This window comes from Neomoorella sulfitireducens, assembly GCF_024733845.1.
In the GTDB taxonomy this organism is placed as follows: Bacteria; Bacillota; DSM-521; order Neomoorellales; family Neomoorellaceae; genus Neomoorella; species Neomoorella sulfitireducens.
In genome coordinates, this window is sequence record NZ_JANRHG010000002.1 from 1 (window position 1) to 113,232 (window position 113,232).

The 113,232-nt window shown below is 53.3% G+C and carries 123 protein-coding genes, 1 tRNA gene, 4 pseudogenes and 4 riboswitches (1 of these 132 only partly in view); of the genes and pseudogenes, 25 read left to right on the forward strand and 103 right to left on the reverse strand.

Annotated features, from left to right (window positions below):
- The 3 genes from NWF31_RS02810 to NWF31_RS02820 form a co-directional block, all read right to left on the reverse strand.
- On the reverse strand, positions 1–288 hold a 288-nt coding region (locus NWF31_RS02810; protein ID WP_258358990.1), incomplete at its 3' end, for a M55 family metallopeptidase.
- A 66-nt stretch (positions 289–354) separates the two neighbouring features.
- Positions 355–657, reverse strand: coding sequence for a heavy-metal-associated domain-containing protein (locus NWF31_RS02815; RefSeq protein WP_258358991.1), 303 nt, complete (start codon positions 655–657; stop codon positions 355–357).
- A gap of 77 nt (positions 658–734) precedes the next feature.
- Positions 735–1,013 carry a hypothetical protein gene (locus tag NWF31_RS02820; RefSeq protein ID WP_258358992.1) on the reverse strand — a complete coding sequence of 93 codons (279 nt, stop codon included), beginning with the start codon at positions 1,011–1,013 and terminating at the stop codon, positions 735–737.
- Between the two features lie 131 nt (positions 1,014–1,144).
- Between NWF31_RS02820 and NWF31_RS02825 the strand changes: the two genes are divergently transcribed.
- A complete protein-coding gene (locus NWF31_RS02825; protein WP_258358993.1) occupies positions 1,145–2,845 on the forward strand; it encodes a hypothetical protein in 1,701 nt (566 codons plus the stop codon).
- A 53-nt stretch (positions 2,846–2,898) separates the two neighbouring features.
- Here NWF31_RS02825 and NWF31_RS02830 read toward each other — a convergent pair whose 3' ends face one another.
- Positions 2,899–3,525 carry a hypothetical protein gene (locus NWF31_RS02830; RefSeq protein WP_258358994.1) on the reverse strand — a complete coding sequence of 209 codons (627 nt, stop codon included), beginning with the start codon at positions 3,523–3,525 and terminating at the stop codon, positions 2,899–2,901.
- A 179-nt stretch (positions 3,526–3,704) separates the two neighbouring features.
- Between NWF31_RS02830 and NWF31_RS02835 the strand changes: the two genes are divergently transcribed.
- Complete coding sequence (locus NWF31_RS02835; RefSeq protein ID WP_258358995.1) at positions 3,705–4,691, forward strand: hypothetical protein; 987 nt, start codon at positions 3,705–3,707, stop codon at positions 4,689–4,691.
- A 2-nt stretch (positions 4,692–4,693) separates the two neighbouring features.
- Here NWF31_RS02835 and NWF31_RS02840 read toward each other — a convergent pair whose 3' ends face one another.
- The 16 genes and pseudogenes from NWF31_RS02840 to NWF31_RS02915 all read right to left on the reverse strand — a co-directional run bounded on the left by NWF31_RS02840 (position 4,694) and on the right by NWF31_RS02915 (position 17,901).
- Positions 4,694–5,620, reverse strand: a complete 927-nt coding sequence (locus tag NWF31_RS02840; RefSeq protein ID WP_258358996.1) for a LysM peptidoglycan-binding domain-containing protein — start codon at positions 5,618–5,620, stop codon at positions 4,694–4,696.
- 216 nt (positions 5,621–5,836) lie between these two features.
- Positions 5,837–7,243, reverse strand: a complete 1,407-nt coding sequence (locus NWF31_RS02845) for an 8-oxoguanine deaminase (RefSeq protein WP_258358997.1) — start codon at positions 7,241–7,243, stop codon at positions 5,837–5,839.
- Positions 7,244–7,390: 147 nt separating this feature from the next.
- Positions 7,391–8,107: an N-acetylmuramoyl-L-alanine amidase gene (locus tag NWF31_RS02850; RefSeq protein WP_258358998.1), complete on the reverse strand. Its 717-nt coding sequence runs from the start codon at positions 8,105–8,107 to the stop codon at positions 7,391–7,393.
- Positions 8,108–8,185: 78 nt separating this feature from the next.
- Positions 8,186–9,619 carry an aspartate ammonia-lyase gene (locus NWF31_RS02855; protein WP_258358999.1) on the reverse strand — a complete coding sequence of 478 codons (1,434 nt, stop codon included), beginning with the start codon at positions 9,617–9,619 and terminating at the stop codon, positions 8,186–8,188.
- Positions 9,620–9,783: 164 nt separating this feature from the next.
- Complete coding sequence (locus tag NWF31_RS02860) at positions 9,784–10,095, reverse strand: DUF6951 family protein (protein WP_258359000.1); 312 nt, start codon at positions 10,093–10,095, stop codon at positions 9,784–9,786.
- A gap of 55 nt (positions 10,096–10,150) precedes the next feature.
- Positions 10,151–10,528, reverse strand: a complete 378-nt coding sequence (locus tag NWF31_RS02865) for a methylglyoxal synthase (RefSeq protein ID WP_258359001.1) — start codon at positions 10,526–10,528, stop codon at positions 10,151–10,153.
- Between the two features lie 125 nt (positions 10,529–10,653).
- Positions 10,654–11,313 (reverse strand): YkgJ family cysteine cluster protein, encoded by a 660-nt coding sequence (locus NWF31_RS02870; RefSeq protein ID WP_258359002.1) that lies wholly within the window; start codon positions 11,311–11,313, stop codon positions 10,654–10,656.
- Positions 11,314–11,338: 25 nt separating this feature from the next.
- Positions 11,339–12,559: a [FeFe] hydrogenase H-cluster maturation GTPase HydF gene (gene hydF, locus NWF31_RS02875; protein WP_258359003.1), complete on the reverse strand. Its 1,221-nt coding sequence runs from the start codon at positions 12,557–12,559 to the stop codon at positions 11,339–11,341.
- A gap of 114 nt (positions 12,560–12,673) precedes the next feature.
- Complete coding sequence (locus tag NWF31_RS02880; protein ID WP_258359004.1) at positions 12,674–12,895, reverse strand: Sec-independent protein translocase subunit TatA/TatB; 222 nt, start codon at positions 12,893–12,895, stop codon at positions 12,674–12,676.
- Positions 12,896–12,943: 48 nt separating this feature from the next.
- Positions 12,944–13,687 carry a twin-arginine translocase subunit TatC gene (tatC, locus tag NWF31_RS02885; RefSeq protein WP_258359005.1) on the reverse strand — a complete coding sequence of 248 codons (744 nt, stop codon included), beginning with the start codon at positions 13,685–13,687 and terminating at the stop codon, positions 12,944–12,946.
- A 73-nt stretch (positions 13,688–13,760) separates the two neighbouring features.
- Positions 13,761–14,462: a bifunctional demethylmenaquinone methyltransferase/2-methoxy-6-polyprenyl-1,4-benzoquinol methylase UbiE gene (gene ubiE / locus NWF31_RS02890; protein WP_258359006.1), complete on the reverse strand. Its 702-nt coding sequence runs from the start codon at positions 14,460–14,462 to the stop codon at positions 13,761–13,763.
- Entirely contained in the window at positions 14,459–15,136 is a 678-nt protein-coding gene (locus NWF31_RS02895) for a polyprenyl synthetase family protein (protein ID WP_258359007.1), read from the reverse strand. The genes ubiE and NWF31_RS02895 overlap by 4 nt, the downstream gene beginning before the upstream one ends.
- A 178-nt stretch (positions 15,137–15,314) precedes the next feature.
- Complete coding sequence (speD, locus tag NWF31_RS02900) at positions 15,315–15,689, reverse strand: adenosylmethionine decarboxylase (RefSeq protein WP_258359008.1); 375 nt, start codon at positions 15,687–15,689, stop codon at positions 15,315–15,317.
- A 178-nt stretch (positions 15,690–15,867) separates the two neighbouring features.
- Positions 15,868–16,296 (reverse strand): annotated as a pseudogene (locus NWF31_RS02905) (HD-GYP domain-containing protein); the annotation flags it as partial.
- Between the two features lie 22 nt (positions 16,297–16,318).
- Complete coding sequence (locus NWF31_RS02910) at positions 16,319–17,458, reverse strand: FIST signal transduction protein (RefSeq protein ID WP_258359010.1); 1,140 nt, start codon at positions 17,456–17,458, stop codon at positions 16,319–16,321.
- A 365-nt stretch (positions 17,459–17,823) separates the two neighbouring features.
- Positions 17,824–17,901: transfer RNA gene (locus NWF31_RS02915), tRNA-Pro, on the reverse strand.
- A gap of 279 nt (positions 17,902–18,180) precedes the next feature.
- On the opposite strand from NWF31_RS02915, the gene NWF31_RS02920 reads away from it, so the two are divergent.
- A complete protein-coding gene (locus NWF31_RS02920) occupies positions 18,181–19,323 on the forward strand; it encodes a PRK06851 family protein (protein ID WP_258359011.1) in 1,143 nt (380 codons plus the stop codon).
- 171 nt (positions 19,324–19,494) lie between these two features.
- Entirely contained in the window at positions 19,495–20,094 is a 600-nt protein-coding gene (locus NWF31_RS02925; RefSeq protein ID WP_422880240.1) for a DUF1614 domain-containing protein, read from the forward strand.
- A 77-nt stretch (positions 20,095–20,171) separates the two neighbouring features.
- Here NWF31_RS02925 and glnA read toward each other — a convergent pair whose 3' ends face one another.
- The 39 genes from glnA to NWF31_RS03120 all read right to left on the reverse strand — a co-directional run bounded on the left by glnA (position 20,172) and on the right by NWF31_RS03120 (position 61,463).
- Positions 20,172–21,593 (reverse strand): type I glutamate--ammonia ligase, encoded by a 1,422-nt coding sequence (glnA, locus tag NWF31_RS02930; RefSeq protein ID WP_258359013.1) that lies wholly within the window; start codon positions 21,591–21,593, stop codon positions 20,172–20,174.
- 257 nt (positions 21,594–21,850) lie between these two features.
- Positions 21,851–22,189 carry a LysM peptidoglycan-binding domain-containing protein gene (locus NWF31_RS02935; RefSeq protein ID WP_258359014.1) on the reverse strand — a complete coding sequence of 113 codons (339 nt, stop codon included), beginning with the start codon at positions 22,187–22,189 and terminating at the stop codon, positions 21,851–21,853.
- Positions 22,190–22,253: 64 nt separating this feature from the next.
- Complete coding sequence (locus NWF31_RS02940) at positions 22,254–23,471, reverse strand: aspartate kinase (protein ID WP_258359015.1); 1,218 nt, start codon at positions 23,469–23,471, stop codon at positions 22,254–22,256.
- Between the two features lie 11 nt (positions 23,472–23,482).
- Positions 23,483–24,394 carry a homoserine kinase gene (thrB, locus tag NWF31_RS02945; protein WP_258359016.1) on the reverse strand — a complete coding sequence of 304 codons (912 nt, stop codon included), beginning with the start codon at positions 24,392–24,394 and terminating at the stop codon, positions 23,483–23,485.
- Between the two features lie 62 nt (positions 24,395–24,456).
- A complete protein-coding gene (gene thrC / locus NWF31_RS02950) occupies positions 24,457–25,503 on the reverse strand; it encodes a threonine synthase (RefSeq protein ID WP_258359017.1) in 1,047 nt (348 codons plus the stop codon).
- Entirely contained in the window at positions 25,500–26,798 is a 1,299-nt protein-coding gene (locus tag NWF31_RS02955) for a homoserine dehydrogenase (RefSeq protein WP_258359018.1), read from the reverse strand. The genes thrC and NWF31_RS02955 overlap by 4 nt, the downstream gene beginning before the upstream one ends.
- 60 nt (positions 26,799–26,858) lie before the next feature.
- The gene (gene metX, locus NWF31_RS02960) at positions 26,859–27,977 is read right to left on the reverse strand and encodes a homoserine O-acetyltransferase MetX (protein ID WP_258359019.1); all 1,119 of its coding nucleotides are present in this window, start codon (positions 27,975–27,977) and stop codon (positions 26,859–26,861) included.
- Between the two features lies 1 nt (position 27,978).
- Positions 27,979–29,265, reverse strand: coding sequence for a homocysteine synthase (locus NWF31_RS02965; protein ID WP_258359020.1), 1,287 nt, complete (start codon positions 29,263–29,265; stop codon positions 27,979–27,981).
- Positions 29,266–29,349: 84 nt separating this feature from the next.
- Positions 29,350–29,463: riboswitch (SAM riboswitch) on the reverse strand.
- A gap of 72 nt (positions 29,464–29,535) precedes the next feature.
- Positions 29,536–30,282: a FadR/GntR family transcriptional regulator gene (locus tag NWF31_RS02970; RefSeq protein WP_258359021.1), complete on the reverse strand. Its 747-nt coding sequence runs from the start codon at positions 30,280–30,282 to the stop codon at positions 29,536–29,538.
- 191 nt (positions 30,283–30,473) lie between these two features.
- The gene (gene spoIVA / locus NWF31_RS02975; protein ID WP_258359022.1) at positions 30,474–31,952 is read right to left on the reverse strand and encodes a stage IV sporulation protein A; all 1,479 of its coding nucleotides are present in this window, start codon (positions 31,950–31,952) and stop codon (positions 30,474–30,476) included.
- Between the two features lie 185 nt (positions 31,953–32,137).
- Positions 32,138–33,145: an NAD(P)H-dependent glycerol-3-phosphate dehydrogenase gene (locus NWF31_RS02980; RefSeq protein WP_258359023.1), complete on the reverse strand. Its 1,008-nt coding sequence runs from the start codon at positions 33,143–33,145 to the stop codon at positions 32,138–32,140.
- Position 33,146: 1 nt separating this feature from the next.
- Positions 33,147–33,731, reverse strand: a complete 585-nt coding sequence (gene plsY, locus NWF31_RS02985; protein ID WP_258359024.1) for a glycerol-3-phosphate 1-O-acyltransferase PlsY — start codon at positions 33,729–33,731, stop codon at positions 33,147–33,149.
- A gap of 18 nt (positions 33,732–33,749) precedes the next feature.
- Positions 33,750–35,066, reverse strand: coding sequence for a ribosome biogenesis GTPase Der (gene der, locus NWF31_RS02990; protein ID WP_258359025.1), 1,317 nt, complete (start codon positions 35,064–35,066; stop codon positions 33,750–33,752).
- Between the two features lie 61 nt (positions 35,067–35,127).
- Positions 35,128–36,471 (reverse strand): DUF512 domain-containing protein, encoded by a 1,344-nt coding sequence (locus NWF31_RS02995; protein ID WP_258359026.1) that lies wholly within the window; start codon positions 36,469–36,471, stop codon positions 35,128–35,130.
- A gap of 120 nt (positions 36,472–36,591) precedes the next feature.
- Positions 36,592–37,074: a DUF3189 family protein gene (locus NWF31_RS03000; protein ID WP_258359027.1), complete on the reverse strand. Its 483-nt coding sequence runs from the start codon at positions 37,072–37,074 to the stop codon at positions 36,592–36,594.
- 30 nt (positions 37,075–37,104) lie between these two features.
- On the reverse strand, positions 37,105–37,593 hold the full coding sequence (locus NWF31_RS03005) for a DUF3189 family protein (protein WP_258359028.1): 489 nt from the start codon (positions 37,591–37,593) through the stop codon (positions 37,105–37,107).
- Position 37,594: 1 nt separating this feature from the next.
- Positions 37,595–38,872, reverse strand: a complete 1,278-nt coding sequence (gene spoIIP, locus NWF31_RS03010) for a stage II sporulation protein P (protein WP_258359029.1) — start codon at positions 38,870–38,872, stop codon at positions 37,595–37,597.
- Positions 38,847–39,602, reverse strand: coding sequence for a DUF1614 domain-containing protein (locus NWF31_RS03015; protein WP_258359030.1), 756 nt, complete (start codon positions 39,600–39,602; stop codon positions 38,847–38,849). The genes spoIIP and NWF31_RS03015 overlap by 26 nt, the downstream gene beginning before the upstream one ends.
- 168 nt (positions 39,603–39,770) lie before the next feature.
- Positions 39,771–40,823, reverse strand: coding sequence for a type 2 isopentenyl-diphosphate Delta-isomerase (fni, locus tag NWF31_RS03020; protein ID WP_258359031.1), 1,053 nt, complete (start codon positions 40,821–40,823; stop codon positions 39,771–39,773).
- Positions 40,824–40,842: 19 nt separating this feature from the next.
- The gene (locus tag NWF31_RS03025; RefSeq protein ID WP_258359294.1) at positions 40,843–43,038 is read right to left on the reverse strand and encodes a bifunctional 4-hydroxy-3-methylbut-2-enyl diphosphate reductase/30S ribosomal protein S1; all 2,196 of its coding nucleotides are present in this window, start codon (positions 43,036–43,038) and stop codon (positions 40,843–40,845) included.
- 115 nt (positions 43,039–43,153) lie between these two features.
- Positions 43,154–43,732 (reverse strand): lysophospholipid acyltransferase family protein, encoded by a 579-nt coding sequence (locus NWF31_RS03030; RefSeq protein WP_258359032.1) that lies wholly within the window; start codon positions 43,730–43,732, stop codon positions 43,154–43,156.
- Positions 43,733–43,792: 60 nt separating this feature from the next.
- A complete protein-coding gene (gene cmk, locus NWF31_RS03035; RefSeq protein ID WP_258359033.1) occupies positions 43,793–44,491 on the reverse strand; it encodes a (d)CMP kinase in 699 nt (232 codons plus the stop codon).
- Between the two features lie 8 nt (positions 44,492–44,499).
- Positions 44,500–45,810 (reverse strand): 3-phosphoshikimate 1-carboxyvinyltransferase, encoded by a 1,311-nt coding sequence (gene aroA, locus NWF31_RS03040; protein ID WP_258359034.1) that lies wholly within the window; start codon positions 45,808–45,810, stop codon positions 44,500–44,502.
- Between the two features lie 59 nt (positions 45,811–45,869).
- A complete protein-coding gene (locus NWF31_RS03045) occupies positions 45,870–47,045 on the reverse strand; it encodes a prephenate dehydrogenase (RefSeq protein WP_258359035.1) in 1,176 nt (391 codons plus the stop codon).
- A complete protein-coding gene (gene pheA / locus NWF31_RS03050; RefSeq protein ID WP_258359036.1) occupies positions 47,036–47,896 on the reverse strand; it encodes a prephenate dehydratase in 861 nt (286 codons plus the stop codon). Before pheA ends, NWF31_RS03045 begins: the two co-directional genes overlap by 10 nt.
- Positions 47,893–48,921: a 3-deoxy-7-phosphoheptulonate synthase gene (aroF, locus tag NWF31_RS03055; protein ID WP_258359037.1), complete on the reverse strand. Its 1,029-nt coding sequence runs from the start codon at positions 48,919–48,921 to the stop codon at positions 47,893–47,895. Before aroF ends, pheA begins: the two co-directional genes overlap by 4 nt.
- Positions 48,922–49,103: 182 nt before the next feature.
- Positions 49,104–49,886, reverse strand: coding sequence for a tryptophan synthase subunit alpha (gene trpA / locus NWF31_RS03060; protein WP_258359038.1), 783 nt, complete (start codon positions 49,884–49,886; stop codon positions 49,104–49,106).
- A complete protein-coding gene (trpB, locus tag NWF31_RS03065) occupies positions 49,876–51,081 on the reverse strand; it encodes a tryptophan synthase subunit beta (RefSeq protein ID WP_258359039.1) in 1,206 nt (401 codons plus the stop codon). The genes trpA and trpB overlap by 11 nt, the downstream gene beginning before the upstream one ends.
- 38 nt (positions 51,082–51,119) lie before the next feature.
- On the reverse strand, positions 51,120–51,767 hold the full coding sequence (locus NWF31_RS03070; protein ID WP_258359040.1) for a phosphoribosylanthranilate isomerase: 648 nt from the start codon (positions 51,765–51,767) through the stop codon (positions 51,120–51,122).
- Positions 51,768–51,787: 20 nt separating this feature from the next.
- The gene (trpC, locus tag NWF31_RS03075) at positions 51,788–52,564 is read right to left on the reverse strand and encodes an indole-3-glycerol phosphate synthase TrpC (RefSeq protein ID WP_258359041.1); all 777 of its coding nucleotides are present in this window, start codon (positions 52,562–52,564) and stop codon (positions 51,788–51,790) included.
- Positions 52,564–53,583, reverse strand: coding sequence for an anthranilate phosphoribosyltransferase (trpD, locus tag NWF31_RS03080; RefSeq protein ID WP_258359042.1), 1,020 nt, complete (start codon positions 53,581–53,583; stop codon positions 52,564–52,566). The genes trpC and trpD overlap by 1 nt, the downstream gene beginning before the upstream one ends.
- 29 nt (positions 53,584–53,612) lie before the next feature.
- Positions 53,613–54,188, reverse strand: coding sequence for an aminodeoxychorismate/anthranilate synthase component II (gene pabA, locus NWF31_RS03085; protein ID WP_258359043.1), 576 nt, complete (start codon positions 54,186–54,188; stop codon positions 53,613–53,615).
- Positions 54,169–55,653 carry an anthranilate synthase component I gene (trpE, locus tag NWF31_RS03090; RefSeq protein WP_258359044.1) on the reverse strand — a complete coding sequence of 495 codons (1,485 nt, stop codon included), beginning with the start codon at positions 55,651–55,653 and terminating at the stop codon, positions 54,169–54,171. Before trpE ends, pabA begins: the two co-directional genes overlap by 20 nt.
- 183 nt (positions 55,654–55,836) lie before the next feature.
- Positions 55,837–56,241 (reverse strand): chorismate mutase, encoded by a 405-nt coding sequence (gene aroH / locus NWF31_RS03095; RefSeq protein WP_258359045.1) that lies wholly within the window; start codon positions 56,239–56,241, stop codon positions 55,837–55,839.
- A gap of 54 nt (positions 56,242–56,295) precedes the next feature.
- Entirely contained in the window at positions 56,296–56,706 is a 411-nt protein-coding gene (locus tag NWF31_RS03100) for a HutP family protein (protein ID WP_258359046.1), read from the reverse strand.
- Between the two features lie 158 nt (positions 56,707–56,864).
- Entirely contained in the window at positions 56,865–58,883 is a 2,019-nt protein-coding gene (locus NWF31_RS03105; RefSeq protein ID WP_258359047.1) for a sodium-translocating pyrophosphatase, read from the reverse strand.
- A gap of 159 nt (positions 58,884–59,042) precedes the next feature.
- Positions 59,043–60,035, reverse strand: a complete 993-nt coding sequence (ilvC, locus tag NWF31_RS03110; RefSeq protein ID WP_258359048.1) for a ketol-acid reductoisomerase — start codon at positions 60,033–60,035, stop codon at positions 59,043–59,045.
- A 119-nt stretch (positions 60,036–60,154) separates the two neighbouring features.
- On the reverse strand, positions 60,155–60,685 hold the full coding sequence (cobO, locus tag NWF31_RS03115) for a cob(I)yrinic acid a,c-diamide adenosyltransferase (protein ID WP_340674348.1): 531 nt from the start codon (positions 60,683–60,685) through the stop codon (positions 60,155–60,157).
- Between the two features lie 22 nt (positions 60,686–60,707).
- Positions 60,708–61,463 carry a pseudouridine synthase gene (locus NWF31_RS03120; protein WP_258359049.1) on the reverse strand — a complete coding sequence of 252 codons (756 nt, stop codon included), beginning with the start codon at positions 61,461–61,463 and terminating at the stop codon, positions 60,708–60,710.
- A gap of 95 nt (positions 61,464–61,558) precedes the next feature.
- On the opposite strand from NWF31_RS03120, the gene NWF31_RS03125 reads away from it, so the two are divergent.
- Both NWF31_RS03125 and NWF31_RS03130 read left to right on the forward strand, forming a co-directional pair.
- On the forward strand, positions 61,559–62,158 hold the full coding sequence (locus NWF31_RS03125) for a phosphatase PAP2 family protein (protein ID WP_258359050.1): 600 nt from the start codon (positions 61,559–61,561) through the stop codon (positions 62,156–62,158).
- A 21-nt stretch (positions 62,159–62,179) separates the two neighbouring features.
- Complete coding sequence (locus NWF31_RS03130) at positions 62,180–62,704, forward strand: methylated-DNA--[protein]-cysteine S-methyltransferase (RefSeq protein ID WP_258359051.1); 525 nt, start codon at positions 62,180–62,182, stop codon at positions 62,702–62,704.
- Here NWF31_RS03130 and NWF31_RS03135 read toward each other — a convergent pair.
- The 10 genes from NWF31_RS03135 to lysA all read right to left on the reverse strand — a co-directional run bounded on the left by NWF31_RS03135 (position 62,701) and on the right by lysA (position 70,539).
- On the reverse strand, positions 62,701–63,237 hold the full coding sequence (locus NWF31_RS03135) for a spore maturation protein (RefSeq protein WP_258359052.1): 537 nt from the start codon (positions 63,235–63,237) through the stop codon (positions 62,701–62,703). The genes NWF31_RS03130 and NWF31_RS03135 overlap by 4 nt on opposite strands.
- Before the next feature lie 3 nt (positions 63,238–63,240).
- The gene (locus NWF31_RS03140) at positions 63,241–63,831 is read right to left on the reverse strand and encodes a nucleoside recognition domain-containing protein (RefSeq protein WP_258359053.1); all 591 of its coding nucleotides are present in this window, start codon (positions 63,829–63,831) and stop codon (positions 63,241–63,243) included.
- Positions 63,832–63,962: 131 nt separating this feature from the next.
- A complete protein-coding gene (ytfJ, locus tag NWF31_RS03145) occupies positions 63,963–64,421 on the reverse strand; it encodes a GerW family sporulation protein (protein WP_258359054.1) in 459 nt (152 codons plus the stop codon).
- Complete coding sequence (locus NWF31_RS03150; protein ID WP_258359055.1) at positions 64,357–65,109, reverse strand: DUF2953 domain-containing protein; 753 nt, start codon at positions 65,107–65,109, stop codon at positions 64,357–64,359. The genes ytfJ and NWF31_RS03150 overlap by 65 nt, the downstream gene beginning before the upstream one ends.
- A gap of 57 nt (positions 65,110–65,166) precedes the next feature.
- On the reverse strand, positions 65,167–65,700 hold the full coding sequence (gene scpB / locus NWF31_RS03155; protein WP_258359056.1) for an SMC-Scp complex subunit ScpB: 534 nt from the start codon (positions 65,698–65,700) through the stop codon (positions 65,167–65,169).
- Positions 65,701–65,705: 5 nt separating this feature from the next.
- Positions 65,706–66,473, reverse strand: a complete 768-nt coding sequence (locus NWF31_RS03160) for a segregation and condensation protein A (RefSeq protein ID WP_258359057.1) — start codon at positions 66,471–66,473, stop codon at positions 65,706–65,708.
- A 19-nt stretch (positions 66,474–66,492) separates the two neighbouring features.
- Positions 66,493–67,470 carry a tryptophan--tRNA ligase gene (gene trpS, locus NWF31_RS03165; RefSeq protein ID WP_258359058.1) on the reverse strand — a complete coding sequence of 326 codons (978 nt, stop codon included), beginning with the start codon at positions 67,468–67,470 and terminating at the stop codon, positions 66,493–66,495.
- Positions 67,471–67,489: 19 nt separating this feature from the next.
- Complete coding sequence (locus NWF31_RS03170) at positions 67,490–68,119, reverse strand: site-2 protease family protein (protein WP_258359059.1); 630 nt, start codon at positions 68,117–68,119, stop codon at positions 67,490–67,492.
- Positions 68,120–68,134: 15 nt separating this feature from the next.
- A complete protein-coding gene (locus tag NWF31_RS03175; RefSeq protein WP_258359060.1) occupies positions 68,135–69,199 on the reverse strand; it encodes a CCA tRNA nucleotidyltransferase in 1,065 nt (354 codons plus the stop codon).
- A gap of 17 nt (positions 69,200–69,216) precedes the next feature.
- The gene (gene lysA / locus NWF31_RS03180) at positions 69,217–70,539 is read right to left on the reverse strand and encodes a diaminopimelate decarboxylase (RefSeq protein ID WP_258359061.1); all 1,323 of its coding nucleotides are present in this window, start codon (positions 70,537–70,539) and stop codon (positions 69,217–69,219) included.
- Between the two features lie 228 nt (positions 70,540–70,767).
- A riboswitch (cyclic di-AMP (ydaO/yuaA leader) is annotated at positions 70,768–70,915 on the forward strand.
- 98 nt (positions 70,916–71,013) lie between these two features.
- Here lysA and NWF31_RS03185 point away from each other — a divergent pair.
- The 3 genes from NWF31_RS03185 to galU all read left to right on the forward strand — a co-directional run bounded on the left by NWF31_RS03185 (position 71,014) and on the right by galU (position 74,162).
- A complete protein-coding gene (locus NWF31_RS03185; RefSeq protein ID WP_258359062.1) occupies positions 71,014–72,471 on the forward strand; it encodes an alpha,alpha-trehalose-phosphate synthase (UDP-forming) in 1,458 nt (485 codons plus the stop codon).
- Positions 72,446–73,198 carry a trehalose-phosphatase gene (otsB, locus tag NWF31_RS03190; RefSeq protein WP_258359063.1) on the forward strand — a complete coding sequence of 251 codons (753 nt, stop codon included), beginning with the start codon at positions 72,446–72,448 and terminating at the stop codon, positions 73,196–73,198. The genes NWF31_RS03185 and otsB overlap by 26 nt, the downstream gene beginning before the upstream one ends.
- Positions 73,199–73,259: 61 nt before the next feature.
- Complete coding sequence (gene galU / locus NWF31_RS03195; protein ID WP_258359064.1) at positions 73,260–74,162, forward strand: UTP--glucose-1-phosphate uridylyltransferase GalU; 903 nt, start codon at positions 73,260–73,262, stop codon at positions 74,160–74,162.
- A gap of 14 nt (positions 74,163–74,176) precedes the next feature.
- Here the strand turns inward: galU and NWF31_RS03200 are convergent, their stop codons facing one another.
- From NWF31_RS03200 to spoVAC, 7 genes are all read right to left on the reverse strand, one after another.
- Positions 74,177–75,136: an acyl-CoA dehydratase activase gene (locus NWF31_RS03200; protein WP_258359065.1), complete on the reverse strand. Its 960-nt coding sequence runs from the start codon at positions 75,134–75,136 to the stop codon at positions 74,177–74,179.
- A 108-nt stretch (positions 75,137–75,244) separates the two neighbouring features.
- The gene (locus tag NWF31_RS03205; protein ID WP_258359066.1) at positions 75,245–76,393 is read right to left on the reverse strand and encodes an acyl-CoA dehydratase activase-related protein; all 1,149 of its coding nucleotides are present in this window, start codon (positions 76,391–76,393) and stop codon (positions 75,245–75,247) included.
- Entirely contained in the window at positions 76,390–77,358 is a 969-nt protein-coding gene (locus tag NWF31_RS03210; RefSeq protein ID WP_258359067.1) for an acyl-CoA dehydratase activase-related protein, read from the reverse strand. Before NWF31_RS03210 ends, NWF31_RS03205 begins: the two co-directional genes overlap by 4 nt.
- Entirely contained in the window at positions 77,351–78,907 is a 1,557-nt protein-coding gene (locus NWF31_RS03215; RefSeq protein WP_258359068.1) for a spore germination protein, read from the reverse strand. The genes NWF31_RS03210 and NWF31_RS03215 overlap by 8 nt, the downstream gene beginning before the upstream one ends.
- A gap of 21 nt (positions 78,908–78,928) precedes the next feature.
- A complete protein-coding gene (gene spoVAE / locus NWF31_RS03220) occupies positions 78,929–79,273 on the reverse strand; it encodes a stage V sporulation protein AE (protein ID WP_062282404.1) in 345 nt (114 codons plus the stop codon).
- An 87-nt stretch (positions 79,274–79,360) separates the two neighbouring features.
- On the reverse strand, positions 79,361–80,377 hold the full coding sequence (gene spoVAD, locus NWF31_RS03225; protein WP_258359069.1) for a stage V sporulation protein AD: 1,017 nt from the start codon (positions 80,375–80,377) through the stop codon (positions 79,361–79,363).
- Positions 80,378–80,388: 11 nt separating this feature from the next.
- Positions 80,389–80,901 carry a stage V sporulation protein AC gene (spoVAC, locus tag NWF31_RS03230; RefSeq protein WP_258359070.1) on the reverse strand — a complete coding sequence of 171 codons (513 nt, stop codon included), beginning with the start codon at positions 80,899–80,901 and terminating at the stop codon, positions 80,389–80,391.
- A 162-nt stretch (positions 80,902–81,063) separates the two neighbouring features.
- Here spoVAC and NWF31_RS03235 point away from each other — a divergent pair, with 162 nt between their 5' ends.
- On the forward strand, positions 81,064–82,860 hold the full coding sequence (locus NWF31_RS03235) for a glycoside hydrolase family 15 protein (RefSeq protein WP_258359071.1): 1,797 nt from the start codon (positions 81,064–81,066) through the stop codon (positions 82,858–82,860).
- A 68-nt stretch (positions 82,861–82,928) separates the two neighbouring features.
- Here NWF31_RS03235 and NWF31_RS03240 read toward each other — a convergent pair whose 3' ends face one another.
- The 6 genes and pseudogenes from NWF31_RS03240 to NWF31_RS03265 form a co-directional block, all read right to left on the reverse strand.
- Positions 82,929–84,302, reverse strand: a complete 1,374-nt coding sequence (locus NWF31_RS03240; protein ID WP_258359072.1) for a PFL family protein — start codon at positions 84,300–84,302, stop codon at positions 82,929–82,931.
- An 81-nt stretch (positions 84,303–84,383) separates the two neighbouring features.
- On the reverse strand, positions 84,384–84,668 hold the full coding sequence (locus tag NWF31_RS03245; RefSeq protein WP_258359073.1) for an ACT domain-containing protein: 285 nt from the start codon (positions 84,666–84,668) through the stop codon (positions 84,384–84,386).
- Positions 84,665–85,357 carry a TorD/DmsD family molecular chaperone gene (locus NWF31_RS03250; protein WP_258359074.1) on the reverse strand — a complete coding sequence of 231 codons (693 nt, stop codon included), beginning with the start codon at positions 85,355–85,357 and terminating at the stop codon, positions 84,665–84,667. Before NWF31_RS03250 ends, NWF31_RS03245 begins: the two co-directional genes overlap by 4 nt.
- 34 nt (positions 85,358–85,391) lie before the next feature.
- Positions 85,392–85,754 carry a PucR family transcriptional regulator gene (locus NWF31_RS03255; RefSeq protein WP_258359075.1) on the reverse strand — a complete coding sequence of 121 codons (363 nt, stop codon included), beginning with the start codon at positions 85,752–85,754 and terminating at the stop codon, positions 85,392–85,394.
- Entirely contained in the window at positions 85,717–86,745 is a 1,029-nt protein-coding gene (locus tag NWF31_RS14730) for a 4Fe-4S dicluster domain-containing protein (protein WP_258359076.1), read from the reverse strand. The genes NWF31_RS03255 and NWF31_RS14730 overlap by 38 nt, the downstream gene beginning before the upstream one ends.
- Positions 86,746–87,096: 351 nt before the next feature.
- Positions 87,097–87,342: pseudogene (locus tag NWF31_RS03265) on the reverse strand (twin-arginine translocation signal domain-containing protein); the annotation flags it as partial.
- A 369-nt stretch (positions 87,343–87,711) separates the two neighbouring features.
- Between NWF31_RS03265 and NWF31_RS03270 the strand changes: the two are divergent.
- The 5 genes from NWF31_RS03270 to NWF31_RS03290 are packed head-to-tail and all read left to right on the forward strand — an operon-like array spanning position 87,712 to position 89,332.
- Positions 87,712–87,921: a spore coat associated protein CotJA gene (locus NWF31_RS03270; protein WP_258359078.1), complete on the forward strand. Its 210-nt coding sequence runs from the start codon at positions 87,712–87,714 to the stop codon at positions 87,919–87,921.
- A 23-nt stretch (positions 87,922–87,944) separates the two neighbouring features.
- Entirely contained in the window at positions 87,945–88,202 is a 258-nt protein-coding gene (locus tag NWF31_RS03275; RefSeq protein ID WP_258359079.1) for a spore coat protein CotJB, read from the forward strand.
- A gap of 15 nt (positions 88,203–88,217) precedes the next feature.
- A complete protein-coding gene (locus tag NWF31_RS03280; RefSeq protein WP_258359080.1) occupies positions 88,218–88,790 on the forward strand; it encodes a manganese catalase family protein in 573 nt (190 codons plus the stop codon).
- Between the two features lie 35 nt (positions 88,791–88,825).
- Positions 88,826–89,068 carry a transposase gene (locus NWF31_RS03285; protein WP_258359081.1) on the forward strand — a complete coding sequence of 81 codons (243 nt, stop codon included), beginning with the start codon at positions 88,826–88,828 and terminating at the stop codon, positions 89,066–89,068.
- Between the two features lie 27 nt (positions 89,069–89,095).
- On the forward strand, positions 89,096–89,332 hold the full coding sequence (locus NWF31_RS03290; protein ID WP_258359082.1) for a hypothetical protein: 237 nt from the start codon (positions 89,096–89,098) through the stop codon (positions 89,330–89,332).
- Here NWF31_RS03290 and NWF31_RS03295 read toward each other — a convergent pair.
- From NWF31_RS03295 to NWF31_RS03325, 7 genes are all read right to left on the reverse strand, one after another.
- A complete protein-coding gene (locus NWF31_RS03295) occupies positions 89,329–89,490 on the reverse strand; it encodes a hypothetical protein (protein WP_258359083.1) in 162 nt (53 codons plus the stop codon). The two genes, NWF31_RS03290 and NWF31_RS03295, sit on opposite strands and share 4 nt — an antisense overlap.
- A gap of 48 nt (positions 89,491–89,538) precedes the next feature.
- Positions 89,539–89,859 (reverse strand): nucleotidyltransferase domain-containing protein, encoded by a 321-nt coding sequence (locus NWF31_RS03300; protein WP_258359084.1) that lies wholly within the window; start codon positions 89,857–89,859, stop codon positions 89,539–89,541.
- A complete protein-coding gene (locus NWF31_RS03305) occupies positions 89,835–90,305 on the reverse strand; it encodes a HEPN domain-containing protein (RefSeq protein ID WP_258359085.1) in 471 nt (156 codons plus the stop codon). The genes NWF31_RS03300 and NWF31_RS03305 overlap by 25 nt, the downstream gene beginning before the upstream one ends.
- Positions 90,302–91,144: a DUF3854 domain-containing protein gene (locus tag NWF31_RS03310; RefSeq protein ID WP_258359086.1), complete on the reverse strand. Its 843-nt coding sequence runs from the start codon at positions 91,142–91,144 to the stop codon at positions 90,302–90,304. The genes NWF31_RS03305 and NWF31_RS03310 overlap by 4 nt, the downstream gene beginning before the upstream one ends.
- Before the next feature lie 221 nt (positions 91,145–91,365).
- Positions 91,366–91,665, reverse strand: a complete 300-nt coding sequence (locus NWF31_RS03315; RefSeq protein WP_258359087.1) for a hypothetical protein — start codon at positions 91,663–91,665, stop codon at positions 91,366–91,368.
- Positions 91,666–91,680: 15 nt separating this feature from the next.
- Entirely contained in the window at positions 91,681–91,842 is a 162-nt protein-coding gene (locus NWF31_RS03320) for a hypothetical protein (protein ID WP_258359088.1), read from the reverse strand.
- Positions 91,843–91,922: 80 nt separating this feature from the next.
- Complete coding sequence (locus NWF31_RS03325) at positions 91,923–92,114, reverse strand: hypothetical protein (RefSeq protein WP_258359089.1); 192 nt, start codon at positions 92,112–92,114, stop codon at positions 91,923–91,925.
- Between the two features lie 79 nt (positions 92,115–92,193).
- Between NWF31_RS03325 and NWF31_RS03330 the strand changes: the two genes are divergently transcribed.
- Positions 92,194–92,562, forward strand: a complete 369-nt coding sequence (locus tag NWF31_RS03330) for a hypothetical protein (protein WP_258359090.1) — start codon at positions 92,194–92,196, stop codon at positions 92,560–92,562.
- Here the strand turns inward: NWF31_RS03330 and NWF31_RS03335 are convergent.
- A complete protein-coding gene (locus NWF31_RS03335) occupies positions 92,529–92,759 on the reverse strand; it encodes a hypothetical protein (RefSeq protein ID WP_258359091.1) in 231 nt (76 codons plus the stop codon). The two genes, NWF31_RS03330 and NWF31_RS03335, sit on opposite strands and share 34 nt — an antisense overlap.
- Positions 92,760–92,876: 117 nt before the next feature.
- Between NWF31_RS03335 and NWF31_RS03340 the strand changes: the two genes are divergently transcribed.
- Positions 92,877–93,002 carry a hypothetical protein gene (locus tag NWF31_RS03340; protein WP_258359092.1) on the forward strand — a complete coding sequence of 42 codons (126 nt, stop codon included), beginning with the start codon at positions 92,877–92,879 and terminating at the stop codon, positions 93,000–93,002.
- Positions 93,003–93,242: 240 nt separating this feature from the next.
- Here the strand turns inward: NWF31_RS03340 and NWF31_RS14735 are convergent.
- The 5 genes and pseudogenes from NWF31_RS14735 to NWF31_RS03365 form a co-directional block, all read right to left on the reverse strand.
- Positions 93,243–93,413: pseudogene (locus NWF31_RS14735) on the reverse strand (site-specific DNA-methyltransferase); the annotation flags it as partial.
- Positions 93,414–93,602: 189 nt separating this feature from the next.
- Positions 93,603–94,649 carry a ParM/StbA family protein gene (locus NWF31_RS03350; protein WP_258359094.1) on the reverse strand — a complete coding sequence of 349 codons (1,047 nt, stop codon included), beginning with the start codon at positions 94,647–94,649 and terminating at the stop codon, positions 93,603–93,605.
- 84 nt (positions 94,650–94,733) lie between these two features.
- Positions 94,734–95,525, reverse strand: a complete 792-nt coding sequence (locus NWF31_RS03355) for a type II secretion system F family protein (RefSeq protein WP_258359095.1) — start codon at positions 95,523–95,525, stop codon at positions 94,734–94,736.
- Positions 95,522–96,283 (reverse strand): type II secretion system F family protein, encoded by a 762-nt coding sequence (locus NWF31_RS03360; RefSeq protein ID WP_258359096.1) that lies wholly within the window; start codon positions 96,281–96,283, stop codon positions 95,522–95,524. Before NWF31_RS03360 ends, NWF31_RS03355 begins: the two co-directional genes overlap by 4 nt.
- A 14-nt stretch (positions 96,284–96,297) precedes the next feature.
- The gene (locus NWF31_RS03365) at positions 96,298–96,837 is read right to left on the reverse strand and encodes an A24 family peptidase (RefSeq protein WP_258359097.1); all 540 of its coding nucleotides are present in this window, start codon (positions 96,835–96,837) and stop codon (positions 96,298–96,300) included.
- 200 nt (positions 96,838–97,037) lie between these two features.
- On the opposite strand from NWF31_RS03365, the gene NWF31_RS03370 reads away from it, so the two are divergent.
- Together NWF31_RS03370 and NWF31_RS03375 are read left to right on the forward strand one after the other, a co-directional pair.
- The gene (locus NWF31_RS03370; RefSeq protein WP_258359098.1) at positions 97,038–97,604 is read left to right on the forward strand and encodes a DUF4830 domain-containing protein; all 567 of its coding nucleotides are present in this window, start codon (positions 97,038–97,040) and stop codon (positions 97,602–97,604) included.
- A gap of 162 nt (positions 97,605–97,766) precedes the next feature.
- A complete protein-coding gene (locus NWF31_RS03375; protein ID WP_258359099.1) occupies positions 97,767–98,357 on the forward strand; it encodes a hypothetical protein in 591 nt (196 codons plus the stop codon).
- 277 nt (positions 98,358–98,634) lie between these two features.
- Here NWF31_RS03375 and NWF31_RS03380 read toward each other — a convergent pair whose 3' ends face one another.
- The 5 genes from NWF31_RS03380 to NWF31_RS03400 form a co-directional block, all read right to left on the reverse strand.
- Entirely contained in the window at positions 98,635–98,958 is a 324-nt protein-coding gene (locus tag NWF31_RS03380) for a hypothetical protein (protein ID WP_258359100.1), read from the reverse strand.
- Positions 98,955–101,237 (reverse strand): PKD domain-containing protein, encoded by a 2,283-nt coding sequence (locus NWF31_RS14740; RefSeq protein ID WP_258359101.1) that lies wholly within the window; start codon positions 101,235–101,237, stop codon positions 98,955–98,957. Before NWF31_RS14740 ends, NWF31_RS03380 begins: the two co-directional genes overlap by 4 nt.
- Positions 101,238–101,285: 48 nt before the next feature.
- Positions 101,286–102,140 (reverse strand): PKD domain-containing protein, encoded by an 855-nt coding sequence (locus tag NWF31_RS03390; RefSeq protein WP_258359102.1) that lies wholly within the window; start codon positions 102,138–102,140, stop codon positions 101,286–101,288.
- Positions 102,141–102,347: 207 nt separating this feature from the next.
- Positions 102,348–102,548, reverse strand: a complete 201-nt coding sequence (locus NWF31_RS03395) for a hypothetical protein (RefSeq protein WP_258359103.1) — start codon at positions 102,546–102,548, stop codon at positions 102,348–102,350.
- A 417-nt stretch (positions 102,549–102,965) separates the two neighbouring features.
- On the reverse strand, positions 102,966–103,742 hold the full coding sequence (locus NWF31_RS03400; protein ID WP_422880235.1) for a DUF5714 domain-containing protein: 777 nt from the start codon (positions 103,740–103,742) through the stop codon (positions 102,966–102,968).
- Between the two features lie 430 nt (positions 103,743–104,172).
- Here NWF31_RS03400 and nadE point away from each other — a divergent pair, with 430 nt between their 5' ends.
- From nadE to crcB (NWF31_RS14880), 5 genes and pseudogenes are all read left to right on the forward strand, one after another.
- The gene (nadE, locus tag NWF31_RS03405) at positions 104,173–105,069 is read left to right on the forward strand and encodes an NAD(+) synthase (protein WP_258359105.1); all 897 of its coding nucleotides are present in this window, start codon (positions 104,173–104,175) and stop codon (positions 105,067–105,069) included.
- A 262-nt stretch (positions 105,070–105,331) separates the two neighbouring features.
- Positions 105,332–106,039 carry a LysM peptidoglycan-binding domain-containing protein gene (locus NWF31_RS14745; protein WP_258359106.1) on the forward strand — a complete coding sequence of 236 codons (708 nt, stop codon included), beginning with the start codon at positions 105,332–105,334 and terminating at the stop codon, positions 106,037–106,039.
- Positions 106,040–106,201: 162 nt separating this feature from the next.
- A pseudogene (locus NWF31_RS03415) lies at positions 106,202–106,687 on the forward strand (manganese catalase family protein); the annotation flags it as partial.
- 129 nt (positions 106,688–106,816) lie between these two features.
- Positions 106,817–106,879: riboswitch (Fluoride riboswitch) on the forward strand.
- A gap of 53 nt (positions 106,880–106,932) precedes the next feature.
- Positions 106,933–107,367, forward strand: a complete 435-nt coding sequence (crcB, locus tag NWF31_RS03420; RefSeq protein WP_277998797.1) for a fluoride efflux transporter CrcB — start codon at positions 106,933–106,935, stop codon at positions 107,365–107,367.
- Between the two features lie 3 nt (positions 107,368–107,370).
- Positions 107,371–107,748, forward strand: coding sequence for a fluoride efflux transporter CrcB (gene crcB, locus NWF31_RS14880; RefSeq protein ID WP_422880236.1), 378 nt, complete (start codon positions 107,371–107,373; stop codon positions 107,746–107,748).
- Positions 107,749–107,884: 136 nt separating this feature from the next.
- Here the strand turns inward: crcB (NWF31_RS14880) and NWF31_RS03425 are convergent, their stop codons facing one another.
- Positions 107,885–108,208, reverse strand: coding sequence for a DUF190 domain-containing protein (locus NWF31_RS03425; RefSeq protein WP_258359108.1), 324 nt, complete (start codon positions 108,206–108,208; stop codon positions 107,885–107,887).
- A 362-nt stretch (positions 108,209–108,570) separates the two neighbouring features.
- Positions 108,571–108,635: riboswitch (Fluoride riboswitch) on the forward strand.
- Positions 108,636–108,706: 71 nt separating this feature from the next.
- On the opposite strand from NWF31_RS03425, the gene NWF31_RS03430 reads away from it, so the two are divergent.
- Positions 108,707–110,554 (forward strand): dynamin family protein, encoded by a 1,848-nt coding sequence (locus tag NWF31_RS03430; protein WP_258359109.1) that lies wholly within the window; start codon positions 108,707–108,709, stop codon positions 110,552–110,554.
- On the opposite strand, the gene NWF31_RS03435 is transcribed toward NWF31_RS03430, so the two are convergent.
- Both NWF31_RS03435 and NWF31_RS03440 read right to left on the reverse strand, forming a co-directional pair.
- Positions 110,452–112,011, reverse strand: coding sequence for a MutS-related protein (locus tag NWF31_RS03435; protein ID WP_258359110.1), 1,560 nt, complete (start codon positions 112,009–112,011; stop codon positions 110,452–110,454). The two genes, NWF31_RS03430 and NWF31_RS03435, sit on opposite strands and share 103 nt — an antisense overlap.
- A protein-coding gene (locus tag NWF31_RS03440; RefSeq protein WP_258359111.1) for a MutS-related protein crosses the window boundary here: on the reverse strand, positions 112,008–113,232 show its 3' portion. 305 nt of this gene lie beyond the right edge of the window; 1,225 of the gene's 1,530 nt are visible here — the last part of the coding sequence; the start codon falls outside the window, past its right edge; its stop codon occupies positions 112,008–112,010. Before NWF31_RS03440 ends, NWF31_RS03435 begins: the two co-directional genes overlap by 4 nt.

Sequence of the window (113,232 nt, forward strand, 5' to 3'; positions counted from 1 at the left end):
AAAGCCCTTATCTATCCCCTCCATCATACCCATTTTTTTCGGAGCGCCGCTGATAAGCTGTGCTCCAGGGTACAGATCTTCCGGCAGGATGTTGCACATCCTGCCGTGGGCATCATTGACGGTTACACTGGTAGCCCCGGCTTCAATGGCACCGCGTATGGCTGCATTAACTTCAGCGGTCATTAATTTCCGGGAACGAATGTACTCCTCCCCACCTGTAGTTTCTACCTGTTCCCAGGTAGTTATTCCGGCTACACCTTCCATATCGGCGGATATGTAAACCCGCATCCTTTTCCCCTCCTTTGTTAAGGTTTAAATGGCAAAAGGGCCTGACCGGCCCTAAGAACAACTCCTTCACGATTTATGAATGAAGTGGTAGCCTAGTTTGGTGATCTGCTCGCCAATGATTTCCAAACTTATCCGGGGTAAATAATAGGTAACCACCACCCAGCGCCGTTCGAGGATTACATTGACGCTAACTACACCCGGCAGGATGTGTAGAGCATTGCTAATTTTTCTGGCATCCTCCCCGGTACGCATATTGCTTACAATCAGCGTGATTGTTACCTGCCGGAGATCAGGGGTATAGCCATCACGCCAACTATGTCCCTGACGGCCGGTCAGAATTTCTGCGGCACGCTGGCTGTACCAACTCATTCTTTTATCCTCCTTAGTTTAAACTTTTTCGTTCGCTTTTTGGTTCCTGGTGAGTATCCTGCTCACCCTCCTTCCCCTCAGGGGTCCAGACGCCGAAACTTAACTCCTTTCTGCAGTAACAGATACTCCATAAAAGAAGGTGTAATCCTTTCCGGGTCATAGATAATTTTGACCATATTAACCCGCCCCTCCCGGGGTAGCTGGATCTCCTTAACCAGCGCTGCCAGGGTATAATAAACAGTTTCCCGGATGACCGGCGTTTCAAGGTTGGGTATAATGTAGGTAACTTCCTGGTGCCGTCCAGGTTGGAATTTTTCCTGGCGGGCGTCAATCCACATTCTTACCTTCGGTTCCATGTCCTTGCCACCTCCAGAGCCCTGCCCTATATTCTATGCACCAACTCACCTTTTGCCGCCTATTTTTAGGTCCATCCCACCCTTCACCAACATATGCTGTAATAGTGATTCTATGAAATGAGGGGTGAAAGATGGCCAAAATCCTTATGGGAGATATTGCCTTAGCGTCACGGGAACTCGATGCTTCCGGTAAAGCCCTGTTGTCAATCCTATGCCGTAGTTTGGGTGTGACTTTCTTAGAAGACGGGGAAGGAAACTTTATCCTGAATCCGCCCCTGGCTAATAAGACAATTGTTTTACGCCCGCTACCCGTCCAGGATCAAACCTTGACCGCCCTGCTAACCGCCTTATACCAGGGGCTGCAGAGACAGGGGGCCAATGTTTTAATTGTTCCTGCTACTGCCAGCGACGGGCGGCTTTTCAGGCTATGGGAGACCCAGGTCCTTTTTGCCTTTTCACAAAAGGAGGTAACTTTTCAGGAACCCGCTTTACATTTCTTCTACTCGCCCAAAAGACGGGAAGAAAGTATGAGATTGATCGCCGCCCTGGTCCAGGCTATGCTTCGTTCAGGAAGTCTTTTAAGTTATACCATCCCCAGCACCTGGGAGCATTTTAAAAACTTCCGTTACCGTCGCCTTTTAAATAATGCGGAAGTGCCTTCGATCTTAATTGAATTCTGCGGGGTTAACCTGGATCCGGGATTTATTCACAGCATTACGATGTGGCTGGTTGACGGTTTAAACTGGTATTTCCATAAACCGCTGCCGGAAGAAACGGTTTTTAAGCTCCAATCCCTGTTGCAGCGCTTCCGGGATGCCTGTTTACCCGGGTTACCTGAAGGAAGCAAGTCCCGGGAAAGCAAAACGATACCTGGACAAGGAGAGGTTGCAGCTACGGAAACTCTGACCGTTACAATGGAGGAACCGCAGCACCAGGCTTCCGGGACAGACCCGGAAAAGAATGTAACTGCGCCTGCGGGAGGGGAACAGGCAACAATGACACCGGCCGGGCCGGGAGAGAGCCCTATTCAAACCGGAGAAAAGAGGGACGCAGGACTAGGAGCCACAGGGATCCCGGTCCGAGGAGAGGCTGGAGTAAAGAAAACAGAGTCGGGGGCTATAGCGGGCCGCCCTGGTGAGGAAACAGAGGCAGAGGCTACAACGACCCTGGGTGAGGTAGCCATACCCGGCAGAACCGAAATTCAGGTGCAGGATGGATTGCCGGTGCAGGGTAAAGTACAGGGGCGAGACGAGGCAGCGGAGCAAGCAAAGATACCACCCCAAAACGAGCTCCTGGCAACGGAAGGGGACGTAAACCAAGGGGCAACGCCGGCAAAGGATACAGTTTCCAGCAGCCAGGCTTCTCCGCCGGCACCCTCCGGGAAGATCCATAATGCCCGGCATGGTAAAGGCCGTCACCGGGGCAATCCCTTTTCTCCTCCCGGTGACGGGCCGGTGTTTATCTTTAAGCGGCCCCTGGAAGCCAGCTTTGCTCCTGCCTTCTTCCCCCAGGAAGTACTGGAAAGTATGGCACCGCTGCCCCTCCAGAGCACTTTTCTGATAGGGGAACAATGGTATAATTACCTGTCCTCTACCGGAGCGGATATGGCCGTGGCCAGCCTCGCTGCCCGGCAGGCGCCTCAGCCAGGAGCAGCAAAACCGTCAGCACTTAACTTTGACCCAATCAGGACCGATATGATCAGGACGGATACGATAGCCCCGGAGACCGGAAATAATGATAGCACCCTGGCGGAGCTCAAAAATTTGAGTGCCGCCATCCTGGCCCCGGAACAACCCGGGGAACCCCTGAACGGCGAAGCACCGTCAATTTGACGGTGCTTCGTACTTCCTGCTGGTGAATATCTAACTGATTTTTATCCGCTCCTCTAGAAACACTGGGCCGGTGGCGCCGGCGGGCAGACGCCGGGAGCCACAACACAGGGTGCCGGCACGCAGAAGCCGTAGCTGGGCACCAGGAGCTGGACGGTAAGGATGGTCTTAATGACCAGGCACACCTGGAAGTCGCAAGTGACGGTGATAGTACCGACACCGACGGCGGAAACCACACAGTTGCAGAAAAGCAGGGTACTGTCGTTTTCGCAATCGACGGTTACTCCCTCGGGAGCGCAGAGGGTAACGATTTTGGTAAAGGTAAAGACGCGGTCGGCAGTTTCAGTGGGAGCATTGGGGTTAGTCAGGGTGATCGGTACGGAAACGACAATGGTCAGGGTGGCAAAATTGCCGGTGGTCGGGACGCGGTTAATGACGTTGCAGGTAATAGGCCCGGCCAGGGCACAGGGGATGGCCTGCCCGACGGTAAAAGTACCGGTGACAAACTCGCCAGTGTGACCCGTCGTTACTGTTGTATCCCGGCTACGGCTTTCCACCTGGAAACAACTGTCATAAACCTTGTCAACCTTAATACACTCGATACGAGTCGGGGGTGGACACCCTTCCGGCGGGCATTGGCCGGGACCAACGACTGCCTGCTTGGCGCTCACTTCATCAGCCATGCTTAAACCTGCCTCCTTGGAGCAAATTTTTCTGGTTAATGCCTGGTATATAATATTGACCTCAACGGGTGGATGTTACCGGGAAAACATAATTTATTCCTGCCAATCAAAATTATATTTTTCCTGCCAGGATAGCATATGCATTAGTTAGGTAGCCCTGGTCCAGGGGGGTGATGGCCATGGTAAATTATTTAGCTGCACCAGGTGATAGCTGGCAGTTAGTTTTGCGCCAGGGCATATTACACTATAGTTATACCGCTACCGGTGAGCCCATGGCAGGTCTGAGCGCCTGTACTGCCGTTATTGACCCTGCCGGTCGTTTACATATAGTGGCAACATTGATTAATAAGCGGTTAATTTATGCCCGCTGGCAGGGTCAACGCTGGGAAAGTAGTGAGTTGCCGGTAAATGGTTCCGTCCTGGCCTTTGTCCTCGATTCCCGCAGGCAACCGCACCTCTTATTAGAGGAATCCTACAGACCGGAAATTGTCCACCTTTACCTGGCCGGTAACCGCTGGCAAAGGCAGTTTTTACCCTTTAACCTTACGGCTCCTCCCTTACTATTTAAACCCCTGCCCCGTGGCCGGCTCTTCTTTGCCGGTCAGGATGCATCCAGGGGAAGGCAGCTTTTATTTTTAACAGTTTATGATCCTGCCACGGGCTGGGAGGTGCCCCGTCCCCTTACCGGCGTAGAACCTGGTAATAAAATTTATGCTTACTGGTTTCAGGGGTATCTTTACCTCTTGTCCTGGCACAGGCAGGAAAAGGACTACTTGCTTTATTTAAACGTAGTTGACCCGGAAAAAAACACCTCGCTGAGGCTCTGCCCGGGAACAATGGTTGATCTTCCCGATGACCGGCCGGTACTCCTGGCTAAGGAAAAAACCTTACTTTTCCTCTGGACATCCAGCAACCGCCTGGCCTTTTGCTTCTCCCAGGATGGCGGCAGTACCTGGTCACCACCCCAGAGCGCCTATTTCTTTTTCCCGGCCCGGATTAAAGCCGTAGAGGGGCCAGAGGGCCCCTCCACCAGACAGGTAGCTTTCACCAAGATTAGTGGCCTGGAGCCGGATTGGCCCCTCGTAATCAATTTTGAACCCCTTTTTTCTTTGTGCAGGGCTGTCGTTGTAAATCCCAGCAGCAGGAATACTCCTTTTAAGCAATGATTTTAGATAATGATTGGCACCACAATACCCAGGAATAAAGGACCAAAGACAAAGGGGAACCTGCGGGCAGCACCGATTAACAAAACAGGGTCTTTATCCATATCAGCATCCATCATATGATGGCCCATCATCATACCATGGGCCATGGGCCTCATTTCAACTACCTTAAATTCTTCCATTTCCCGGTAGCGAACCATTAAAACAACATGATCCATACCGAAATGCATGGGATCAGGAGTCCCCCGGGCAACAACCAGCAATTCCCGTTTTTCTATATCAATCATACCCATACCCATGGCGCCAGGACAATGATGGGTGGGATGCATCATAAAGCAGTGGCGCCGGGGCATTACTGGAGGCATGATGGGAATGCAGATGCGCTGGCCGGGATAAATCAAATTGGGATCTGTAATTTGCGGGTTGGCCGCCAGGATCTGATCCACTGTAGTACCGAACTTGCTGGCAATGCTGCTTAAAGTATCACCGGGCTTGACGACATAGATAAACCCGTTGGGGCAGGGCATTATGGGCTTAACTGGAATGCAGAGTACTTGACCAGGATAAATCAGGTTGGGATCCTGGACCTGGGGATTTGCTGCTATCAGGGCATCCAGGCTGACATTAAATTTCTGGGCAATGGAGTACATGGAATCGCCTGGTTGGACAGTATAATAGAAGCCGCCGGGGCAAGGTACAGGCATTTTCTTGGGAATGCACAGTACCTGGCCGGGATAAATGAGATTGGGATCTTTTACCTGGGGGTTGGCAGCAATAAGCTCATCCAGGGTTATACCAAAACGCCGGGCAATAAGATACATAGTATCGCCGCTTTTGACGGTATAATGGAAGCCATGGGGACACGGGGGCACCATATGCTGGGCTGCCGCCTCACTTACAGTTGCCTCAACTTTCTTGCTTTCGTCACTCATAAAGCCGGTCTCCTTTCTTACTGGCATGCTTTGCTAGTATAGAGTATGAAACCGGCCAGTTCTTGGTGACTAAAAAAGCGCCCCTATGTGGGCGCTAAATTACTTGTTCTGGTATAGGGGAATCATTCAACGGCGGCTTCGCTCCGCCACCCGTGGGTGGCTACTGTTTATCTTATCACCAGCAAATTCTCCTCCTTTCGCCAGCCTTTATAACAGCTACTGCCGTTTGGGGTAAGCATAATAATCAGTACCTGTACGCCTCCCGGCCCGGGCCAGCATCTCGGATGATATCCGGTTGGCCTGACGAACGATTTCAGTTTCATCAATCTTCAACAGCCGGCCTTCCCGGACTACGACTTCGCCGTTAACAATGGTGGTATCTACCAGCTGGCTATCACCGCAGGTAATAATAGCTGCTACCGGGTCATGCTGGCCCCCGGCAAACCCCAGTTCCTCAAAGTTAATCAGGATCAGGTCTGCTGCCATTCCCGGCGCCAGGTGACCAAGGTCCTCGCGGCCTAATACTTGGGCACTGCCGACAGTTGCCAAACGTAAAACTTCTTCTGCTGTCAGGCCGTCATTACCGTAAGCCAGTTTTTGTAAGAGATAAGCAATACGCATTTCGTTCCACATATTAGAGGAATCATTACTGGCGCTGCCATCCACGGCCAGACCCACCCGGGCCCCGGCAGACAGCAGGTCCTTCACCCGGCAGACCCCGGAAGCCAGCTTCATATTGGAAGCCGGGCAATGGGCCACCCCGCTTTTCGTCTCACCCAGCAGGGCCACCTCGGCGTCGTTTAAATGTATGGCATGGGCAAACCATACATCGGGTCCCAGCCAGCCCAGGTCAGCCATGTACTCTACCGGCCGCCGGTCAAATTTTTCTTTACAGAAGCGTTCTTCATCCAGGGTTTCGGCCAGGTGGGTATGGAGCATGACACCGTACCGGCGCGCCAGGGCGGCACTATCTCGCATCAGTTCGGGAGTTACAGAAAAAGGTGAACAGGGAGCCAGGGCAACCCGGCACATGGCGAAGGGGCCAGCCTCATGGTACTGCCGGATCAAGCGCTCGCTGTCAGCTAATATCTCGTCTTCTTTTTGAACTACTTCATCCGGTGGCAGGCCACCCCGGCTTTTGCCCAGGGACATGCTGCCCCGGGTGGCATGAAAGCGGATCCCTAGTTCCCGGGCCACCTGGATTTCAATATCAATAAGTTCATTTCCCTGACCACGGGGAAAGACGTAGTGATGGTCGCTGGAGCAGGTACAGCCTGTCTTCAGCAATTCCCCTAACCCCACCATGGCTCCCAGGCGAACTGCTTCCGGCGTCAGTTCACGCCAGATCTCGTAAAGGGTCACCAACCAGGGGAACAGGGGTATATCCTGGGTTGCCGGAATATTGCGGGTCAGGGTCTGGTAGAGGTGATGATGGGTATTGATCAGTCCCGGCAAAACAACCTTACCCCTGGCGTTAATAATCTCGTCTCCATCCCCCGCAGGTAGATTGGATCCAATGGCCTTAATTGCCGGCCCCTCAATTAAAAGATCAGCCTGCCGGTAACGATGGCCTTCGCTATCCAGGGTAATAATCCATTCGGCATTTTTGATAAGTAAAGCCAAGCCAAGTGCCCCCAGTCAACCGGGCAAACCCGGTTAAATTTAATGACTTATTTCACCATTAAAGCGGGCTTCCAGGCCGATGACTGTGTTTTTTCATGGCTTGATTATACCATAGAAGCAAATACTCAGGCATGCTAAAATGAAAAATTACACGGTATTAAAATTTAACCTGGCTAAAAGATTTGCCAAAGCGGCAGCCAATTCAGCCCGGGTGGCATTCTGGTCGGGACGGAAGGTACCGTCCGGGTAGCCGCTCATGATCCCGGCGGCCATAACCTGGCGGATGGCTGTCTCCGCCCAGTGGCCCTGGATATCGCGGGGTTCAGATAACTGCAGGTCCAGATAAAGGGCCAGGCCGCGGAAAATAGTCCGGGCCAGGGATTGCTGTACTGCCGGCGTGGCGAGTTGAGCTGCCGTCTCCGGGTTGCTGATAAAACCCATTTCCACCAGGACTGCCGGGTCATCGGTTTCCCGCAGGATATAGAAATTCGCCTGGCGGACACCCCCGTCAGGCCAGCCGGTGGCCGCCACCACTTCGGCCTGGATCAAGCGGGCGAGCTTTTCAGCCTGGCCTCCGGGTGCCAGGATAAAGGTGCTGGCGTAGTTAGCCGGGGTACCGGCGCTGTTGACGTGCAGGCTGATGACGAGGTCTACCTGTTCCCGGTTGAAGAGAGCCGCCCTGTCTGCCAGGGAAACGTCCTGGTCGCCTGTCCGGGACATTACTACTGCTATGCCTGCCCCCTGGAGCAACTGCCGCAACGCCAGGCCCACAGCCAGGGTGACGTCCTTTTCCTGGAGGCCGCTGGCGGCAACGGCCCCGGGGTCACTGCCGCCATGGCCGGGATCAATGCCAATTTTGGGCATACTCCCCACCCCCAATCTAAGATTTGCTTTAAGTTGATCTTAAGCTCCGGGGGTGACCATGGCTAATGGCGTAAATTGCTAATTACACAAGCCCTGGCCCTGTTGCGGTCTATTTATGTTCTTAACTGTACCGGGTTTCGTCATAGCGGCCGGGGTTAAGATGCTTTCCAGTTCGTCCGGGGTTAAAAACCCTTTTTCTAAAAGGATTTCTCTAATCGAGCGGCCGGAAGCTTCTGCTTCCTGGACTACCTCTGTGGCTTTTTCGTAACCGAGGTAGGGCAGTAAAGCTGTGGCCAGGACGGGACTCTGCTCCAGCACTTCCCGGCAGCGCCCGGCGTTGGCTGTTATGCCGCTGATACATTCCGTGCGGAAAATCCGGGCCGCTGCCGCAAGCATTTCCAGGGATTCCAGGAGGGCGTGGGCGATGAGGGGCGCGAAAGGATTGAGCTCCAGGTGGCCCTGGCTGGCGGCCATAGCGATTACCATATCGTTGGCCATGACCTGCATGGCCACCTGGTTGACCATTTCCGGGATCACCGGGTTGACCTTGCCGGGCATGATAGAAGATCCGGCCTGCCGGGGGGGCAGGTTGATTTCCGCCGGCCCGCCCCTGGGACCGGCAGAAAGGAAACGCAGGTCGCCGGCGATTTTATGCATGGTTACGGCGGCGGCCTTCACGAGACCGGAAACTTCCACAAAGACGTCCATATTCTGGGTGCCATCGATCATGTTTTCCGCCCGGGCCAGGCCCACCCCCGTGAGGCGCCTTAAATAATCATTGACCAGGTAAATATATTTCAGGGGGGCATTGAGGCCGGTGCCGGTGGCTGTGCCGCCCAGGTTCACCTGGCGCAGGCGCTCCTCAACCTTGTACAGCCGCCAGCGGTCCCGGGCCACGGCCTGGGCATAGGCACCGAATTCCTGTCCCAGGGTTACCGGAACGGCATCCTGGAATTCAGTACGGCCGATTTTAAGTATCCCGGCAAAGGCAGCCTCCTTTTCCTGGAGGGCTTCCTGGAACCTGGCCAGTTCCTCGGCCAGGGGTAGTAAAAGGCGGATGGCCGCTATACGCATGGCGGTAGGATAGACATCGTTGGTGGACTGGTGCAGGTTAACGTGGTCATTGGGGTGGATGGTGGCATAATCACCCCTGGGAAGGCCCAGGATTTCCAGGGCGCGGTTGGCGATTACTTCATTAACGTTCATATTAGTCGAAGTACCGGCCCCGCCCTGAAAGGCGTCGAGAAAAAACTGGTCGGCCAGTTCACCCCGGGCTACTTCCTGGCAGGCAGCAATAATGGCCTCTCCCTTTTCCTGGGGCAGGTAGCCCAGGTCGAGGTTGGCCCGGGCGGCAGCTTCTTTGACGGTAGCCAGGGCTTTAATTAGCTCTGGATGGACTTGATGCCGGCTGACGCGGAAATTCTCCGCTGCCCTTAAGGTGTGGATGCCGTAGTAGGCGCTGGCGGGCACTTCCCTGTTACCCAGAAGATCATGTTCCTGGCGGGTAGACATAGATGATCCCTTCCTTTGGACTCTATTGTAGCAAACCAGGTACGGCCAGGAAATACGGGCAAGTAAAAAGCGACCGGCTATAGAAATTGCCAGTCGCCCTGGAGGGGTAGTCAGCGCCCATCAGCTGGCGCCTATTGCTGGATGTACCTTCCTGAGGTACAGAATTATTTCTGGACGTAAATATGGGCATCCTGGGGCAGGGCCAGACCGGCAGCTACTTCGACGGCTTTAACCATTCCGGGGAGTACCGGGCAGGCAGCATGGGGGCAATGTTGAAAGAATAATTCCCGCAGGCGGCTGTTGCCTTTGAAGCTAATCTCGTCCAGGGGATTGAGGGTGCCCAGTTCAGCGGCAATCTTCTGGATGTTGGGACAGGTAGTGTTGATGGTTAGGTTGCAGGAAAACATATCCGGTGCTTCAGCCAGAATGTCGGTGGTAAAACCACAGATGCCGGATTGAACTGTTACTTTAGCCATGGGAGAACTCCTTTCTTTACAGAAATTGTTAAAAAGCGTCTGAGACGGCTTCATGTTACTCTTTTATCCTACTTTTTAAATACTCGAGAAAGATTGTTGCTGTGGCCAGATTGGTGGGCGCCGGTACGTTGTGGACGTCACAAATGCGCAGGAGAGCGCTGATATCCGGCTCATGGGGCTGGGGCGTCAGTGGGTCCCGCAGGAAAATTACCAGGTCCAGGCGTTTTTGGGCCACCAGGGAACCCATTTGCTGGTCTCCCCCCAGGGGCCCGGACATGAGACGGTGGACCTTTAGACCGGTTCGTTCCATGATCCTGGTACCGGTAGTCCCTGTGGCTACCAGGCGGTGACCGGCAAAGATATGTTTATGCTCATCGACAAAGTTGACCAGTTCATCTTTCATACGATCGTGGGCTATGAGAGCGATGCGCATAAATTATCCTCCAAAATTCATATTAGCCCTCGTAACAGGCCAGCCTTATTTCAACGAGCCTCGCTACAAATATTCACCAAAAATTGCTTTTCCCTTCTACTATAGAAATATTTTGTCTTAGATTTCTACTGGCGAAGCTGCCGCCACAGCTCCAGTGAACAAAGGGACTTTAAAGGGACTTCCGCAAAACTCAAGCACCCGGCGAAAGGGGTTGGCGGCCAGTCATGACGGTACACCCCTGCTGGTACCGCTGGCTGCCAGGAAAGCCAGTACCGCACCAGTTCATCTTCCCCGCGGTTTACAAGGGATTCTCGTAAAACCCTGGCCCGCCGGGTGAGGGGGCAGCAAAAATAGGTGCGGCAGATGAGGGGACGGTATTTGTACAGGCGGCAACGACGCCGGTACGGTTCTAAAAAAATACAGTAACCTTCGGCGTCAGTCCGCAAAGTAATATCTACCGCCCGCCCCTTCACCTGGACCTGGCAGTACTCCGCCAGCATTTCCGGGAGGGAAAACCTTTTACCAGTAAGTTCCTCTAGTCCCTGTTGCAATACATGCAGGTCAATGCTGGTCAGGGGCAGGCGCCCGCCACAGCAATGATCACAACCTAGGCAATCGCCGTTAGTATAGGGGCGGTAAAGAAGGGAAGGGTCCAGTCCTTCCACAGCGGTAATATAATCAGCTATGCTGGCCTCAGGAGATAAAACCCGGAGGTCATAACCTTGCTTGCCATTGACCTGCCAGTAACGCACCTGGACGGGGTTCTGTTCTTGCCTTGCGAGCAAATGAAAACCTCCTGCCAATTATATTTTACTCTTCTTCCCGCCATGCCATCAGGGCCAGGGGGAAGGGTTCCAGGGCTCGTTCCAGGACCCCGTGGATAAAGGCCAGGAGGATGCCGTAATTAACTATTGGTACGCCGGCTTCCTTGGCCAGCTGGATGCGGTAGAGCATTTCCCGGCGGTTGATCATGCAGCCGCCGCAGTGAATTATCACCTTGTAACTGGCCACATCTTCCGGGTAGCCAGTGCCGGAATACCAGGAAAACTGTAAATCACCACCCACGTACTGGCGCAGCCAGCGGGGTATCTGCACTTTACCGATGTCATCAGCCTGGCGGTGATGGGTACAGGCCTCAGCAATGAGAACCCTATCGCCAGGCTGCAAATTTTTAACAGTCTTCGCGCCCCGCACCAGCTCGACCAGGTCCCCTTTATAGCGGGCAAATAAAATGGAAAAGGAAGTCATCCAGACGCCTGGGGGCGTGTCGGCCGCTACCTTAAGGAAGGCCTGGGAATCGGTAATAACAATCTTGGGGGGCGGGATCTTCGCCAGGGCCAGCTTCAGTTCCCGCTCCTTGACCACCAGGCCCATGGCGTCATGATCCAGCAAGTCCCGCAGTGTCTGTACCTGGGGCAGGATCAGGCGCCCTTTCGGTGCCGCCAGGTCGATAGGTACCACCAGGACGGCCATTTCTCCGGGCCCCACCAGGTCGGCAACAATATAAGGCTCCTCAAAGTCGGCAGGAGCGGCTTTAATCAGCTCCCCTTTCAATTCCTCGATACCCTGGCGGGTCAGGGCGCTAACCGGTAGGACCCGCTGTCCCAGGTTTTTTTCCAGGTCCGGCAATAGTTCCCGTCCGCCCTGGTCGATTTTATTTAAGACTATCACCAGGGGCAGGTTTTGTTCCTTTAGTCGCTGCAAGAGTTCCAGTTCGTAAGGTCCAACCCCGGCTGCCGGGTCCAGGACCAGGATGGCCAGATCAGTGCGCCGCAGGACTTCCATTGTCTTTTTGATCCTTAAAGCGCCCAGTTCGCCCACGTCGTCAATCCCGGCCGTGTCGATGAGCACGACGGGACCCAGGGGTAAAATTTCCATGGATTTAAGGACCGGGTCGGTTGTCGTGCCAGGAACGCTGGATACTACGGCCAGTTCCTGGTTGGTCAGGGCGTTGATCAAACTGGACTTGCCGGCATTGCGGCGGCCAAAAATAGCGATATGCAGGCGATTGCCCCTTGGTGTCGCTTCCACAGGTTCTTCCCCCTATCGTAAAATGGAGCGTATATATCGAAAATACTTTTAGTTGATTAACGGCAGACAATCTTCTCATTAAAAAACGGGAGTTTACCTCCCGTAACTTGGCAATTAACCTGCCTGCTTGGCGGCCTTGTCTTTACCGGCATTGCCGTCGCCTTCCTCGATTTTGGCCGCTTCTTTGATTTCTTCTGTAACAGAGCTGGTAGCATTCTTAAATTCCTTAATACCTTTCCCCAGGGCTCGCCCTACCTCCGGTAACTTACCAGGGCCAAAGATAATTAACGCCAGCACTAAAATCAAGATTAATTCAGGAGCTCCCAAACCGAACATCCTTTTCACCTCCTGTTAAGATTATTTGTACACCCGTTTCTTTTAAATTTAAATACTTTCTTCCCCGGCCTTTTCTTCCCGCCTTCGTCGTACCAGGTAAGATATCCAGATGCTAACTTCATAAAGGGCAATTACCGGTAAAGCCATTAACGTCTGGGATATCATATCTGGTGTAGGGGTAAGAATGGCCGCAAGTATAAAGATAATTAATACAGCAAACTTACGATTTTTAGCCAGAAATCGGGGTGTCATCAAGCCCAGATGGGTGAGTAGCATAATAACCAAGGGCAATTGGAAAACAACCCCGAAGGGTAAAATAAACATGATCAAGAAACTAAAATAACGTGAAATAGAAATCAGCGGTGTAAAACCTTCACTGGCACTTACCAGTAAAAAACGAATGGCTGCCGGGAAAACTACCAGGTAACCAAAGACTATTCCCGCGGCAAAGAGCACTATTGAGGCCGGCATTAACATATAAACCAGGCGCCGTTCATGGCTGTGCAGGGCCGGCAGGATAAAGCTCCAGACCTCCCAGAGGATCACCGGTAGAGCCAGGAAGATAGCTGCCACAAAGCAAATTTTTATAGTGGTAAAAAAGGCTTCCCAGGGAGTGATAAAGACCGGGTTTATGCCTATTTCCTTAATGGGTCTCATGATTAAAACCAGCAACTGGTCCCGGAAGCCAAAATAAACAGCGATAGTTGCGATCACCAGAGCGATAATACATACCAGCAGTACCCGTCGCAAAGCTTCCAGGTGCTCCGTCAGGGTCATAGACTTATCTTCCATCGCTCCACCTCCTTTTAACCTGTTTATGGCTAGTTTCATTATACCGCCCTTGTCATAGCATAGCAAGGCAACATTATTTCTTTATCCCCACATGGACGGCTACAATTCCGCCCGTCAGCTCGTAATAACGTGCCCTGGCCAGGCCCAGGTCGCGGAAGTACTGCAATATTTCTTCCTGGTGGGGATAGCCCTTAAGGGAACGGGGCAGGTAGCTATAGGGACCCTCCATTCCTACTCCCAGGCGTCCTATTAAAGGCACCAGGTGGTCAAAGTACAGGTAATAAATTTGCTTAAAAAAGGGCCGGGAGGGTTTGGCTAATTCCAGGGAAATCACCCGTCCTCCCGTCCGTACCACCCGCATCATTTCCGCTAGGCCCCGTTTGATATCAGGGAGGTTGCGCAGGCCAAAGGCAATGGTGGCGCAATCAAAGGTATTATCCGGGAAGGGGAGGTCCAGGGCATTGCCTTCTACCAGCTGCACCAGGTGGCCATAGGCACTGGCTGCCAGGCGGCGCCGGGCCACCTCAAGCATGGCCGGGGCAAAGTCTAACCCAACTACCTGCCCCCCAGGGGCTACGGCGCGGGCAAGCTCCAGAGAAAGCATACCGGTGCCACAGCAGACATCCAGGGCCTTGTTCCCAGGTGCAAGGCCCGTCTGGGCTACGGTAAAGCGGCGCCAGCCCCGGTCACAGTTAAAACTTAGTACTGTATTTAATAGGTCATAGCGGTGGGCAATATTGTTAAAAATACCACGTACATATTCCTCTTTGGTCACAGGGCCATCACCTGTTTAGCAGGTAACTTTTCGCTTAATTGTATAACTAGCTCATACAGGAGCTCCTTTACCGTCCCGGGAGCATGTTTTTCTATTACCTGTTTGGCTTTTACGGTTGCCGGCCGGCCATTCCACAACCTGCCTAATTGTAAGCCTATCTCATGCCACGCCTGAGAGAGGTGCGGTTCGGTTTCGCACAGCTGGCTTCCCAGGTAAGCAGCAGCGGCGGCCAGGTATTCCCGCATATGAAGCCTTGCGGGAGCAGATTTCTTTTCGCATTGCCGGGCTGCGTCCAGGTGAATCTGGCAAATTAAATGGGAAAGCGGCGTTATAAACTGGATATTACCATCACGGCACAGGAGTTCAAAAAAACGGGCATAGAAAAAATCACCTGTCAGGGTCTCCAGGGCTACCCTTTCTTTTATATTAATATGAATTAAAGAAGCCAGGAAAATAAACTGAAAAACAGCGGCCAGGGAAAGGGCCCTGGCTCCAGAACGCCCCTGGCGCTGGGCGCTGATAAGAACAAGGGCCGGTAAAAAATCTTGATCGATCGTATTTAAAACAGGTATTGTTACACCAGGTAAACTACGTCCCTGCATATGCGTTTCCTTTACCAGGCGGCGACGAACTATATCCAGTTCCGGCTGTAGTAATTTAAACAGGGAGGTCAATATTAAGCACTCCTAAAAGATAACTACTTTCCATTTGTTATTCTATTTTTTAGAGCATATTCCTGCTGGTATTCTTATGTAAAATGCCACAGGCCCTGCAAGTTTTCATCCTGCAAGGCCTGTCAGCTCCTACCCCTGCTACCGTAATCGCATGTAGGTAATAAAATAAATATCCCTCCTACAGATTTACCGCTGCCGCCCGAGGTTCCATTACGCCCCGTTCAATTTCGGTGGCGTGGACTTCGCCGGCCTGGAACTGCTCGGTTAAGTACCTGCAGGCATCCCAGGGGTTTACCCTTTCACCGCAGGTAAAAACGTCTACGGCAGCATACCCTAACTCCGGCCAGGTGTGAATTGCCAGGTGCGATTCGGAAATGACCACCACGCCGCTGACACCCTGAGGGCTGAATTTATGGAAGCATACTTCACGTATTTCGGCACCGGCTTCGAGGGCGGCTTTCACCATTATCTCTTCAACTTTTTTGATATCGTTTAAAATCTCGAAGCTGCAACCATAAACCTCAGCTAAAACATGACGGCCCAATGCGCGCAATTATCATTCCTCCTCCAGGATAAAAGTGGGGCATGACCTCAATCAAATCCAATTGTAACCCCACTCCCCTTTATTGTCAACTAAAAATCGCAAGCAATGTCGGATAAAGTTGAGGGCTTGTCTTCAGGGAATATTGGCTTAGGACTTAGTCCTGAGTCATAGGGTCCTCAAAAAAGCATTACATCTGGCCCGAGTAGCCACCGGTATCTTTTTCTTCTTCGGACACCAATATCCTCAAGAACTCTTCTGCCAGCACCGGATCGAAGTGCGTACCGGCGCAGCGACGGATTTCCTCGAAGGCCTCCTCGTTGGTTTTCGCCTGGCGGTACGGTCTTGCGCTAGTCATAGCATCAAAAGCATCAACAAGGGCCAAGATGCGGCACTCTACAGGTATTTCCTCTCCTTTAATGCCCAAAGGGTACCCGGTACCGTCCCATTTTTCATGATGCTTCAGGATTAGTTCGGCAATTCCGGCCAGCTCCGGGGAGGACAAGGCAATTCTGTAGCCTTTTTAGGCGTGCTGCCTCATTATTTCCCACTCTTTTTCCGTAAGGGGGCCTTTCCTAACAAGAATTTTATCCGGTATTCCTACCTTGCCAAGGTCGTGAGTTCGGCAATCTTATTTATCTCTACCACCCCGCAGCAACCACAATGGTCTTGTTGTAGAATAGCGGTACTCCGGCAATGCTGCTTATTTCACCAAAGGACAGCATGCCTATCACCGGAACATTTATTTTTCTATTCCTGCCCACTGCTTCCAACTCCCGTGAGAAACTCTCTTTCATTATTAAGCGACGGGAAATGCAATCAAATATTATGATGAGCTTCGGGTGTTCCGGAGTATCAAGTACCTCATGCGTTATTTCTGCAGCAGCTGCAACGAGATCCTCAGTTTCAGCATGCATGATGGTAGCAACTGCGTTTTGAGGGATTTCTGTTGCGAATAGAATGCTTTTGTCCTTCCCGGGCTTAAGTGCATAGCGGATGATAAAATCTCCACCCGCCGCAGGAAGCCCTAAGGGATATTTTATACTGTAATATGGAAAAGCTCGCTCGTCATTTTTATCTTTTAGGCCTATTAAAGCTGAATATCTTTCCAGCGCTGGAAGGCCGTCGATTTCATAGACCCTTCTACCCTGCGCTCTCGTCACTACCAACGGCTCTCCTACCGGTTTCCACCCGTGTCCAAGGCCCATACGAAAATTAATCCCCCTGATTATCGCTATTGCCAGGGCATCGCTACTTATGCCTGCATCAGTAAACTGATAGGCGGTTTCAAAATCCAGGCTACTCCCGCTTCCTCCCCCAACGAACTCAAATGCAGGGCCCATAACGTTATATAATCCTCTAAGCAGGCCGGAAATGTTAGGGGTAGATGTGTCAGGGAAAAGCAGCAACGTGCCGGGCGATTCGCCTGCTTTTTGAAGTAGAGCTTTGCCTGCTTCTTCGCCTTTTCTGTAAGAAGAGCGTGAAATATCTTTCTCTAAATGCGTTACAGCATCAATTCCCTCGCCACTGATAGTTAATACGCAGACCCCTCTTTCGTAAAGTTCCAGGTTGGCTATAATCCCCGGAACACACGCCCCTATCAACTTAGACGAACCGATTACTTCTTTTACAGCTGTTAGGACATTCTCAAGGTAATAATTAGTGGTGGTAAGGAGCAACGTCAATACAGGCTTGCCGGATTGTTGCACAGCCATCTCGGAAGCGACACGCCCATCTACGACTGTGTGACCGGTACTGCTGAAACCTATGCCAACTCGCATGATCTCCATTCCTCCTATTTCTACCAAGAGGATAGCGATGGAGAGCCAAATGTTATTTCTTTGTGGAACTGTCACCATGAACCTCGTCCGAAAAAAATTTTATCCAGGTAGTGATAATAGTTAAATTGTCTTAGACCGTTTTGAAAAGAGTGCCGATCATCCAGATTAACTCCTAAATCGTTAACCTTTAATGTTTATTTTACCATAGGGGAACTGACACCTACAATGTGCATACAGTTCTTAACAGCCGGGCTGGGGCTGAAATGCTGTAGCTGCTAATAGCCATCAAATCAGAATTATTTGCATTACACACACTACGCTTAACAAAATACCCGGGCTCCCGTTTTCCGGGAGCCCGGGCTTTCTGGTCGGAGCGACTGGACTTGAACCAGCGGCCTCTACCACCCCAAGGTAGCGCTCTAGCCAAACTGAGCTACGCCCCGTTCTTCTTCTGTGCAAGCTAAAGTATATCACCTGACAACAGGCATTGTCAAGGGGCGTTTCCTGGTACAGCCAGGGACGTGAAAATTAGCTCATGCAGATGCCACCTTTCCTGGTATTATATCTTTAAAATTTTGAGGATGATGAAGTAGACTTTACTGCCGCTTTCCCTGCCGGAACCATTGTCTCTACTTCCCACCACTATATTTACCACGTTCAGGCAAGATTTTAGGCTGAAAGCATAAATTATTAATAAGTTAGTATCTCAAGGAGGTTAAAAAATGGGTCAGGGAAAATTAAGAAGGGTTTTTCCCGGGGGAAATACCTGTGAGGGGTTTTATTCTTTTTACGATTATATTATCGAGCCCGATGCCACCCGGATTTTTATCGTTAAAGGTGGTCCCGGCGTGGGCAAGTCCACTTTTATGCGCAAAATTGGTGAGACTATGTTGGCTAAGGGTTATGATGTTGAGTACCATTGCTGTTCCTCCGATAATGGCTCCCTGGATGCCGTTGTTATTCCGACAATTAAAGTGGCTCTAATCGATGGCACTGCTCCCCATATTGTTGATCCTAAAAATCCGGGTGCTGTTGATGAAATAATCCACCTGGGAGATTACTGGGATGAAAGCAAAATGCGGGCCCATAAAGATGAAATCCTTAAAGCCAACGCCCGGGTGTCGCGCTTGTTCCAGATAGCCTACAGTGCCCTCCGGGAAGCCAAGGTTATCCGCGATGAGTGGGAAAGCTATATTTGTGAATGTATGATAGAAAGCCAGGTTAATAAGGCAGTAGCCAATTTAATTAATGCCATTTTTAACGGCGTCGCGCCACGTTATGACCGGCCCGCCAAGATCCGCCACCTCTTTGCAACTGCCATTACCCCTGACGGTATCATTACCGGCCATGTAGAATCCCTGCTCCAGGATGTGCAGCAGCTATATACTATCTCTGGTGAACCCGGATCAGGCGTGCCCCAGGTACTGGCCCGTATCGCCGACCTTGCCCGCGAAAAAGGACTTTATACCGAAATTTATCATTGTCCCTTCAATCCCCGGAATATCGACCTGGTAATAATACCGGAAATAAAAGTCGCGGCCATGAACGTCCAGCCGCCCCACACCTATGATCCCTCTTCTTTACCTGACCTTACGGCCATGAGACTTAACCTGTCGGCTTATATCGACAGGGGTAAGCTTACGTCTTACACCCACGAAATCAACAGCGCTGCTTACCGCTATCAAGCCTGCCTGGACCGGGCTGTAGCTTACATCCGCCAGGCCAAACTAACCCATGATTATATAGAAACCTTCTATATACCGGCCATGAATTTTGAAGCTATTAACGCCAAACGCCAGGAGGTCCTGCAGCGGATTTTAGCCTATGCCGCCGAATTTTCCGGCTCCAGGGCCCTGGCCGGCTAGAATCATTTCGGTAAATTATTATTTCATACTTTATAGATTCGTTAAGGGTTTTATGGTAGAATGTTTACCATAGCATATATAGAAAGGCCTGATTAATCTATATACAACTAATATCCTCTGGGGTGAAATAAATTGTTGTGGTCACTGCTATTTCTTATTTTATTTATCCCCATGCTGCTGGCTTCCCTTTTCCTCAATTTAGCCGTTTTTTCCTTTGCCCGGCTGGGACTGACACCAGCAGGGGCTTTTACTTTGCTTGCAGCCTCAATTATCGGCGGGCTCATTAATATCCCCATTTCCCGCCGACGCCTTTATATTGAACAACCCCAGTTCGGTCGCTTCCCCTTCTTCTTCTATTACCCGCCCCAGGTGAGCTACCAGCTCCTGTGCGTTAACGTCGGCGGGGCGGTGATCCCCGTCCTCTTTTCCCTCTACCTCCTGGCTACCCGCGCACCATTAATGCCGGCCCTGCAGGCTACGCTTATTGTTACCATTGTGGCCAAGATCCTGGCCCGGGTAGTACCGGGAGTGGGTATTTCCATACCTACCTTTATCCCGCCCATTGTCGCCGCCCTGGCCGCCATTATCGTTTCTCCCCATAATGCCGCCCCGGTGGCCTACATTGCTGGCGCTCTGGGCACCCTCCTGGGAGCCGACATTTTAAACCTCGGCGCCATCCGAAGCTTGCGCTCCCAGGTGGTCAGCATCGGCGGCGCCGGCGTCTTTGACGGCATTTTCCTGGTAGCCCTGGCCGCATCTTTATTAAGTTAAAGTATTGAGTTAAAGCTGCCTGTAGGGGATAAAAAACCCTGCCCTTACTGGCAGCAGGGCAGGATGAAGAACTTTGCTTAAATATCGTAGTACAGGACAAACTCATAGGGATGGGGCCGGAGTTTAATCTGGCTAATTTCCTTTTTCGTTTTGTATTCAATCCAGCTATTGATGAGGTCCTCGTCAAAGACGCCACCCTGGAGTAAAAACTCGTGGTCTTTTTGCAGGGCGGCAATTGCTTCTTCCAGGGAGCCGGGCAGGGAGCTTATCTTGGCTGCTTCTTCCGGCGGTAAATCGTAGATGTCTTTATCCAGGGGATCACCCGGATGAATTTTGTTTTTAATCCCATCGATACCGGCCATTAAAAGGGCGGCAAAGGCAAGGTAGGGGTTGCAGGAAGGATCTGGCGGCCGGTATTCGATTCTCTTGGAGTTCGGGCTGTTGGAATACATGGGAATACGGATGGCCGCGCTGCGGTTGCGCTGGGAGTAAACCAGGTTCACCGGGGCTTCAAAGCCGGGCACCAGCCGCTTGAAAGAATTGGTGGTGGGGCTGCAGAAGGCCGCCAGGGCCGGGGCGTGCTTTAACAGCCCGCCGATATAATAAAGGGCAAGTTCGCTTAAGCCGGCGTAGCCACCGGCATCAAAGAATAATGGCTGGCCGTCCTTCCACAGGCTCTGGTGAACGTGCATCCCCGAGCCGTTATCCTGGAATACCGGCTTGGGCATAAAGGTAGCCGTTTTATTATGCTTGATGGCTACGTTTTTCACAACATATTTAAACATCATTAGCTGGTCGGCCATCCGGGTGAGGGGAGCGTACTTCATATCAATCTCACCCTGGCCGGCCGTGGCCACCTCATGGTGATGGGCTTCCACGGCGATGCCCATCTCTTTGAGCAGTAACACCATTTCTGTACGCAGGTTTTGCAGGGTATCAGTAGGGGGAACAGGGAAATACCCTTCCTTATAGCGCGGCCGGTAGCCAAGGTTGGGATGGCCGTTCATTTCCGCTCCCGAATTCCAGAACCCTTCTATGGAGTCAATGAAGTAGTAGCCGGCATACTGGCTGTGATCAAAACGAACGTGATCGAGGATGAAAAACTCGGCCTCCGGGCCCCAGAAACTGGTATCGGCAATACCCGTTTCTTTGAGGTAGGCCTCCGCATTCTGGGCTATAAAGCGGGGATCGCGATTGTAGTTTTTACCGGTAACCGGATCATAGACATTACAGATCAGGCTCAATGTCGGGATTTCGCAAAAGGGATCGATAAAGGCTGTTCCCGGATCGGGAATGAGGATCATGTCGCTCTCATTGATGGTTTTAAAGCCGCGGATACTGGAACCGTCAAAACCTACGCCGCTGGTAAAAACCTCTTCCCCAAACACTTCTATGGGGACCGTGAAATGCTGCCATGTGCCGGGCAGGTCGATAAATTTCAGGTCAACCATCTGGACATTGTTTTCCCTGGCCATGGCGAGGACTTCTTTTGCCGTCATACTCTTGGAGAAACCCCTTTCATTATTAAATTATAGTCTTGGTCTACCATTTTCGTCCTCTTAGGAACAAGCTATTCCTTACACCTCCCTCTGTTCTAGGAAAAAAGAAAGACGCCCCATCGGGGTTTTTACCCCTGGAGCGTCTTTGCTCACTCTGGCATCCATCGCCGTTTGATTAAATAATTTTAAGGACACCCTTGCCCTTTGCTATTAATATATACCACAATTAAATTTTTTGCAAGCACAAATTCAGCAATTTACCCTGGCAGGCAGATATTCTGGCCGACCTGGAGATTATAGGGATCTACATGGGGATTTAGTTCTAGCAACTTTTCTACCGTCGTCCCGGTGGCCCGGGCAATGCTGTACAGGGTGTCACCGGGAGATACCTGCCAGTAAACGCCTGAGGTACAGGGCTGTTCCGGTGGAAGGCAAAGCAGGTGACCAATTTGTAAATTATAAGGATCAATTCCGGGATTCAGGCGTTCAAGTTCGGCAACCGTAGTACCAATCCGTAAAGCTATAAGGTAAAGGGTATCCCCTGGCTCCACTCGCCAGTAACGACCGGAGGGGCATGGTATTTGTAACAGGCCCACACATAATCACTCCTTGCAGGTTTTTCTGCATTTTATGCGTGGGCGCTGAAAAATGAAACCCGGGTTATTCTTTATCCAGACCAAAGCGGGTGTGAAGGGCCTGCATAGCTCTGGTCAGGTGCTCTTCATCAATGATACAGGAAACCTTGATTTCGGAGGTACTGATCATGTGAATATTGATCCCTTCTTCTGCCAGGCAGGCAAACATATCGGCGGCCACGCCGGGGTTGGTAATCATACCGGCACCGACAATGGACACCTTGGCCACTTTATCATTAAAAGTTACCTTACTGGCACCGATCTCAGCACGTACCCTCTCCGTAACCTCTACTGCCTTGCGGAGATCATTGCGGCCCACAGTGAAGGCAATATCATTTATGCCATCCCGCATGGCACTCTGGACGATCATATCGACATTAATGCTTTCTTTGGCCAGGGCAACGAATAAGGCTTTAGCAATCCCCGGCCGGTCGGGAACATCGTGCAGGGCTATCCGTGCTACGTTACGATCGCCGGCTACACCGCTGACCACCATTTTCTTTTCCATTTCGTTCACCTCTTTCACCAGAGTTCCTTCATTATAGTTAAAGCTGGAGCGTACCTCTAAAACTACGTGGTTTAATTTGCCAAATTCCACGGAGCGTGGCTGCAGCACCTGGGCTCCGAGGCTGGCCAGTTCCAGCATTTCGTCGTAGGAGATAACCGGGAGTTTCCTGGCTGCCGGCACTATCCGGGGATCTGCCGTATAGACACCGTCCACATCGGTATAAATCTGGCAAACGTCAGCCTTCAGGGCAGCAGCGACAGCCACTGCCGTCGTATCCGAACCACCTCGACCCAGGGTCGTTATTTCATTATCTTCGGTTCTGCCCTGGAAACCGGCGACAATGACGATTTTGCCCTGCTCCAATTCCAGCCGCAAGCGGTCACAGCTAACCTCCAGGATCCGGGCTTTAGTGTGGACTTTATCGGTTAAAATGCCCACCTGGGGCCCTGTCAGGGAAATTACCGGTTCCCCGAGTTCATGGATGGCCATAGCTAGCAGGGCTATAGAGGTCTGCTCCCCTGTGGCCAAAAGCATGTCCATTTCCCGGGCCGGTGGATTGGTGCTGATCTCGTGAGCCATGGCAATTAAATCATCGGTCATATCTCCGGGAGCCGAAACGATAACTACCACATCATTCCCTGCCCTACGAGTATCTACCACCCTGCGAGCAACATTTTTGACCCGTTCAGGCCCATTAACGGAAGTCCCGCCGTATTTTTGGACTATAAGTGCCATAAAAAACCTCCTTAAAGGGAGTTAGAGGTATTAAGTATAACACTGGCCCCCTGGTAACATGGAGCCAGTTCTTTTATTGTGCATGCTACGCCGTGATGGGCAAAAGCTGCCGCCATAGCCTCGCCTACTGCAGGGTTCCGGCCGTGGCAAAAGGCAATTACCGAAGGCCCGGAACCGCTCAAAACTACAGCCAGCGCTCCTGCCTCCCTGGCAGCGTTAAAAACCTCCCCCATCCCCGGCACCAGGGGCAGGCGATAGGGCTGGTGCAGTTTATCTTCCATCATCTTACCCATTAGCTCTAAATCCCCTGCCTGGACAGCGGCCAGAAGGAGGCCCACCCGGCTGAGGTTAAAAACAGCATCACTAAGGGCCACCCTGGTGGGCAGGACACCGCGGGATACCCGTGTCGACAGGGTAAACTGGGGAATGGCTACCACCGTCATTAAACCGGCAGGCGGTTCCAGGCGCCGGTAGTAGACCCGGTCCCCATCCCTGGCGGCTACTACCAGGCCGCCTAAGATGGCCGGGGCTACATTATCAGGATGTCCCTCCAGATATGTGGCCAGATTTACCAGTTCTTCCTGGCTTAATGGTGCCTCGAGAAGGGCATTGGCTCCTACCAGCCCTCCTACCAGTGCCGCTGCACTGGAGCCCAGGCCCCGGGCTACCGGGATGCGGTTGTGCATTTCTATTTTCAATTTAACCTCCGGACGACCGGCCCGGTTCAATACGGCCATAGCCGCCCGGTAAGCTATATTTTCCGGCCCCCGGGGTATAGTCGCCTCACCTTCACCGGTTACGGTAATCTCCAGGTCCGGGGATAGTTCAACTAGCAGTTCATCGTAAAGTTCCAGGGCCATACCCAGGGTATCAAATCCCGGTCCCAGGTTGGCCGTCGTAGCCGGGACCTTTACCAGTGGCATAAATATCCTACCCTATTTTTTATATATTTTTTTCTCATGTTGGTTTCTGTTAGTCCAGGCAGCTAAAGGACTATTTCCAGGACCCGGTCCTCCTCGGGAGGCAGGGATATAGGTTCAGCCACTTGCTTAATGGCAATATTGGGGTCCTTCAATCCATGACCAGTAAGGACACATACAACCTGATCTCCTGGATGGAAATAACCCTTATTAACATACTTGATCACCCCGGCCAGGGAAGCAGCCGAAGCCGGTTCGGCAAATATGCCTTCAGCTGTAGCCAGGAGGCGCTGGGCTGCCAGGATCTCTTCATCACTGACACAATCGATAAAACCGCCCGATTCCTTCGCCGCCCGGACGGCCGGCTGCCAGCTGGCTGGATTACCAATGCGGATGGCCGTGGCCACCGTTTCTGGATTGGGTATCACTTCACCCCGCACAATAGGGGCCGCGCCTTCAGCCTGGAAGCCAATCATCTTCGGCAAGAGATGGCTCCGGCCGGCCTGGTAATATTCATTAAAGCCCTTCCAGTAGGCAGTAATATTCCCGGCGTTACCTACAGGAATGGCCAGGAAATCAGGTGCTTCGCCAAGCCAGTCGCAAACTTCAAAGGCAGCCGTTTTCTGACCCTCAATACGAAAAGGATTAACGGAGTTAACCAGGGTAATGGGATACTTGGCCGTAATCCGGCGTACAAGGTCCAGGGCGTCATCAAAATTACCCTGGATGGCAATTACCCTGGCGCCGTAAAAAAGGGCCTGTGCCAGCTTTCCCAGGGCGATATTGCCTTCCGGGATAAGTACACTGCACTTTAAACCACAACGGGCAGCATAGGCAGCCGCTGATGCTGACGTATTCCCTGTCGAGGCACACATTATGGCCTTTGATCCAGCCTCCATGGCTTTAGCCACAGCCATGACCATGCCCCGGTCCTTGAAAGAACCGGTGGGGTTAAGCCCTTCATATTTAAAGTAAAGTTTTATACCAAGCTCGCGGGAAAGATTCCCGGCGGCTATCAGGGGGGTGTTACCCTCCTGTAAAGTAATCAAGGGAGTTGTCTCCGTCACCGGCAGGAACTCCCGGTAAGCCCGAATAACCCCCGGCCAGCTCAACCTTTCTCTCCTCCTTCTACCCGTACAACACAGGCTATTTCTTTAACGACCGGCAGACCGGCCAGTACGTCAAGGGCTTCTTGCAGGTTCTGCTCCCGGACGCGGTGGGTAATAAGTACCAGTTCGGCCAGTTCCCCGATCATGCGTTCCTGGATAACAGAAGCCAGGCTAACCTCCCGGTCGCCAAAGACGCCAGCAATACTGGCCAGGACTCCCGGCCGGTCGACAACTACCAGTCGCAGGTAATACTTTGTAATGACTGCCCCTATAGGTTTCAGGGGTTTTTCATAAAAGCAGGTACAGGATATACGGCCGCGGGTTTTGTACTGAAGATTGCGGGCTGCTTCTATAATATCCCCTGCCACGGCGCTGGCCGTCGGCATGGAGCCGGCGCCCCGGCCGTAAAACATGGTTTCTCCTACGGCATCTCCTTCTACAAAAATGGCATTAAAAACATCGCTGACTGCCGCCAGGGGATGGTTTAACGGTACCAGGGCCGGGTGCACCCTTACTTCAATTCCCTCTTCGTCTTCCCTGGCAATTCCCAAAAGTTTAACGGCATAACCAAGGTCGGCAGCATAGCTTATGTCCTGGGCCGTCAGGTGGCTGATCCCTTCCCGGTAAACATCCGGGTAAGTAATGCGGGTGCCGAAAGCGATCGAAGCCAGGATGGCCATTTTGCGGGCAGCATCATCACCTTTAATATCGGCTGCCGGATCAGCCTCGGCATAACCAAGAGACTGGGCTTCCCGGAGGACTTCTGCAAAATCCCGGCCTTCCCGGCTCATTTTGGTGAGGATATAATTGGTAGTCCCGTTGACGATGCCCATTACCTGGCGGATACGGTTGCCGGCCAGGCATTCTTTTAACGGGCGAATAATGGGAATACCACCACCCACACTGGCTTCAAATAGAAGATCAACCCCCCTGGCCGCAGCGGCATCAAAAAGCTCCTTGCCGTGAAGGGCGAGGAGATCCTTGTTAGCCGTAACCACGCTTTTACCCCGGCTGATTGCTTTAAGGATATATTCCCGGGCAGCACCGGTGCCGCCCATAACTTCGACTATAATAGGGATATCCGGGTCGGCCAGGATGGCTTCGGGATCGGTAGTGAGTAAATCGGGGTTAACTTCTACCTGACGAAGCCGGTGCTTGTCCCGAACCAGGATGCGGCTTATTTTTAAAGGCCGGCCTAACTTCTGGGCGATGGTGGCCCCGTTCTGTTCCAGGAGGCGAAGTACACCGCTCCCAACGGTACCAAGGCCCAAGAGGCCGATATTTACTGGTCCTGACACACCCTCACTCTCCTTATAATAATAAATTTTACCGTAACCCTCACCGTTGAGCAATACTTTTTATCCATTCGCAGGAATTTCCCTGGTAAGATAAGATTTAATAAAAGTTTCAAGCTGTTTAAATTCAATAAGAAAGGCATCATGTCCGTAGGGAGAATTGAGTTCCACGTACCGGGCACGACCGCCGCCGGCATTAATCAGGCGGACAATCTCTTTTACCTGGTAGGGAGGAAAAAGGAAATCGCTGGAAATGCCTATCCCCAGGCATCGGGGTAAATTAACCCATACCTCAGCATAGTTGCCACGGCCATGGCTTACATCGTAGAGATCCATTGCCTTGGTCAAGTAAATATATGCATTGGCGTCAAAGCGTTGCACCAGCTTCCTCCCCTGGTAAGCCAGGTAGCTTTCAACTTCAAACTGGCCCTCAAGCTGGTAGTATCTTTCCGGGTTCACCAGGGTACGGCCAAACTTCATGGTCCACGAGATATCGCTTTTATAAGTAATGGTCCCTATTCGCCGGGCCAGGGCCAGTCCCCGCTGGGGTCCCGGGGTACCGTAATAGTTTCCCTCTTGCCAATCAGGATCGGCATAGATGGCCTCACGCTGGACATTGTTAAAAGCTATTTGCATTGGCGTCGTCCGGCCGCCGACGGCAATAGGTATAATGGCCGTTACCATTTCCGGGTAAAGAAAACCCCATTCCAGGACCTGCATACCGCCCATGGAACCACCTATGGCTGCAACCAGGTGTTTGACACCCAGATAATCCAGCAGTATTTTCTGGGCCCGCACCATATCGCGGATAGTTATTGTGGGAAATTCTTTGCCGTAAGGCCTGCCGCTGGACGGGTTTATGCTTGCCGGGCCGGTAGTCCCGTAGCAGCCACCCAGGACATTGGCGCAGACGACAAAATAGCGCCTGGTATCAAGGGCCCTGCCCGGACCTACCAGGGGATCCCACCAGCCGGGCAGCCGGTCGTCCGGGGAATGGCGGCCGGCAATATGGGCGCTGCCGGTGAGGGCATGGAGGACCAGGATGGCGTTATCCCCGGCAGCGTTAAGTTCGCCATAAGTTTCATAGGCTATGGTAAGGGGGCCTAAATAGGCCCCGCTTTCCAACCGCAGGCTTCCCGGCCAGTTATAATACCGGGTAGCAACAATACCTACATCTCCCATACTATAACCTGCTCCTGCAAAGGGCTTGATCTAGATCGGCTATGAGGTCGTTAACATCTTCCAGTCCAATGGAAAGGCGGACCAGATCCTCGGTTACCCCTGACGCCATTTGCTCCTCGGGAGTTAACTGCTGGTGGGTAGTGCTGGCCGGGTGGATGACCAGGGAACGAGCGTCGCCGACATTGGCCAGGAGGGAAAACAACTCCAGGTTGTTGATAAATTTTTTCCCTGCTTCCCTGCCACCTTTAATACCAAAAGTCAAAATTGCCCCTGCTCCCCGGGGGAGGTACTTTTGCACCCGTTCATAGGAGGGATGACTGGGCAGGCCGGGATAACTTACCCAGGATACGTTCGGGTGTTCCGCCAGCCAGCGGGCAATCTGCAATGTATTCTCGACGTGGCGTTCCATACGTAAAGGCAGGGTTTCCAGGCCCTGGAGGAAAAGAAAGGCGTTAAAAGGACTTAATGCCGGCCCCAGGTCGCGCAGGAGCTGGACCCGGGCCTTGACAATATAGGCCGCCGGGCCAAAGGCTTTCAGATAACTGAGGCCGTGATAGCTGGGATCCGGCTCCACCAGGCCGGGAAATTTGCCGTTATCCCAGTTGAATTGGCCGGAGTCGACAATGACCCCGCCGATGGAGGTGCCATGGCCGCCGATAAACTTGGTGGCCGAATGAACCACAACATCGGCACCGAAGGCAATAGGCTGGCATAAATACGGCGTGGCAAAGGTGTTGTCAACAATCAAGGGGATGCCGGCCGTGTGGGCAACGTCCGCCAGGGCTTCCAAATCCGGTACGTCCAGCTTTGGGTTGCCCATGATTTCTACATAGATGGCACGGGTGTTATCGTTAATGGCCCGCCGGTAATCTTCCGGATCGGTACTATCGACAAAGCGAACTTTGATGCCAAATTTAGCCAGGGTGTAATTAAATAGAGTAAAGGTGCCACCATAAAGGCTGGTAGAAGACACTATTTCCTGACCTGCCATGGCAATATTGGCAATGGCCAGGGTTATAGCCGCCTGTCCGGATGCCGTAGCTAATGCTCCCACACCGCCTTCCAGGGCTGCCATTCTTTTTTCGAAGACATCGGTAGTGGGATTCATTATCCGGGTATAGATGTTTCCCGTTTCGTTTAAAGAAAAAAGGGACGCCGCATGATCAGCATCGCGAAAAACGTAGGAAGTGGTCTGGTAAATAGGTACGGCTCGCGCTCCCGTAGCCGGATCGGGTTCCTGCCCGGCGTGAATGCACAGGGTGGCAAAACGGTGCTGTTCTTTTGACATGAGTATTCCCCTCTCTTTTTGTTTAGCCGGCTGCGGGGGAATAAAAAAGCCTCTCCGATAAGAAGAGGCAATACTTTCTTACCCCCCTTATCTCTCAGGGCCAAGCCCTGCAGGAATTGGCACCTTTCGCTCCCGTAATACCGGGATGCGGGTTGCCGGGTTTCATCGGGCCAGTCCCTCCACCTCTCTCGATAAGAGTTTTACTTCCTGTATTCAATTAAGCCAGCTTGATATACACTATAAACCTTGTTTCAGCTGATGTCAAGATTTTTATTTTTCCTCACGCCAGGCAGCGGCAACTTGCGCTTCCACGTCTTCCAGGTGCCGGAACATGGCTGTTGCAGCCGCTTCGCCATCACGTGCAAGCAAAGCCTTTACTATCTCATAGTGTTCATCCACCGATCGCTCGCCGCGGCCGGGGATAGCCAGGCTGCGGGAACGGCTATCGGCCAGAAGGTCAAGCATGCTGTGCATCAAGCGCACCAGCACGGTATTACCGGTGGCCTGGGCCAGGCGGTAATGGAAATTGCTATCGTGCCCGGCAAGGAGGGAAAGGCGGCCGCTGCGCAAGCGCCCCAGGTGTTCCCTGGTTGTAGTCACCATACTCGCCAGTTCCTGGATATCGGCCTGGCCAGCCCTTTCCGCTACCCAGCGGGCTGCCTGGGGCTCCAGGACTTTACGAACTTCAAAGAGATGCAGAACGGTATCCCTGTTGACGGGTAAATGACTGGCAAAACGCTTCAGGTACTCATCTGGATCCTGTTCGCTGATGAAAGCCCCCTGCCCGTGGCGAATGCTCACCAGGCCCTCGGCAGCCAGCATTTTCAGGGCTTCCCGGACGGAAGTGCGGCTCACGCCCAGCATTTCTGCCAGCTCCCGCTCTGCAGGCAGGCGGTCACCGGGCTTTATTCGCCCTTCGAAAATACTTTTTTTTATTTCATCTACTACGCGGTGATAAACGCTTTTAGGATTGCGGTAAATGGGCTTAAAAGGCCTTTCCGTCAAATTATCGCTCAAAGTTTATCGCTCCTACCCTGGGACAAGTGGTCTTACCTCTTGTTGAATTGTACCATATCTCGCGGGAGCAGTAAATAATTTAGAATAGGTGTTAAGGAAACAAAGATGGGTCAAAACAGTTCAGAACCCTGCCACGTGAATAGTTACTAGTAAAATAAACCGGGGAAATCCCCGGTATCCTGCATTTGCTCCTAAATTATAATGCAGATCAAGCCACCACCGCCGTCGTTTACTATGCGCTCTACCGTCTCCTGGAGCTTCACCTGGGCGCTTTCCGGCATGCGGTACAGTTTGCTCTGGATACCCTCCCGTACCAGTTCACTAAGTGATTTACCGAATACATTTGTTTGCCAGATCTTCTTGGGGTTATCTTCAAACTCCTCCATGATATATTGCACCAGGTCCTCGCACTGTTTTTCGGTCCCAATCAGGGGCGTTACCTCGGTAGTGATGTCGGCACGGATGAAGTGGTAAGAGGGTGCTGTAGCCTTAAGCCTTACGCCGGAACGCCCGCCCTGCTTAATGAGTTCCGGCTCGGCCAGTTCCATTTCTTCTTCGGTGGGTGTGACGACACCGTAGCCGGTATTGCGTACTTCCTGGATACCATACGCGATTTTGTCCCATTCTTTTTTGATGCCGGCCAGTTCCTTTATCCAGCGCAGGATATCATGATCGCCGCTTATGTCCAGGCCACTGGCTTCCCGTAAGATCTGGTAGAAGAGACCCTCCCTGGTAAACAGGTCAATATGGGCAGTTCCGGTTCCCAGATCCATATCTTTTAAGGATACTCGTGCTACATATTCATTTTCATTTAGCCTCCCGATGGCGCCATTGATGTCCCTTAAACGCCGGACCTCCCCTACTGCCTCCCGGACGGCATTTTCCAGCTGCTGTCTGAGCCAGTGGTCACCGGTAAGTTCATCTACCCAGCGGGGCAGGTTGACGTTAACTTCAGCCACCGGGAATTCATAAAGGGCTTCTTCCATGATATGCAGGATGTCTTCTACGTTTAATTGCAGGCAGTCCACCGGCAGGACCGGTACATCATAGGCGGTCTCAAGCTCCCCGGCCAGGGTAAGTGTCTCTTCGGCCATGGGATGAATAGAATTAAGTAGAACGACGAAGGGTTTGCCTAAATCCTTGAGTTCCCAGATAACGCGTTCCTCGGCATCAACGTAATTTTCCCGGGGAATGTCGGTAATACTACCATCTGTTGTGACAACAATACCGATGGTTGCGTGATCGGTAATTACCTTGCGGGTACCTGTTTCCGCCGCTTCCTGGAATGGTACAGGCTCCTCAAACCATGGGGTATTGACCATCCGGGGGCCTTCGCCGTCTTCATAACCGAGGGCTCCCGGTACCGTATAGCCGACGCAGTCGACCAGTCTTACGCGCATCTTTAACCCTTCACGAACGGTAATCTCTACCGCCTCATTGGGAATAAATTTAGGTTCGGTGGTCATAATCATGCGCCCGGCGCCGCTCTGGGGCAATTCATCCCTGGCCCGGTCACGCTCATTAGGATTCTTGATGTTTGGCAACACCAGTTTTTCCATAAATTGAGTAATAAAAGTTGACTTGCCGCTGCGTACCGGACCCATGACACCGAGATAAATATCACCACCGGTACGTTCGGCTATATCCCGGAAAATGTCCCGCTTTTCCACCCCGTCTTCTCCCTCCCCAGGCCATTTAGTTTACCGTTCATTCTTGCTGGCATGTTTTAACAATACATCTATATGACATCGCGGCAAGAATAAGACCTAAAATTATTTGGGTCCTTAACCTTTTACAAATATATGCGCCCCCTTAAAAGAAAAGAACCTGCCTTGACGTACAGGTCCTTAAATCCTTACCAGATACCTGCTTCAACCTCATGGGTGCGGGGACGCTCCATAAGGGTTGCCACACATTCCCGGGCCGGTTTGTCTTCGTATAGAACCCGGTAAATCTCTTCGGTAATCGGCATCCGGATCTTATGCTGGCGGGCCAGCTCCCTGGCTGCAGCCGTAGTCCGTACGCCTTCAACTACCATACCCATCCCTGACAGGACTTCGGCCAGGGGCCTGCCCTGCCCCAGTTGTATCCCGGCACGGCGGTTGCGGCTGTACATACTGGTACAGGTAACAATCAAGTCACCAATACCACTTAAGCCGGCAAAAGTCATAGCTTTTCCCCCCAGGGCGACGCCCAGCCGGGTAATTTCCGCCATACCCCTGGTCATCAAAGCCGCCCTGGCATTATCTCCCAGGCCCAGGCCATCGGCAATCCCGGTAGCCAGGGCAATAATATTTTTTAACGCGCCGCCAAATTCGACTCCGATCAAGTCGGGATTGGTATACACGCGAAAGGTAGGATCTATAAAAATATCCTGAACGTATTCAGCCGTGTTTTTATCAGCAGCAGCCACTACAACTGTAGTCGGCAGGCTGCGGCCAACTTCTTCGGCATGACTGGGACCGGAAAGAACCGCTACCCGGTTAAATCCTTCTTCGGCCAGGACTTCCGATAAGCGTTTTTTAGTTTCTAGCTCCAATCCTTTAGCGGTGTTAACTATTATTGTTTCTTGTGGTAAAAAATTTTTTATCTGCCGCGCCGTTAACCTTACAGCATGGGAAGGTACGCTTAAAACTACCAGGTCTGCACCCCTGGAGACTGTCCGGAGATCATGTTCAGGCCTGATACCGGCAGGTAATTTTACCCCCGGTAAATATCCTTTATTTTCTTTAGTTTTATCCAGTTCAGAAACAATTTCCGGCCGCCTGGCCCACAGGTTCACCTGGAAACCCTTGCGAGCCAGCAAAACGGCCAGTGCCGTTCCCCAGCTGCCGGCACCAATCACGGCGATAGTCTTTGCCAAATTAACCTCGCTCCCCGAGTTTATGTTCTGTTCCGGCCAGGAGACGTTTTATATTGGGCCGGTGGCGGTAAATAATGAGAGCTGCCCCGGCAAAGGTAAATAGGATATACGGCCAGGGACGGTGAAAAAAGAACACGAGAAATGGTGCCAGGGCTGCTGCAGTAATTGACCCTAAAGAAACGTAACGGGAAAAGATAACAATTATAACCCAGACCAGTACCGCCCAAAACAAGGCAACCGGAGCCATAACCATTACAGCCCCCGCAGCCGTTGCCACACCCCGGCCACCTTGGAATTTGAGAAAAATAGACCAATTGTGGCCTGCTATGGCCGCCATGGCCGTTAAAGCTGCCAGCCAGGGACCGCCGATGAGCTGCCCCAGCCAGACAGCGATCATGCCTTTCAATGCATCTACGGCCAGAACTACCAGGCCGGGGATGGTGCCCATGGTTCTTAAAGCGTTGGTGGCACCTACATTGCCACTGCCCCGTCGCCGGATATCAAACCCGTAAATATAACGTCCTACTATAAAAGCTGTGGGAAGAGAACCAAGGAGGTAAGCCAGTATCAAGGCCAGCAGCCACATATTTCCCCCTCCATTTTATTATTGTCCCTTACTACGGCGGAACAGCAAACGCAACGGAGTGCCCTCAAAGCCGAAGGCCTGGCGGAGCTGGTTTTCCAGGTAACGCTGGTAGGAGAAATGGATATCTTCCGGACGGTTACAGAAAAAGATGAAGGTTGGCGGTTTAACCCGGACCTGGGTGGCATAGAATATTTTAACCCCTTGCCCTTTTACTGCCGGCGGTGGCGTGAGCATAATTGCTTCCTGTACTACGGAATTTAGTGTGCTCGTAGCAACGCGATGGCTGGCTTCTGCTCCTACGGCGTCAATGGCAGGTAAAATCTTGGCGACCCGCTGTCCTGTCAGGGCTGAAACAAAGAGAATAGGCGCATAGGACATAAAACTTAACTCTTCCCGGATCCTTTCCTCATAGCGAGTTATTGTTTTATCGTCCTTGGGTACCAGGTCCCACTTGTTTACTATTATTATAGAAGCTTTACCCTGTTCATGGCCATAGCCGGCTATTTTTTTATCTTGTTCGGTAACGCCTTCAGTGCCGTCCAGGACAACCAGGACTACATCTGCTCGATCTACAGCCTTCAGGGCCCGTAAAACACTGTAATGTTCTGTAGGGTTGGCAATACGGCTTTTGCGGCGCATGCCGGCTGTATCAATAAGGATGTACTCCTTTTCACCCCGGCGAAAATATGTATCTATGGCATCCCGGGTAGTCCCCGGCAGGTCGCTGACGATAACACGTTCTTCTCCCAGCAGACGGTTGACAATAGATGACTTGCCCACATTGGGTCGCCCCACCACGGCTACTTTTAAGGCCGGCCCGTCCTCTTCTGCGGCAGTTTCCGGCAAGAGATCAACGATCCTGTCCAGGAGATCGCCTATATTTAAACCATGAATAGCAGAAACAGGTAAAGGTTCCCCCAGGCCCAGGCGGTAAAATTCGTGGATCATGGTAGGGTCCCTGAAGTCTTCGACCTTGTTGGTCACTAAAATTACCGGCCGCCCGGAACGGCGTAATAACTCTGCCACCTCTTCATCGTCCGCGGTTAAACCGCTCCTGGCATCGACGACAAAAAGGATAACATCGGCTTCTTCCAGGGCTATTTCGGCCTGACGCCTTACCTGAACTACCAGAGGATCGTCTGTTCTGGCGGCAATACCGCCCGTATCGACCAGGGTAAACTGGCGGCCCCGCCAGTCGGCATCGCGATACAGGCGATCACGGGTAACGCCCGGGGTGTCTTCAACGATGGCCACCCGGGTGCCGGTAATGCGATTGAAAAGGGTTGATTTGCCGACATTGGGCCGCCCGACAATGGCTACTACCGGTTTGGGCAAAAAGAATTCCTCCACTACTAAAATAAATCATCTATACTGGTTTTAATATACGGTCGAGGTATTACTGAACAACCGTGCGGCCGTAGCATCCCGCTATCAATCCTTTCCCAGTAGCCGGAACTACTTCTACGACTACTCCCAGTTCAGCAGCAATGATTTCCGGCGTCATATCATCAAGGAAAACCGGCGTGTCCTTTTTTAACATTACGTCGGGGATGAGAATAACTCCTTCTTTTTCCCGGGCCCAGGAGGCAGCCTCTTTTAACCCCTGAAGAAGGTCTCGCCCGGTTAGGAGGCCGGCCACCGTCACCTGGGGACCAAAAAAATGATTGTTTACCGGAACCACCATGGCTTCCAGGCTGCTGGCCTTTGCCGTCGCCTCCTGGATAAGCCCTGCCAGGACTGGTGCCGCCAGGGTGCCGGTGGCTATTATCACGCGGCGAGGCTGGATTTCTGGTTGTTTGAGTTTGGCCAGGGTAGCTTTGAATTCATCCAGGAAAAGGCGTGTTAGCCCCACGCCATTTTCCGTCTGGGGAAAGTCGTCATAGAAAGAAGCTGGAGGTAAGGGAAGATTGGCCAGTAAATAAAATTCATCGGCACCGTAAACAAAGCCGCACCCAAAACGGCGGCGAAAACCTGCCTGCCAGGCGGCAATCTGGCTTATTATTCCAGCGGCCTCCTCCGGCTTTACCCTCCTTAAAGGGTACAAATGCTCCCTCCGGGAGGTTAGGCCTACAGGTACTACGGCAATGGACTGTACTGCGGGAAAAAGTCCACTCAGGTCCTTTACCGTCCGTTCTAACTCCGGGCCGTCATTAAGCCCCGGGCAGAGGACAACCTGGGTATGCATCTGGATGCCGGCTGCGGCCAGTTTCGTCAAATGCGCCATTATCTCCCCGCCCCTGGGATTGCCTAACATCTTGCTTCTTAATTGCGGGTTGGTGGTATGGACGGAAATATAGAGGGGGCTGAGATGCCAGCGCAAGATATATTCCCAGTCTCTGGGCCTTAAGTTGGTCAGGGTAATAAAATTGCCGTGGAGAAAAGAATAACGGTAGTCGTCATCTTTGATATAAAGACCGGGTCTCAAACCCCGGGGCATCTGGTCGACAAAGCAAAAAAGGCATTTATTACCGCAACGGCGCAAGCCATCAAAGGTTGAAGCGCCAAATTCCAGTCCCAGATCTTCGTCGTAATCCTTTTCAATTTCCAGTAGCCATCGCTCGCTGCCCGCTTTTTCAATCTCAACCTCCAGGTTTTCACCGGCACAAAGGTAACGGTAAACAATCAGGTCGGGCACCCGTTCCCCGTTTATGGCCACCAACTTATCACCAGGGTTTATGCCCAGTGCTGCGGCTATACTGTCCGGCCGGACTGCTGTTATTACTACCCCTTCTTCAGGCAAAAGAATGTCATCTCCTGACCATCCCTTATCCAAGGCTGCTACAACGCCCTGGATTTCGCCTTAATTATCCAATATTTTACCCCGGCCGTCAAGTTTTTACTTGAAGCCCTTAATTTATGTTTAAAGCTGGTTCCGGCGGCAGTATTTAACTTCGTTAAGTTCCTGCCTGCAGGCCTCCTTGACAAGGTCAACAAGGACGTTATAGTCTCGTCCCAGGCTCCCCTGTAACAGCAGGCGCCCTAGCCATGCCAGGAAGGGATAACGCCGGCAAAAAGCGCCGGCCCGCCATAAAAAGGAAACCCGCCGGGAGACGTCTAACCAGAGTACCTCACGCTGTTCCCGTCCTAAGGCTGTTAGAAAAGTCTTTACAGAGAGCAGGGCAGCCTCGCCGTCATGCCCGACAGCGGCGGTATACACAGCATGGCCTGCAAGTGTATGGCCTATATAACGCATGCCGCCTTTTCCCTCAGGGCAGTCAAAATGAGGCAATTTTTTTAATTCATCCCATGCCGGTAGCTGGCTTGGATTCAAAAAGCCAGCATGGAGGGCAGCGGCTATGACCGCCGCATGGGTGCCGCTAAAACAAGCATAAATGATTATCACAATGGCTAACCTTTCCGGGTAAATTTATCTTCATCCTGCTGTCGTCCCGGCTAAGGTACGCGCCGGCTTCCACAGATGTTTATTCTGTTCTACAAGCTTTACCAGACCGGGAAAGGCGCGCCTGGTACCCAGCACAACTACAGGCCGGCCAAGGAAGGTCAGGCCTATACGGCGCGAGGTAAAACCCCCGATCCGCATGAGAAGATTTACCAGGGGAGAGGTATCAATAAGTAAAATTTCCTGCCCCTTTATTCCCAGTATAGCTGCCAGATCATAGAGCAATGCTTCAAACCGGCTGCCCAGGTTCTTTTTTCCCGCGGCATAAATCTTATTACCATACTCATCGATGCCAATAAATTTTAGTTCTCCCTCTTCGCCCCGGCTGCGACCATCAAAATACGGCAGGGCCAGGAGTTCCGCTGCCGTAGGTAATCTGTTCCGGGGTAATAACCCCAGGTGGATGGCCGCAGCCGTAATTGAAGAATGGGAACCGCCAAAACAATGATATACAACAACCATTTTAATCCTTTTGCCAGTCAGCCCTTTCCTCGTTAGGTAAAGATTCTGGGGCTGTTTTCCTGTCATACCTCACCTTTTTTTTAAAGCTGCCAGCTTCCCGCTCCTTTAATCCGGGCAGCAGGGGCCTTTTTGCCCGTCTCCATCCCAGTAAATTAACCCATTCGATAGAAGTCACCTGCTTCAACCTGGACACCGCTTTTTCCCAGCTACCTGTGGAAATAATGAGGAAAGCGCCGCCGCCGAGGACGACGGCCAGGATAACAAATAAAACACCTTTCCAGTCAGCAGTCGTGCTGGTAGTTCGACTGGCTGCCGGCTGGGCAGCCACGCCCAGGACGGGGGGAACAATATCGGCAAAAAGGGTTACTCCCCCTTCGGCTTCCGCCAGGGTATTGGTATGGGTACCGACTTCCAGGAGCATAGCCCGTGGCGAAAGGTCCTGGTTATAGCTACCGGCGCCGATAAAAATCCCCCTGATCAAGCCGGGGTATCTGGTGTCGGCAGCTGCCTTGAGCCTTTTGGCAAAATCCAGGTTAGCACTCATGTTTTGATTCTCCCTGCCGACGACCAGACGAATCATTGTGACATTCTGACCGTTGATTGTGCGGCGGTAAAAAGTGGGATCGGGCACGCCATCACGGTGCAGGTCGAAGATAGCTGCTGCCCCTTTTTGCAGCAATCCCGTAGCCGTACGGCGCGAGCGCCGGTAAGCCGCATCATCATGGGGAGCATGGGAGGTCTGATCAACGATTACCGTCAAGCCCATGCTGCGCAAGCGATTGGCAAAGGACGTACCTACTTGCAGAATTCCCCCACTCCCAGGTATACTCTCTGTACCTTGAGTTGGTACGTAGGATTCGTCGTCATGGGAATGGTAAACACCTATTACCTGGCTGCCCCTGGCCTGGACAGGGGCGGTGGCATCGGGAGACAGGGTGCTTTTATCTAGAGAAAGCTGTTCTATCCCTATTTCCCGGCAGATAGCCCGGTTCCCTTCAATGCGAATTACTTTATAACGATGGTTGTCAGCGGCAATAAACTCATCATTGAGGTAAACACGGCGGGACATCATATCCAAGATCCGCCCTTGTTCATCCACTAAAATGGAATATTCTCCTTCGGTATGGGCCTGGCTCGCCAACAGGTTTTTCAGGTTGAAAACCGTAGTTGTAGCTTCCCTATAGCTTTCATGAAGAGCTAGGATAGTTACCAGGGCCAGGGCGGTAAAAACGGTGAGTATGCCAAGCCAGAATCTACGAGGTCTCTTTGCTTTTTTCACCTTGATCACCACCATTATCCTTTTTATTATCAGGTAAAGGCTTCAGTGGAGCACCCCGCAGCCCTGCCAGCAGGGAACGGGGCCGCTTTGAAACCTCCGGCCCGCCCTGGATTCTTTCGCGTGCTTCACCTATCAATTCAGCCAGAAGCACGGCTATTACAGCCGCCATAAAGGTAACGTCGATTATACCGGCCCCGCCAAAGGCTACCGTACCCCTTAAACCCGTCCTTAGATAGTAGATAAGGTCGATGCCATCCAGCAATAACACTCCCAGGATGGCGCCGACAAAGGCTGCCCGGCGGGAACGGCCTACAAGATAGGCTACCAGGCCGGCGATGAGGGGATAATAGTATATGGGATCTAAAAGGCTCAGCCCGTAAACATTCCAGGCTTCCCGGCCCCTGGTTAAAATGTTGATGCCCGAAAGTACGCCGGCAGTAATTACTGCCCCCAGCATAGCCCGCCCTACTTCACGTCCGGTCCCGGCCCGGTAAAGGACATAAACGGCCAGGCCCAGGGGTATTAAACCCCCACCAACATTAACCGAAGTAACTACACGGCCGCTGGTGATCGGGATGTTGATAAAGCTGCCGAAAATCATGGCAACAATCAGGGCCAGGGCAGCACGGTCACTTAAATACAGGCGGTCCAGGACCCTGTGGGCCAGGCCAAAATAGACCAGGACAAAGATAATAACTAACATTAAAACACCGGCAGTATATCCCGTCATAGTTAACCACCTTCCAGGGTTAGATTTCCCCGTCAGGAAAGAAATATACCGGTACCGCAGTGGAAGGGGCAAAATAGGCCTTCAGGCAAATATATCCGGCAATAGCCCTGCATGAATAAAAAAACACCAAACCCAAAATAATGGGTCTGGTGGGTGGCAACAGTCTTATCAGACCTGTCTTAAAGGCCGTTGCTGGATACCTTCCAGCCAGGCTTTTGTCTTACCTGTAATAACTACTCGCCTGGTGGCCAGTTCTGCCGGTGTAGAGCATCCTGTTAATAGACAGATGCGTTTTAAATCTTCCTGCCAGTCGAAGATTTCCTGCACCAGGGCATCTTCTCCCCGTTCCAGAAGAATCTTTAAAAAATGGCCGGCCGCACCAACAATTTTCGCCCCCAGGGCCAGGGCCCGGGCGGCATCCAGGACACTCCGGATACCACCGGTGGCCACAATCTCTACCGGCAGGCTCAGTTCTTTTATTTCGAGGATGCTTACGGCAGTAGGTAAACCCCAGTAGGCCAGGGAAGCAACCTGCCTGTCCCGGCGTTTATTTTCAATAGCGGCAAAATCTGTCCCGCCGCGACCGCCGACATCAAAAATACGAACACCACAGTTATATAACTGTAAAGCTGCTTCCCGGGACAGGCCAAAACCTACTTCTTTGGCAATAACCGGTACATCCAGGATGTTTACCATATCCTTTATATTTTCCAGCCATCCCCGGAAGGAACGGTCGCCCTCAGGCATAACTAGTTCCTGGGCGGCGTTTAGATGAACCTGTAAGCCATCGGCGGCAATCATGGCAACCGCTTCCCGGGCATCTTCCGGTGAATTACCGGCTCCCACATTGGCCAGGAGTAGACCTTCAGGATTTTCTCTGCGCGTAATGGTAAAACTTTCCATCCAGGCTTTATTTTCTATGGCCCCCCTCTGGGAACCTACGGCCATGGCGATGCCCGTCCTCCTGGCCACCCTGGCCAGGGCGGCATTAATTTCTATTGTTTCCGGAGGGCCACCGGTAAGGGCGTTTATAATAAAAGGGGCGGCCAGGGTTTTCCCCAGCCACCGGCAGCTAAGATCAATGTCTTGCCAATCTAGTTCTGGCAGGGCCTGGTGGATTAAATGGACATCCTCCAGGCCGTTGGTGCCGTTGCCTTCTAGCTGGAAGAAACGCAGGTGCTCCAGCTTGCGCCGGCCTCTTCCCGCTATAATTTCAGGCATTTCTTTACGCCTCGCGTTTTCATTTTGCCTCTTCAAAAAGCTCCCCGAATAAATCCCCCAGTTTTACACCGCTTTCTTCCTGGTTTTCCTGGTTTCTTTCTGCTTGTTTGGGCTGCTTTTTGGCTTTGTCTTTTAAGGCCTGGCGAAGACTCAGGCTCATACGCTGGGCTTCCTGGTCTACCCCCAGTACTTTAACCTGGATAATATCCCCTACATTAACGACATCCTCGGGTTTTTCTACATGCCTGTCGGCCAGCTGGGAGATATGCACCAGTCCTTCTATACCCGGTTCGACTTCTACAAAAGCGCCAAAGGGAGCCAGGCGCAGGACTTTACCTTCTACTATTGATCCTACAGGATAACGGCTGGCGGCTGTATCCCAGGGATTGGGCAGGAGTTGTTTACGTCCCAGGGAAACTTTCCCCTCTTCCCGGTCGATACCCAGGATTTTGACTTCGATTTCCTGCCCTTCATGCAGGGCATCACGGGGATGTTCTACCCTACCCCAGGATATCTCGGAAACGTGGAGTAGACCATCGACGCCACCCAGATCAACAAAAGCACCAAAGTTAGTCAATCTCCGGACGATACCTTTCCGGATCTGGCCCTCCACCAGGCTTTCCCATGTAGCCTGGCGTTGCTTTTCATACTCTTCTTCCAGGATGGCCTTCTGGGAAAGAACAACCTTATTCTTACTGCGATCAAGCTCAATGACCCGCAAGCGTAAAGTCTTTCCTAAATAGGCATTTAAGTCTTCGACGTAACCCCTTTCAATGAGGGAAGCGGGTACGAAACCCCTTACCCCTACATCGACTAAAAGGCCGCCTTTAACTACTTCAATGACTTCACCCTGGATTTCGGCACCGCTGGCCAGGTGTTCTTCAAGTTTCTCCCAGGCAACCCGGCGGTCGGCACGGCGCTTAGATAAAACCGGATGCCCTTCCTCATCTTCAGGCCTTAAAACCATTACGTTAATGGTATCACCTACGGCTACTACTTCCCGGGGATCGCTAATATTGAGGTGGGTAAGTTCATTTAAAGGAATAACCCCTTCACATTTTCCACCCACATCCACCAGGACCTCGTTATCATTAACCTGGACTACAGTACCAGTGACAATGCTACCCCGGCGTAGTTCAGGCATTTTAGTTTCCATTTGCTGCATTTCATTTTTCTGTTCTTCCTGCTGTTCGCCAGCAGGGGCAGGTTCTACAGCCTCCGGTTCTATGGGGTAGTCGACATCCCCTGCTGTTTCCACGGTGTCCTCTGCCCTCGCCGTTATGGGGCTGTTTTCCGGGGTCACTTCCACTTCGTTATTCTCCCCGGCCGGCGCCAAGTCATCTCCTCCCGCTGGAACTGCCGGCTCCTTTTCACCCTCGGAAACCATCATTTTTTCCTCTTCTGCCAGCATTGCTACTACCTCCTCAATAATCCACGCTGGGGTCGAAGCGCCACCTGTTACCCCGACCCTCCGGGCATTAATAAACCACTGGTAACACAATTCCCCAGCCTCTTCTACATGGTAGGTCGGCGTCCCCGTAGCCCGGCAGAGTTCGGCCAGGTGTCGGGTGTTGGCGCTCTCTTTACCGCCGATTACCAGCATGACGTCTACCTGGCGCGCAAGGTTAACTGCTGCTTCCTGGCGCCGGCGGGTAGCATGGCAAATGGTATTGTGTACTACCAGAGTGTCCGTGTTAAGACGCAATACAGCCGCAACTTGCTCCAACCTCTCCTCCGGCTGTGTGGTCTGGGCTATAACTGCCCGCCGGGGGTGAAAGGGCAGATGGGCTGCTGCTTCTTTATCGGGAACTACTACTGCCCCTGGACCGGCCCACCCGAGCAACCCTTTTACCTCGGGATGTGCAGGATCACCTACAATTACAACCTGGTAACCCTCACCGGCCATTTTTGCGGCCATGCTCTGGGCCCGTGCTACGTAGGGGCAGGTAGCGTCTATAACCTCCAGCCCTTTTTCCCTGGCAACCGCTAATAGATCCGGCGTCACGCCATGGGAACGGATCAATACCCTTCCGCAATCGACATTATCCAGTGCTTCTACAGGTTGAACGCCTTCCCTGGCAAGTTGTTCCACTACCTGCCTGTTGTGGATTAGTGCCCCAAGGGAAGCGATGGGTTTGGGAGCCTCCCTGGCCAGTTTTACGGCCCGCGTGACGCCAAAACAAAAGCCTGCATATTCAGCAACGATCACTTCCACCAAAATTCTTCTCCTAATTCAAGGCTAGAATTTAGTTTGCTGATTCCAGCCGAACATTATTTACATTTCGCGAAAAAGAAGCAAATTCCTGCCTGTCATTAAAAAAAGCTGGTTTCTAAGCCAGCATTTCGGCTACTGCCCTGTAAACGGCTGCCGTCAGGCTTTCAACCTGCTGGGGTGTGCTGGGACCGCTAATATCAATCTTTAAAGGCCGTCCGATAATCACTTTAACCTTTTCTCCAGAAAATATTTTATTGGTATTTTTAATAGCCATTGGCAGCAACGGTGCACCGGTTTTCAAGGACAGGAGGGCGGCGCCATGCTGAAAAGGAAGTAGCTGGCCGTCCTTACTGCGGGTACCTTCAGGAAACATTCCCAGGACCTGGCCGTTGCGGAGGATTTCCAGTGCCGCTTTTAAAGCTGCCCGGTCGGAACGCCCCCGCCGTATAGGGAAGGCGTAGAGCCCTTTAATAATCCAGTTGACTATGGGAATATGAAAAAGCTCTTCTTTCGCCATAAACCGTACTGTCCTGGGGGCAACGACGCCGACAACCACCGGGTCCATCAGGGAGATATGGTTGGCTACAACAATAACCGGTCCTTCCAGGGGAAAATTCTCCCGTCCCCTGACTTCCCAGCGGCAGACAAAGCGCAAAAAAAGATAACAGATGAATTTAGCGAACAGGTAAAACACTGGTAGACTCCCCTCACTCCTCGGCTTTGCCCGGGCCGCTTTACCACTCAGCACAACCCTTTACCTCAAACAGCTTGATTGTAAAGGGTCCTTTGTCCTGGCTTTGATTAGTTCCACTAATTTAGAAACTACTTCATCAACTCCCATATTGGTCGTATCGATGATTTCAGCATCAGGTGCCGGTTGCAAGGGGTCTACTTCCCGCTGGCTATCCCGGGCATCGCGCCGGCGGATTTCTTCCTTAATGGTTTCCAGGTCAACTTCCCGCCCGGAAACTATGAGTTCCTGGTAACGCCGCCGCGCCCTCTCTTCCAGGGAAGCCGTCAGGAAAAACTTGTAAGGAGCTTCCGGCAGGACATTGGTGCCGATATCGCGGCCGTCCATGACCACACGGTTGGAAGCGGCCATTTGCCGTTGTAGCTCTACCAGCCGCCGCCGCACCCCTGGTATCCGGGCGACAATCGAAACATGATTGGAAACCTTTTCCTGCCGGATGGCCGCAGTAACATCAACGCCGTCGCAGTAGACCTTTATTGTACCTCCTGCTGTGTTTTCCAGCTTGATAGTAGTTACAACGGCCAGGGATACCAGCTTTTCTTCATCAGATAAATCTATTCCCAGCTGCAGGGCCTTCCAGGTCAGGGCCCGGTACATGGCCCCGGTGTCGATGTATAGATAACCCAGTTTTTGCGCCAGGAGCCTGGCTACTGTGCTTTTACCGGCCCCGGCCGGGCCGTCGATGGCTACGTTACCGTGCAATTTATTCCTCACTCTTCTTCCCTGACTTCTACCCCCAGCCGGGCCAGGTCGGCGGCAAAATGGGGGTAAGAAATGGCCATACATTCAGCGCCCTTGATTACCGTTGGCCCTTCGGCCACCAGGGCGGCTACTGCCAGGGCCATTCCCAGGCGGTGATCGCCGTGACTGTCCACCACTGTTCCCTGGAGGCGGCCCCCTTTAACCCCTTTAATCAGGAAACCATCGGGCCGTGCCTGGATATTGGCGCCCATCCTGTCCAGCTCGCGGGCCACCATAGTGATGCGGTCGCTCTCCTTCACCCTCAGTTCGGCTGCGTCGCGGATTACCGTTTCCCCTTCGCCCAGGGCGGCCGCCACTGCCAGGACTGGTATTTCATCAATGAGGCGGGGAATGAGTTCGCCGCCCATCTCCACACCCCGGAGGCTGCTGGAGGTTGCCTGGATATCACCGGCCAGCTCGCCGCCGCTCTCGCCCCGGGGCATTACCGATATTTGCGCCCCCATGGACAGCAGTACATCCAGGATGCCGGTGCGGGTGGGGTTTAAATTTACATTTTCCAGGGTGATACTGGCCCGGGGATGGATACACCCGGCTACCAGGAAAAAAGCCGCTGCTGAAATATCCCCTGGAACGCTGATGGTTAATGGCTGCAGGGGCCTCTGGCCTGCGATCCTGACAGCCAGCCCTTCGACCTTGATAGCAGCCCCGGCTGCTTTGAGCAGGCGCTCACTGTGATCCCGTGAGCGGCAGGGTTCAATAATAACCGTCTCCCCGGGGGCAAAAAGGCCGGCCAGGAGCAGGGCCGATTTTACCTGGGCACTGGCCACCGGCAGGGTATAGGTAAGGGGTTGCAGGTTACCACCCTGGATACTTAAGGGGGCCAGTTCCCCGCCCTGGCGTCCCCAGATCCTGGCCCCCATGGCCGCAAGGGGCCGGGTCACCCGGCCCATGGGCCGGCGGCGCAGGGAGGCGTCGCCAGTCATCACGCTATAAAAGGGCTGCCCGGCCAGCACCCCCAGGAGGAGGCGCATGGTGGTACCCGAATTGCCGGCATCGAGGATCGCTTCCGGCTCTTTCAAGGAACCCATCCCTTCACCGCGGACAACTACCTGGCCTTCGTGGGGGCCATCGATATCTACTCCCAGGGCCCTGAGACATCTTAAAGTGCTGAGGCAGTCGGCTCCCTCCAGGAAACCCTCGATGACCGTTGTCCCTTCGGCGAGAGCCCCGATGATGGCCGCCCGGTGGGAAATGGATTTATCCCCCGGAGGTCTTAAAGTTCCCGCCAGGGATGGCGGCGGCTTGATAATAAGCTGCATTCTTTTCCTCCTGATTCCCCTTCCAAACTACCAGGAATATCTACCGGTGTCAAGCCGTTTTACAACATCCGGGCATTAATCCCTTTGCTTTGTAATATTTCCAGGGCTTTTGAGGCAGCGGCGGCTGTGGTAAAGCCCAGGCGGATGCTGCCTCCTTCCCCCTCCCGCACCCGGAGGATTTCGATGTCAATAATATTAATACCGGCATTGCCCAGGACCGAAGCCATACCGCCAATAACCCCCGGCTGGTCGGGGACGGTCACCACCAGTTCATGGAGGGCGGGCAGCAGGCCTTTTTGCCGCACCGGCACCTGGGCCCTTAAAGAGCGGGCCTGTTGTAATGCAGCCTCCAGGTCCTCGCCATCACCCCGGGCAATCATCCCCTCCAGGGCTTCCACCTGGCGGCGCCAGCATTTTAACAAAGTAAGAATAGCCTGGCGGTTGTGGAGAAAAATATCCCGCCACATGACCGGGTCCCCCGCAGCGATGCGGGTTGTATCCCGGAAACCCCCGGCAGCCAGCATCAGGGCCAGGGGATGCTCCCGGGAAAGAATGCCAGCAGTTTGCATCAGGCTGACGGCTAAGAGATGGGGTAAATGGCTGATCCCGGCCACCACCAGGTCGTGCTCCTCCGGATCTAGAGTCATAACCCTTGAGCCCATCACCTGGAACAACTCTTCCAGGCGTTTCAAGGCCCCAGCATCGGTGGCCGGGGTCGGCGTTAATACATAGACGGCATTTTCCAGGAGATAGCGGTCGGCGGCCTTGATGCCGGCCCGCTCGGATCCGGCCATGGGATGGCCGCCGACATAAAAGGCCCGGGGCTGGAAAATACTTTCCAGTTCCCGGACAACGGCTCCTTTGACGCTGCCGGTGTCGGTAACAATGGTCCCAGGCGCCAGGGCCGGGGCGATGGCCCCGGCCACCTGGCTTAAGGTCCCTACCGGTACGGCCAGAATTACTACCTCAGCCCCAGCGACGGCTTCCTCCGGGCAGGTAGCCTGGTGGTTGATGGCACCAAGTTGCATGGCCGCCTGGATGGCCTCAACCTCGCGGTCATAGCCCGCCACTTCCCGGGCCAGGCCTCCCTGCAGCAGGGCCAGGCCCAGGGAACCCCCCATGAGGCCCAGGCCGATGATGGCCACTCTTTCAACCAGAGGACCGGCTCGTTTGTTACTATTTATTTCCTTTACTGGCGGTGGAGCAACCGGAACCGGACCCGGAACTAGCTGCAACTGGTTTCCCCCCTGTCCTGGGAGTAAGATCCCAGGATTTTTAATAAACCCGTCCTGGATTTCAGGCCTGCCAGCACTTCTTTTAATGGTGGTGCCGTGGCTTTGCCCTCGCAATCAATAAAGAAAAGGTATTCCCCCAGTTCCTTTTTGGTCGGACGGGATTCAATACGGGTCAAATTAATGCCGGCTTCAGCAAAATCCTTTAAAATGGCATAAAGACTTCCCGGGCGGTTGGCCAGGGCAGCCACCACCAGGGAGGTCTTGTAAGGACCGGGGAGGGACGGTGCCTCCCGCCCCAGGACCCAGAAGCGCGTTTTATTTTCCTGGTAATCCTGGATGCCGGTTGCCAGTACCGGTAGCTGGTAAAGCCTGGCGGCAAAGGCCGAAGCGATGGCCGCCAGTTCTGGCCTCTGGCGGGCCTCCCTGGCAGCCTCAGCCGTACTGGTAACCGCCTTAAGTTTTGCTCCAGGGAGGTTAGTGGCCAGGTAATGGCGGCACTGGGCCAGGGCCTGGGGGTGGGACCAGACTTCCCGGATTGCTTTCATATCCTCTGCCTGGCCCATAAGGCAGTGGCAGACCGGCAATACTACTTCGCCGATTACCTGCAGCCCTTCTTCCTCCAGGACCAGGTCCAGGGTGAGGTTCACCGCTCCTTCGATGGAGTTTTCCACCGGTAAAATCCCTGCTCCTGCCTGGTGGTTTTGGATTGCGGCCAGGACTTCCGGGAGGCTCAGGCAGGCCAGGAAAGTATCCGCCCCTGCCTGCCAGTTGAAACCTGCCCGCCGTGCCCAGGCAACTGCCGCCTCATGGGAAAAAGTCCCGGGGGGCCCCAGGTAAGCTATTGCCTTCATGATACCAGATGCCCCAGTTCCCGGCTATTGGCAGCGATAATGGGCCGGATTTCCTGTACCAGGCGGGCAAATTGCTCCGGTGTCAGGGACTGGGGGCCATCGGAGAGGGCTTCCTGGGGGTTGGGGTGAACCTCGATCATTAAGCCGTCAGCACCAGCAGCCAGGGCGGCCCTGGCCATGGGAGCGACCATAAACTTGCGCCCGGTCCCGTGGCTGGGATCGACAATGACCGGCAGGTGGGATAAATGCTTTACTGCTGGTACGGCGCTCAGGTCCAGGGTATTACGGGTGTACGTCTCAAAAGTACGGATGCCCCGTTCGCATAAGATAACCTGGCTATTACCTTCAGTTAGGATGTATTCGGCGGCCAGGAGCCATTCCTCAATGGTCGCCGACAGGCCGCGCTTCAAAAGCACCGGCTTTTGGGTGCGGCCCACGGCCTGGAGCAGGGCAAAGTTTTGCATGTTCCGGGAACCTATTTGCAGTACATCGGCAACCTGCGCGACTTCGGTGACCAGGGCCGGGTCCATGATTTCCGTCACAACAGGCAAACCAGTGACTTCCCGGGCTTCGGCCAGGAATTCCAGGCCTTTGGCGGCCAGGCCCTGGAAGGAGTAAGGTGAGCTGCGGGGTTTATAGGCTCCTCCCCGCAGCATGGTCGCCCCGGCCTCGCGTACGGCCATGGCGGTTTCCAGGAGCTGCTCCCGGCTCTCCACCGCGCAGGGCCCGGCGATTATCTGCACCTGGCGGCCGCCGACGGTCAAATCCCCTACAGGTACCACGGTGTCCTCGGGGTGAAAGTCCCGGCCGGCCAGTTTGTAGGGATGTAAAATGGGCACCACCTTTTCCACCCCGGGCAAGGCGGCCAGGGTTTCAGCCCTTAAACGTGTTTTATCGCCAATGGCACCAATTATTGTCCGTTCTATTCCCCGGGACAGGTGCACCTTGAAACCCTCCCGTTCCAGGCGCGCTATCACCGCCTGCTGTTCCTCAGAAGTTGCTCCGGGTTCCATGACAATGATCATTTGTAACCCCCCTGCAAAAGCAAAACGTCACCCACGCCAGGAGTGACGTTTTTTCAAGTGCCATCTCTCCTGCCGTACTGCCATCCTGCCATTTTAAGTAACCCTGCAGTGTTACCCTACCATACTACAATTTAGACTATAGCACAGTGCCCCCCTCCTGGCAAGGGGCCTTTTTATCATTTTTATATAGCCTGGCGTAAGCTTTGGACAACTTCCACGGCTGCCGGCAGGCCTCCTTCATGGAGGGCCCGCACGACGGCGCTGCCGACGATTATGCCGTCGCAGAGGGGAGCCAGGAGCCTGGCTTGCTCAGGATGGCTGATGCCGAATCCTACCCCCAGGGGGAGGTCCGTTGCCTCCCGCACCCTGGCGAGATACGCCGCAATCCCGGGGGGCAGGCTTTCCCTGGCCCCGGTTACCCCGGTCAGGGAAACGCAGTAGATAAAGCCCTGCGCTGCCGCGGCAATTTGCTGCAGGCGTTCTGCCGGCGTCGTCGGCGCCACCAGGGGAATGGCAGCTAGTTTTACCGCTTCTAATTTTTCCCGTAAAGGGGCGCTTTCTTCCAGGGGCAGGTCGGGAACGATCAGGCCGTCTACCCCGGCGGCGGCCAGGTCGGCAGCCAGCCCTGCCAGGCCGTACTGGAGGAGGGGGTTGTAGTAGCTCATGAGGACCAGGGGTAGGCTCACCCGGGAGCGCAAATTCTTTACCAGGTCCAGGATCTTCCTTAAATTCGTCCCCCTGGCCAGGGCGCGGGTGCTGGCGGCCTGGATGACCGGGCCATCGGCCACAGGATCGGAGAAGGGTACCCCCAGCTCAATGATATCAACCCCGGCTGCCGCCAGTTCCTGCACGGCTGCGGCCGTCACCTCCAGGGAAGGATCCCCGGCACAGAGGTAGACGATTAAAGCTTTACGCCCTTCCTTTTCCCGGGCGGCAAAGGCGGCGCTGATCCTTTCAACACCCATGGTTTTCTCCTCCCTCCTGGAGCACAGCCTCCACTTGCTGGACATCCTTATCGCCGCGGCCGGAGAGATTAACAATGATAATTTCTTCCTGTGATAACCCGGGGGCCATTTTCATGGCCAGGGCTACGGCATGGGCGCTTTCCAGGGCCGGGATAATGCCTTCGGTACGGCTCAACAGTTGAAAAGCCTCCAGGGCCTCGGCGTCAGTAATAGCCATATAGGTGGCCCGCCCGCTGTCTTTAAGGTAGCTATGCTCCGGTCCTACACCGGGATAATCGAGGCCGGCTGATAGCGAGTATACCGGCTTGATCTGGCCGTTTTCGTCCTGGACGATATAACTGTAAGATCCCTGGAAGACGCCGGGCCGGCCGGCAGTTAACGAGGCTGCATGCCGGCCGGTTTTTAACCCTCGCCCGGCCGCTTCAGCGCCCCACATCTTGACCCCGGCATCCTGGATAAAGGGATAAAAGAGGCCCATAGCGTTGCTGCCCCCCCCAACACAGGCAATGAGGTGGTCTGGCAGGCGGCCTGAAGCCTCCAGGACCTGTTGCCGCGTTTCTTCACCGATGACGGCCTGGAAGTCCCGGACCATCATGGGGTAAGGGTGGGGACCAACAACTGAACCGATTAGATAATAGGTGGTCCGGACGTTGGTAACCCAGTCCCGCAGGGCTTCATTAACGGCATCCTTTAAAGTGCAGCTGCCGGCCGCCACGGGAATTACCCTGGCCCCCAGGAGTTCCATGCGGAAGACATTCAGGGCCTGGCGGCGGGTATCTTCTTCCCCCATGTAAATTTCGCATTCCATTCCCAGGAGGGCGGCAACGGTGGCTGTGGCCACCCCGTGCTGGCCAGCACCGGTTTCGGCAATAAGGCGTTTTTTGCCCATGCGCCGGGCGAGTAAAGCCTGGCCCAGGGCGTTATTCAGCTTGTGGGAACCGGTATGGTTAAGATCCTCGCGTTTCAGGTAAACCCGGGCCCCGCCCAGGTGCCTGGTGAGATTGGCTGCGAAATATAGAGGTGTCGGCCGGCCGGCGTACTGCTCAAGGTAATATTTTAATTCCCTTTGAAAGGTGGGATCCTCCCTGGCCTCCCGGTATGCCTTTTCGATTTCCTTAAGGGCCGGCATGAGGGTTTCGGGTACGAAGCGCCCGCCGTAGGGACCAAAATGCCCCCGGCTGTCTGGTAATACCATATTGCGTTTACCTCCGTATCAGTATTTTCACCTCTTCGCTAGGGGTGATGCAGTGGTGGACGGCTGACCTGCTCTTCAGCTTCCCTCACAGCCTGTAGAAATGAAACTATTTTGGCCGGATCCTTGCGGCCGTTTGTTTCCACGCCACTGGCGACATCGACAGCATAGGGCCGCACGGTACGGATGGCGGTGCCAACATTCTCGGGTGTCAGGCCCCCGGCCAGGATGATAGGCCGGCCCCGGGCCACGGCATCTTTGGCCAGATCCCAGTTAAAGGTCCGGCCACTGCCGCCGGCAACCCCCGGGACGTAAGCATCCAGGAGGAAGCCCTGTACCTCCGGGTAAGAGTCTATGGCCTGGATAAAGCTGGCATCCCGTACCCGGAAGGCTTTAATAACCCGTTGGGAAAGGCCGTGGCAGTATTCTGGCGGCTCATCGCCATGGAGCTGGAGGACATCCAGGCGGCAGAAGGTGGCTATTTCCATGAGGCTGTAGCGAGGCTCATTCACGAAAACGCCTACCGTCGTGGTAAAGGGCGGCAGCTTCATTATTATCTCCCGGGCGGTTTCCGGGTTTACTTGCCGGGGACTCCTGGCAAAGACAAAACCCAGAGTATCGACGCCGGCGTCCAGGACCAGCCGGGCTTCTTCATAGCTCCGGATGCCGCAAATTTTTACCCTGATCATCACGCCACTCCTGTTATGATTTAGGATAGACTCAACTCGGCAACTTTTAACTTTACATCCCCCGCCGTCATCAGTGCTTCCCCCACCAGGATGGCATCAACGCCGGCCCCGGCAACCAGGGCCGCATCGGCCCGGCTCATGATTCCGCTTTCACTGACCACTACGGGCCCCGGGGGGATCAAGGGCCGCAAAGCAAGGGTGGTATGCAAGTCAACTTTAAAGGTCCGTAAATCCCGGTTATTGATGCCGATAATCCCGGCGCCGGCCTGGAGGGCTACTTCAACTTCTGCCTCTGTATGGACTTCTACCAGGGCTCCCAGCTTAAGCCTATCCGCCAGGGCCAGGTATTCCTGCAGTTCTGCCGGCTCCAGGGCAGCAACAATTAGCAGCACAGCATCAGCCCCTAAAGCCCGGGCTTCATAAATCTGGTAGGGGTCAACAATAAAATCCTTGCGGAGTAGAGGCAGGGAGGTTACCTGCCGCACCCGGGACAGGTACTCCGGCTTACCCTTAAAGAAACGCCAATCTGTTAATACGGAAATGGCTGCCGCCCCGGCAGCTGTATAAAGGCGGGCCTGTTCCTCCAGGTCAAAGGCGGCCCGGATCAGGCCCCGGGAAGGCGAAGCCTGCTTTAATTCGGCAATGAGGTTCAGGCCGGCCCCCTGGCGCCGCAGGGCGGCGCTAAAATCCACGGTCAAGGGTAAATTTTTTACCTCCCTTTCCAAGCGGGCCAGGGGCCTTTGCTCCCTGGTAACCGCCACTTCCCGGCGTTTATTGGCCAAAATCTCCGCAAGCATCAGGCAGCCCAGCTTTCTATCCAGGCCGTCATATCTTGTAGTTTGGCCATGGCGGCGCCGGAATCGATACTCGTTGCAGCTGTAGCCAGGGCTGCCGGGAGGGAATTTTCTACACCCGCGGCTAGGAGGCCAAAGGCGGCATTGAGGAGAACTACGTCCCGGGCCGGGCCCTTTTCGCCCTTCAGTACGGAGCGGGTAATGGCAGCATTATCGGCTGCCGTCCCCCCGGCCAGGTCTTCTAAACCAGCCCGGGGCAGGCCGGCATCTTCAGGATAAAAGTTATAAGTGCTGAGGCTACCGTGATCCAGGCAGGTTATTTTCGTAGGTCCGGTGGTGGTGACTTCATCCAGGCCGTCGCTGCCGTGGACCACGTAAGCCCGGCGGCTCCCCAGCCGCCCCAGGACGGCGGCTACTGTTTCCGTTAAAGAAGGATCATAGACGCCTACCAGCTGGCAGGGGGCACCGGCCGGGTTGGTCAGGGGACCAAGGAGGTTAAAGACGGTGCGGATGCCGATTTCCCGGCGCGGGCCGGCGGCATACTTCATGGCACCGTGGAATACCGGGGCAAAAAGGAAGGCCATGCCCACCTCATCCAGGCAGCGGGCCACGGCTGCCGGCGGCAGGTCAACCTTGATTCCCAGGGCTTCCAGCACATCGGCGCTGCCGCAGCGGCTGGATACGGAACGATTGCCGTGTTTGGCTACGGCCACCCCGGCGCCGGCAATAACGAAGGCAGCCGTGGTGGAAATGTTAAAAGTATGGCGACCGTCACCGCCGGTCCCGCAGGTGTCAATAAAAACCTGGTGGCGGGTGGTCAGGGTGGCTGCCCGGCGGCGCATGCTCCGGGCAAAGCCAGTGATTTCTTCTACCGTTTCACCCTTCAAGCGCAGGGCAGTAAGAAAGGCAGCTATCTGGGCCGGGGTGGCCTCGCCGGTCATGATGATATCCATTGCTTGCTCAGCTTCGGTCTCACTTAAATCCTGACCAGTTACAACCTGGCCAATTAGGGACTTTAACACTCTACTCATCTCCCCTCGCAAAGGATAGTTTAGCTGGCTTTGTATTCTTCTAAAAAATTTTTCAGCAATTCCTTGCCCACCGTCGTCAGGATGGATTCCGGGTGGAACTGGACCCCTTCCACCGCCAGGTGGCGGTGGCGCAAGCCCATTAATTCACCGGTTTCGCTGCGGGCTGTGACTTCCAGGCAGTCCGGCAGGGTCTCTTCTTCAACTATCAGGGAATGATAACGGGTGGCAGTGAAGGGATTGGGGAGGTTACGATAAATAGTTTTACCGTTGTGGGTAATAGTTGAGGTCTTGCCGTGCATCAGCCTCGCGGCCCGCACTACCCGGCCGCCAAAGGCCTGGGCTATACTCTGGTGTCCCAGGCAAACCCCCAGGATGGGAATTTTCCCGGCAAAGGCGGTTATAGCCTCCAGGGAGATACCCGCTTCATTAGGCGTGCAGGGACCGGGAGAAAGGACCAGGTAATCAGGCTGCAGGGCAGCAATTTCTTCCAGGGTAATGGCGTCATTACGCCGCACCACCACCTCCTGTCCCAGTTCCAGGAAATACTGGACCAGGTTATAGGTAAAGGAGTCGTAGTTATCGATCATTAGCAGCATAATTCTCTTCCTCCCTGGTATTCAGAACCTGGAGCAAAGCCCGGGCTTTATTCAAGGTTTCTTCATATTCACCCGCCGGGTCGGAATCGGCAACTATACCGGCACCGGCCTGGACAAAGGCCTGCCCCCGGGTAAAAGTAATGGTCCGGATGGCAATACAGGTATCAAGGTTGCCGTGGAGGCCGAGATACCCCACGGCACCGGCATAAGGTCCCCGCGCCGTTGGCTCCAGTTCGGCAATGATCTCCATGGCCCGCACCTTCGGGGCCCCGGTTACTGTACCCGCCGGGAAACAGGCCAGCAGGGCGTCCAGGGCGTCCTTGCCCGGCGCCAGGCGGGCAGTAATACTGGAAACCAGGTGCATGACGTGGGAATAATATTCAACTACCATTTGCCGGGGTATCTGGAGACTTCCAGGAGCTGCCACCCGGCCGATGTCATTGCGACCCAGGTCCAGGAGCATTAGATGTTCGGCCCGCTCCTTTTCACTGGCCAGGAGTTCCCGGGTTAACTCCTGGTCCTCCCGGGGAGTCCGGCCCCGGGGCCGGGTACCGGCAATGGGACTGTAGTCAATCTTCCCACCTTCTACCCTGACCAGCATTTCCGGGGAGGCCCCCACCAGTTTTACTTCCGGTAAGTTCAGGTAAAACATATAGGGAGAAGGATTAAGGGTGCGCAGCCGCCGGTAAACAGCCAGGGTATCGCCGGCAAAGGGCAGGCTCAAGCGCTGGGAGAGGACCACCTGGAAGATATCCCCCGCAGCTATGTATTCCTTGGCCTTTTCTACCTTCCGGATGAAATCTTGCCTGGTTATATTAGCCTGCCAAGACCCGTTGGCATTGACCCGGTTGCCGTCCTGCCGCCCTGTCCCGGCGGGACGCTGCAATTCTCCAACGAGGGACTTGACGACAGCTACGGCCTCTTCATAAGCGGTTGCCGCATCTTTACCGCCCCGGCCCAGGCAGGCCACCCGGACCGTCCGCAGGACGTGGTCATAGATGAGGAACACCCGGTGAAGGGTTAGATAGGTACAGGGCAGTTGCAGGTCATCCACGGCATGGCCGGGCAAGTTCTCTATTTCCCGGACCAGATCGTAACCCAGGAAACCTACCAATCCACCCATAAAACGGGGTCCGGTACCAAACGGAAGGGTAAGGCGCGCCAGTAAACGGCGTAAAGCCGCCAGGGGTTTTTCCGGGAGGACGTAGGTTTCTCCCCGGGCGGTTAAATAGGCTTTCCCGGATCGGATCATAAAGGCCAGCAGTGGATCAAAGCCCATTATAGAATAACGTCCCAGCCTCTCCCCGCCCTCGACGCTTTCCAGCAGAAAGCTGGGGGTTTTATTGGCCAATCTCAGGTACAGGGAAATTGGGGTTTCAGTATCGGCCAGGACCTCGGCCCACACGGGAATATATGGAACCTTTGCGGCCAGGTCCAGAAAGGTTTGCCGGTCAGGCCGGATCACCGTGCCCCCCTCCTTTTTAGGCAAAATAAAAACCAGCGCTCAAGCGAGCCCTGGTCTGGTATACTTTCCTTCCCTCTCCTCCAGGCTCAACTCCAACTCCACTCGGCTCAACTCGGCTATATATTCCATTATTGCTAACAGCATAGCATGGAAAGTAAATACCTGTCAATAGTTTTCTTTGCGCTAACCCAAATCAGGGCGTAATTGCACCGCCCGGCCCAGGTAAACGTGGACCGGTTCCCGGTCGCTATAGGCGTGGATTAAAACCCTGACCACCCCCGGCAGGCTCCCCGGTACCGGTATTTCGGTAGCGCACAACAAGGCTGCTTCCTGCCAGCCCAGGCGCCGGGCCGCCTCAGCGGGAAAGGCCGCGTTGAGGTCCGGCGTCACCGTAAAAAAGGCGCTGATAATATCTTTTACGACCAGCCTGTTCCGGGTTTGTATTTCGCGGAGCAAACCCTCTGTAGCTGCAAGAATGGCCGTTGCCGTATTCACCGGCACATCAACTGCCCCGCGTATACCCCATACTCTTATACCCTTTGATTCCCGTTTACCTCCGGTCGGTAAGACGTGGCAATTTTCTTCCATAGTTTCCCCTACCATCCTGCAATTTTTTACTTGGAACGCCTGCCATCCGCTCCCTCATACAGCCCTGTGCCCCAAACCGATACCAACTTCGTCCAGGTGCAACAGGCCAATACCGAAGAAAATGGCCACACTCAGGTGGTCATGCCAGCGGGCGATACCAATTTTGCCGCCAACATTCAAACCCAGGGCTTTTGGCATAATCTGGGAAAGGGCTTCCCTGGTTGCCCCGGCAACGGCCCCTTCTTCGGGATGGGTTTCTTTAATAACTCCTTCCCTCTTAGCGGCTACTACTGCTCTTTCAACGATTTTTTGCACGGAATTAATAAATTCACCGCCGTAATCAACGGCTGCAGTATAAATACCAGCGGCTGCATACTCCTTTTTCAAACGCGCCTCTTCTTCCCGTGTCTCCGAAAGTGCCATCTTAATAGCCACTGCCGCAACCTTTTTACTACCATAATCCATTTTTCATCACCCGTCTTTTCTTTGAGCCGATTATATTACATTGCAACGGGCCCTGCAAGCAGTTGATGGCAGGAAAAGCCCTCTATCCTTTAAATAAGGATAAAAGGGCTTAATTGTAAATAAAAAGAAATAAATATTGTATTGTTAAAGGGGAACTCCTATAGCTGCATAAACAAAGGAGCAAATACCAGGGCCACAATGGTCATAAGCTTAATTAGAATGTTCATGGCAGGACCCGAAGTATCTTTAAAGGGGTCACCGACGGTATCACCATTGACAGCCGCTGCATGGGCCGGTGAGCCTTTACCGCCATAATTCCCGCTTTCAATATATTTTTTGGCGTTATCCCAGGCACCGCCGGCATTTGCCATCATTACAGCCAGTAAAAAGCCCGTAACCAAAGCCCCGGCAAGCAGCCCCCCCAGGGCTTCTTTACCCAGGCCGGGGATTAGCCCCACCGCCAGGGGAACCGCTACTGCCAGGAGGCCCGGAACGATCATTTCTTTCAAGGCCGCTCCCGTGCTGATGGCTACGCAGCGAGCATAGTCCGGCCGCGCTTTGCCTTCCATTAAGCCCGGGATAGTCTTGAACTGCCGGCGCACTTCTTCAATCATGTGGAAGGCAGCCCGCCCCACCGCTTTCATGGTCAAAGCCGCAAAAAGGAATGGCAGCATACCGCCGATAAAGAGGCCGCTAACTACTTTCGGGTCAGTTAGATTAATGGCAGTAATCCTGGCAGTAGAAGTATAGGCGGAAAACAGGGCCAGGGCCGTCAAAGCTGCCGAGCCAATAGCAAAACCTTTACCAATGGCAGCAGTTGTATTACCTACAGAATCCAGGGCATCGGTAATCTTGCGCACTTTGGGATCCAGCTCTGCCATTTCGGCAATGCCGCCGGCATTATCGGCAATTGGTCCATAGGCGTCTACGGCCACTGTAGTTCCGGTCGTTGACAGCATCCCGACTGCCGCCAGGGCAATACCGTAAAGGCCGGCAAAATGATAGGCAGCAAGGATAGCAATGATAATTACCAGGATGGGTAATACAGTACTCAACATGCCGGTACTAAAGCCCTCGATAATGTTGGTGGCGGTACCTGTCTGGGAAGCTTTGGCAATTTCTCTGACCGGCTCGTAATCGCCGGAAGTATAATATTCGGTAAAACGTCCAATAAGAACCCCGGCAATAAGGCCGGCTATGCTGGCTATAAATACCCCAAGGGATGTATAGGTGGTAGAACCGACAACAAATTGAGAGGGTAACATGCGGGTGGCCAGGAATATCCCGATAATTGCCAGGATACTTGCTACCATGGTACCGGTATTCAAAGCCTTCTGGGCATTAGCCCCCTCGCCGGTCCGGACAAAGAAAGCGCCGATAATGGAGGATACAATACCGGTAGCGGCAATCAACAGGGGTACAAAGGTGCCATTAGGGATATTCAAAGCTGCCGCCAGGGCAATACCGGAAATAATGGAACCAACGTATGATTCGAAAAGATCGGCCCCCATTCCCGCGACATCGCCGACGTTATCGCCGACGTTATCGGCAATCACTGCGGGATTGCGTGGGTCATCTTCTGGTATACCTGCTTCTACTTTACCCACCAGGTCGGCGCCCACATCGGCCGCCTTGGTATAAATACCACCGCCCACCCGGGCAAAAAGGGCAATGGAACTGGCCCCCAGGGCGAAACCATTGACGATGCTGGGATTTTTGAAGATAAGATTAACAATACCAAGGCCTAAAAGGCCGAGGCCTACTACCGCCATACCCATAACCGAGCCGCCGGAAAAGGCTATCTCCAGGGCGGCATTAGAACTGTGACGGGCGGCGTTAGCCGTCCGGACGTTGGCCTTCGTCGCAACCTGCATGCCAATATAGCCGGCCCCGATAGAACAGAGAGTTCCAGCCACATAGGCAACGGCCGTTACCGGCTGCATGCTTTCAGCACCCTTGGTAAAAAGGCCGGTAATTACGATTAAAGCCACCATGCCCAGGACAAAAAAGATGAGGGTGCGGTATTCCCGCATTAAAAATGCCATGGCCCCTTCGTGAATGGCACCGGCTATCTCCTGCATACGCGCATTTCCCGGATCGGCCCTGTTAATCTTGTTGGTGAGGTATAAGGCAAAAACAAGCGCCAGTATACCTGCTACAGGTGCTACGAGTTCCACATATCTTCCTCCCCTTTGAAAGATTTTACTTTATTCGCTTTAATTATTACCAAACTATACCTTAGCCACTCCTTTCTAAAGATAAATTAATATTAAAGCCCCGGGAAATTCCCAGGGCTTCTCCTTACCCCGTTTGCTTCCTGACTGCTTTACCGTTTATTACTTTTTCAGCCAGGGCATCATTTCCCGTAAAGTGTCGCCGACCTGTTCGATGAGATGCTCCCGTTCCTTTTTCCTCAAAGCGTTAAAGCTGGGTCTTCCTGCCTGGTTTTCCTGGATCCACTCCCGGGCAAAGACGCCGTCCTGGATCTCCTTAAGGATAGCCTTCATGGTAGACCGGACATGGTCATCGATAATCCTGGGTCCCCTGGTGACATCGCCGTACTCAGCCGTGTCGCTGATGGAATAGCGCATATATTTGATGCCGCCCTCATACATGAGGTCGACAATAAGTTTCAGCTCGTTCAGGCATTCAAAGTAAGCGATCTCCGGCTGGTAACCCGCTTCCACCAGGATCTCGAAGCCGGTCTTGACCAGGGCCGTTGCCCCGCCGCAAAGAACCGCCTGTTCACCAAAAAGGTCGGTTTCCGTTTCCTCTTTAAAAGTGGTTTCTATAACCCCGGCCCTGGCTGCGCCTATACCTTTTGCATAAGCCAGGCCGATTTCTTTGGCCCTGCCGCTGGCATCCTGGTAAACGGCCAGCAGGGCCGGCACTCCCTGGCCTTCGACATACATACGGCGTACCAGGTGACCGGGGCCTTTGGGAGCAACCATAATGACATCTACATCCGCCGGCGGCACAATCTGGTTGAAATGAATATTAAACCCGTGGGAAAACATAAGTACTTTGCCTGCGGTAAGGTGCGGTGCAATCTCCTCGCGGTAGACCCTGGCCTGGGTTTCGTCGGGAAGCAAGATCTGGATAATATCGGCCGCAGCTGCGGCATCGGCCACCGTCGTGACCTTTAAACCCGCCGTCTCAGCCGCTGCCCACGATTTGCTGCCCGGGCGCAGGCCTACAATTACATCCAGGCCGCTGTCCTTTAAGTTCTGAGCCTGGGCATGTCCCTGGCTGCCATAGCCCATCACAGCGATTTTCTTACCTTTAAGGACGCCCAGGTCGGCATCCTGTTCATAATACACTACGGCCACTTCTCTCCTGGCCCTCAAAAGCCGGCCAGGAATTCACCTCCTGTAAAAAGTATTAGCCTACATATTCGCACCTGATGCGGAAATTCCTGCCCGGGAAGTAAAATTCATCTTCTTAAATCTTAGTATTCGATCCCCTTCCTGGCCTTTATCCCTTTTTCGTAAGGATGTTTAATCTGGCGCATTTCTGTTACCAGATCGGCGGCAGCAATAATCCCCGGCGGGGCATTGCGACCGGTGAGAACCACTTCAACCTGTGCCGGTTTCTCTTTCAGGAAAACCTGGACTTCCTCTTCTGCCAGGAGACCGTAATAGAGGGCGTTGTTTATTTCATCCAGGATGAGGACGTCTATGCTGCCCCTTTGCATGGCTTCCCGGGCAAAGGCCAGGGCTGCCCTGGCCTGCTCATAATCTTCCTGCCTGGCGCCGCCCCGGTGGATAAAACCTTTACGCCCGAATGTTTTTACCTCTACTTCCGGCGCCAGCCGCCGGAAGGCTTTATGTTCGCCGTAGTCCGGCGTTTTCATAAACTGGACAATAAGTACCTTCAGCCCGTGGCCGCAGGCCCTCAGGGCCAGGCCGAAGGCGGCCGTACTTTTACCTTTGGCATCGCCGGTATAGACCTGTACCAGCCCTTGTTCTAAACCTGACAGATATTCTCCCCCCTTTGTTGCCCTATTTTACCACACCAGTATCCGCGGGGGTAGGAGAGAATTCCAACCCCACCAGGCTATAAAGCCGGGCTACTTCGGCAGGGGTTAGCATGCGGTGTTCACCAGGTCTTAAATCTTTAAGGGTAAGAAAAGCAAACTTTATGCGCTTCAGCCAGATTACGGGGTGGCCTGTTGTGGCCAGCATACGTCTTACTTCCCGCTTGCGTCCTTCCCGTAAGGTCATTTCCAGCACGGCATTGCCCTTATCAATCCGCCGGAGCCGCACTTCTTCCGGTTTAGCGAGGCCATCTTCCAGCTTGACACCCCGGCGTAAATGGTTAATAGTATTCTTATCCGGCACTCCTTTAACCAGGGCCAGATAAGTTTTTGGTATGCGATAGCGCGGATGGGTGAGCCTTAAGGTTAATTCGCCATCATTGGTAAGTAATAGAAGGCCTTCGGTAGCAAAATCCAGGCGGCCTACGGGATATAATCTAACACTTATATCCTTAACCAGGTCAATCACTGTTGGCCTTCCCTGGGGATCGTTGACTGTTGTCACAACGCCGGGCGGCTTATAAAGCAAGATATAAACCTTCTCCACGGACCCGTTTACGGGCCGGCCATCAACGGTTATCTCATCCCGGCCCACCTTTACCTGGAAGCCCATGGTCGTAACAGTTCGGCCGTTAACCTTTACCCTGCCGGCCCGGATCATCTCCTCGGCATGCCGCCGGGAAGCAACCCCTGTATGGGCCAGGAATTTTTGCAAACGCATAAAAGCCCTCCGGTAACGTTATTATGCTATCATAATTCCTCTTATAAGGCAATAGTGCTACACTATTTTCATAAAAGTATAAAGGAGTTATAAGGTTGTCCCTTCGCCGTTTTATCCTAATCAGCCTGGCTATGGCCTTTATCTTTTTCCTGCTGGCCGCCGTCATACTTCATGTTACCCCTTTCGAAGTCCTGGTACTGGCGGCCATAATGGACCAACGAGATCCAGTGGCCACCGGCTTTTTTAGGTTTATCACTTTCTTCGGCACTGCGGCCTTCTTCTATCCCGCCACGGCTGCACTCTGCCTGGCCTACTATACCCTTCGGCGCTGGCAGGGGGCCGGTGCCGTGTTAATTATCATGAATTTAACCTGGGGATTGATGATATGGTTAAAAAATCTTTTTCAACGTCCCAGGCCCAATCTGGGACACCTGGAAGCGGCGCTGGGATTCAGTTTCCCCAGCGGGCACGCCATGATGGGAACCGTTTTCTTTGGCCTCCTGGCCGTATGGCTGTTTAAAATCTGCCCGCCGAGCTGCCGTAGCCACGTGGCTATGGTTACCGTCATTTTTTTGCTTTTGCTGGGTTTTAGCCGTCTCTATCTTGGTGTGCACTATCCTACCGATGTCCTGGCCGGTTATGCGGCCGGAATTAGCATCCTGGCCATTTTTCTGGCCTGGTGGCAAGAAGGTTAAAATACCGGGAGGAAAACCCTTATGCCGGAAAAGTTGTTTTTCGTTACTAATTATCTTTCTCCTATTGGTAGCCTGACGATTGTATTAAGCACAGCAGGTCTATACCGCCTCTCTTTCCCCGGCGAAGAACCCGGAGGGATCCGCAACTATCTGATCCGGAAATTCCCGGGTACCGCCATCAATATTGATAACAACGACCGCCCTTGCGCGGAAGTCATCCGGCAGCTGGACGATTACTTTAACGGGCGGCGTTTTGCCTTTTCCCTGCCCCTGGACCTTTACGGCACACCCTTCCAGGTGGCCGTCTGGTCGGCCCTGCAAAGGATACCCTATGGCGCCACCTGCAGTTACAGCTATATTGCCGGGAGCATTGACAGGCCTTCTGCAGTCCGGGCCGTGGGCCAGGCAATCGGCCGTAATCCTGTAGGTATTATTATACCCTGTCACCGCGTCATAGGTAAGGATGGACGGCTGGTTGGTTTTGGCGGTGGGCTGTCTATCAAGGAGTGGCTGTTAAATTTCGAGGCGGGCAATATAAAAGCTTAACCAAACATCAGCCGGCATATAAAGATAGCGGCAATAAGGCTGGACATATCGGCCAGGAGCCCCAGGGCCAATGCATAACGATAGCGCCGCACCCCTACCGACCCGAAATAAACCGTTAAGACGTAGAAAGTAGTATCCGTACTGCCCTGCATTACCGAAGCCAGGCGCCCGATAAAGGAATCAGGTCCATAACTACCGATTAGTTCGGCAGCTATTCCCAGGGCCCCGCCACCGGAAAGGGGCCGCATAATGGCCAGGGGTAGAACCTCCCCCGGAACACCAACGAGGTGCAGGACCGGGTTGAGGGCACGGGCAAAGAGATCCATGGCCCCGGAAGCCCGGAAAACCCCGATAGCTACCAGCATGCCCACAAGGAAAGGAATAATTTTTACTGCTACCTTAAACCCGTCTTCGGCCCCGGCAACAAAGGTTTCATAAACCGGCACGCCTCGCAGGTACCCGTACAGGGGAATAAAAAAAAGAACCGTGGGGATCGCCCAGCGCGAAACCTCAAGTATGAGTTCCGTCACCATCTATCACCCCCGGCGGCCATTATAAATGCGGCGGAAGAAATGATCGGCAACAACGACCGTGATCATGCTGAACCCGGTTGCTAAAATGGTAGGTCCGACAATTACGGTCGGGTCGGTAGAATTAGCTGCCGCCCGGATGCCGATAATGGTTGCCGGTATTATTGTCAGGCAACCGGTATTTAATCCCAGAAAAGTACACATGGCCGGGGTAGCTTCTTGGGGACGGGGATTTAAAGTTTGTAATTCCTGCATGGCCTTGAGGCCGAAGGGGGTGGCAGCATTTCCTAGGCCCAGGATATTGGCGCTTAAATTCATTATAATAGAACCGATAGCCGGGTGGTCCCGGGGTATTTCCGGAAAGAGGTACCGGGTAAAGGGACGTAAGAGCCTGGCCAGGAGGCCTACCAGACCGGCTTCTTCGGCAATTTTTAAAAGCCCGAGCCACATAGCCATGAGCCCTATCAGTTCAAAGGCCAGGGTTACGGCTGTCTGGGCCGCCTCCAGGGAGGCTGCGGTAACCACTTCAATCCGGCCGTTATAGCCGGCTACAAAAATTCCAGCGAGGAGCATTAATAGCCATATGATATTAACCATTTGCCATGCCCTCCATATTTTGCCTTCCTGGTAACATTTATGAAGGGAGGGCATTTTCTAGAACGGTCCTCTATAGGTAAAAATGTTAAAACCCGGTATTTATTATCCGGGCCTTTTTCTAAAATATCTCCTCATTGCTCTTCCTGAGACCTTACAACCATTTTCGTCCGTAGACCACCGGGAGATTTGTCGTTATTTCCTTTTTCTTTTCTCCCTTTACTCAGGAGCTCCTGGATTTTCTCCAGTACCTGGGGGGTTACATCAATAATCCGGTCCACAACGGCATTGCCGTCAACCGGCAGCAGCCGGATTTGTTCCTTTCCTACCACCAGGAAACCGACCGGCTGGACGGAAACACCGGCACCGCTACCGCCGCCAAAGGGTAATGATTTTCCACCACCACCTTCTCCCTGTCCGGGTTCATATTCGGTACCCCCGGCAGCAAAGCCGGCGGAGACGCGGGATACGGGAACAATTACATGGCCATCCGGCGTCTCAATTGGATCGCCAACAACGGTATTAACATCAACCATATCTTTTATGCTTTCCATGGCCGTCTTCATCAAGGCCTCGATGGGATGTTCGGACACCTGTCCCTGCCCCTCTCGTCTGCCGGGCTATCCGCAATAATAGCCATAGAGATTGTACTCCGGCACTTATAATATGACCTAACTTAAAGGTAAATATACAGTTGAAATCGGCTTGCCAGCCCGCCGTATCAAAGAGAGGGATTACCTGCCATTCGGGCACATGGAAATCCGTCCGGGATCGCCGTCGCAAATTCTGGTACATCCAGGCCAGCATGGCCCAGCTGGTGCCACACAGCAGGGCAGTAGTTGCCGGCTCACCTGTGCCCAGGTTTAAAAACAAACGGAAACGCCGGCAAGTCACCCGGGCAAAAAAATGACGCCAGATACCCTTAAGAACACTTAATTTAATTAGCCAGTTACCTAAAGTCCTGAAAAGGATAAAGATGCCTGTCCGGCCTGCATATCTCCTTTTACTCCCCGCAGTGGGCCGGGCAACTTCTCCGGGTAATACCCCTTCGTCCACTTCACCCTGCAAGAAGGTCTCCGAGCGCCTGTCACTTTGCCGTGGCCACCAGTTGCGGAAGGATGGCCATATAACTTCCCACCTGCCCCAGTCTCCCGGTAATTCCAGTTTCAGTTCCAGGTAATCTTCCTCATTTGCCCGCCGGTAAACTACTGCTAACTGTACCGGAACCAGGAGTAATAAAAGGAAACCCACAACCATCCCTGCCGTCCAAGCCCAGAGCACTACACCACCCCCGGCAGCCGGTTTGCCCCTATTTTTCCACCCATGCTGCCTTGTATACTATTCCCGCCCGGCCGCTGCATCATCCAGGGGTGGTAAATCGGACAAATCTTTTAAACCTAAAAATTCCAGGAAACGGGGGGTGGTAGTATAAAGAATAGGCCGTCCGGGGGCATCTTTCCGTCCTGTTTCCTGGATCAGGCCTCGGCTTAAAAGGGTATTTAAAACACCCTCTACCTTGACGCCGCGGATATATTCTATTTCCGCCCGCGTAATAGGCTGGCGGTAAGCAATTATAGCCAGGGTTTCAAGTGCGGCCATGGACAGGGAAGGTAATTCTGGCTGCAGGAAGGCCTCAATATAATTAGCAAACTGGGGCCTGGTGCACATCTGGTAGCCCCCGGCTACTTCCCGGATCTGCAAGCCCCGCCCCTCTTCATCATACAGGGATTTCAGTTCTGCGGCTAGTTCAACTACATCGTCTTTACTCAATCCCAGGCAGGCGGCCAGGGTACTCACAGGCACCGGCCCCCCGGCCACAAAGAGAAGGCACTCCAGGGCTGCCCTCTTATCTTCGCTGAATAATAAAGGCATAGGGTTCACTCCTGAACAGCGGCATTATCACCGGGAGAAGGTGGCCTCACTATGATATCGCCAAATTCTCCCTCCTGGAAAAGGTTCACCCGCCCCCGGCGGGCCAATTCGAGCAGGGCCAGCAGGGTCAACACCACTTCCAGGCGTGTGGGCCGGGAACCCAGGAGGGAGACCAGGGTAAATTCTTCTTCCTGGCGCAGGCGGCGCAGGATGGTGCGCATTTGCCCCACCAGGGTTAAGGCCGGCCGGGCAATGAGCCTCGTTTCCTGCTTAGGAATCTCCTGCTCCTTGGCCAGCACTGCCGCCATGGCCCGGGCCAGGTCAGGGGGGGTTACCCTGGCCAGGGGATTAATCCCGGCCAGGGCCCGGGTGACGGCTTCCTGATCCAGGGGTCTACCGTAAACCCGGGCTCCTTGCGCAGCCAGATCACCCAGACGGGCGGCTGCCTCCCGGTAGCGACGGTACTCGTCAAGACGTTCGGCCAGGAGCCCGGCAGGTTCCAGGTTCTCTTCTATTTCTTCATCTTCTTGTCCGGCCTTTTGGGGGTATCGTAGAAGTAAACGGGCCTTAAGGGCTATCAATTCAGCACCCAGGACTAAAAATTCGCTGGCCCAGTCCAGGTTAAGCTCCTCTACTTCATGGAGGTATTCCAGGTACTGGGCCGTAACTTCGGCAACGGATATGGATTGAATGTCAATTTCCCGGCGTTCAATAAGGGTGAGGAGGAGATCGAGGGGCCCCTGAAAGATATCCAGCCGTATATTACCGATCATATGCCTCACCCCGTTAAATTTAAACTCCCATGGCCTCCCGCACCATGGCCATGGTACGACCTGCCGTGATTCTGGCTCTTGTGGCCCCGTCCGCCAGGATTTCCGCAATTAATTCCGGCCGGGACGCCCACCTTGCCCGGCGCTCCCGGACAGGCTCCAGAACGGCGTTTATTTTCTCTGCCAGGCGTTTCTTGCAGGAGACACAGCCAATTCGGCCACCCCGGCAGCTGATCCTCGTTTCTTCAACTTCTTCACCATTATAAATCTCGTGGTAACGGTGGACCAGGCACACTTCCGGGTGGCCGGGGTCGGTCTTGTGAATCCGCGCCGGGTCGGTAATCATCATCCGTACCCTTTCCCTGACTTCTTCCGGCGATGCAGCTATAGGAATGTCGTTGTGGTAGCTTTTACTCATCTTGCGGCCGTCAATACCGGGTAACATGGCTACCTCTGCCAGGAGGGCCTGGGGTTCGGGGAAAAGGGTTGTTTTATAGAGATAATTAAACCGGCGTGCTACTTCGCGGCAGAATTCCAGATGGGGTAACTGGTCTTCGCCTACAGGCACGGCATCGGCAAGGTAGAGCAAGATGTCGGCGGCCATCAGGAGAGGATAGCCTAAAAAACCATAGGTTGACACGTCCTTGCCTTCTTTGCCCAGCTGTTGGATCTGATCCTTGTAGGTGGGCACACGTTCCAGCCAGGACAGGGGGGTGAACATGGAAAAGAGCAGGTGCAGTTCAGCATGCTCCTTGACGTGGGATTGGACAAAAATAGTACTCCGCTCGGGATCCAGACCGGCGCCGAGCCAGTCAAGGAGCATGGCGCGGATATTCTCCTGGAGCTCTGCGGTATTGTCGTAACCTGTAGTCAGGGCATGCCAGTCAGAAATAAAGTAAAAGCACTCGTTTTCTTCCTGCAGGCGTACCCAGTTTTCCAGCACACTTAAGTGGCCGATATGCAACCGCCCTGTGGGGCGCATGCCGCTCAATATACGCATGCTCTGAAACACTCCTCACTTATATAAATGCCAGGCCGCTGGCAGCAATAATCAGGTCGAGTACCAGCTTCACCAGTGGCCCTATAATGCGGCCGATAATACCGGTGGCAATCAGGAGCAGTAAAATCAAGGTGCCGTAGCTCTCCAAATAGTAAACCTTCGCTGCCCCTTCCGGGGGTAAGATGCCGGCCAGGACACGGGAGCCATCCAAGGGCGGCACGGGGATCAGGTTAAAGACGGCCAGCACTACATTATAACCAACCACCAGGTTTAAAAAAGTAACCAACCAGTAGCTGCCGATATCAAAACGCAAGAATAGCCGCAGGGCAACTGCTGCCAGGTAGGCCAGCACCAGGTTCATTACCGGTCCTGCCAGGCCCACCAGCATCATCCCTTTGCGCCGGTCCATCTGGAAGTAATAGGGATTGACTTGTACCGGCTTGGCCCAGCCAAAACCCGCCACTAATAGGAGCAGGGTCCCAAGGATATCCAGGTGGGCCATGGGGTTTAAAGTCAAGCGCCCCTGGTTCCTGGCTGTAGGATCCCCCAGGATGTAGGCCATCTTGCCGTGGGCATACTCATGGAAGGTCAGGGCAATTAAAATGGCCGGTATGCCTAAAACCAGCTGAGTTAAACTTTGCAGGTGCATGGCCGTCTCCTTTCCTCAGGGTAATACCCTGGCAGGTAACTGGCTCCACCCGGCCATGGCCAGGATAAAAATTAAAACTTCCGGGGCCATCCTGGTTCCGCCCGGCAGGCATTCCAACAGGTCCCTTCGCGTCAGGCATGGAGCCAGTTCCGGTAATAAATCCCTGGCGGCGTAAATTTTACTGCGCTTTTTGCGACCAAAATTCAGGCTATCAAGGATATTTTCCAGGGTCGCTGGCTTTAATTTTGCCGTGGCGATTAAAAAATAAACCAGGCCGGCATCAATGGAGCTCTGGCCCCGCCACTTCCACTGCCAGAGAAGCCTTTCCGCCCGCCGTCCGGCGCCGATATCGGGCACCCCGGCCCCGGGTATACCCTGCCACCCCAGGTCAATCAGGCTTTCCCACGCGACTACCGGCCTTCGCTCTTTAAGCAGGAGGATTAATTCCTGCCAGAGGCGTTTTGGTTCCAGGAGTTCCAGGTATCCACCTGCCAGGGCTTGCCGGGCTAAAGCACAAGTTTCCTCTTCCCAGGCAAATTTTAAACGGGTGGTAAAGCGCACCCCTCTCAGAATGCGGGTCGGATCATCACGAAAGCTATCCCGGTGCAAAACCCGCAGTTTTTGCCCGGTCAGGTCTTCCCGCCCGCCAAAGGGATCGATAACTGAACCCAGATCCCTTGCTACTACCGGCAGGGCCATGGCATTAATGCTAAAATCGCGCCGGGCCAGGTCTGCCTCCAGGTTGGCGGGTTCTACTTCAGGCAGGGCTCCGGGCCGTGGATAGTACTCTTGACGGGTAGTGGCTACATCCACCCGCTCGCCGCCCCAGTAGACGGTAGCTGTAAGAAAGCGGTCATGAAAAACCAGGCGACCCCCGATATGCCGGGCCAGTTCCCGGGCAAAGAGAAGACCATCACCTTCCACTGCCAGGTCGAGGTCGACCTCGGGCCGGCCAAGAAGTAGGTCCCGGACCGTCCCGCCTACCAGGTAAACCCGCTGGCCTTTAATGGACGCTATTTTCCTGGTCTGGGCCAGGATGCGCAGCTGGTTGCGCCGGAAGAGTTTCTGGTAGGAGAACATTGCTTCCGTTAAAAAATTTATCTCGTACAGGCCAGCCGGGCAGGAATAACGTCATTGCGCAGCAGGTCATTGTAATCTTCCCGTTTTAAAATCAGATCGGCGTTTCCTTCCCGGACCAGTACGGCTGCCGGCCTGCCCAGGCGGTTATAATTGCTGGCCATGGTGTAACCATAGGCACCGGTACAGGAAATGACCAGAATATCACCGGCCTCCGCCCGGGGAAGATCAGCCTCCCAGATGAGCATATCGCCGGACTCGCAGCACTTTCCGGTTACGGCAACTGTTTCTGTGGCCGGGAGATTGGCTTTATTGGCCAGGATGGCTTCATATTTAGCGCCATAAAGGGCGGGACGGATATTGTCGGCCATACCCCCGTCCACGGCCACATACTTGCGTATCCCGGGAATTTCTTTAATGCTGCCTACGGTATAGGCAGTACTGCCCGCCGGCCCGATAATAGCACGACCCGGTTCAACAATTACCAGGGGTTGAGGCAGGTTTAAATTCCGGGTTTCTTCCTTGATCCGGTTAAAAATCGTTTCTGCATAGGCACTAACCGGCAGGGGATGATCCTCAGCAGTATAATATATGCCAAAACCGCCTCCAAGATCAAGCTCCGCGGTTATCAATCCCGTCGCTTCTTTAATGGCGGCGGCCAGTTCCAGCATTACGGCAACCGCCTGGCTGTAAGGTTCCAATTCAAAGATCTGGGAACCAATATGGCAATGTAACCCCTTGAACTCAATACCCGGCAAATCCTTGACCCTTTTTGCCGCTTCCAGGGCCTGGCCATTGGGCAGGGTAAAACCGAACTTGGAATCAATCTGGCCGGTACGGATATAATTATGGGTATGGGCTTCAATGCCCGGTGTGATCCTTAAAATTACCCGGGCGACCTGGCCCCTTTCTGTGCTCAAGCGGCTTAGAAGCTCCAGTTCGGCAAAATTATCAACTACGAACCGCCCTATGCCGGCCTCCAGGGCCTGGCAAAGCTCGGCATAACTTTTATTGTTACCATGGAAATAGATTTTTTCTACCGGAAAACCGGCTGCCAGGGCGGTGTAAAGTTCGCCCCCGGAAACAACATCCAGCCCCAGCCCCTCGCCGGCGATAATCCGGCACATGGCGGTAGTCAAAAATGCCTTACCGGCGTAGATAACCCTGGAAAGGCCTTCTTTCACGCCAAAGGCACGGTAAAACTCCCGGCAGTTGTTCCGGATACATTCTTCGTCGAAGATATAAAGGGGAGTGCCGAATTCCCTTGCAAGCTCGACTACATCGCAACCCCCGATGGTAAGACGACCCATGGTATTTACCTGCATGGTACCATGCAAATGCATTAAAACCGGTAACTCCTTTCAACCAATATATTCTCATTTTAACCGAGGCTGCCTGCTATGTCTAGAAAAAATAAGGGAACCTTTGCCGGTTTCCCTTAATCCCCAACTGGCCCCGCCCCAGCTTCCTAATACGCAGGTAAAAATTCGTCAGGCATCCTGGCAAATCCTTCAAAAATATAAAGTCTCAATGTTTGCATTTCATTACCAGTATGATATAATAAAATTGTATATCCTGGAACGCTGAATTGCGGCGCAATCGCCGTAAGCGGGGGACCCATTTCTTACGGGGTGAATCTTACCGGGTAAAACCGGTGAGTAGGGCTAACCTTCAGCCCGAATCCGTCAGCTAACTTCGTAAGCGTGGAAGGGGATATAGCAAAACTTTCATACCCCGGTCCCCCCGGGGTTTAATTTTATTTTAAAGGAGTGAAGTAAATCCCACAACTGGCACAGGTTAAAAAGGAGGTATGCTAAGTGGCTAAAAAACAGGCTCCTAAAATCATCATGGTTTCTAATCGGGGTGCTTACAATCTGCGAGCCACTGACAGCGGTATTCAACCTGTACCGGCCATCAGCGGTCTGGTCTCGGCAGTAGAACCTTTCATAAAGGAAAAGGGCGGTGTCTGGGTTGCCTGGGGCGGGCGCGAAGCGCCCCAAGAGGACACCCCGGGGGTACGTTTACCGGTGCCTCAAGAAGAACCTGCCTATACCTTTCGTGAGGTGCCTCTCACTGCCGGGGAAATCAATCTTTATTACCATGGTTTTACCAATAATGCCCTGTGGCCCCTGTGCCATTATTTTCTAGAAAAGTGTCGCTATAACACCTTAGAATGGGAAACATATGTTAAAGTTAATTCTAAATTTGCTGAAGCGGCTCTTACAGAAGCCAGGGAAGGCGATACCGTATGGGTCAATGACTATCACCTGGCCCTGGTACCGGCTCAAATCCGCAACCGCAAACCGCAACTAAAGCAATTCTATTTTTGGCACATCCCTTTTCCCCACCACGATCTCCTTGCCACCCTCCCATGGGCGCCCCAAATCTTGCGCGGTCTTCTGGGCACCGATGTCCTGGGCTTTCATTTACAATCTTACGCCGATAATTTTTTGAATGCCGTGGCCACCTTGCTGGGAGCCAGGGTGGACTTTGAAAACAATATTGTCTACTGGCAACAGCGGCGCATCTACGCCGGCGCCTGGCCCATGGGAGTCGATTACCAGGCTTTCCAGCGCCAGGCATTAAAACCTGAAACCCGGGCCCGGGCTGTAACCTTGCGCAACCAGTTCGGCGCGGAACACCTGGCCCTGAGTGTTGAAAGACTAGATTATACCAAGGGCATTCTGGAAAGGCTGCTGGCCTGGGAACGCCTCCTCGAAGAAGTACCCGAATGGCGTGGACGGGCGACCCTGGTCCAGATTGCCGTACCCAGCCGGACGGCCATACCTGCTTATCGCCGCCTGAAAGAGGAAGTCGAGGCGGCCGTGGGTCGCATAAATGGCCGTTTTAGTGAAGGTAGCTATCGCCCCGTCCAATATTTCTGGAGGGGGCTGCCCAGGCAGGAACTGGTAGCCTACTACCTGGCAGCCGACGTCATGCTGGTTACTCCCTTGCGGGACGGCCTTAACCTGGTAGCCAAAGAATATGTAGCTTCCAGGTACGACGGCAGCGGGGTGCTGGTCTTAAGTCGTTTTGCCGGGGCCGCCCGGGAATTGAAGGGTGCCGTCCTCGTCAATCCTTACGATATTGAAGGCATGGCTATGATTTTAAATAGAGCCCTAACCATGGACCGTGCCGAACAGGAAAAGAGGATGCGCCTGATGCAGGAAAAGGTGCGCCGCCACGATATCCGCTGGTGGTTGACCTGTTTCCACCAGGCCATGAAGGCTCCAGAAGGTGAAGCACCCAGTGTCTCCGGCTCAGCTGGCAGCTAAAATTCGCCATTACCCCGACGTGCTCCTCATGTGTGACTATGACGGCACCCTTGTACCCTTAACACCCAGGCCAGATTTGGCCCGTCCCGATGCCCATCTCCTGACTTTGTTGCAGCAGCTAGCTTCCAGGCCGCGTTTCCACCTGGCCGTAATAAGCGGCCGGAGTTTAAAGGAGCTACAGGAGTTACTGCCGGTGGCAGGACTTTATCTTGCCGGCATGCACGGGACAGAAATAGCTACACCGGAAAGGCAGGTTATCAACCTCCTGCCCTACCGGAAAGAAGATATCCCCTGGCAAGATATTTTCAGGCTCGCCCGCCAGGTCACAGCAGGTATTCCCGGGTTTTTAGTCGAAAATAAAGGTGAGGCTATAGCCCTGCATTACCGTTTGGCCGACCCCGGCCCTGCCGGAATAGCCTTAAAGCAGTTCAGCCGGGCTATAGATCCTTTTTTAAACAAGGTCGAATTGCTTCCCGGGCATAAAGTGCTGGAGGTGCGCCGCCGGGGTGTAAACAAAGGCCTGGCGGTTACTTATTTCATCAGTAAATGGCCCCGGGCATATCCCATCTATTTAGGTGATGACCGGACCGATGAAGACGCCTTTGCTGCTTTGCCGCCCGGCGGCCTGGCCATCCGGGTTGGCAACTGGACACCCTGCAATAATTGTTATTTCCTGCCATCACCGGTAGAAGTTTCCCAATTCCTGCAACAATTAATTTCAGGCTAAAGATGTAGATTTACCATAAAAAGTTACAAGTAAATACGATACTAAAGATGAGGTGAGGTCTTTGCCAGCCCTACAGAAAGCAGTTATTCCTGCTGCCGGCTGGGGCACTCGTTTCCTGCCGGCCACCAAAGCCCAGCCCAAAGAAATGCTGCCGATAGTCGACAAACCGGCCATCCAGTTTATCGTTGAAGAAGCCGTTAACGCAGGGATAGAGGACATCCTTATTATTACCGGTAAAAACAAGCGGGCCATTGAGGATCATTTTGACCGTTCCCTGGAGCTGGAAAACCTGCTGCGGGAAAAGGATAAAGAAGACCTCCTTGCCCTGGTTGAAGGAGTGGCGGGCTTAGCCGATATCCACTACATAAGGCAGAAGGAACAGTTGGGTTTAGGACATGCCGTTTACTGCGCCCGTAAATTTATCGGCCAGGAGCCCTTTGCCGTCCTCCTGGGAGACGACATCATCGTCAATCAGCCGTCTTGCCTGGAGCAAATGCTGGAAGTTTATAATGAAGTCAAAGGGGCAGTTATTGCCGTCCAGGAAATACCCCGGGAGGAAGTCAACCGTTACGGCGTTATCGAACCCCTGGAAATAAACGGCTGTCTTATTGAAGTCAAAGACCTGGTAGAAAAGCCGCGGCCGGAAGAAGCGCCTTCTAACCTGGCCGTGATCGGCCGCTACATCCTGGTGCCGGAAATCTTCCCCCTCCTGGCAGAAATCCAGCCGGGAGCCGGCGGGGAGATTCAGCTAACAGATGCCCTGCGTCTCCTTGCCCGGGAAAAACGAGTTTATGCCTACCTTTTCCAGGGTAAACGCTACGATATAGGTGATAAATTGGGTTTCCTGCAGGCCACGGTAGAATTTGCCCTGGCGCGCCCGGACCTGGCAGGGCCTTTCCGGGAATACCTGGCCGGCATCATCTCCCAGGTCCCCGTTAACCTGGAGGTTGCTGCCGGTAAGTAAAATAACGGTGTATATTATACCGCAACTGCGTTGCTCCACTTGCCGCAACGGTCACCCCAGCGTGCCAGGAGCTGCCGTCCTTCTCGCAACTCCACTACTTCACAATGGTTGGCGCAGCCCTGGCACTCAAAACCGCCGGTACGGAATTCACGCCCGATAAGTTCAAAACCCCTGAACGCGCTCGCCCCGGGCTTCATTTCCCTGGCCAGCAGGGCGGCCCCGTATGCTCCCATAACGCCGTAGTGCTCGGGGACGATTACTTCTGTTCCCAGGGCGCGGTTAAAGGCCCGGCACATGCCGGCATTGGCCGCCACCCCACCTTGGAATACAACGGGCGGCAGGATTTCTTTTCCTTTGCCGACGTTATTCAAGTAATTACGTACCAGGGCCTCACATAAACCGGCAATGATATCCTCGAGGGGATGTCCCTGTTGCTGCTTGTGGATCATGTCAGATTCGGCAAAGACGGCGCAGCGCCCGGCGATACGCACGGGGCTCTTTGCTTCCAGGGCACGACGCCCGAATTCTTCAATAGGAATCCCCAGGCGGGCCGCCTGCTGGTCCAGGAAAGAGCCGGTTCCGGCTGCACAGACTGTATTCATGGCAAAGTCCGTGACTATGCCATGGCGGAGAATGATAATCTTTGAATCCTGGCCACCGATTTCGATGACCGTCTGTACGCCGGGCACAGCAAGACTTGCCGCTACGGCATGGGCAGTAATTTCGTTTTTAACCACATCCGCCCCTACCATGACGGCTGCCAGGGAGCGACCGCTGCCAGTAGTCCCTACCCCGGCGACCTTTATATCTTCACCTAAAGCGTTCACCACCTGTTCCAATCCTTCCTGAATGGCCCGAACCGGCTGGCCCCTGGTACGCAAGTAAACGGTGGTAAGTATCTGCCCGGATTCACCAATGGCTACAACATTGGTACTCACTGACCCTACATCTATACCCAGGTAAATTGCCTCCATTAATTACCATCTCCTTCAATTCAATTTCTCAGCCTTTACAGTCGTTATAACCTTCCTTCATTGCGAAAAGCCGGCCGGGGGTTCCCGTGCCTGCATCGAGGGGCCGGTTCACTGTCCCCGGAGACAACCCGGCATGGTTTCCTGACACGGGTTTCTCCCTCGCCCATTGTAAACCTTACCCGCCTGCCTCCTCTTCTGCCAGAGTAGCATGTCTATAAATGCTTCCAGGCGGGTCTGCAGGCCGGATTCACCCGTCTGCTCATCAAGGTAAATTGTCATTATCGGTATACCTTTTGCCTCCTGAACAGACGCCATAACGGAGTGGGCAACTATTTCCGGCATGCAGGTCAGGGGTGCCAGCTGGATGACGCCGTCACAGCCCTCCCGGGCAAAGGTTACTGTATCTCCTACCGATTCCCAGCCATGACCACCGACGAAATGATTGAGGTAGGGCGGGGCCGTTTTCTCCGGGTTGTGGCCAGGCAGGGGCAGCAGGCCTTTAAAAAGGTTGTCATTAATCCAGCGGCTGATGAAAAGCCCCCGGACAACTTCTACCCCCAGGGCCCCCAGGCGTCTTTCAATATGCAAATTAACAAGGGGTTCTAGTACGGTATAGATTTCCCCGACAATCCCCAGCCGTACCACCTGTCTATCGGTATACCTGGGTATTTTAGCCATTTCGCCTTTTACCCTTTTAACGATCCTTTTTATATCCCCACGGCTGCCGGCCGCATCCAGATCCCGCAAGGCTCTCTGGAATACGGCATCTGCCTGGCCGGGCTTTACTTCCCTGGGCCGCAAGCGTTGCAATTCCTGCTCCAACAAATCAATGGCGCAGGCTTTCTGCCAGGCCAGGATTACACCGCGTACCCCCTCCTGCCAGGGCCTGCGGTTCAAGTATTTAACTTTATCCCAGACTTCAGAAAAATGAACATCCGGCGGTTCAAATACCACCATCTCATAATCGCAACCTATGTCCCGGAGAATTTCCCGCTGCACCTGGGCGTAATAGCCGATACGGCAGGGGCCCACCCCTCCGGCCATAACAATGGTATCGGCGCCAAGCTCTTTAGCCTCCAGGAAATTACCCAGGTTGACCTTTAAGGGCAGGCATGCCGATTCCGGTGCATGGCGCACGCCCAGTTCCAGGGTACGACGGGTACACGGCGGTGGTACCACGACCTCAAGGCCTATACCTTCCAGGGCCGTTTTTAAAATTAGCCAGAGATGGCCCATATGGGGAAAAGTTACCTTCATGCCGATCGCCTCCGGTAGAGCATATCCATAAAAGCTTCAAGCCTTGTATTGAGGCCGGCCTCGCCGGTATGCTCGTCTAAAGTCAACAACAAAAAGGGCTTGCCCCGGCGGCGGGCATAGCGTTCGGCCAGGTCGCCCACCAGGGAATCGGGACCACAGCCAAAGGCCGTCAGGTGAATCAAGCCGGCAACTTTTTCTTGTTCCATCAGGTACAGGGCTGTCCCTATAATTTTCCGCCCCAGCGTCCAGTAGAGGCGTTTTGGCAGTTGCCGGCAGGCTTTTTCAACCTCCTGCGGGTCAATATTTTCAGGTAAGATGACCTGCCCTCCTAAAGCGGCTACTTTTCCCGGGATATCCATTCCGAGATACCGGTCGTAGAGAAGATAACCGTGACCAATGACCCCTACCGGCAGTGCGTATCGTCTCTCTCCTGCCTGGTCGGTGTTACCGGTTTCCAGGCCCTTTGTATCTCCCCACCGCTCACAGGTCCAGGAGCGATAACGGGCCTCCGCTGCCGCTTTTGCCAGTTCGACGCGATGTCCCCTCACCCCAATCGCCCTGGCCATTCCCTGCACAGCCGCCGCCAGGCCTTCCTCAGGCCGGCGGGCAAGATTGACGGTAGTATCGATAATTTGCGGGCAGGGCTTTAAAGTCGCCCGCAGCATGTCGGGAAGTCCCATGAGCTTGGGGCAGATATAGCTTTTCCTCTCCACGCTGACCAGCCGGGGTACCAGGAGGGCATCTACCCTGGAAGCAAGCCAGGCAGCATGACCGTAATACGCCTTTACCGGCAGGCAGGCTTCGGCTACCGCCAGGCTTACCCCCAGATCCATGATTTCCCTGTAAGTCGGTGGTGAAACTATCACCTCGATTCCCAGGGTTTCAAAAAAGATTTCCCACCATGGACCATAGTAATAATAAAAGAGGGCGCGCGGCACCCCCAAACGCCACATTTTATTATTCACCTTTATCATCCTCATCTTGTCTAAATTGTGGCCAGATCCCCTTCTCAGCTTCTAAAGGCTTGCGGGCCGGTTCCGGGTAGGGCTGCCGGTCCATATCCAGGGGATGGAGGGCCCGGGGCCGCAGTTTTTGTAAAGGTACCGGCGGCCGTACAAATATATCTTTCAGGGCGCTGCCGTTAAAGGGTATCAGGGGCCAGAGATAGGGCAGGCCGAATGATTTGGTAGTAAGCAGCAATAAAAAGGCCCCAAGGGTCACGGCCACAAAACCGGGCAGGCGGAACAGCCCTACGCCGGCTAACAAGGCAATCCTTACCAGGGTATTGGCCATACCCAGTTCGTAGCTTGGCGTCGAAAAGATACCGACGGCGGCAATGGCCATATAAAGAATTACTTCCGGGTTAAAAAAACCTACCGCCACGGCAATATCGCCTATCAACACAGCGGCTATTAATCCTAAAGCCGTGGCCAGGGCTGTAGGGGTATGAATGGCCGCCATGCGCATAAGGTCAATGCCCAGTTCGGCAAGGATAAATTGCCAGGCCAGGGGGATGGCCCCTAATTTTTTGGGCCCGATCCAGGAAAGGCCTGGCGGTAATAGTTCCGGCTGCAAGGATACCAAAAGCCACAGGGGCGGCAAAAATACGGATATAGCAACGCCTAAAAAACGCACCGTGCGTAAAAAAGTCCCAATCAGAGGGGCCTGGCGAAATTCTTCGGCGTGCTGGAGATGGTGGAAAAGGGTTGCCGGGAGAATCATGACGCTGGGAGATGTATCCACCATTACCAGGACGTGCCCCTCCAGGAGATGGGCGGCAGCTACATCCGGCCGCTCGGTATAGCGCACCCGCGGGAAGGGATTCCAGAAACTCCCCGGGCCAATAAACTCCTCCAGGGATTTTTCCGCCATGGGCAGGCCATCCATTTTGATAGCTTTGATTCTTTCTTTAATGGTATCCACCAGGCGCGGGTTGGCAATATCCTTGATATAAACTACGGCCACGTCAGTTTTTGAACGGCTGCCCACTTGCAGGATTTCGGTTCGCAGTTTGGGGTCACGGATGCGGCGGCGCAAAAGGTTGGTATTAAATAAAAGGGTTTCAACAAAATTGTCGCGGGAACCGCGAACCACCCTTTCCAGGTCTGATTCCTCCGGATTGCGGGCCGGGTACTTCCGCACATCTATCAAGATAACCCTGTCAAAACCGTCGACGACCATTGCCACGCCGCCGCAGAGAATTTTATCGACGGCTTTATGCAGGTCATCCAGGGCTTCGACTTCAATGTAGCTTAGATACTGCTTATAAAGCTTAAAAAAAGCATCAGGGGCCAGGTCCTCCCGCTCCAGCCGGGAGAAAGAGATGAGGAGATAGGTCATAATATCATCTTTGACCAGACCGTCAATGTAAAACAGTGTCGCTTTGCGGCCGGCAAAGGTAATATTGCGCCTGACGACGTCAAAGCTTTCGCCGACACCTAACTCCTTGCTAATCCAGTCGACGTTGACATCAGCTTTTTTATCAACTTTGACAATATCCCCTGAGATGGTCATTTGTTTTTGTTTTCACCCCTTCTAGCCCCGGGGATTAAATAAAACGGCCATCGTAAAACCAAAAATTACTGCTGCCGCAATACCTGCAGCCCCGGCGGTGATACCACCGCTGAAGGCGCCCAGGAGCCCTTTAGCCTGGACGGCTTCGAGGGTACCCTGGGCCAGGTTATGGCCAAAACCGCTGATGGGGATAGTAGCTCCCGCCCCACCGATTTTCACCAGGGGGCCATAGAGGCCCAGGGCGCTTAAAATAGCCCCACCCGTGACAAACCCTACCAGGATATGGGCCGGTGTTACCTTGTATGGCGTCAGGTCCATAATGAGCTGCCCCACCAGGCAGATAAGGCCGCCGATAAGAAAGGCCATTACGATACTCACTGGGTTATACCTCCTTTAGTCTTTCGTATAATCTTCCTCAACTATATCTTTCTTTGTGTTTTCCTCGTTATCTGACTATAGTTTTTCTATTACCACGCCGTGGCCGATACCGGGAATCGATTCTCCTTGCTGGGTCGCTGTTGGGCTCAGCAACGCTCCCGTGCCCACTCCCAGGATGCGCTTATAGGTACCATCATTTAGTTTACCCATTAAATGCCCGGCAAAAACCACTGCCGAGCAGGCACAGCCGCTACCACCGGCATGGGTATCCTGGCGTTCATGATCAAAGATCAGGATACCGCAGTCGCTGTAATTCTTAGAGACATCGTACTTTTGCTCGCCCAGGAGTTTGGTAGCAATCTCATGCCCCACCCGGCCCAGGTCACCGGTAATAATCAGGTCATAATCAACAGGCCCCCGGCCGGTATCCTGGAAATGGCGGACAATGGTATCGACGGCCGCCGGGGCCATGGCTGAACCCATATCATTGGGGTCCTTGATCCCCACATCTAGCACCCGGCCAATGGTGGCATGGGTAATGCGGGGCCCGTTACCCGCCGGCGCCATTAAAACGGCTCCCGCCCCGGTAACCGTCCACTGGGCCGTCGGCGGTCGCTGCACGCCCTGCTCGGTAGGAAAGCGGTACTGGCGTTCCGCCGTATCATAGTGGCTGCTGCAGGCCGCTACTACGTGGTGGGCAAAACCGCCGTCAATGAGCATGGCTGCCAGGGCCATGCCCTCATACATGGTGGAGCAGGCCCCGTACAGGCCCAGGAATGGTATCCCCAGGCTCCGGGCGGCATAATTGGCGGAAATGGTCTGGTTTAACAGGTCACCGGCCAGGAGGTAATCTATATCCTGGGGTTTAAGCTGGGCCTTGGCAATGACCATTTTGACGGCTTCTTCCAGCATTTTGCGTTCGGCCTTTTCCCAGGTTTCCTCACCAAAGTAGCTGTCATCAATAACCATGTCAAAGGTGTTGCCCAGGGGTCCCTCCCCTTCCTTGGGACCAACAACTGTTGCCGTAGCAACAATGACCGGCGGGTTAGCAAACTGGATGGTATGTTGCCCTACCCTTTTAGGTGCGCTCAAATTCTTCACTCCTACTTCAGGAAATAAGCAATAAGACCTATTAAGACGGAAACAATAAAGCCATATACAAGTACCGGCCCGGCAATGTTAAACATCCTCGCCGCCACGCCAAAGACGAAACCCTCCCGTTTATACTCCATGGCCGGCGCTACAATGGAGTTGGCAAACCCGGTTATGGGGATAATAGAACCGGCACCGGCGACTTTACCAATCTCATCATAAATACCCAGTCCGGTCAGGAAGGCACCAATGAAAACCATGATTATTACCGTTGCGGAAGCTGCATCCCTGGTGTTTAAACCTGCAGATGTAAAAACAAGGGTGATAACCTGGGCCAGAGCAGAGATACTTCCCCCGATCCAGAAGGCATTGAGGGCGTTAACAACAACCCTGGGCCTCGGTTTAACACTATCGGCCAGCCGCTGGTAGGCCTGCTGGTCATAGGTCTGTTTTTGCTGCTTTACCTGTTCTGCCAGGGTCAGGGGTTTCTTTGGAGGACCCGCCTGTTTATTATTATCAGCCATTCCCTTCACCTCAGATTTTTATTGCTCGGCTATATTATCGGCCGCCGGTAACCCTGTTTATACGTAAAAAGTCAACCGCTGGGTAATTATGCCAGCAGTTGACTTTACTCAAATACTTACATAAAATTTTTACTAAGATTGGCGCGGGAGTTGAGACATCTTTTGAAACATCAGCCATATTACGGGTTTATCGGCAATGGCGAAACCGCCGCCCTTATTGCTCCTGACTTTTCCATCGCCTGGCTATGCGTGCCACGTTTTGACAGTTTTCCCCTTTTCGCTGCCGCCCTGTGCCCGGAAAGTGGCGGCAGCCTGCGCCTGAACATTGAACCCAAAATAACGCCTGTAAGCCAACGCTACCTACCGGAAAGCAATGTTCTGGTAACTATTGGTAAAGGGCATGGCCTGCAGGTTACTGTCCTGGACTTTATGCCCTGGGGCTACCACCATTTAAGTCGCCTAATTATTCTAGAAAATACCGGTACAGTAACTTTAAAACCCAGGATAGATTGGGTGGCCCGGCCCATTGTTACCAGTGTCCATACTTTTAAAGTCCGGTTCCAGGGGTCTTTCCAATTTATCTCCGGTCCCGAAGGCGCAGCCTGCATCGGCATGGCCGGTTCACCGGGACCTACTTCCACCCTGACTTTAAAACCGGGCGAAAAGCATCGCTTCTGGCTAGTTCTGGCTTACGGCTGCAGTTTAACCCTGGCCCGCCAGCACTGGACGGCGGGCTTCTACAGCTCCCTGGAAGAAAATCTCACCTGGTGGCGCCAGTGGCTGGGTAAAGCCCGGCGGCCCCGTACTGCTAACCCGGAAGTTATGGAAGCATACTACCGCAGCTTGATGGTTTTAAAACTCCTAACATACGAGCGTACCGGCGCCATTATTGCGGCGCCGACCACCTCATTTCCCGCCGTACCCGGCGGCAACGACAACTGGGACTACCGCTATTGCTGGCTGCGGGACGGGTATTTCACCGCCCTGGCCTTTGATGCCGCCGGCTATCATGAAGAAGCACGTAATTTCTATGATTTTGCCCTATCTTTACAACAGCCCGACGGCGGCTGGTATATGCCCCTGGTACCTGTGGAAGGAAGAGGTGGTAGCGAATACATTGCCGATGACCTGGCCGGCCCCAATGGGGAAAAGCCCATTCGCTTCGGCAACGCCGCCATGCACCAGATCCAGCTGGATAATGCCGGTAACGTCCTGGACGGCCTGTGGAACCACTACCTGGCCACCCGGGACAGGGAATATATCCGCTCCCGCTGGGATGCCATCCGCCGGGCAGCCATCTGGCTGGAAAATTACTGGGACCGACCGGAAAACGGCATCTGGGAAATCCGCGAACGCAAGGATCACTGGCTATATGGTAAAATCCTTTGTTATGCCGGTTTAACAGCCGCCTCCCATTTATCCATCGAAATAGGAAGACTACAGTGGGCCGGCCGGTGGCACCGGGCGGCAAGTCGCGTCCGCCGCCAGCTCCTTATCCACGGCTGGTCGGTAGAACGCCAGGCCTACCTGCAGCATTACGGGCCTGACGCTCCCCTGGATATATCTGTTCTGGCCCTCGAATTTTATGGTTTACTGGCAGCCAATCATCCCCGTTTACAGAAGACGGTAGCCGCTATGGAAAAGCCTGCGCCTGTTGCCAGTGGCAGGCCTTCCAGCCGGGGCGGGCTGAATATGTGGGGAGGGATCGGCCGTTTTGAACACGCGGCTATTCCCTTTTACCTTCCCACCCTGTGGCTGGGGCGCTATTACCTCCACGCCGGCAACTATCAACGGGCGCATGAACTATTACAGGTCTGCCTTGATAATGCTACTGACCTTTACCTTATGGCCGAACACTTCGACCCCCGGACCGGCGAGCAATGGGGCAATTTTCCCCAGGGTTTCAGTCACCAGGAAATAGTCCGGTTCTTGCTTGACTACGCCTACCGGGAGGAATAACAAAGGGCTCCGGTTATATCCGGAGCCCAACAGCATCCTTTCCTTCTCACCCGGGCGCCCGCCTCCCTCTAATTCCCCAGGGCCTGAAGGGGGGCGGGAATGCGGCCGCCACGGCGGATCATAACCGCCGGGCTAAAGTTATTGACGTCCATAACCGGAGCCCGTCCCAGGAGGCCGCCAAATTCTACCATGTCCCCGGGCTTTTTCCCCGGGACAGGTATGACCCGCACCGCCGTGGTTTTATTATTAATCATGCCAATGGCCGCTTCATCGGCAATGATGGCGGCAATGACATCCGCCGGGGTGTCCCCGGGTATAGCAAACATATCCAGCCCAACCGAGCATACGGCCGTCATGGCTTCAAGCTTCTCAAGGCTTAAAGCGCCGCTCTCCACAGCCCGGATCATGCCGTTATCTTCACTCACCGGGATGAAGGCGCCGCTCAAGCCCCCGACGTAGGAAGAAGCCATGGCCCCTCCCTTTTTGACCGCGTCATTGAGTAAAGCCAGGGCGGCCGTGGTGCCGTGGGCGCCACAGCGTTCCAGGCCGATGGCCTCCAGGATCTCCGCTACGCTGTCACCCAGGGCGTTGGTAGGAGCCAGGGAAAGGTCGACAATGCCAAAGGGCACTCCCAGGCGGGCCGAAACCTCCCGTCCCACCAGTTCCCCCATGCGGGTCACTTTAAAGGCTGTATTTTTAATAATTGTCGCGAGTTTACCCAGGTCAGCCTCCGGGTGCTGGCGTACTGCCGCCAGGACAACCCCGGGACCGCTGATGCCCACATTTAATACGCACTCTGGCTCACCGGGGCCGTGGAAGGCCCCGGCCATGAAGGGATTGTCCTCCGGAGCATTGCAAAAGGTAACCAGCTTAGCGCACCCAATCCCACCCCTGTCAGCCGTAAGCTGCGCCGTCTCTTTAATCAATTGGCCCAGTTCGGCGATGGCGTCCATATTCATCCCGGCCCTGGTGGTGGCCACATTGATGGAGGCGCAAACGCGCTCAGTGGTGGCCAGGGCTTCCGGCAGGGATTTAAAGATGGCCCGGTCACCTTTAGTAAAGCCTTTATGTACCAGGGCACTAAAGCCGCCGATGAAGTTCACGCCTACCGCTTCTGCCGCCAGGTCCAGGGTCCGGGCCAGGGGGGTGAGGTCACTTTCTCCTGAAGGTTCACCCACCTGGGCAATGGGGGTTACTGCTATACGTTTATTAACAATAGGGATGCCATAAGCAGTTGCCACTTCCTCGCCAACGGCAACAAGTTTCTCCGCCCGGCGGGTTATCTTATCGTAAACGCGGCGGCAGGTTTCCTTAAGACTTCCGGTGGTACAGTCACGCAGGCTGATACCAAGGGTAATGGTCCGGATGTCCAGGTTTTCTACCTGGACCATGCGGATGGTTTCTAAAATTTCTTCCGGTGTAAAAGAAAATAAAGTCGGCATTGTTTTCCTCCATCTTTGAATGGGAGAAGACTTATCATTTAGTTGCGGGCTTACCCTCATTTACCCTCATGGGGGCTGCGGTTAGATGCGGTGCATAAATTTGAAGACTTCCGCCTGCTGCATCGTCACCTGCACACCCAGTTCCTCGCCCCTGGTCTTGAGTTGTTTTTGCAGGTCAAAAAAATCAAGATTACTACCCTTCAGGTCCACAATCATGATCATGGTGAAAAATTCCTGCAGGATGGTCTGGCTGATATCGAGGATATTCACATTGGCTACTGCCAGGACGGCAGTTATACCCGCTAAAATTCCCACCCTGTCCTGGCCTAAAACTGTGATTATGGCCCGGCCGTCGGCAACTGTCATGATTTTTCACCTCCGCAAAAATCCTCCAGTACTGCTTCCAATTCAGCTGCATCGGCCTCCAGCCAGCCCCGGGTGAAGAGGGCCAGGCCACGGAAAAATTCCGTCCGGGCGGCCTGCTGCATATCGCTACATAAGGCCGGTACCCATTGCTCCAGGTGTTCCTTTAAAAAGCGCTGCTGCCCCTGCAGGAATTCAGTTGCATCTTCACCGGCCTGGACTTTTGCGGCCGCTGCCTGGCTGAGCCAGGCCATGAATTCCATTTCCAGGCCCAGGTGGTCGTCTGGCTCCCGGTTTTTCTTTTTACTCTCCAGGCCAAAAGAACGATAAAACTTCCTTACCGCCAGGGTTTCCTCGCCAAAGAGGAGATGCTCCTTGGAGCGATATACTGACTCCCAGGGAGGCGCATCCAGGTGACCGGGACCGACGAAAAGGCGGTTGTAATCCTCCTGGAGTTCCTGCTGGTAAGCCTGCAGTTCGCTGCCCCGGGAATCCAACTCGGCCTCCATTAACCGGCAGCCGGCAACAAGATTAGGGTTATCGCTACCCTTTGCCATTTCTTCCAGGAAACTCTCCTGTCTCATAGTAGCTAGAATCTCTTTTTGAGGTCCTTCCTGGTAAAGGCGCGCCAGGAGCTGGTAAACCAGTTGCCGCCCCTGGAGCCACTCAAGCAATAATTCCTTTTCTATCATAAATAGACCTCCCTGTTTGGTATTAAAATACTTGCTAACGTCCCAACATTACCTTTACCTGCAAAGCGGTATAAAGGTTTACTAAAACTGCTAATTGCCTCAGGTCCTGTCCCAGGATCTCTTCAACTTTTTTTAACCGGTACCGCAGGGTATTAACATGAACAAACATATTCATCGCTGCCTGATTGTAGTCTCCGGAAGCATAAAGGTATACGGCCAGGGTTTCCAGCAGGTTGGTGTTATGTTCTTTATCGTATTTCTCCAGCGGTCCCAGGTTCTCTTCATAATAATCCTCCAGTTCCTGCTCCCCAAGGTTAAAGATTAACCGCAGTACTCCCAGTTCGTCGAAAAAAGTAAGATTACGGGGACAAACGTGGCGGCAAAACCGTGTCCTCATTCCCCTGCCCCCCTCGGTCCTGCTGGTCGTCAGGGGCGAGATTACGGGACAGGTAACAGCGTAAACACATGGTGACTCCCGCGCCGCCTGCATGGAAGATCTCCCCGCAGCCCTGGCAGGTATAAGTCTTTCCTGAGGCCAGGGTTAAGGAGGATACACCTGCTATCATTGATAGGGATACATTTTTACCCCGGACCAGGCTGTGCTGGGGACATACTGCCAGGCAGAGATCGCAATGGTTGCAAGAGGCCGGGGTATATTTTAATTCCTTTTCTTCCCCTTCGATAACCAGGGCTCCTGTAGGGCAGAGGCGGCTGCAGACATTACAGAGGTAACAGGGACCTGCCAGCTCCAGGGAAGGTATTGATAGGACGGCACCGGCAGGGTATCCTCCTTCTGGCTCGGCCTCGCGTACGGCTTCCCGGAGGATAAAGGCCCGCCTGCGGCCGGCTAAAGCTGTTGCTCCAACCGGAGGCGAGGATGGAGCCGTCCCCGGTATTTTTATGCCCCGGATAAGAGAACGAAAAAATTCCCGCCTGCCCATAGCCGCCGCTTCAGGTGCTTTACCGCCTGCCAGTTTCCCCGGGGTTACTGCAGCCGGCACCGCAGTTGCTACCAGGCGTTCCTCAGGCACGCCCATGGCGGCCAGGGTTTTTTGGGCCCAGTCAAAGGAGAGCAGGAAAATCCTTTCTCCTTTTTCTCCCCAGGGACAAGCGAGACACTGTTCCTGGAGGAAATGGAAAATTACTCTCCCCCTCACTGCCAGGGCTACGATAACTTCCCTGGCCACTGCCCCGAGGCAGGGAACGGTAATTATGTCTTTACCACTTTTATCGGCCCGGCTGCGGTTGCAGGTGAATATAACCTGCCCGGCTGATGCAATAATTTCCCGTCCCCGGGCGAGGAAAAAGGAGTGGGTCCGTTCTGGATCCTCCAGGGCCCCAGCGGGGCAAGCGATGGCGCAAAGGCCGCAACGCTGGCATTCTTTCACAACGGGTTGGCCGCTTTCCAAATCAATACCGTTTACCGGGCAAGCCTCCTGACAACGGCGGCATTTAACCCATGGCGATATGTTCCTGATACATGCTCCGGCCCTTAGACGCACCTGCCCAAGACCAGAAAGGCTAGCTGCAATCGTCTCCAGATCCAGTTTCCCCACCCCCATTCTTTTTGCGGCTTTATACTCGACGGCAACACCTGGGATATCGGTATGCTGGTAAAAAACGGGCCATGAAAGCCCGCTTCTTTATTTATATTATCCCTATTTTCCTCTTAACGATCAAGAAGATGGGGTAAAATACCATAATTGTTAAAACTGGCCGACCATAATGCTGAACCTTTACCGTACAACTACTCCGTCAACTACATAGGCTTTGTTCAAGCAGCGACCGCAGCAGTTGTGCCAGCAAGCGGCATTAAGCCAGTAGCCTTCCTTACCAGCAAGTTCGGCCGCCTGTTCACTGGAAACTTGTGTTAAACTGCTGCTACAGCCAGCCAGGGCAAGGGCCGCCGAGGAATCAGCAGCCGACTTTAGAAAAGACCTGCGGTTCATTTTATATTCCAGGGCTTTGTCGATGAGATTACTCATTATATCCCTCACCCCCCTTGCCTCACACAGGATCTGAATTCCCTCCCAATTATTTATCACGTTTTTCGACGCGTTCATGGTTACCCCCCTTTCACCTCCCTATGCCCTGTTATTGAGTTCACATTTATTCTGTTATTTAATTTTCATTGGATTTTGTGCATATTACTATTTTTATATTGTGGTAACTTCAACGGAAACGGTTTGCTTCCTTTGTCCCCTATTTTAAAACTCTATTTGAGTTTTTGTTTTACTTTACAAAGATAATTGCTATCCAGATCTCCCCTTTCTCTTTTGTAACTTCTGGTAGTCTTTCCTCAGCTACCCAGCATATTATAAAATATCCATAGTTCTTCTAAAGGAGGAGTTACCTTGGCTAACGAACAGAAGGGAAAAAGCGAGGTTACCAGGAGCCTGGGTGAAAATAAAGTTGAGAAGCAATCCTTTGGGGGATACGAACTAGCCCGGGCTTATGTGCCGTGGCAGCGCTACACCAATAGGTGGGACCCCATGGAAGGCCTGGTACAGGGAACGATTTTTCCGGAACTTTACCGGCCCTATCAACCGCGGCGCAATCCTTAAAAAACCTGTGGAGGGAAGTAATAATGGACCCGCAAGGCTTAAATCTCCTCAAGAAGATAATGGCTCTTGAATTTACCTGTATTGACTTTAACCTGTACCTTGATACCCATCCTGATGACCGTCGCGCCCTGGCGGAATTTAATGCCGCCAGCGATGCCCTGGCGGCGGCAAAAAAAGAATACGAAACCCTTTATGGGCCTTTGACCAATTTCGGACAATCCCCAAGTCCCCAGGCCTGGCGCTGGATCGACGATCCCTGGCCCTGGGAAAGAACCTTTTAGGCGGAGGGATTATAAATGTGGATTTATGAAAAAAAACTGCAATACCCGGTCCGCGTCAGTCGCCCCAACCCGCGCCTGGCTAAAGTAGTAATTACCCAGTACGGCGGGCCGGACGGTGAGCTTGCGGCATCTTTACGTTACCTCACCCAGCGCTACACCATGCCCATACCCCAGGCCAAGGCAGTTTTGACGGACATCGGCACGGAAGAGCTGGCCCACATGGAGATTGTCGCCACCCTGGTCTATAACCTGATTAAAGACGCCCCCCTGGAAGAAATCAAACGCGCCGGCCTGGAAGGTTACTATGCCGACCACGACCGTGCCCTCTACTTTGTCAACGCGGAAGGGGCACCCTGGACGGCCGCCTACATCCAATCCAAGGGCGATCCCGTCACCGACCTGCATGAAAATATGGCCGCCGAACAGAAGGCCCGCTCCACTTACGAATACCTGATCCAGCTCTCCGACGACCCGGATGTCAGCGATACCTTGAAGTTCTTGCGCGAAAGGGAAGTCGTCCATTTCCAGCGCTTCGGCGAAACGTTAAACCTGGTCCATGAGTACCTGGAGCGTAAAAAGTATTATTAAACCCAAAGCCCCGGTAAAGGGGCTTTTTTAAGTAAGTGACTTATCGGATTAGACTGATAGATGGCCTCTTCGTTCTCTTGACCAATCACCCTATTGAAGCAGTGGATGCCAATGAATTGCTAACCCGTTACCGGGGTCGTAACGACATTGAAATGAGCTACCGCTTCTTGAAAGGAGCCCTCGATCTGAACCAGATCTTTTTACGCAAGCCCAGCCGTGTTGACGCTTATTGTTACTTGAAAGTACTGGCCATGTTCGTTCTGAACCCGGCGCACTGATTTTTAACTAAAGAAGGTCAAAAGAAAATGACACCCCAGAAGTTACAGCAGGTATTAGGTAATACCACTATTGTCGAACAGCGCCTGGAACCCTTCGGCATCCGCCACTGGGTGGGGACTAATGTAACGGAGCCTATCCGTATTCTTATTGACCTGTTTCATTTACCCGATCCAGTGGCCATTGTCGAAGCTATCAATGCTGCTGTTGATTATCATCAGGTCCTTAATCAATGGAGCCAGAAAGCATTACGTAGTTGTTGCTAGTACCTTCCAAGTTTAGAAATGGAATAAATTCCTAATTTGGTAATCTTGCCTCGCAAAATGTAGGTTAATAAAAACTCCAAAAACCTTTTTACTACAGGTGTCTCTTTTTCTGGTAAAGCTTCTATAAGCCGGTATAACTCTTCCTTGGCTACGCTCACTATTGTCACCTTCCTTTTAATTAAACCCTAATCTCTCTGCCATATGCATTACAATATTATTTTCCCTTTGCTTATGATTTCATCATGCAGGAATTCCCCCCGCCTGGCTTTACGGTATTGTTCCAGGGAATACGGGCGGGGAGATAGGTCGTAATCAATTTCTTCGGCGAGCTTTTTTAGCATAATGGTTTCCTCTATCCTGTCTTTTCCCAAGTCAGGGCTAATAATGGCCACATCGATATCGCTATCTTCGCCGGCGCGGCCCTCGGCATAAGAGCCAAAAAGGATGGCGGTAGCGACGTTAATCTTACTTTTCCTCAGTAATTTTATATACTCTTTTACCGTCAATTCAACTTGCTTGCCAGCCATTGAAACACTTCCTCCGCCTGTTTAATAATGTCTCGGGTATGTTCCTCTGTGCATTTAGCGCTTAATTCGGCCTTTTCTTCGGGGTAACGAGCTTCGATATAATATACCGTTAATCGTCGCAAATAATCGATCATGTTGTTATCACAATCGTCGAGAAGGCCAGCGGCTTTCGCAAGAGCCACCAGGTCATGTTTGCGCGGCGGTACTTTCTCATACCGCTCATAATAAACCGCTTTAAACGCTTTCTCAAGGGATTGTTGACATAGGAATATTGCCCATAAATATCGTTTTCCTTCAAAGTTATATTTTGCGGTGTCTAAATCCTCTGCGACAATTTTTAACCATTCTTCGGCTTGCTTTTTCATAAAATCACCTGTTTTAGGTTTATATACAGCTTTTTCCACCCTAAAAACATAGTAGCATATGATATCGCCAAAATCAATCAAACGACCCTTATCTTTATCCCGGCTACCAGGGCATCATCTATGCCCTTTTCTTTTTTAGACCCGGCCTGCCATACCGCTTCCCGGGTAAGTATGCCCATCTTTTTCAACTCCTTTTTTAGCGCTGTTTTCCCCCTGCCCACAGCCTCGTTAGTCTCCTGGTCCCTGTCGTAAGCGATAACTACTTCTTTTGCCCCTAACTCTAATGCTTCCGGGATCACCGGTTTCCAGGAGGTGGCGCCCTGGGCGCCGATAACCACCCCGCCAAGGTAGGCCGCGGCGATATCCGCCTTTAACTGCCCTTCGGTAATCCATACCCGGCCGTCTTTTACTTCCCGCGGCCTGGCCACATGGGCCGGGGTGCCGCAGGAGCAGCCGCCCCGGTCGCTATGGCCGCTGAAGAGCATATATTTCCCGTTGCTGATGTCGTCCATCCGCCGCTGGAGGGCCTGGATCCGGCCTTTGGTATCCCGGATGGGAATAAAGTAGCCGGGGGAGGAATTGAACGTCCAGTAACTGCCGCCGTATTTACTTTCGGCCCGGTAAAACCCGGGGATGCCGGCCAGATCCAGGCCGCTGCGGGTTAACCTCTTGCATATGATCCAGGGATTTATTTGCTCGGGTATGGATTTGTAACCATTTCTCTTGATATCCCCTTCGCTTAAGCCGCGGCGCATTAATTCTTCTTTGTGCCGGGGGTGCAGGTCCAGAAGCCTTAAAAAATGGCGGTAAACCCGGTCCCGGGTATCAACAGGCGCTAAAGGCGCTTCACGGGGAAACAAGTCTTCCTGGTCCTGGCCAGGGATTACCCTTCCCGGCTGCAGCAGGTGCAGGTGGGCCACCTGGCCGTTGCTAAGGGTGATTTTTTAAAGGCCCCCTCGCTTACCCTCATGCAGCTGCAAAGGTAGCTGTTAAACCCGCACCAGTCCGGATGCCCGCATATGGGGCAGGGCTCGCGGCGGGAAGCTTTTCTAAAAACCTCGTGCTCCAACAACCTGGCCGCTCCCATTTGTGTTTTTCCCCCTCTGCCCGTAGCCCGGAAGTACCCCGGCTATGCACTGGATCAGGTCCGGGCTTTTATTCCTTCCGGCAACACGCATACCAGTTCCTGGCCCGGGTAAACGGGAAAATAGAGATACGCCTTGGGGTTGTCGTCATACAGGCTGGCTTCATAACGGCCCTGCAGCCATCCTGCCGGTTCGTAAAGTTTTTCATCGCTGTACCCGTCGAGGTATCTCATCTTCGCCATCTGCACGGCCAGCCGGCAACCGCAATGCAGTTCAACTTGCTCCCCGCTTGCCGTTTCGATATAGTGCCGGTAGCCGCCCGCATCCCGCTTGAGCCTTAAAATTCCTTCCTTCATCGAAGCCGCCCCCTTTTAACTGTTAACCTTTCTGGCTTTGAGGGAAGTAACGCCGCACCAGTAGTCTGACGGTTTGAGGCCCCACTTCTTGCAGGCCAGCCGTTTCGCCTGGCCGGAATCCCGGGCTTCTATAACAAGCTTTCTCCCGCTCGGGGCTTTGACTTCGTACTGCGGCATTAGTTGCTGCCTCCTTTTTGGTCCCTGCCGCCCGGGTGGTTTTTTACCCGGGCGGCAAGGGTTTGGTCCAGCTTGCTTTTTTATGCCACTTTATCCGTTTCCATACCGGCCGCCGCAAAGATGCGCTCCAGCACTTCCTCCACTTCGTTCAGGACCGCCATGATGGCCTTCAGGGCCGCCTTCAGGTCCCGGCTGGCGTAATGCCTGATGTACTCCCAGCCGTGCCAGAGGTAACCTTTGGCCCCGTAGAGCTCGCACAAGACGCAGGCCACCGTTTCCGCGACTATCTCCTGGTCCCGGTGCTGGCCGCCTTTCATGGCCGGATGGTGTTGTGGACCGCATGGGCCGCTCGTGAAAGAAAACGTCCACATCATGGGAGTAAAGGATTACCTGCTTCTGCCCGGACCGGTAAGCTCCGGCGGCCTGGCCTATGAAGGGCAGGTATTTCACTTCCACCCCGAACCTCCTGGCCACTACATAAAGCGGCGGCAGTTCCGGCGGGGAATAATCCGCCTGCGGCAACGACTCCCCTTCCGTATCCTCATACCTGAAGACCGGCACTCCCCGGAAGCCCATGCAGATAACCTTTTCCTCCTGCTTTTCTTCCCCGGTTTCCGGGTCTGTCACTTTCCGGGTAACCTTCCTGGTCAGCGGCGCCAGGATGTAGATAGCTTTGGCTCCCTTTTTCACCTGCCGGCCGGCCTCCCGCCACGCTGGTAACCCCGGGCGTCCTCCGTCCCGTTGATGAGCATCAGCAGCTTATTGCCCAGGCTCCATTTATCGCTCGGTTTGCCGTAACCCGCCCGGGCGTTGATAAAAGTCCTGGCCGCTTTCTCCGGCAGTTCGCCGTCCTGGAACATCGCCAGAAGGCTCGCAACCGCCTGCTTCACCCGGCCTTCTTCCAGCTTCACGCTCACCCGTACCGCCTCCTTTTTCTTTTTGGGCCTTCGGCCCTCGGCCTTCCGGCCTTAACAGCAAAGATTGCCTCCGGGCCGGGAGGCAAGGGCCGACCGCAGGGAGGGGCCGAGGAATAAATGGAGGGAACCCGCGGGGCGAAGCGCCGCGGGGCGGAGGCCGTTTATGCCGCAGGCCGTACCCTTGCCGTAACGGCCAGGGCGGCGGTACAATCCAGGGCCGGCCGGAAGGCCCCCAAGGCTTAAAATCAAGGCAGCAGGTGCGCTTTAGCGCTCCTGCTGCCTACCGCTGTTGCCTTTATGATAAGGCCGCCGCTACGTTAGCCCGTAAGGGCGTAAAACGTTGCGGCGGCCCCTATCCCTCTTTATCTCCCGGTTCCAAGAAATACCGGCAGGCAAACATCCGTGGGTTCATCTTCCTGCCGGATACCCCGCACCGGCCGCGCTTCTCGCTCCCGTAATACCTGCATATGGCGCATATTCTTGCCTGGCGACATGCTTTTCCGGGGTTTCTTCCTCTCCCACCTGGCCCTCCATGCCATAATCGCGCAGACCCCAGTAGGGCGGGGAGGTAACGCAACAGTTGACGCTTTCTGTCGGCAACCCTTCAAGCACCTCCAGGGCATCGCCGAGGTAGAATTTATGATGGGTATGCATCTCCGGCCTGACGCGGGGCGGATAACCGAATACAGGATGGCTTTGTGGCAACTGCAAATTAAGGCGTTTCACGGCCCCGGGCAACATTTATCACCTCTTTTGTTACAAACAAAGAACGGGACGTCCTTGCAGCCGCACCGGTGTAACAAAAACACTTTAAAAAGCTCCGATAAATTAGCAACCGCAAGGCTAAGCTTTGTTACAAACCATCTTGAAATAGCCCATGGCGTTGGCGAAAAAGGGGTCCCCGTATATCCCGGCTCCCGGCAGGTCGCGCACAAGCTCATCCTTAAATAAACCTGCCCCGCCACCGGCCAGGAGTGTTAAAGCCACAAAGCCGGCGCGGCCACCCCAGGCCGCCAGCACCCCCTGGACGATAGCCTGGCCGACATCCTTCCTGGCTTTCATAAACGCTTCTTCCAGGCATATATCCCTGCCCCCATAGTGGACAGGCCGTCCGGCCATGGCTCCCTCAACAACCTCCTGGTACATGGCCGGGGCCAGGGGGGCGTCGGCCCGGCGCTGGAACTCCGCCGCCAGGGAACGGTGTAACAAATGGACACCAACTTCCAGACTGCCGCAGGCCTCCGGCAGGGGTCTGGGCACACCGTCGCCGCGGTCTTCAAAGAGCAGGTAGTCGGTGGTGTAGGTCCCCACATCGACAACTCCCAGGTAACCTCTCCCGGACAGGATTACATCCCCCGCCAGTACCGCGCCCGCCCCCTGCGGGAATACCATCACCTGGTCGAAGCTGATATACCTCTCTTCCCCGCCGTCCACACTCACCCAGGCCGCCAGGCCCTCCAGGCGCTTCTTCAGGGCCTCCTTCTGGGCGCGGAAATAGGCCAGGGGCAGCCCCACCGCCAGATCAACCTGTTTGGGGAACGGTCCCTTATCCCCGGCGCCGGCAAGGTAAGCTGCCGCAAGCAGCAGCAGGTCATGGAGGGCCGCCGGTTTCTCCCGGCTTAAAGTTGCTGTAGCCGCCATGGACCTCAGGGCCGCCTCGCCGACCAGCTTTTCCTCTGCCTCCCCGCCTGTTTTACGCACCTTTACCTTATGGCCCGTCCCGTCGCGAAACATCCCGCTTAAAGGGTCCTCAACGCAGGGCGCCACGACTGCGGGAAAAGAAACCCTGGCCGCTGCGGATATGGCTTTGACGAAACCATAACCCACATCTACCCCTACGGCTTTAACCGGGACCGGGGCCGGTTGGCTGTTAACTTGAATTGCCTGCATAAGACCTCTCTCCTTTTTGAAGTAAGTCCTCTCAACAAAAAAGCCGGGGCGACCATTACCCCGGCTCTCGCCTCCACATCTACTTCAAAAAGCACTCAGCCTGTCTATTATGCTGGCATACATGGGGAAAACAAATAGGAGCAAGAGGGAAAGGGACATGACCGCCGGAATGACGGCCATCAATATGGGCTGCACCTTGATCTCCCGCCTGATCTCGTTTACCCTCTCGTCATAGGCGTGCCGAGCGAAAGTGTCCAGCACTTCTTCTACGTCAGCGCTCGTCTGGATGGCCATCAGGACCACGCCCACCAGGTTGGCCAGCGGGCCGTACCCCGCCCTTTTGGCCAGGTTGTCCAGGGCATCGGGCAGGGGGAATACCTCCAGCTCCGCGGCCAGGATGTCCAGCTGCCGCTTCAGCTCTCCCCTTACGGCCCCCCTTACCACCCGCATGGCCTGGTAGAGGTCTCCCGCCCTGGAGAATACTTTAAGCAGTGTTACCATAGTGGGAAATTCCCGGCGCAAATCTTTAAGTCGCCGCTCTTCTTGTCTTTCAAGATATTTGCCGGGCAAAACATACAACAACCCTCCCGCGGCCAAAAAAAACGACGCCAAAAATAGGTTTGCGGGCCAAACAATCACACCCGCCAGGACCGCCGTACCGGCCGCAATGGCCCGGAAGCCTAAGATAGCCTCCGGGTCTACCTCCTGCTCCCTTCCCTGGCGCCATAGATACAACCTGAACCTCTCCCTGGCAGATGCGGAAGAAAACCTGCGGCCGGCTCGCAGCACCAGGTCAGGCGGGGCTTTCCAGGCCACGATCAGGAGGAAGGCGGCAACCGCCACCAGCAGGCATACTGACACCATATCGGTGATCATAATTCCTCCACCACCCCCATACCCCGGGTAAAGTACCAGGCCAGAAACTCCACCAGGATAATAAAGCACATTACCGCCTTGCCGAAGAAGGTGGCGATAATGACATGCCGGGCTTCACTGGAGAAATACAGGAGCGACAGCGCCGTAAGGGGCAGAAAGAGCAAAAACAGATTTATCGTCAGCCCCTGCCCGCGCACCTCGCTTTTAAGTTCCTCGCGTAAGGTTATCCGATCACGGATCACCCGGGCGATCTCTGCTACCACCTCGGCCGTATTGGTCCCGTACTTCTCCGACAGGGTAACCGCTTTGATAAAGATGTCTATATCCCTGTTGTCGGCCCGTTCGGCAAAAGAAGCCAGAGCATCCGGCAAGGAGCCGCCCAGCCTGTATTCCACCAGGGTTTTTATCAGCTCTTCCCGCATGGGTGAAGGTGTGCAGTTGGCCGCACCTTCAATGGCCCGCACCAGGTCGCCGGTAGTGTCGTACAGGGAGGCTATCATCTGCAAAGCCGCCTGCGCCTGCTCATCTATCCTGGCTTTGTACTGCCGGTAATCCACCTCCAGCTTGGTTATAACTTTGACATCCGCCGGCCCTATCTGCTTAAGGGGTTCCACGTTTCTGGCAGCCACCACTACCTCTACCGGCTGGTAGACGCCGGCGAAGGCCCAGTAAACCCCGGCGGCCGCCAGGAGGCCGGTTAACAGGGCGATCAGCAGCAGCGGCCCTCCCGGTATCTTTTTCAAAGGCAACTTAAACAAAATCATCTACCTCCCTAAAGTATAGTCAATAACAAAGCGACCGAGGCCAGGCAGGCGCCGAAGGGTACGGCTTCCCGGGGCGCGGGAGCGTCAATATCCCTGGGGAGCCGGGGCAAACACCAGGCAAGCTTTACCCCATACGCCAGCTTCAAGTACAGGGCGCATAAAAACACCTGCAGGCGCTCCCGGAAGATCCCCAGCCGGGCATATTTGTAGAGCCCCCATGCTGTCCCCATTATCACCGCGGCGAGGATTACCCCGGCCGCCCTCCCCGGCCCCAGCCAGAAGCCAAAGGCGGCCATCAGCTTGACGTCCCCGCCCCCGCACCCTCCTAAGCGGTACAGGAAGCACCCGAAGAGGAAAAAAGCAAAACCCCCGATAAAGGCTTCCTGCAAACCTCCCGGCCCGCCGTAAAGCCCCCGGTAAACCATGCCACCAAGCATGAGGGGGAAAGTAACGGTATTGGGGACGATATTCCGGCGCCAGTCATAAAAACCGGCCATGCTTACGGGTACTAGAAAGCCCAGGACATAAAAAATCCCCGGCGGGTCCATGGCCATGCACCTCCTTCTAAAAGCAAAACCCGGGCCAATAAAATATGGCCCGGGCAATTTAATCTTTCATTGGGATGGTCCCATATATCCTTTGCAAAAGTTAAACCAGATCGTAGCCTTTTTATTAGAATATTGCTTTTAGCCGATGACGAGATTTACAATAATAAAAACTAAAAGAGCCGGGAGGTGTTTTGGGGGAAATGTTAAAAGAGAATAAGCATGTGTTCCTTGCAATAGTCGTTTTGGTTTTTTGGCTAGTAAACATGGCCGGATGTTCGCAAAAGCCAACAGTTGAGAATGCCCATCCTGCTCCGGCAGTGGAGGAAACGCAGCCATTTCCGGCATCACAATCTGCCAGCGATACGACCCCGGTGACAAAGGAGTTGACTCAGCAAGAAGCAGCCGAACTATTTGTGCATAATCTGGGTTATAAGATCGTGACCAATAGCGGAGCAAGTTATGACCTGCAATTCCCCGATACTTTTACAGAAGTAAAAAATGGTGTCCGGATTGGTGAATTGTTAAAAAGGGGGAATGAACTATCAAAGCAGTATGGAATGGACTTTTCCGGTTATTTAGGCAAACAAGTAACGCTTTACACCTATAGTGTTGAAAATAAAAATAAGGTGGTAGAAAATATAGTTCTTGTAATGGATGGTAACGAGGTAGCGGGCTACTGGATCGACTGGATCGTTGATGAAATGGGAAGACCGGGACCGGCTTTCAATGTGATAGTGGGTGCGTATGAAGCTAATGGTTCGAGATAACCGAGATGGTTTCTATAGCACCGGGATAATGACACGAAAACCCGGGATGTCTTATACAGGGATTGTTAACATGAATAATTCAACCAAAGAAATAACAGTTTATATAACCGTAGCCCCGGTGGTTAAAGACCTGGGTAAAGTATAAAATCGGGGGGGCGAAGGGTGAATAGATGGTCATTTACTTCAGGAATTTTTATCCTTATGGTAGTAATATCAGCTTTTCTCGTAAAAGAAGTTATACATTTAAACACGCTAAATACAGAGATGAGAAACGCTCTTAGAGAAACAACATGGCGTATTCTGCATAGTAGTCTAGAGGAAAGTATAGAGGGTATTGAGCAGGTAGTTTCCGCTTCCGGCTCTGATGCAAAATCTCAAGTTGGAACTGGCCTGGCTTTGGCTGAAGGAGCGATAGCAACAATCAGCCGGATACGGCTAGAAGATAGATTGGATAAAATTCAACCCGTTGCCGGGTACCAGTCCAACGATATTTCCTACGTTATTCAAGTCCTTGAACGGGGACGGACCGCTCTCCGGTCAGAAAGATATAAACTGACAACAAGGGACGCCAAAGATCTGGGTAATTATACAAAGCAATGGAAAAAAGTTATTGAAGACCTCAGAATTGTGGAGGCCTTTTGCGAAAATGCCTTGTTCAACACTGAAGGGGAGAAAAGTGATCTATGGGAGACAGGGCACAAGGCCGTGCGCGAACTCGATCAATTTTTCTCTAGCCTGAAAGAAGGTAGCTGAATACGCTACTATCCCTTTAGCCACATACATTAATGATGGTAAAAGCCTCTATGATAATGTGGTGTGTTTGGTAAGTGTTTGGACTTTCGGTTCTTATAATAACCCTGCGAGTCTATATGACGCTTTTGGAATATGGATGAAGAAAACGTCGGGCGGGACACCGACGGGACAAGTTTTTGAATTCTGAAGGGTCCGCTGTTTACTGGACTAGCTGGCTTCTAAGCAGCTTGATAAACAAAAACCCCGGGCCAGGAGATCCCGGCCCGGGGTAAGTAACTTACCAGCTTTCGGTCTGTATTATCAGCCTCTTCAAGATGTGCCCGCGCACCTCAAAATTGTAATACGCCTCCTTTGCTATACCACTCCTGTAACCTATCACCTTAACCGTATACCAGCCGTCGTCCGGCCAGCGGCCCTCCTGTTCCTTATCAGGGATCAGGTAGGTGTACTCCCAGGCTTCCCGGGATGAGTTATAGGTCATCCATGCTTCAAAGGGCTGCCAGCCGGCAGGCAAATTGCCGGTGGGTATAATAACCTTCATGGCATCGATGGCCACCTTCTGCCCGTCACTTGGCCGGTGGGCGCTGGCCCGGACGATCATGTTCCGGCCGCGCTCCGCCGGCTGGTGGATACCCCGTCCACCCGGACCGCAAAGCCCGGCTCCACCCTCACCGTAGCCTTGGTGGTGGCCATGGCGTCATGGCTGTCGATGACCGTCAGCTCAAAGGTCCAGGTACCTGCCTGGTCATCTTTTGGCACCACCCCTAACCGCAGGAAGCCCGCCTCGCCCCGGTACTGGCTAATAGGCCCGGTCCAGCCGCCGTTAGGGGATTTGTACCGCCAGAGGAAGGCCTTGATATAGTCGCCCGGGTCGGGGTCGAAAGAGCCGGTGCCCAGGGCGGAGAGGGTTTCCCCCGTGTACCCGGGATTGGGGTTAAAGCTTATGGCGGCCACCGGCGGCCGGTTGGGCAGCTGGTTCTCCACCACCACCTGGCCCGTATACGGGTCGGACCACAACCCGTGCTGGTCCTGCACCCGTAAAGTAACCTGGTAGGTGCCGGGGTTGGCCCAGGAAATCCCGGTTACATTCCGAGTCGTGCGCGTACCTATGCCCTGGACCGTCCACTCCCAGGCCGTGATGTCATCCCCGTCGGGGTCGTAGCTGGCATCCATAAGGGTCACCTGCTCGGTCTTGCCCGCCGGGTTGGGCCAGGCCTGGAAGTAGGCCACGGGCTTCCGGTTCTGCACAGTGATACTCCTGATCGCCCAGTCGCTCCAGGCGCCCAGGAAATCCTGGACTCTCAGCCGCACTTCTACATTACCTGGATCAGTGAAATACGCCGGGGGCTCCGCGGAAGTTATCCACTCCCCGCCGTCCACCCGGTACTGCCACTGCCAGGAGCGGATACCCTTCTTCCCTTCCGGGTCCGTGGACTGCAGGTCAGGGTCGTAAGAAATGTCCTGGTACGCCACCTGCCGGCCGATCACCGGGTTGGACGGCGTGACGGTGAAGCCCGCTACCGGCTTCCTGTGGACGTGGACCTTCATCTCCGCCCACTGGGACCATTTACGGCCGGCGTCGACATGGTTCCAGTAAGGTGAATTGGGCGGCTGGTCCTGGACCCGGAATTTCACCGTGTAGGTGCCGGGCTTGGCGAAGGAGTTAAGGGGCTGCGCAAAGGTCTTCCGGTGCACATCGGTATTGAGGCCCAGGGAGTTGCTGAGGTTATAGCCCATGAGGTGGCCGGGGTCGTGCTCGTAGTACCAGACCCGGTTTACTATGGCATCTGCTTCCCGGTCGTTTTCCACAGACGTGGTGACAAACCGCTGGTTGACCAGGACTACATTGGCCAACATGTCCTTCTGGCCGATGTAATCAATAATGTAGCTGGCTATCTCGTCGAGGTCGGAGGCCGCGTCGTTGATGGTGAATACGATATCCCTGCCGATCTCGTTGACGATCTGGGCGCACTGGCTGGAATTACCGCTCCCGGCTTCGGCTATCAGCCCGGCATTGTTGCTCTTCATGTAACTCACAAACTGCGCCCTCTGGGCGTAGTCCTGGAACGCGGCATTATTCATGAGGACAACAAACCGGGTGACGCCGGGACGCCAGGACGTTCCCAGGGCAACCTCCTGGAGTTTCGCCAGCGTCGGGGGGTAGTTCAACGTATAGGTCAGCTCCCAGGTGCCGGAATGGGTGCCGTGAACCCGCACGGTGTCCGCATCAACCTGAGTTAAGGTGCGGTAAGGTGTCCTCCCGTCGGTATTGGTCTTGATTAGCTCCACCTTGCCGTCGTAGTAGTCCCACGTCTGGGTGGAAGTATACCCATCATCATCGGCGACGTAGTACTTCACGTGAATGACCCCGTTGGCGTCCACCCAGATGGTCCGGTAAGAATTATCATGGCCGCAGGAGAAATTGGTGACGATCTGCCCGTTGTTGTCCACGGTCACGCCGTAACTGTAGCTATGGCCGCTGGCATGGAGGTCGATGTCGTGCCCCCCGTAAGACACCGTCCTCAAGGCCATCACGTAGTTGCCGCTCTGGTCCCGCCGCTCCACGTGGAAGCCGCCGCCGTTGCGCTGGACGTACACCTTATAGAGGGGAGCCGCCGGGTCGCCGATAAGGTAGATATAGTAGTTTGATTGATCTTCCCGGGTGACGCTGCCCGTGCTCATGGCATCGTTCTGGTAGGCTTTAGCGTCGATGCCGTATTCCGCCAGCTTCCCCAAAAAGCCGGGCAGACCGGCATTAAAAGCGTTCAGGTAATCCCTTTTGTTATCAATCTGCCCCAGCACGAAGAGGATGTCCGCTTTGGGCTCGGGGCGGCTGGTGCCGATGCCCACGTAAGGCGGCAGGTTCTGGACATTGATCACACATTCGCTGGCCGGTTTAGAATTCGTATCCGCCTGGAGGCCGGGGTTTCACCTCCCCCATCCGTACCACTCTTCCTGGACCGTAAGGGTCAATTTATAGCGGCCGGTCTGGTAGAAGACCAGCCGGGGATTGGGGTCGTTGCCGGAGCTTTGAATGATACGGGCGCTCTTATTGCTATCGGCGGCGGTAATAGTTTCATCCTCGCCGTCCCCGAAGATCCCGTTGTTGTTCTTGTCGTAAACAAGGGTCCAGGTCCTCCGGGAGATGCGGTCTTCAAAGGCGTCCGGCATGGGCAGCTGCGACTGGTCGTAGACGGTGAGGCTGAAGTTGTCCACCTTATTGCGCACCGCACCAGTCGATACCCAGAAGTCCGCTTCAGGCGGCTGGTCGGGCAGCACCTCAATAGTCTCTTCGGCCCACTCTGACTTGTTGCCGCCGGAATCCGTCACCCGAAGCCTCACCTTCCACGTGCCGGGTGAGTTGAACATTTGGTCAGGCGGCGGGTCATTCTTGGGGTAGCGCTGCACCCCGGACCACTTCAAGGTACCGTCCGGCCGATAGATCTGCCACTCGTTCTGGTCCCACTGGATGGTCCTGCCGCCCCCGGCCGTGCTGCCGTCGCCGCTGATAGTAACCTCCCGGCCGGCCAGGATGCGCCCCGGGTTAACCGATATGTCCGCCACCGGGGGAGCCGCGGCTACCACCACCGATTTGGTCTTGCTGTCGCTGTCCCCGTCCTGATCCGTCACCGTCAGGGTTATCTTATAGGTCCCGGCCGCCGGCCAGCTTGCGCTAACCGTCCTGCCGGTCCTCTGCCCTATCCCCTGGATGTCCCACTCCCAGGAGACGATTCTCTCGCCGTTGTCCTCGCCCGGGTGCTCCGATGCGTCACGCAAGGTCACGCTCTCGTTTTCCTCCGGGTTGGGGTAAGAATCAGGACGTGCCGATAGAATTAATCTTGGAAACTATCTCAGTGAATTTGGTGCCTATGGTCGTAGCCAGGGCGAGAATGAAAGGCGAGATCGTGAGCACGAAGAGAATGATCCATAAGGCATTCTCAATAAAACTGGAGCCGCGCTCGTCGGCAAGTACCCCCCTGATAAATCCGGTCACTGGCCTATGTTGGGCACCTGCACATTGGTAATGCTCTGCTTGATCTGGTCCAGCTTCGGCGAGACCCCATGGCTGGCCAGGACATACCCCGCACCCGCCACCAGGAGCACCACCACAATGATCCATAAGGCGTTCTCGATAAAGCTGGAACCCCTTTGGTCGCGCAGGGGCTTCAAGAAGTTTTTTACAAAACCCATGTTTCACCGCATACCTCCTTCCCGGCACGCCCTGATATAAATAAAAAAGCACGGCAATTCCCGCGCTTGATAAACCTTAAACCGCATAATCCCGCACATAATCCGGCGCCAAAAATAGGGATGGCGGAGGCTATTCCGGCAAACAATTATCTGGCAGCGAAACAGATTTTGAACCCGTTATAGGCAAGATATATAATCATTTGCCGGTATTTTTGGCGGCCGCCAGTCCAGCCGGTAGGCCCCATATATTTGACATCTAGTGGTATAATAGAACTTATCAGGAAAGAAAGGGAAGAACTCAAAACGCGTAATAAGAAAATTGTGTAACCCTGCCTCGATATCCTGGCCATTACCCAATCCTCATTTCCGCCCGACATTACCGGGCCAGCTATAGAGTTGCCGCAGCAAGCCGCCCACCTACACCGGATAATAACTGCACTTATTCCCCCGGCAACCGTGGGGATGGCGGTGACTATCCCGGCAAACTATTGCCTGGGAGCAAGGCAGGTTAATGTCCAGGTATTCTCTGGCAAGCTGGCAGCCCAGCCGCAAAGCTGTACGCACAAAGTTTTTACAACAGCAGGGGCCTGTCTGGTTGGCGATAGCTTCAACAACCCGCGAGACAACGTGCATGGTGGCAGCGGTTTCCCGGTCCTTCGGGCAGGCCGCGCCCAGGATAACGCTGAAAGATGCACCCATGGCGACGGCCACGCCGCAAACGCCGGTCAAACCGCAATACGCGCCGATTGCCTGTTTCCGTGTCCTGTTTAACGCCTCGGCTATCTGTTCATCTGTAACTCGAATTTCCCCGTGATTCCTTATGGCAGCAAGAAATGCCCCGGTTGCAACCCAGGCATGTTCGCATCCCAGCATAGGGAGGGAGGTGCCCCTTATTATTCCTTCGGCTATGTCTAAGGGATCGGCACTTGTTGCGGCTAGCGCCAAGTTTAGGATGGATTCAAAAGCCCCTTTGCCATGGCAATCTTCGCAGACGTAATGACCCGCGGGGCAACAAACATTCCCAACCTCTTCCTTCCCGCAGACTGCACAAGTCAATACTCTTCCCTGAGAAAGATATTCTAAAGGTGCACCACAGACCAAGCAGTTTTCCGTATAGGTTTCTTCCTGGCGTTGACCAACGCCCTCCGTTGTTCCTCAGCAGCCGCCGCTACCTGATTTTCTATAATCTTCCATCTGCTATACCCCCGTGTTCTTAAACTTATGGTCTATCTTTCGCGAAAGTAATTGTTTTTCCTGCAACTATACCACTTCATCTCGATTTCCCCTCTACTGGGGTTACTTCCAGAAACCCGTGAAAACTACTCTTTTACTTTGTTCCTGGAATATGAACGCTTAGGGACCCCAATTATCTATAGGGCTGAAATTATGAACTAAGGGAGATATCTGCAGGCGAAAGCCCCAGTGAAAATTTATACTTGGAAGGTGGGATTATCTCCGTAATGGCAATTAAAAGGAAAAAGTACACGTCAACCAACTGCCTTATCTCTGGTGACAATCACTCGTTGGCCCTTGGGAAATATGAAGGGATCCCAATAATCACTCCGGGGCAGTTCTTAGAGATAATTTTTCATAACCTTTCTGTATTAACGGAGGTTGGCGGGTTATGCCTGAACTGAGAAATGGCCTCGCCTTGAATCCCGCTGAGGCGGCTCAAAAAATCTGCACTTTCATTTCCGACAAGGTGACTGGAGCTAAAGCCCGGGGAGTAGTGGTAGGTATAAGTGGCGGGCTGGATTCGGCAGTAGTGGCATTTTTGTGTGTCAGGGCTCTGGGGCCGGAGCGGGTGACAGGCCTTTTTCTCCCCGAACGGGACACCGCCCCGGAGAGTGCCGGCGACGCCCGGTCGGTGGCGGAAAAAACCGGAATTGCGCTTGACACTATCGATCTTACCCCGGCTCTTACGGCGCTCGGGTGCTACAGCGGGAAAGTTGCCAGCACTTTAAAAAATAAAATAGTCGGCCCCATTGCCTTCGGATTTATAAAGACCACAGCACGTAAAAGCCCCTTTGAACTCACACTGGCACCGGAAAGTACAGTGGTAAAGGAAACGGTGGCTTTTTTCCGCCTGAAACATCGCCTACGCATGTGCACCCTATATCACCGCGCAGAGAAAGAAGGAATGCTTGTAGCCGGATGCCTCAACCGTACGGAACAGCTCACGAGCTTTTTTGTCCGCTACGGCGATAGTGCGGCCGATCTTGCCCCCATCCTGCCGCTTTACAAAACCCAGGTGCGGGCCCTGGCAGCTTACCTGGAAGTGCCGCAGCCCATTATCGACCGCCCGCCCAGCCCTGATCTAATTCCCAGCATCACTGATGAAATGGCCCTCGGGGTTACCTACGAGGTGCTGGACCTTATACTGGTTGGCCTCGAAAGCGGAATGGATCACGCAGGCATTGCTTCGGCAACAGGGGTAGCCCCGGACCTGGTAGCAAAAATTAAGAGCATAGTTTCCCGGGCTCAAACCCTCAAGCATGACCCGCCGTACCCGCTTCTTTAACGGCCGATACTCTATCTAATAACTTTGGTTTTTTGTTGGCGGCAAACGAAAAGCATTACCCCATCCTAGACCCTTCAGTAAGGACTATTCCTAACAATATCCCTGAGTAAAACTGCGACTGACACTACCTCTTAGTCACTTCTGTATGCAAGCGTTTATCCAGTTCCTCTAAAAAATTTGTCCATGTATATCAACTTGTTCCCCTCCAGGGTACGAAAGCATATTTTGTAATGTAAAATGCTGGATTGGAGGGGAACCAAAAGTGAACAATCAGGAAGACTTTCGCCAGGTACCACCTTGTCCCGGTGGCACGGTATATACCATCCGGCCCGGTGATTCTCTTTTTAGCCTTGCACGCCGTTTTAACACGACTGTGGAAGCAATCATGGCAGCCAACCCGGGAATAGTTCCTACCAACCTGCAATTAGGCCAGCAGATTTGTATTCCCGTAGCTACAACAGGGCCGTGTCCGGGCGGTTTCCTCTACGTTATCCAGGCAGGAGATACGTTTTACAGTATTGCAAGACGTTTCGGCATCGTTGTCGATGCGCTTGCCGCTGCCAACCCCGGGGTAGACCCCAACAATTTGCAGATAGGACAGCAGATCTGTGTTCCTGCCCCGGCTCCCCCGGCCCCTTGCCCCAACGCTACTTATACAATAAGACCCGGGGACACATTCTTTGACATTGCCCGGCGTTTCGGGTTCACCCTTGAAGCGATTTTAGCTGCCAACCCCGGAGTAGACCCCAACAATCTCCAGGTAGGACAAGTAATTTGTTTGCCCCTGTCTCCGGGCGGCGGGCCTATTCCCTGCCCCGGCGGACAAATTTATGTAGTTCAGCCCGGTGACACACTCTTTTTGATTGCTCAACGCCACGGCATTCCTTTAAATACTCTTATTGCTGCTAATCCCCATATCGCCGATCCTGATAGGATTCAGGTTGGTCAACCGGTTTGCATCCCGGGGTAAAATCAGTGAAAGTTCTCTTACCCATGCTCTAAGGAAAAATGCCCCCAGATTTATCTGGGGGCTAATATGTGAAGCAGGAATATCTATTTCTGGGTAGAATTACAAATTATACTTCGTGCCCGAGGTTTTCCCCTGGTGAAGGATTATTAAAATGAGAAGTCCGGCGGGCCGGACGGTGAGCTTGCGGCATCTTTACGTTACCTCACCCAGCGCTACACCATGCCCATCCCCCAGGCCAAGGCAGTTCTTACAGACATCGGCACGGAAGAGCTGGCCCACATGGAAATTGTCGCCACCCTGGTCTATAACCTGATTAAAGACGCCCCCCTGGAAGAAATCAAACGCGCCGGCCTGGAAGGTTACTATGCCGACCACGACCGTGCCCTCTACTTTGTCAACGCGGAAGGGGCACCCTGGACGGCCGCCTACATCCAATCCAAGGGCGATCCCGTCACCGACCTGCATGAAAATATGGCCGCCGAACAGAAGGCCCGCTCCACTTACGAATACCTGATCCAGCTCTCCGACGACCCGGATGTCAGCGATACCTTGAAGTTCTTGCGCGAAAGGGAAGTCGTCCATTTCCAGCGCTTCGGCGAGACGTTAAACCTTGTGTATGATTACCTGGAGCATAAAAAGTATTACTAAAGCTAAAGCCCCGGTAAAGGGGCTTTTCTCTTTATATTCATTATTATTCGTATTTAGTCTTCCCGTTATTCTAGGCAGGATTTTTATACCTTCTTGTCGTATACCTTCATCCATAGTATTATGTATTATACAGTTTTAGGCGATGGAGTTCGCCTTAATTCTGCGGCAAGCAGTGATGACTCCTACCCCCGAAGGGTAATAGTATGCCCCAGGGGTAGTATTTTTTTGTGGGTTTTGTCAACTTTATGAAGGAGGTGTTTAAGCTGGTCTACATCTATATTGGTATTTTCGGCTTTCTGGGTGCCATAGCCAGATTTGAAATCGGTCGCTACATAGCTACCTTATGGCCTTCTGTCTTTCCTTTAGGGACCCTAATAATAAATATTTTGGGATGTTTTGCCATGAGCTTTATCCTTACCTATAGTTTAGAACGCTTGATCTTAGGTCCCGAATTAAGGTTAGGTATAACAACAGGCTTTATTGGCTCCTTTACGACCTTCTCCACCTTTAGTGTGGAGACGATAACCCTTTTAACTAGCGGTAATATAACTTATGCCGCCATCTATGTTCTGGTATCCACTTTGGGGGGGTTAACGGCCGTAATGGCGGGAATAATCCTGGCTAGAGCACCAATTTTCTTGGCATTTAAAGTACAACAAACCGGGTCAGAAAACAGGTAGGCGATGATAGAAGTGCAGTATTTTTATGTGGGACTGGGCGGGTTTTTAGGTGCTATTACTCGATACGCTTTAGGACAGGTATTATCGACTAAAAGCAAGGGTAATTTTCCTGCAGGTACTTTCATAATTAACCTTACTGGTGCTTTCATGTTAGGACTACTGTTAGGCTCCCCGACATTTGCCTGTAGATTTGACACCAGTATAATGGTAGCGCTATCCTCAGGGTTTCTGGGCGCGTATACAACCTTCTCCACCTTTTCCTATGAAGTAGTCCGCCTCCTGGAAGACGGGGAAGTAATAAATGCTTCAATCTATTTACTGGGCAGTATCATCCTGGGTCTTTTGTTTGCCCTGGCAGGGCGTGCAATCAATCTAATATAATCCCTGGTTAATTACACTTAACCCGCCTCGCCCCCTTATCTCCTTCTTTCCTTTCCCTTTTTATTCTGCTTTTGTGCGTTAACCATTACTCTTAAAAAACCTTCTCAATAGCCATATTCTTTCATAAGTTATCCTGCTAATCAGGTAAAATAATCTCTACATCAGACACCGTTATCAGCCCCTGGGATACCATGGCCTGCACTTCTGGCAAGACAGAAGCAACCTTCTCAGCTCTATCAACTGCCTCGACAATCACAGGCAAGTCGTAAGAAAGATCTATAATCCGGGCTGCATAAATACTATTTCGTTTACCGTAGCCTTCTATACCCCGGGTAACAGTAACCCCAGCTATGCCTGCCTCCTTTAATTTTAATACCAGAGCATGGTAAAGGGCCTTTCCTTGCCACTTAACACCTTCACCAACGTAAATTGTTAGCCGTTTAGCAGGCCTGCTTTTCATAAAAAATCCCTCCGTTCTTTGTAATTTAATTAGCCACCCGGTAAATTTGACGCGTATGAATCGATCATCAGAAAACCACCAAGATAAAGGTGACCCGTCATTAGCACAGCTGGTACAGTGGTCTCCACTGAAGAAAAAAACTCCTGTCCTTAACAGACGGGAGTCATCATCGCTCAGGGCGCTTTTTCAAGAACCTCGAGGCCGACTCCTTGACCTTAATCTAACTATAATAGACTTTATTATTAAATGTCAAATTCTTTGCTGTATAATTTTAGGTCATTTCCCCTTGACATACTAAAGGCCGGGCTGTTAAATTTAATTACAACGGGTATCACTTTATTTCATACACTGGAGAAAAGCTTTCTCCAGACGGTGATGGAGTTCGCCGGAAAAACCACCCGCAAGGGTTGATAACTCCTACCTGGGAACAAACTCCTGGTAGGAGAATATTTTGTTTGCCCAAATACTCCTACCAGGTAAAAACTGGAGGAGTTTTTTATGAGCCACGCAAGACAATGGCGAGTAGAAAAGGCTGTCACGGAATTAAAGAAAGACGCCGGGGCCCTTTTCGTACAAACCCTGGAGCTTTTGCAAGGTCTGGGACCGGAATTTGCAGAAGCGCGGCAAAAGATCCAGGCCTTACAAGAACGGCTGTTAAACGAACGCTTTCACCTTGCCGTCCTCGGCCAGTTCAAGCGCGGTAAAAGTACTTTTATAAACGCCCTTCTGGGCGAAGAAGTGTTACCAACGGCCATCCTGCCCCTGACTGCCGTCCCCACCTTTCTTCTCTGGAGTCCCGAGATCCATGCCCGCGTTCTTCGCCAGGAGGACCTACCACAAGAAGAATTTACAGGGCAGGACAGCACGGCTTTAACTGCTTTCCTGGCGCAATTCGTTACTGAAGCAGGCAATCCTAAAAATCATAAAAAGGTAACCCAGGTCGAGGTTTTTTACCCCTCCCCTCTTCTTCGTCACGGAGTCGTCTTAATCGATACTCCCGGCATCGGTTCCACTTTCCGGCATAATACGGAGGCTACCCTTAACTTCCTGCCCCAGTGTGATGCCGCCTTATTCCTCATTTCGGCAGATCCGCCGATAACCGAGGTGGAGGTAGAGTTTCTAAAGGCGATCCGTTCTAAAGTCACCCACCTCTTTTTCATTTTAAATAAAGTAGACTACCTAAATAAAGAAGAAATAACTTCTCTCCTGACCTTTATCAAAAGTGTTTTGCGGGAGCAAGCTGGCATCCCAGGAAATCCCCCCATCTTCTGCGTATCGGCCCGCCAGGGACTTGAAGCCCGGAAAACCAATGATACCGCCCTCTGGAAGCACAGCGGCCTGGAAGAAGTCTGGCGCTATATGGTTGACTTTCTGGCTCGCGATAAAAACAACGCCCTGCAGGCAGCCCTGGCTAAAAAAGCAGCCGATATAATTGCCGACATTATCATGCGCCTGCACCTTACCATTCGTTCCCTGGAGATGCCCCTGGCGGAACTGGATGAGCGCCTGCAAATATTCGCGAAAAAAATTCAGGAAGCCGAGGAGCAACGCGTCTTGATAGGAGATCTCCTGGCCGGTGAAAGGAAACGAATGGCGGCCTTTCTGGAGGAACAAGCTGAAACCTTACGCCAGAAGGCCCGGAGCCACCTGCAAGGTATTGTCCGGGATCACCTGGCCGAAATGGGCAACGGGATTAATGAAAATGTAATTCGCGAAACCATTGCCCAGGCCATACCCGACTTTTTTGAGCCAGAGCTTAATGAAATGGCGCGCGTTTTTGATCAGCGAGTTACCGAAGTACTGCGCCCCTACCAGCAACGAGTTGATGAGCTGATTGAGACGGTACGGAAAACAGCCGCCGAGCTTTTTGCCGTTCCCTATCATGCGCCCAGTAGTTCCGGCGCTTTTGCGATGAAACGCCAGCCTTACTGGGTAACCCACAAATGGGATTCTACCTTTACCCATCTCCCGGAAGGCATAATCACCCGCCTGTTGCCTCAAAGAATACGCCGGGAAAGGATGACAGACCGCCTGCTGCAGCAGGTGGAAGCACTAGTTTTGAACAATGTAGAAAATTTACGTTGGGCTACACTGCAGAATCTCAATCAAGCCTTCCGGAGCTTCGGGTCCGGCCTTGATGAACGACTGCAGGAAACCATCCATGCCACCCACGGCGCCATCCAGGTAGCGCGGTCGAAACGCCTTGATCATGCCCAGAATGTTGTTCAAGAGATTACCAGGTTTCAATCCATTACCAGGGAATTATCTGAGCTGCAGGCCGGGTTCGAAGCGCTATCTGATGGGCAGGAAGTTCCGAATATGCTGTTGTATAAATCTTCGCCATAACTGGTTTGCAAGGGTTCCCCTACGATCAATTTTAAGGTTCGACTTCCGTCATCCTGCCTTTCCGCCCGCAGGAACAGGGCGTTTGCCATATTTTTATCGTAAAAGCTATGGGCAAATTCATATAAATGGGTAACGAAGAAAACCCTGATATGCTTATCCAACAAGGCGCCAACTATCTGCCTGGCAATCTCCGAGCCTTCCCTTTCGTTTGTCGCGGCAAAGGATTCATTAAACAGCACCATGGAATGCGCCGTTATAAGGTCTACGATATCGCTCATTCTGTTAAGTTCTTCATCGAGTTTGCCGCTTTTCATGGTAACGTCTTCTTCCCGCTTGTAGTGGGTGAAAAGGCCGTCGCAAGTACTGGCACAGAAAAATTCGGCTGGTACAAACATGCCGCATTGAATCATCAATTGGGCCAGGCCTATACTGCGCAGGAAAGTCGATTTACCCCCTTGATTGGCGCCTGTGATTATTACGAGGTCTTTACGGTCGGCATTCACATCATTGCCGACAACCTTTCGTCCCAGGGTTAAAGCCAGGCAGGCGTCGTATAAGCCTTTAAAAGAATACCGGCGTTCACCGGGAACTGCCGGCAGGGGAAAGCACACCGATTCCTCTATGGAAGACAGGCGTCCATGCAAATTCAAACAACCGATGTAAAAGGCCAGTTCAGCCCGTAAAGTTTTAAAAAAAGCAAGAATATGATCGGCGGACTGGGCGAGGGCATTGGCTACAAGGTTGATCCCCCTGTCTTTCAATTCCGCCAGGGCCCTGGCCCCGCTCTCGTCGCGCTCGGCGATAGAAAAGGTGTGGACGGCCGGTCTGGGCCCAAAGATCCTCTCCATCCAGCCCTGTTTTTTATCCAGGGGTTTACGAAGTATATAGTTGTTACCCTTATTGCCTTTGCCCAATTCAGCGCTGATCAAAACACCTCCACGAAATTGTAGTTCCCGTAGGTGCTTTTGGATAATGGCGAAATATTCATCGCTAAGTTCTCTATTAAGCATTTTGAAAAAGGCCGTAAAACCTTCCGACCTAAATTTACCGGCATGTTCATCGGCTATAGTTCTTAGTTTTTTCAGCATCTCCACAAACAGCTGTAATACTTCCAGCGATCTATGCAATATGGCAGCGGGGTACCTGCTGAAAATACCTAAGTAATTCTTTTTCTCCCTTTCAATCGATTCTATCGCGATATCATAGATGGCCCTGATAATGGCGGGGTTTTCCAGGCAATCTTTTAAAATATCCTGCCGGTATATTATTATGTCCGGATCATTATTTAAACCGGCCAAAAGGGCTTTCCTGGCCACTTCAAATAAAAACTCGTCACCGCACGCCATGGCGTTAAATAGCGTATCCAGGGCCAGGTCTTGGATCAGGGCTTGGGCATTGGATGGTAATTCTTGCTGCAAGTCAAAATTACGATCTTTATACATGAGAAAAACTTTCATAATTTTATCCGCTCCATTAACCAATCGTAAGTGAGACGGTACTTTTCGGCAATCGCCAGCGCGTATGCTAGTCCATCGGCAGGCCTTCGGACAATCTTATATGTTCGCACTGCCGGATTTTCGGGTACTACCGTACCGACCATACTTACGATTTTTTCACTTAAAAAGGCCAATTCATCGATGAATGTAACGCAAACGCATAGTAGATCCATTTGTATTATCTTTTCCATAACTTTACGGCTTAAATAAACAGCATCTTTCAAAGTTGTAGAAGTAAAAATCTCGTTCATGATGATAATGCTGTTGGAAGTGGACTGGCTGAGGATATCATGAATTCTGAGCAGGTCATCCTGCAGTTTACCATAGAGATTTTTGATGTTCTCTTCTTTTTCAAAATGGGTAAAAAGCTTGTCGAACAGAAAGAGATGCGCTTCCCTGCCCGGGACGGGACAGCCTAGGCTGGCTAAATAATGCAGCTGTCCGAAGGTGCGGGCGAAGGTTGTTTTACCGCCCTGGTTCGGACCGGTTACTACAAATATGCGCTCTTTACCCCTCAGGTAAAAGTCGTTGCAGACAACGGTCGCGCCTTCCCTGGCGAGTTTATACGCCAGGGCTAAATCAAATCCTTCATAATCATATATTTCCTTGCATTTATTGGTAATTTGTGGGTAACAAAATTTCAATCCCTTTTGTTTTAATATAGCGATGTACTCCAGATAAGCAATGTAAAATTGTATCTCCCGATCAAAAACGGCTATCGTTTCATCCAGATAATTGCCGTTTTCTGCACAGTAATTATCAAGATGCAAAAATATATCGGGATACAATCGGGTGACCAGATCAAGTATTTGGGCTTCTATATGGTTCATATCCAGCCAAGTGGAAAATTCAACCCGGTAATCCTTCACCGCCCCCTGCCGGAATCTCTCGAATGTTTTTTCCACTTCCTTACCATAATCAATCTCCCCTTCATATTTGCGGACCGAGATACGGTTACCCTTTATAAGCAAGCAATATTTTACTGTCGCCAACTCGGCCTGCAGCTTTTTCGTTTCTGCCAGCAGGGAACTAAAAGGTTCTGATTGGCTATAGTTCGTTAAATATTCACGGAAGGCCAGGAAACCCCGTGATTTTAACTCGGTAAGGCTCAAATCGTCGACCAGGCAATTCACGGCGTCGCAGTAAATTTCTACCGCATCTAAAAAATATCTTTCTTTCTGG

Bases quoted from the DNA above. Each gene is read 5' to 3' on its own strand.
- NWF31_RS03355 (WP_258359095.1), bottom strand. From the start codon at position 95,525: ATGATCACCGATATGGTGTCAGTATGCCTGCTGGTGGCGGTTGCCGCC.
- tatC (WP_258359005.1), bottom strand. From the start codon at position 13,687: ATGGAAGATAAGTCTATGACCCTGACGGAGCACCTGGAAGCTTTGCGA.
- NWF31_RS03275 (WP_258359079.1), top strand. From the start codon at position 87,945: ATGGACCCGCAAGGCTTAAATCTCCTCAAGAAGATAATGGCTCTTGAA.
- NWF31_RS03350 (WP_258359094.1), bottom strand. From the start codon at position 94,649: ATGCAGGCAATTCAAGTTAACAGCCAACCGGCCCCGGTCCCGGTTAAA.
- aroH (WP_258359045.1), bottom strand. From the start codon at position 56,241: ATGGAAGAAAATTGCCACGTCTTACCGACCGGAGGTAAACGGGAATCA.
- NWF31_RS03370 (WP_258359098.1), top strand. From the start codon at position 97,038: ATGTTAAAAGAGAATAAGCATGTGTTCCTTGCAATAGTCGTTTTGGTT.
- scpB (WP_258359056.1), bottom strand. From the start codon at position 65,700: ATGCCTTTATTATTCAGCGAAGATAAGAGGGCAGCCCTGGAGTGCCTT.
- NWF31_RS03435 (WP_258359110.1), bottom strand. From the start codon at position 112,011: ATGAAAGTTTTTCTCATGTATAAAGATCGTAATTTTGACTTGCAGCAA.
- NWF31_RS03015 (WP_258359030.1), bottom strand. From the start codon at position 39,602: ATGACGGGATATACTGCCGGTGTTTTAATGTTAGTTATTATCTTTGTC.
- pabA (WP_258359043.1), bottom strand. From the start codon at position 54,188: ATGCTGCTAATGATCGATAACTACGACTCCTTTACCTATAACCTGGTC.
- NWF31_RS02830 (WP_258358994.1), bottom strand. From the start codon at position 3,525: ATGGCTGATGAAGTGAGCGCCAAGCAGGCAGTCGTTGGTCCCGGCCAA.
- aroF (WP_258359037.1), bottom strand. From the start codon at position 48,921: ATGATCATTGTCATGGAACCCGGAGCAACTTCTGAGGAACAGCAGGCG.
- NWF31_RS03130 (WP_258359051.1), top strand. From the start codon at position 62,180: ATGCCGGAAAAGTTGTTTTTCGTTACTAATTATCTTTCTCCTATTGGT.
- NWF31_RS02840 (WP_258358996.1), bottom strand. From the start codon at position 5,620: ATGAGTGACGAAAGCAAGAAAGTTGAGGCAACTGTAAGTGAGGCGGCA.
- NWF31_RS02865 (WP_258359001.1), bottom strand. From the start codon at position 10,528: ATGCGCATCGCTCTCATAGCCCACGATCGTATGAAAGATGAACTGGTC.
- plsY (WP_258359024.1), bottom strand. From the start codon at position 33,731: ATGTGGCTGCTGGCCTTGATACTGGCTTACCTCCTTGGTTCTCTTCCC.
- trpC (WP_258359041.1), bottom strand. From the start codon at position 52,564: ATGCTTGCGGAGATTTTGGCCAATAAACGCCGGGAAGTGGCGGTTACC.
- NWF31_RS03245 (WP_258359073.1), bottom strand. From the start codon at position 84,668: ATGACAGTTGCCGACGGCCGGGCCATAATCACAGTTTTAGGCCAGGAC.
- NWF31_RS03070 (WP_258359040.1), bottom strand. From the start codon at position 51,767: ATGATCAGGGTAAAAATTTGCGGCATCCGGAGCTATGAAGAAGCCCGG.
- trpA (WP_258359038.1), bottom strand. From the start codon at position 49,886: ATGGGTGTTGAAAGGATCAGCGCCGCCTTTGCCGCCCGGGAAAAGGAA.
- NWF31_RS02825 (WP_258358993.1), top strand. From the start codon at position 1,145: ATGGCCAAAATCCTTATGGGAGATATTGCCTTAGCGTCACGGGAACTC.
- NWF31_RS03215 (WP_258359068.1), bottom strand. From the start codon at position 78,907: ATGACCATCTCAGGGGATATTGTCAAAGTTGATAAAAAAGCTGATGTC.
- NWF31_RS03255 (WP_258359075.1), bottom strand. From the start codon at position 85,754: ATGAGGACACGGTTTTGCCGCCACGTTTGTCCCCGTAATCTTACTTTT.
- NWF31_RS03140 (WP_258359053.1), bottom strand. From the start codon at position 63,831: ATGGTTAATATCATATGGCTATTAATGCTCCTCGCTGGAATTTTTGTA.
- NWF31_RS03315 (WP_258359087.1), bottom strand. From the start codon at position 91,665: ATGAAGGAAGGAATTTTAAGGCTCAAGCGGGATGCGGGCGGCTACCGG.
- thrB (WP_258359016.1), bottom strand. From the start codon at position 24,394: ATGCCACTGGTAAAGGTCCCGGCTACGACGGCCAACCTGGGACCGGGA.
- fni (WP_258359031.1), bottom strand. From the start codon at position 40,823: ATGCCTGAAATTATAGCGGGAAGAGGCCGGCGCAAGCTGGAGCACCTG.
- NWF31_RS03425 (WP_258359108.1), bottom strand. From the start codon at position 108,208: ATGAAAAGCAGGCCTGCTAAACGGCTAACAATTTACGTTGGTGAAGGT.
- NWF31_RS02925 (WP_422880240.1), top strand. From the start codon at position 19,495: ATGCTGCTGGCTTCCCTTTTCCTCAATTTAGCCGTTTTTTCCTTTGCC.
- NWF31_RS02815 (WP_258358991.1), bottom strand. From the start codon at position 657: ATGAGTTGGTACAGCCAGCGTGCCGCAGAAATTCTGACCGGCCGTCAG.
- lysA (WP_258359061.1), bottom strand. From the start codon at position 70,539: ATGCATTTGCATGGTACCATGCAGGTAAATACCATGGGTCGTCTTACC.
- crcB (WP_277998797.1), top strand. From the start codon at position 106,933: ATGAAGGAGGTGTTTAAGCTGGTCTACATCTATATTGGTATTTTCGGC.
- NWF31_RS03320 (WP_258359088.1), bottom strand. From the start codon at position 91,842: ATGCCGCAGTACGAAGTCAAAGCCCCGAGCGGGAGAAAGCTTGTTATA.
- metX (WP_258359019.1), bottom strand. From the start codon at position 27,977: ATGGGAGATGTAGGTATTGTTGCTACCCGGTATTATAACTGGCCGGGA.
- NWF31_RS03175 (WP_258359060.1), bottom strand. From the start codon at position 69,199: ATGTTCTCCTACCAGAAACTCTTCCGGCGCAACCAGCTGCGCATCCTG.
- NWF31_RS02835 (WP_258358995.1), top strand. From the start codon at position 3,705: ATGGTAAATTATTTAGCTGCACCAGGTGATAGCTGGCAGTTAGTTTTG.
- NWF31_RS02880 (WP_258359004.1), bottom strand. From the start codon at position 12,895: ATGTTCGGTTTGGGAGCTCCTGAATTAATCTTGATTTTAGTGCTGGCG.
- NWF31_RS02910 (WP_258359010.1), bottom strand. From the start codon at position 17,458: ATGCGAGTTGGCATAGGTTTCAGCAGTACCGGTCACACAGTCGTAGAT.
- aroA (WP_258359034.1), bottom strand. From the start codon at position 45,810: ATGCAGCTTATTATCAAGCCGCCGCCATCCCTGGCGGGAACTTTAAGA.
- NWF31_RS03170 (WP_258359059.1), bottom strand. From the start codon at position 68,119: ATGCACCTGCAAAGTTTAACTCAGCTGGTTTTAGGCATACCGGCCATT.
- NWF31_RS03365 (WP_258359097.1), bottom strand. From the start codon at position 96,837: ATGGACCCGCCGGGGATTTTTTATGTCCTGGGCTTTCTAGTACCCGTA.
- crcB (WP_422880236.1), top strand. From the start codon at position 107,371: ATGATAGAAGTGCAGTATTTTTATGTGGGACTGGGCGGGTTTTTAGGT.
- NWF31_RS02940 (WP_258359015.1), bottom strand. From the start codon at position 23,471: ATGGCACTTATAGTCCAAAAATACGGCGGGACTTCCGTTAATGGGCCT.
- NWF31_RS03205 (WP_258359066.1), bottom strand. From the start codon at position 76,393: ATGAAGGTAACTTTTCCCCATATGGGCCATCTCTGGCTAATTTTAAAA.
- NWF31_RS02820 (WP_258358992.1), bottom strand. From the start codon at position 1,013: ATGGAACCGAAGGTAAGAATGTGGATTGACGCCCGCCAGGAAAAATTC.
- NWF31_RS02920 (WP_258359011.1), top strand. From the start codon at position 18,181: ATGGGTCAGGGAAAATTAAGAAGGGTTTTTCCCGGGGGAAATACCTGT.
- pheA (WP_258359036.1), bottom strand. From the start codon at position 47,896: ATGAAGGCAATAGCTTACCTGGGGCCCCCCGGGACTTTTTCCCATGAG.
- spoVAE (WP_062282404.1), bottom strand. From the start codon at position 79,273: ATGGCCTTTCTTATCGGCGGCCTTATCTGCCTGGTGGGGCAGCTCATT.
- nadE (WP_258359105.1), top strand. From the start codon at position 104,173: ATGCCTGAACTGAGAAATGGCCTCGCCTTGAATCCCGCTGAGGCGGCT.
- NWF31_RS03380 (WP_258359100.1), bottom strand. From the start codon at position 98,958: ATGATCGTCCGGGCCAGCGCCCACCGGCCAAGTGACGGGCAGAAGGTG.
- NWF31_RS02850 (WP_258358998.1), bottom strand. From the start codon at position 8,107: ATGCCCAAAATTGGCATTGATCCCGGCCATGGCGGCAGTGACCCCGGG.
- NWF31_RS02965 (WP_258359020.1), bottom strand. From the start codon at position 29,265: ATGTCAAAAGAACAGCACCGTTTTGCCACCCTGTGCATTCACGCCGGG.
- NWF31_RS03290 (WP_258359082.1), top strand. From the start codon at position 89,096: ATGACACCCCAGAAGTTACAGCAGGTATTAGGTAATACCACTATTGTC.
- trpB (WP_258359039.1), bottom strand. From the start codon at position 51,081: ATGGTATTACCAGACAGCCGGGGGCATTTTGGTCCCTACGGCGGGCGC.
- NWF31_RS03120 (WP_258359049.1), bottom strand. From the start codon at position 61,463: ATGCGTTTGCAAAAATTCCTGGCCCATACAGGGGTTGCTTCCCGGCGG.
- NWF31_RS03340 (WP_258359092.1), top strand. From the start codon at position 92,877: ATGGAGGGAACCCGCGGGGCGAAGCGCCGCGGGGCGGAGGCCGTTTAT.
- NWF31_RS02855 (WP_258358999.1), bottom strand. From the start codon at position 9,619: ATGTCTACCCGCCAGGAACATGATCTTCTGGGTAACAGGGAAGTGCCC.
- trpS (WP_258359058.1), bottom strand. From the start codon at position 67,470: ATGCGTATATTGAGCGGCATGCGCCCCACAGGGCGGTTGCATATCGGC.
- NWF31_RS03395 (WP_258359103.1), bottom strand. From the start codon at position 102,548: ATGGGTTTTGTAAAAAACTTCTTGAAGCCCCTGCGCGACCAAAGGGGT.
- NWF31_RS03100 (WP_258359046.1), bottom strand. From the start codon at position 56,706: ATGGATTATGGTAGTAAAAAGGTTGCGGCAGTGGCTATTAAGATGGCA.
- NWF31_RS03300 (WP_258359084.1), bottom strand. From the start codon at position 89,859: ATGGCTGGCAAGCAAGTTGAATTGACGGTAAAAGAGTATATAAAATTA.
- NWF31_RS03240 (WP_258359072.1), bottom strand. From the start codon at position 84,302: ATGCCGACTTTATTTTCTTTTACACCGGAAGAAATTTTAGAAACCATC.
- NWF31_RS03160 (WP_258359057.1), bottom strand. From the start codon at position 66,473: ATGATCGGTAATATACGGCTGGATATCTTTCAGGGGCCCCTCGATCTC.
- NWF31_RS02860 (WP_258359000.1), bottom strand. From the start codon at position 10,095: ATGGCTAAAGTAACAGTTCAATCCGGCATCTGTGGTTTTACCACCGAC.
- NWF31_RS03430 (WP_258359109.1), top strand. From the start codon at position 108,707: ATGAGCCACGCAAGACAATGGCGAGTAGAAAAGGCTGTCACGGAATTA.
- glnA (WP_258359013.1), bottom strand. From the start codon at position 21,593: ATGACGGCAAAAGAAGTCCTCGCCATGGCCAGGGAAAACAATGTCCAG.
- NWF31_RS03250 (WP_258359074.1), bottom strand. From the start codon at position 85,357: ATGATAGAAAAGGAATTATTGCTTGAGTGGCTCCAGGGGCGGCAACTG.
- spoVAC (WP_258359070.1), bottom strand. From the start codon at position 80,901: ATGGCTGATAATAATAAACAGGCGGGTCCTCCAAAGAAACCCCTGACC.
- NWF31_RS03280 (WP_258359080.1), top strand. From the start codon at position 88,218: ATGTGGATTTATGAAAAAAAACTGCAATACCCGGTCCGCGTCAGTCGC.
- NWF31_RS03005 (WP_258359028.1), bottom strand. From the start codon at position 37,593: ATGGTTGTTGTATATCATTGTTTTGGCGGTTCCCATTCTTCAATTACG.
- NWF31_RS03200 (WP_258359065.1), bottom strand. From the start codon at position 75,136: ATGGAGGCAATTTACCTGGGTATAGATGTAGGGTCAGTGAGTACCAAT.
- NWF31_RS03135 (WP_258359052.1), bottom strand. From the start codon at position 63,237: ATGGTGACGGAACTCATACTTGAGGTTTCGCGCTGGGCGATCCCCACG.